Genomic DNA, 115343 nt, shown 5'->3' on the forward strand with positions numbered 1-115343 from the left:
ATGAGAAGACCCTGCACGCCTGGGAGTTTTCCGCTTCACGCAGTGCGTGGTTGAGCCGTGGCAGCGATTTGTTCGCCGACCCGTCCGAGCACCGTGTACGGGGCATCGATGGCTGGTTTGGCGCAGCGGGTGCCCGTCCGCCACGCTGGAAGCAGGCGGTGGCGATCTGGCTGGCGTTTTTCCCGGTGTCGCTGCTGTTCAACTTCGTCCTGGGGCCGCTGCTCAGTGAACTCGAGCTGGGGCCACGGGTGCTGGTCAGCACAATCGCACTCACGCCCTTGATGGTGTACTGGTTCATTCCGCTGTCGACCCACCTGCTGGCGAACTGGCTGCACCCAGCGCCAGCCCCGCGCAAGGCCTCCGAAGCGGCGGCGTGAGTACAGGGGCGGCCCGTCGCTGGTATGATTTGCGCCTGCCAGCGACGCGAGCCTCCCATGACTGCAACGAACGCCCCGATCCTGATCACCGGCGCCGGCCAGCGCGTCGGCCTGCATTGCGCCGAGCGCCTGCTGGACGAAGGCCAGCCGGTGATTTTCAGCTACCGCAGCGAACGCCCCGGCGTGCAGGCCCTGCGTGAGCGTGGCGCAGTCGGCGTGTTTGCCGACTTTTCCACCGAAGCCGGGATTCTCGCGTTTATCGCTGAACTGAACAGCCACACCCAAAGCCTGCGTGCGATCATCCACAACGCTTCGGCTTGGGTCGCGGAGGCGCCGGGCGACGAAAGCCGTGCCTTTACCGACATGTTCAGCGTGCACATGCTTGCGCCATACCTGATCAACCTGCATTGTTCACCCTTGCTGCAACGCTCGACACCTGCCGACATCGTGCATATCAGCGATGACGTGGTACGCAAGGGCAGCCGCCAGCACATCGCCTACTGCGCCACCAAGGCCGGGCTCGACAGCCTGACGCTGTCGTTCGCCGCGCAGTTTGCGCCGCTGATCAAGGTCAACGGCATCGCCCCGGCGATGGTGATGTTCAACGAAGGCGACGACGCGGCCTATCGCACCAAGGTGCTGGCCAAGTCGGCTCTGGGCATCGAGCCTGGCCCCGAGGTGATCTACCAGAGTGTGCGTTACCTGCTGGACAACCCCTATGTCACCGGTACCACCCTGACCGTCAACGGCGGGCGGCATATCAAGTAAGCCGTTTGTGAGGATGTTGTATGACCTTATCCCTGCCCCACCATTACCGCGAGATCCTCAAGGGCCTGGGCGAAGACCCGGAACGCGAAGGCTTGCTCGACACCCCCAAGCGCGCCGCCAAGGCCATGCAGTACCTGTGTCATGGCTATGAACAGAACCTCGAGGAAATCGTCAACGGCGCACTGTTCGCCTCCGACAACGACGAGATGGTGATCCTCAAGGACATCGAGCTGTATTCGCTGTGCGAGCATCACCTGCTGCCCTTTATCGGCAAGGCCCACGTGGCCTATATTCCGACCGGCAGGGTACTGGGCCTGTCGAAGCTGGCGCGCATCGTCGACATGTTCGCCCGGCGCCTGCAGATCCAGGAAAACCTCACCCGGCAAATCGCCGATGCCATCCAGGACGTGACCCAGGCCGCTGGCGTGGCCGTGGTGATCGAAGCCAAGCACATGTGCATGATGATGCGCGGCGTGGAAAAACAGAATTCAACCATGAACACCTCGGTGATGCTCGGCGCGTTCCGCGAGTCGAACACCACGCGCATGGAGTTCCTGCAACTGATTGGACGGAGCAAGTAGCAATGCCACAACTTCAACCAGGCATGGCGCGCATCCGGGTCAAGGACCTGTGCCTGCGCACCTTCATCGGTATCAATGAGGACGAAATCCTCAACAAGCAGGATGTGCTGATCAACCTGACCATCCTGTATGCCGCCCAGGAAGCCGTGCGCGACAACGACATCGACCACGCGCTGAACTACCGCACCATCACCAAGGCCATCATCGCCCACGTGGAAGGCAACCGCTTTGCCTTGCTGGAGCGCCTGACCCAGGAACTGCTGGACCTGGTGATGAGCAACGAATCGGTGCTGTACGCCGAAGTCGAAGTGGACAAGCCCCATGCGCTGCGCTTTGCCGAGTCGGTGTCGATTACCCTGGCGGCCAGCCGCTAACCCCTGAATTGTCAGTGAGCCCTATGAACGATCAACAACGCCTCGAACTCGAAGCCGCCGCCTTCCGCCGCCTGGTGGCGCACCTGGACAGCCGCAAGGATGTGCAGAACATCGACCTGATGAACCTCGCCGGTTTCTGCCGTAACTGCCTGTCCAAGTGGTACAAGGCCGAGGCCGACGAGCGCCAGATCGAGCTGAGCCTCGATGACGCCCGTGAAGTGGTGTACGGCATGCCGTACGCCGAGTGGAAAGCCCAATACCAGCAAGAAGCCAGCGCCGAACAACAGGCGGCGTTCGCCAAAGGAAAAACCCATGACTGATTTGAACACCCTGCGCGCCAGCCTCGACAGCGGCGCACACGTTTTTGCCGACACCCTGGCGTTTATCGCTGCCGGTTACGATTACCAGCCGCAGGCCTTCACCAACGGCGATGTGGAAAACGCTGCCGGGCAGAACGAAGGTTCGTGCAAGACCTTGGGCCTGGCGCTGCTGGAAGGCTTGAGCGACCAGGAAGCGCTGCTGGCGTTTGGCGAGCATTACCGCTCGGTGGTGGCCACGCCTGAGGGCAGTGACCATGGCAATATCCGCGCGTTGATTGCCCATGGGTTGGCAGGTGTGAAATTCGCCGCCCAGCCACTGACCCGCAAATCCTGAGTCAGATGCAGATCAAAATGTGGGAGAGGGCTTGTCCCTCCCAGATTTAAATTGCACCCATAAAAAAACCGGCCTCGTAGCCGGTTTTTTTATTTCAACAATTTAGAACGCAGCGTCCTTCAAACCGTCGAGGTAACGCTCGGCGTCCAGGGCCGCCATGCAACCGGCGCCGGCCGAGGTGATGGCCTGGCGGTAAACGTGATCGGCCACGTCGCCGGCAGCGAAGATGCCTTCGATGTTGGTCGCGGTGGCGTTGCCTTCACGACCGCCTTGCACCACCAGGTAACCGTCTTTGGCTTCCAGCACGCCTTCGAACAACGACGTGTTCGGGGTGTGGCCGATGGCGATGAACACGCCGTCGACTTTCAGCTCGTCGAAGCTGCCGTCGTTGTTTTTCAGGCGAGCACCGGTCACACCCATGTTGTCGCCCAGGACTTCATCCAGGGTGGCGTTGAGCTTGAGGATGATCTTGCCTTCGGCGACACGGGCGTGCAGCTTGTCGATCAGGATCTTCTCGGCGCGGAACGTCTCGCGGCGGTGAACCAGGGTCACGGTGCTGGCGATGTTGGCCAGGTACAGTGCCTCTTCCACGGCCGTGTTGCCGCCACCGACCACGGCGACCGGCTTGTTGCGGTAGAAGAACCCGTCACAGGTGGCGCAAGCGGAAACACCCTTGCCCATGAACGCTTCTTCCGATGGCAGGCCCAGGTAACGAGCGCTGGCGCCGGTGGCGATGATCAGTGCGTCGCAGGTGTAGACGCCGCTGTCGCCGGTCAGGCTGTAAGGCTTCTTGGAGAAGTCGACCTTGTTGATGTGATCAAACACGATCTCGGTTTCAAAGCGCTCGGCGTGCTCTTTCATACGCTCCATCAACACCGGGCCGGTCAGGCCGTGGACATCGCCCGGCCAGTTGTCGACTTCAGTGGTGGTGGTCAACTGACCGCCCGCCTGCATGCCGGTGATCAGCAGCGGCTTGAGGTTGGCCCGGGCAGCGTAGACGGCAGCGCTGTAACCGGCAGGGCCGGAACCGAGAATAATCACTCGCGAATGACGGGTATCAGACATGACTCACTCCTATCGACCGCCCGGACTACAAGACGGCTGGAATAAAAAAGGGACCACGAAGCACTTGGGGAAGGCTTTAACTCGCAGGCCCTGAAAAATAATGGGTGCAGCGTATCGAGGGGGGCAAGATTAAGGAAATACGCAATAACAATCCAGCTCATAGGCGGTCTCTATGCAGTCAGGCCGATTAATCGACGCCTTTGTTACCGTTGATGTCGTCACACCGACCACGCTTTCGCCTTGAAGGCAAAGCCGGTAAGGTCGGCGCGTTCGTCATCCTGCTCGGAGTTCTCCATGCCCGCCCCTGTTCTTTCCGGCCCGCAATACCTGCGTGAAGGCCTCAAACTGGTGCTGAGCCCCGGCCTGCGGCTGTTTGTGCTGCTGCCGCTGGCGATCAACCTGGTGCTGTTCGTCGGCTTGATCTACTTTGCCGGCCATCAGTTCAGCCTGTGGGTCGACCACTTGATGCCGACCCTGCCCGGCTGGCTGAGCTTTCTGAATTACCTGCTATGGCCGCTGTTTGTAGTGCTGGTGGTGCTGATGGTGTTTTTCACCTTCACCATGCTCGCCAATATCATCGCGGCACCGTTCAATGGCTTTCTTTCCGAGAAAGTCGAAGTGGTGGTACGGGGTACCGATGACTTCCCGGCCTTCAGCTGGGGCGAACTGATTGAAATGGTTCCGCGTACCCTGGCCCGGGAAATGCGCAAGCTGGGCTACTTCCTGCCACGGGCCATCGGCCTGTTTATCCTGTCTTTCATTCCGGTGGTCAACCTGATCGCCGCGCCACTGTGGCTGCTGTTCGGCGTGTGGATGATGGCGATCCAATACATCGACTACCCGGCCGATAACCACAAGCTGGGCTGGAACGAAATGCTCGCCTGGCTGCGCCAGAAGCGCTGGCAGAGCATGAGCTTCGGCGGCATCGTCTACCTGGTGCTGCTGGTGCCAGTGGTCAACCTGTTGATGATGCCGGCGGCAGTGGCCGGGGCGACGTTGTTCTGGGTGCGCGAACAGGGCGCCGAGGCCATGGCGACGCCGAAAGTGGCCAAGTCATAAATCCATCATCTGCATGACACAATGGCGACATGGCCCACGGCGACACTGTGGGTCATGACGACAGCTTCGCTCCACATCACTCTCATCACCGAAACCTTCCCGCCAGAGATCAACGGGGTGGCCAATACCCTTGGCCGCCTGTGCGAAGGTTTGCGCGCGCGCGGCCATCAAGTCGAACTGGTTCGCCCGCGCCAGGGCGCCGATGCAAGCCGGCCCAGCGATGATGGCTTGCTGCTCTGCCGTGGCTGGCCGCTGCCGGGTTACCCCGGCCTGCAATGGGGCCAGTCGTCGATGCACAAGTTGCTGCGCCGCTGGACCCGCCAGCGCCCCGACGTGCTCTACATCGCCACCGAGGGCCCGCTGGGGCTGTCGGCGCTGCGGGCGGCACGGCGCCTGGGAATCAGTGTGGTCAGCGGTTTTCACACCAATTTCCAGCAGTACTCCAACCAGTACGGCCTGAGCCTGTTAAGCCGCATGGTCACGCACTACCTGCGCTGGTTTCATAACCGTTCGACCTTGACCCTGGTGCCCAGCGCCAGCCAACGCCTGGAACTGGAGCGTCGGCATTTCGAGCGCCTGGGGATGCTGGCGCGCGGGGTGGACAGCCAGTTATTCCACCCGGCCAAGCGTGACAACGCACTGCGGGAAAGCTGGGGCCTGGAAAACGACGATATTGCCGTGCTGCACGTGGGGCGCCTGGCCCAGGAGAAAAACCTCGGGCTGCTCAAGCGCTGCTTTGACGCGCTGCTGGCAACTTATCCACAGCGTCGGCTGAAGCTGATCATCGTCGGCGATGGCCCGCAACGCCCGATGCTCGAGCGCGACCTACCCGACGCGGTGTTCTGTGGCACCCAGCGCGGCGAAGAACTGGCGCGGCATTACGCATCAGGGGATGTGTTCCTGTTCCCCAGCCTGACCGAAACCTTCGGCAATGTGGTGCTCGAGGCCATGGCCTCCGGGCTGGGTGTGGTGGCGTACGACCAGGCGGCGGCGACCCAGCATATCCGCCATGGTTACAACGGTGTGCTGGCCATGCCGGGTGATGAGGACGCGTTTTGCGATGCGGCCAGATGGTTGCTGGAAGACAGCGAACATTTGCGCAGGGCCCGCCTCAATGCACGCCAACATGCGAGCCGCCAGGGCTGGCCGGCGATTATCGAGCAGTTCGAGAACCAGTTACGCGATGTGTGCGCAGAACATTCGGCAGCTCCAACACTGCCTGACATTCGTTGAACGCTCTACGAATGACGTAGGCCAATTCCCCGCCCTGCCTGCCTACCCATTGAATACTGGTTTCAACGGTAGGAATCCCTCCCTGAGACTGCCTGAATCGGTACGCCACAACAGGATATTTCCGGAACGTCGAGCGAATTATCACCACTGATATGACACCTGCCGTAAGAGGGGGTGTGTCCCTGTGAAACACACTCGAACGAGGCAGGTCATTCATGCTGAAAAACTAATAGAGAGCACTATGTCGACACTGATAAATGGATCAATGGCGCTGAGATTCCAACCATTCAACCCCTCCGCATGGGCATCCCCATCCGGAAGCGGTCACAACCACCAGAACCACGCAAACACTGGCTGGAACCGCCCGCAACCTTCGCGCCCGCAAAACAACTGGCAAACGGCGCAGAATGACTGGCAACGCCCACCGCACACCCCTGACAACCGCCCGCAGTCCACACGCCCGCAAAACGCCTGGCGGCCGGCGCAGAACGACTGGCAACGCCCACCGCATAACCCTGACAACCGCCCGCAGTCCACACGCCCGCAAAACGCCTGGCGGCCGGCGCAGAACGACTGGCAACGCCCACTGCACAACCCTGACAACCGCCCACAGTCCACACACCCGCAAAACGCCTGGCAACCGGCGCAGAACGCCTGGCAACGCCCGCAGCCCACTGACGGCCTCCCACGACCTGGCGGTACGCGCCCAAACCAGGAGCAATGTTCCGTCAGGCCACCTCAATGGGCACGTTCCGACCAGACGGACAGCACTTCTAGCTTTAACCAATATGGACCAAGGACAAGGCAATAAGCATTGAGGCGAATGATGGTCTGAACACAAGCGGAAGGCCGGGTACTCAATACCCGGCCTTTCGCCTGAAACAGCTAAACCTTCACGCTCAGCCGTCGATAGTGACCGCAGGCCTGGGCTCCCCCCTACACCAGGGTCGTCAACGCCTCGCGACTGAACGGCAGAATGTCGCCTTCACGACCTTCACGCACCTTCACGGCCCAATCCGGATCTACCAGCAGCGCACGGCCAACAGCGACCAGGTCGAACTCGTCGTTGTTCAAGCGCTCCAGCAGTTTTTCCAGACTGGCCGGTTGGGCGACCTTGTCGGTATTGACCATGAACTGCAGGAATTCGCCATCCAGGCCGACACTGCCCACGGTGATCGTCGGTTTACCCGTGAGTTGGCGGGTCCAGCCGGCGAGGTTGAGGTCGGAACCTTCGAACTCCGGCTCCCAGAAACGGCGGGTGGAGCAGTGGAAAATATCCACACCGGCATCAGACAACGGCTTGAGGAATTCACCCAACGCCTCGGGGGTTTGCACCAGGCGTGCGGTGTAGTCCTGCTGCTTCCATTGGGAGAAACGCAAGATGATCGGGAAGTCCGGGCCGACGGCGGCGCGGGTGGCCTGGATCAACTCGATGGCAAAGCGCGAACGGTTGGCCAGGCTGCCGCCGTATTCGTCGGTGCGCTGGTTGCTGCCTTCCCAGAAGAACTGGTCGACCAGGTAGCCATGGGCGCCATGGATTTCCACGCCGTCCATGCCGATGCCCTGGGCATCCTTGGCGGCTTGGGCGAACGCGGCAATGACATCCTTGATGTCCTGGGTGGTCATGCCGTGGACGACCACGTTGCCATCCTTGAGTTTTTCCATCGGGCCGTAGGCCGGCACACTGGCGTCAGGCTCGGTACCGATGCGGCGCACACTGCCCACGTGCCAGAGCTGCGGGACAATCTTGCCACCTTCGGCGTGCACGGCATCGACGACCTTCTTCCAGCCGGCCAGCGCCGCCTCGCCGTAGAAATGCGGGACATTCGGGTAGCCATTGGAGGCCGGGTGACCGACCACGGTGCCTTCGGTAATGATCAGGCCCACGCCGGCAGCGGCACGGCGGCGGTAGTACTCGATGACCTTGGAATCAGGCACGCCACCGGGGGAAAACGAACGGGTCATCGGCGCCATGACCACACGGGTCGACAGCTGCAGTGCACCGAGCTGGAACGGTTTGAACAGGGCTTGGACAGGCATGGGAGCACTCCGCGGAAAACGAGGTTTATGATGCGGATAATATGGGGAGTGCAGCGTGCCGAATAGCACTATTGATTTGGGTGATTAAGGGGTATGAAAGCAGCGGCTAGCTGCAGGTTTAAAGCTGCAAGAGCCGCGCATGTGCTTCTACTTGCAGCTTCAAGCTTACAACTTGAAGCTGCACCGGCACGTGTTCAACTCAGGGCTTTTTCGATGGCCTGCACGACCGTCGGATCATCCGGTGCAGTGCGCGGCGAGAATCGCGCGAGGACCCGGCCATCCTTGCCCAGCAGGAATTTCTCGAAATTCCAGGTGATATCCCCTGGAAACTCTGCACCCTCGCCCGCCAGCAAACGGTACAGTTGGTGACGCTCAGGGCCGTTCACATCGAGTTTGCTGCCCAGGGGGAAGGTCACGCCGTAGTTCAGGCTGCAGAACTCGCGGATTTCTTCCTCGGTGCCCGGTTCCTGGCCAGCAAACTGGTTGCACGGCAGGCCAAGCACGGTAAAACCCTGGTCCTTGTACTGCTGATAGAGGTTTTCCAACGCAGCGTACTGCGGGGTCAAGCCACATTTGGAGGCTACGTTGACCACCAGCACAACGTGCCCCTTGAAGGGCGCCAGCGGCAGCTCTTGTCCGTCCAAAGCTTTGAGTTTCAGGTCGTGGAAAGCACTCATGACGAACTCCAGATTTCCCATGTTCTTAGCAAAGCAGCGCTTCGAGATTACAACCCGCAAGCCTGCAATCATAGACGCCGATTGCAAAACTCGCCTGCGGATTACTGAGCGGTCGGCCACGGCAGAATAGGAATCGCCGTCACCGCGTTCTGCGGGCTGCCTTCGATCAAGCGGTCACTGTAGACCAGGTACACCAGGGTATTGCGCTTCTTGTCGAGGAAACGCACCACCTGCATGGTCTTGAACACCAGCGAGGTGCGCTCCTTGAACACTTCGTCGCCGTCCTTGAGCTCGCCCTTGAAGCGAATCGGGCCGACCTGACGGCAGGCGATCGAGGCTTCGGCACGGTCTTCGGCCAGGCCCAGGCCGCCTTTCACGCCACCGGTCTTGGCGCGCGACAAATAGCAGGTCACGCCGTCGACCTTGGGGTCATCGAACGCTTCGACCACAATCCGGTCGTTGGGGCCGACGAACTTGAACACCGTCGACACCTGGCCAACTTCTTCGGCCGAAGCCAGCAGCGGCAGGGCCAGCAGCAGGCCGAGCAATCCCTTCATCACGCGCATCGTGTATTCCCTTTGTTTAGACCAGGATCAGGTTATCGCGGTGAACCAGTTCCGGCTCCGCCATGTAACCCAAGAGTCCGACAATCGCGTCAGACGATTGTCCGATGATTTTCTGCGCTTCCAGGGCGCTGTAGTTGGCCAGGCCCCGGGCGATCTCACGACCGTCGGGCGCCACGCACACCACCATCTCGCCACGGCGGAAGCTGCCCTGCACCAACTTGACGCCCACCGGCAGCAGGCTCTTGTTGCCCTGGGACAACGCCGACACCGCGCCATCGTCGAGCACCAGGGTGCCACGGGTTTGCAGGTGCCCGGCCAGCCATTGCTTGCGCGCCGCGAGCATGCCGCGTTCGGGCGACAGCAGCGTACCGATGCGCTCACCCGCCTTGAGGCGATCCAGCACACGCTCCAGGCGCCCACCGACGATGATGGTGTGGGCCCCGGAACGTGCTGCCAGGCGTGCTGCGCGCAACTTGGTCTGCATGCCGCCACGCCCCAGGGCGCCGCCGACGCTGCCGGCCACGGCGTCGAGCGCCGGATCATCGGCGCGCGCTTCGTAGATCAGTTGGGCATCGGGGTTATGGCGTGGGTCAGCGTCGAACATGCCGTCGCGGTCAGTGAGGATCACCAGCAGGTCGGCCTCCACCAGGTTGGCCACCAGCGCGGCCAGGGTGTCGTTGTCGCCGAAACGGATTTCGTCGGTGACCACGGTGTCATTCTCGTTGATCACCGGGATGACCTTGAGCTCCACCAGCGCACGCAAGGTGCTGCGGGCGTTGAGGTAGCGCTTGCGGTCGGACAGGTCGTCGTGGGTCAGCAGGATCTGCGCCGTGTGGCGGCCGTGCTCGGCAAAGCTGGATTCCCAGGCTTGCACCAGGCCCATCTGGCCGATGGCGGCGGCGGCTTGCAGCTCATGCATCGCGCTGGGTCGCGCGGTCCAGCCGAGGCGGCTCATCCCGGCGGCAACTGCCCCGGACGACACCAGCACCAACTCGACACCTGCTTCATGCAAGGCCACCATCTGCTCGACCCAGACGCTCATGGCTGCACGATCCAGGCCTTTGCCATCTGCCGTCAGCAGCGCACTTCCGATCTTTACGACCCAGCGCTGCGCACCTGTCACTTTGCTCCGCATCATCTTCAACCTTAGATTGAGGGCCGCGCGACCCAGCGCCGCCCATAACGTTATACCCGGATACCAAAACGCCGCTCCTGGGAGCGGCGTTCAAGTTTATCGCAACGGATCAGTCGCGCACGTAAATGATTTCCGGACCGTCTTCGTCATCCACGTCTTCTTCGTCCCAATCATCGTCGCCAATGTCATGGACCGACTTCACGCCGCTGCGGCGCAGGGCACGCTGGTCGTCCAGGGCTTGCAACTGGGCACGGGCCTCGTCTTCGATCTGCTGATCGAGTTCGGCGAGTTCGGCCTTGAATACCGGGTCGGCCGCCAGACGGTCGGCACGGTCTTCCAGGTAGCGCATGATGTCGCGGGTCAGGCGCTCGGTGCCTTCTTTGGCGATCGCCGAGATCACGTAGACCGGACCGGTCCATTCCAGGCGATCGACGATTTCCTTGACGCGCTCCTCGTGCTCTTCCTCGAGGATCTGGTCGCACTTGTTCAGCACCAACCAGCGATCACGCTCGGCCAGGGCCGGGCTGAACTTGGTCAGCTCGCTGACGATCACTTCGGCGGCGTCCGGTGCACTGGTGTCATCCAAGGGCGCCATGTCGACGAGGTGCAGCAGCAAACGGGTGCGGGACAAATGCTTGAGGAAGCGAATCCCCAGGCCTGCGCCGTCGGAAGCCCCTTCGATCAGGCCGGGAATGTCGGCGATCACAAAGCTTTTCCAGCGGTCGACGCTGACCACGCCCAGGTTTGGCACCAGGGTGGTGAACGGGTAGTCGGCGACTTTCGGCTTGGCGGCCGACACCGAGCGGATGAAGGTACTTTTGCCGGCGTTCGGCAGGCCCAGCAGGCCCACGTCAGCCAGTACTTTCATTTCCAGCTTCAGGTCACGCTGCTCGCCAGGCTTGCCCGGCGTGGTCTGGCGCGGTGCACGGTTGGTACTGGACTTGAATCGGGTGTTACCCAGACCGTGCCAGCCGCCCTGTACAACCATCAGTTTCTGGCCGGCCTTGGTCAGGTCGCCAATCACTTCCTGGGTCGCGGAGTCGATGATCGTGGTGCCGACCGGTACGCGCAGTACCAGGTCTTCGCCTTTTTTACCGGTGCAGTCTGTGCTGCCGCCGTTGGAGCCACGCTCGGCATCGAAATGCCGGGTGTAACGGTAGTCCACCAGGGTGTTGAGGTTTTCGTCGGCCATCATGTAGATGGAACCGCCGTCACCGCCGTCACCGCCGTTGGGGCCACCGTTTTCGATGAATTTTTCGCGACGGAAACTCATGCAACCGTTACCGCCGTCGCCTGCTTTTACTCGGATGGAAACTTCATCAACGAACTTCATAACAAAACGCCTCTCGCCGCACGGACGAGCTTAAGAAACCAAGACATAAGACTCTTGCAAAAATGAGCGCAGCGACCTCAATCAACAGCCGCAAATCCAGCTGCTTGAGCCCATTACAAACAGCTTTGCAAGAGACTCACTCCACAAACGAAAAAGCCCCGTCGCAAGACAGGGCTTTTCCAGCGATCGCGCAATTAAGCGGCGACAACGCTCACGTAACGGCGGTTGAACGCGCCTTTTACTTCAAACTTGATCACGCCTTCGATTTTCGCGAAGAGGGTGTGATCTTTACCCATGCCAACACCGTAACCGGCGTGGAATTGGGTGCCGCGCTGACGCACGATGATGTTGCCCGGAATGATTTTCTGGCCGCCATACATCTTAACGCCAAGGCGTTTGGCTTCTGAGTCGCGACCGTTACGGGTACTACCACCAGCTTTTTTGTGTGCCATGAGTCAATTCTCCTAGTGAGGAATTAGGCTGAAATTAAGCCTGAATACCGGTGATTTTGATCTCGGTGTACCACTGGCGGTGGCCCATACGCTTCATGTGGTGCTTACGACGACGGAACTTGATGATGCGGACTTTATCGTGACGACCTTGGGAGATCACTTCAGCCACAACGGTAGCGCCAGCAACAACTGGAGCGCCGATGTTCACGTCATCGCCATTGGCGACCAACAGAACGCGATCAAAGGTAACGGATTCGCCGGTAGCGATTTCCAGTTTTTCGATCTTCAGGTATTCACCTGGGGCGACCTTGTATTGCTTGCCACCAGTAACAATTACTGCGTACGACATGGTATTTCTCCGATAATCCTGCTCACCCAGCGCTTTATAAGAAGAGGTATTGGCTGGCATGGCTGCATGGGATGGACGTCCCGAATGCAATTGCGTAAGGCAGGTGCTGCCCAGGAAGTTCAGGGTGCGCGATTGTACGCAAGGTAAATGGGTGTTGCAAGTGGCCGTCTATCGCGCCTTGACACCCGGGGGTCAGGGTCCTAGCATGCCGCGCAACCCTTCTGGAGCGACTGTCGCTGATGCAACCCCAAGCTTTCTACCGCGCGGTCGCGGACGATTTTAGCGCCGTCGACGGCATCATCAAGCAGCAGCTGACGTCTAAAGTGCCGCTGGTCTCCAAAATTGGCGACTACATTACGTCGGCGGGCGGTAAACGCCTGCGTCCTTTATTAGTGCTGCTGTGTGGCAAGGCCCTGGGCCGCGAAGGCGATGACCTGCGCCTGCTGGCCGCCACCATCGAATTCCTGCACACCGCGACCCTGCTGCATGACGACGTGGTCGACATGTCCGGCATGCGCCGTGGCCGCGAGACCGCCAATGCGATGTGGGGCAATGCCCCGAGCGTGCTGGTGGGCGACTTCCTGTACTCGCGCTCGTTCGAAATGATGGTCGAGCTGGGCTCGATGCCGGTGATGAAGATTCTTTCCCAGGCCACGCGCATCATCGCTGAAGGCGAAGTGCTGCAGCTGTCCAAGGTTCGCGACGCCAGCACCACCGAAGAAACCTATATGGAAGTGATTCGCGGCAAGACCGCGATGCTCTTCGAAGCCTCCACACACAGTGCCGCCGCGCTCTGTGGCGCGACCGCCGAGCAGGCCGAAGCCCTGCGGACCTTCGGTGATCACCTGGGCGTGGCATTCCAGCTGGTGGACGACCTGCTCGACTACCGTGGCGATGCAGAAACCCTGGGCAAGAACGTCGGCGACGACCTGGCCGAAGGCAAACCGACCTTGCCGCTGATCTACACCATGCGCGAAGGCACGCCGGAACAGGCGGCCCTGGTGCGCAAGGCGATCCAGAAAGGCGGGATCGAAGACCTGGAGGCCATCCGCGCTGCCGTGGAAGCGTCCGGTTCCCTGGAGTACACCGCGCAACTGGCGCGTGACTACGTGGCCCGTGCGATCCAGTGCCTGCAAGCCCTGCCGGCCAGCGAGTACCGGGATGCCCTGGTTGAGCTGAGTGAGTTTGCGGTCGCGCGTACTCACTAAAACATACCTGCAAGACCAATGTGTGAGGGGGCTTGCTCCCGATAGCGGTGGATCAGCCGGTCGATGTATCGACTGGAACACCGTCACCGGGGGCACGCCCCCTCCCACATTTGGATTTCATACAGCCTGCGACATCACAAAACCCTATATAATGTGCGACTTTTAGTCATCCCTGAATCTCAAGGAGCTTTAGTGAGCACGTTGCCACCCTGCCCGAAATGCAATTCCGAATACACCTATGAAGACGGCGCCCAGCTGATCTGCCCGGAATGCGCCCATGAGTGGTCCGCCAATGGCGAGGCCGAAGTGGCCGGCGATGAAACCGTGAAGAAAGACTCTGTGGGCAACGTCCTGCAGGACGGCGACACCATCACCGTGATCAAAGACCTCAAGGTCAAGGGTACGTCCCTGGTCGTGAAGGTCGGCACCAAGGTCAAGAACATCCGCCTGTGCGACGGCGACCACGATATCGATTGCAAGATCGACGGTATCGGCCCGATGAAACTCAAGTCCGAGTTCGTGCGCAAAGTCTGAACCTGCTGCATCCATCCCGCGCCCGCGCGGGATGGCGTTTTGCCCTCCCCGTTGACCCCTCGCAATATCCACACAGAAAAACCAGGAAACTGCCAATAGGCACTTGCTATTCTACGAATAAGAATTATTCTCATTGAAACCCATCAAGGAGATGTACCCATGACTTATTTGATAGATGCCTGGCTCGACCGCCCACACCCTTACCTGCGCATCCTTCATCGGGAAACCGGCGAAGTCTGTGCGGTGCTGGAAGAAGAAGCGCTGAATGAATTGCAGGATCAGGGTGACCTGGACGTCAACGGCCTGAGTTCGAGTGAACCAGGAGTGCTCAAGGAAGTGGTGCGTAATCTGTTTCTGTTCTGCTATGCCCGAGCGTTGCGCCCGGCGACGGAGCTCAATGGCAAGTTCCATCCATGAACACACCGGCAAAACACTGTGGGAACGAACGACCCCGTTCCCACAGGTAACCAGCAGGTCTTACAGAACGTCGAGCAGTTCGACGTCGAATACCAGCACGCTGTGCGGCGGAATGCTGCCAACGCCTTGAGCGCCGTAAGCCAACTCGCTCGGCACGTACAGGCGCCATTTGCTGCCGGCATTCATCAGTTGCAGGGCTTCGGTCCAGCCGGCGATCACGCCGCCTACCGGGAATTCTGCAGGCTGGCCACGCTCGTAGGAGCTGTCGAACACAGTGCCGTCGATCAAGGTGCCGTGGTAGTGAGTACGAACCTGGTCTTCACGGGTCGGCTTGGCGCCGTCACCAGCGGTCAGCACTTCAAATTGCAGGCCGGAAGCCAGGGTGGTGATGCCATCACGCTTGGCGTTTTCAGCCAGGAACGCCAGGCCAGCGCCGGCAGCGGCTTCAGCCTTGGCAGCGGCCTCGGCTTGCATGATTTCGCGGATGACCTTGAAGCTGGCGGCCATTTGCTCCTGGTCAACACGGCTTGGTTTGCCGGCGAATGCATCGGTCAGGCCAGCCAGGATCGCGTCCAGGCTCACACCCGGTGGTGGGTTGTCGCGCAGTTGGTCGCCCAACTGACGGCCGATACCGTAGCTGACGCGGGTTTCGTCGGTGGACAGATTAACTTCGGACATGAAGAGGCTCCGCTGTAGGGCAGCACTGGAAACAGTGATGTGCGCGCCGCCCTGAACTAAAAGGGCCAGCAGACTAGCACACAAGACCTGCCCGTGATGAGCCCTGCACGGTAGCGCGACACCGGGATCGCGACCCTTCGTCGCAGGCACGATAAAAGCGCTTCAGATTCAAACCCTTTCGCCGATACAGGCCTACACACCTTGGCTGGCTCAAACAACAACACCGTCCAGCAGACAAAAAATCACCTTCGCGGAGCATTCGATGAACAGCTGGTTCGGTAACATCAGCGTCAACCTCAAACTGGGCCTGGGCTTCGGCCTGGTACTGGTTCTCACCTCAATCCTGGCCTTCACCGGCTGGACCAGCCTGGGCAGCCTGATCGACCGTAGTAACTGGATGAGCGATATCACCCAGCTCAACGCGTCGCTGACCAAACTGCGCATCGTGCGCCTGCAATACATGTTGGCCAACGGTGATGAAGCCGTGGCGCAGAACGTGCAGACCAGCCTGGATGCCTTTGCTGCCCAGCAACAGAAACTCCTGGACAGCTTCAAGAGCCCGGAAAACGTCAAGCTGCTCAACGAGCAGAAAGCCATCATCACGGCTTATCAGCAATCCCTGAACAAAATGCGTGAGGCTTACCGTAACGGCAACGCTGCTCGCCAGGTCATGGGGGACAAGGCCGATATCGCCAACGCCCAGATCGATGCGCTGGACACCAGCGTGCAGCAGATACCCGACAGCCCGGAGCGCTTCACTCAGTTCCAGGCGGTGACCAACGCCAAGCAGGCGTTCCAGTTGGCCCGCTACGAAGTGCGTGGCTACACCAACAACGTCAACCCGGACACCGAAGCCCGCGCTGCGGCACAAATCGAGAAAGCCATCGGCGGCTTGAAAGGCCTCAGTGTCGCATTCGGCGCCAGCCAGCAAAGCGCGCTGAGCGCCCTGGAAACCGCCCTGGGCGCCTATCGCACAGCCGTTCAAAACTACAAGACGGCCAACGCCAATATTGTGGCTGCCCGTGCCGAAATGACCACCCAAGGCGCCGATATCGTCACCATCAGCGACAAGCTCTACGACATCCAGCTGGATCGTCGCGACGCCGAAAGTGCCCAGGCCCGTAGCCTGCAGTTGATCAGCACGCTGCTGGCACTGCTGGTCGGTATCATCGCGGCACTGGTGATCACCCGCCAGATCACCCGTCCACTGCAGGAAACCCTGGCTGTGGTTGAGCGCATCGCCTCCGGCGACCTGAGCCACAATATCCAGGTCACCCGTCGCGATGAACTGGGCGTACTGCAACAAGGCATCCAGCGCATGGGCACCACCTTGCGTGAACTGATCAGCGGGATTCGCGACGGCGTGACCCAGATCGCCAGTGCCGCCGAAGAGTTGTCGGCCGTCACCGAGCAGACCAGCGCCGGTGTGAACAGCCAGAAGATCGAGACCGATCAGGTCGCCACGGCAATGCACGAAATGACCGCCACCGTGCAGGAAGTCGCACGCAACGCCGAGCAAGCCTCTCTGGCTGCCGCAGACGCTGACGGCCAGGCCCGCGCAGGCGATAAAGTGGTGGCCGAGGCCATCGCCCAGATCGAACGCCTGGCCGCCGAAGTGGAACGTTCCACCGATGCCATGGCGCACCTGCAACAAGAGAGCAACAAGATCGGCAGCGTGATGGACGTGATCAAGGCGGTGGCCGAACAGACCAACCTGCTCGCGCTCAACGCAGCGATCGAAGCGGCGCGTGCCGGTGAAGCCGGTCGTGGCTTTGCCGTGGTCGCCGACGAAGTGCGTGGCCTGGCCCAGCGCACGCAGAAATCCACCGAGGAAATCGAAGGCCTGGTCGCCGGTTTGCAGAACGGCACCCAGCAAGTTGCCAACGTGATGAACAACAGCCGCAGCCTCACCGACAGCAGTGTCGAACTGACGCGCAAGGCCGGTGTGTCCCTGGAAAACATCACCCGCACGGTGTCGAACATCCAGTCGATGAACCAGCAGATCGCCGCCGCTGCCGAACAACAAAGCGCCGTGGCCGAAGAGATCAGCCGCAGCATCGTGAATGTGCGTGATGTGTCCGAGCAGACCGCCACCGCGAGCAATGAAACGGCGAAATCGAGCGTGGAACTGGCGCGTTTGGGTAGCCAGTTGCAGCAGATGGTCAGTCACTTCCGGGTGTAAGAAATCAAAAAGCCGCCTCGGCATATACCGAGGCGGCTCCACCTCTCAGACGTTAGCAGTCATCGAAGCTGTCCCGCAGGAACTTCCATACGTGATAAGCACGTAGGCAGTTCACTACGAGGTTCCATGTACGTCGTGCAAACCTAGACATACTCGGCCCTCCCTGAGTTGGGCCTTACCTCCAGCACACTTACCGGAACATGTGGGCCTTAGGATGCTGGTCATAGCTTCCGATGAGGCGGCCGGGCTTTGGTTCCTCCCGCATAAATCCGGCACGGATTACTAGCCCGTGGCGTTCGGTCCATAATTCCGCGCGCATACCCAGCCACCTACAAAACGACATACTTGGAACGGGGTGATACTAACCAACATCCTCATCGAAGGTGTGACGGGAGATGAGAAAACCCTCCGCGGAGGTCCGCTAATTTATTGCCAATTCTTGCCACCGTTTTTTATAACATTCAGTGAAATGCGTGAAAACCGTCGGCCTTGGCCAGTCCTTGCGGGGCGCGACAATCGGCAGTAGTATTCTTCTCGCTGGTCATAGCTTCCGCTGAATATGCAACCCCAGCTACTAACCGGGATTGCAATAAAAAACCGCCTACCAAGGCGGTTTTTTATTGCCTGCGATTTACCTCTCAGCCCTCACCTTCCTCAACAAACACCACCCGATTCCCAAACGGATCCTTGATGCTCATCTCCCGCGATCCCCAAGGCGTTTGCTCAACCCCAGGCTTGGCGTAACGGTAATCCTTGCCCGCCAACTGCTGCTGGTACGTGTCCACCCCTTGCGCCTGGATCCGCACCGCCGCGCCCGGCGAAGCATCGCCATGATGTTCGGACAGGTGCAGCACACAATCGCCCAGCGAAACCTGCAGATAGAGTGGATAGTTCGCCTCGAAACGATGCTGCCAATCGACCTTGAACCCCAGAAAGTCGACGTAGAACTCCAAGGCCTTGGCCTCATCGAAAATCCGCAGGATGGGGGTGACTTTTCCTAAGTGCATGGCAACCGCTCCGTGTATGAAAGCGCCCACTATAGAGTCGAAAACCCACCACGCAAATCCCCACTGCGCGCCAGGAAGCGCCCCGGTCGCTGACCGTTCGCTTGGCCATCGCTGTAGCTCAATACGCCGTTGACCCACACGCCGTCAATGCCTTGCGCCGCCCGCTGTGGCTCATTGAAATCCGCCACATCCCGCACCCGCAACGGGTCGAACAACACCAGGTCGGCCCAGTGCCCTTCACGAATTTCACCACGCTCGGATAACCCAAAACGCGCTGCCGACAAGCCGGTCATCTTGTGCACGGCGGTGTGCAACGGGAACAACCCGACATCCCGGCTGAAATGTCCCAGCACCCGTGGAAACGCCCCCCACAAGCGTGGGTGTGGAAACGGATCTTCGGGCAACCCATCAGACCCCACCATCGACAATGGATGCGCAAGGATGCGTCGCACATCCGCTTCATCCATCCCGTAGTACACCGCCCCCGCAGGCTGTAGACGACGAGCGGCGTCCATCAACGAGACGTCCCATTCGCCGGCAATGTCCTGCAAGTCGCGCCCTCCCACTTCCGGGTGCGGCGTCGACCAGGTAATCGTGATGCGAAACGCGTCGGTCACCTGCTTGAGGTCCAGGGTCGAAGAACTGGCCGCGTAGGGATAACAATCACACCCCACCGGGTGGGTGTTCGCCGCTGATTCCAACGCTGCCAACAGCTGCGGACTACGCCCCCAGTTCCCCGCGCCCGCACATTTGAGGTGGGAAATAATCACCGGTACCTGTGCGTGCCGGCCGATCAGAAAAGCCTCGTCCATGGCCTCCAGCACCGGTTCGAATTCGCTGCGCAAATGGGTGGTGTAAACCGCACCGAAGGCCGTGAGTTCTTCACTCAGTTGCAGCACCTCATCGGTCTCGGCATTGAACGCGCTGGCGTAGGCCAGGCCGGTGGATAAACCGAGGGCGCCGGCCTCGAGACTCTCGTGCAACTGCACACGCATGGCGGCGATTTCATCCGGTGTGGCGGTGCGATGCAGGTCGTCCATGTGGTTACTGCGCAGCGCCGTGTGACCGATCAATGCCGCGACGTTGACCGCTGGATGAGCGCTTTCAACGGCGCTGCGATAGTCGCTGAACCGGGGATAAACAAACGCCGCAGCGCTGCCCAACAAGTTCATCGGGTCCGGCGGATCGCTGCGCAAACTCACCGGTGAGGCGCTGATGCCACAGTTGCCGACAATCACAGTGGTCACACCCTGGCTGAGCTTGGGCAGCATCTGCGGCTGGCGGATGACCACCGTGTCGTCGTGGGTGTGGACATCGATAAAGCCTGGCGCCAGTACACGGCCAGTCCCATCGATTTCATGCAAGGCCACCGCCGTCGACAAGTCACCGATCGTCTCGATGCGCCCGTCACGCAGCCCCACATCGGCGACAAACCCTTCGGTGTTGCTGCCATCGATGATCAGCGCCTGGCGAATCAGCGTGTCGTACGTCATGTCAATCTCCAAGCGGCAGGCGGTCAGGGCCGCCGCGATAATCGTCGAGGGCCAGCTTGATCCGGCGCAAGCGTTCCTGGTTGTCGTCGGGCAGGGCCAGCGCCAGTTCGGTGGCGAGCAGGTCGATGGCCAGCAGCATGCCGTAGCGCGCCGCCGTGGGTTTGTAGATAAAACTGGTTTCGGCCGGTTGCAGCGGCAGCAGCACATCCGCCAACTGCGCCAGGGGTGAGTCGGCCAGGGTGATGGCGACGATGCGCGCGTCGTAGTTGCGTGCCAGCGCCACCACATCGAGCAACTCAGGGGTGAGGCCCGTGAGCGAGCAGACAATCAGCGCGTGTTCCGGCCCCAGGGTTGCCGCCGTGACACGCATCATCACCGGGTCGTGGCTGGCGGCAATCGGGTAGCCCAGGCGAACCAGGCGCACCTGCAATTCATCGCTGCACAAACTCGACGGCCCGCCCATGCCGAACGCGTGGATCATCCGCGCCTTGCCCAGCAGGTTGACCGCATCGACAAAGCTGGCCTGGTTGAAACCCGACAAGTGCTGGCGCAACGTCGCTTCGATATCGCCGAGAATCTGCCGATGAAATGCCGACTGTTCAGGCAGCCCCGCCGGGTCCAGGAAGCGGCTGCCGACGCCGCTGGCCTGGGCCAGTTGCAGGCGCAGGTCGCGCAAATCCCGGCAACCGACACTGCGGGCAAACCGCGACAACGTCGCGGTACTGACCTCGGCCCGTTGGGACAGCTCTTCCAGGCTGGCCGAGGCGGCAAAGCCCACATCCTCCAGCATCAGCCTGGCGATACGCCCTTCGCCGGCGCTGAAGGAATCCTGACGGGCGCGGATCTGGTAGAGGATGTCCATGAAGGCTCCGGGTTACAAAATACAGGACAGACCGTAAGTCAGACCGAAGGCAACCACAGAGATCAGCGTCTCCAATACGGTCCAGGTCTTGAAGGTCTGGATCACCGTCATATTGAAGTATTCCTTGATCAGCCAGAAGCCGCCGTCGTTAACGTGGGAAAAGATCACCGAACCCGCGCCAGTCGCCAACACCAGCAATTCCGGGTGTGGATAACCCAGGCCCAGGGCGACCGGCGCAACCACGCCGGATGCGGTAGTCATGGCCACCGTGGCCGAACCTGTGGCGATGCGCATCAAGGCCGCAAACAGCCACCCCATCACCAGCGGCGACAACTGAAACGCGTGGGCCAGGCCGAGGATCTCATGAGTGACGCCTGCATCCACGAGGATCCGGTTCAGGCCACCGCCCGCGCCCACCAGCAAGGTGATGCTCGCGGTCGGCGCCAGGCATTCATTGGTGAACCTGAGGATCGACTCACGGTTGAAGCCCTGCGCCAGGCCCAGGGTCCAGAAACTCACCAAGGTTGCCACCAGCAGCGCAATCACCGAGTTGCCGATAAACAGCAGAAACTGATTGAAGCCGCTGCCCGGGGTGGAGATCACGTTGGCCCAACCGCCGATCATCATCAGCACCACCGGCAACAGGATGGTGCCCATGGTCAGCGTAAAGCTCGGCAAACGCTCACGAGGTTCACGCTCGATAAACTGGCGTTCCAGCGGGTTTTCCGCCGGCAAGTGAATACGCGGCACGATGAATTTGGCGTACACCGGGCCGGCGATGATCGCCGTGGGTATACCGATGAGGATCGCATAGAGCACGGTCTGCCCCACCGACGCGTTATACGCCAGCACGGCCATCATCGCTGCCGGGTGCGGCGGCACCAGCGCATGCACCACCGAAAGGCCGGCAACCATCGGCAGGCCGACCATCAGGATCGACACCCCCACGCGCCGCGCCACGGTAAAGGCGATTGGCACCAGCAGCACAAAGCCCACTTCGAAAAACAGCGGCAGCCCCACCAGGAAGGCGATGCACACCATGGCCCAATGGGCATTACGTTCACCGAAACGGTTGATCAGGGTGCGCGCCACCTGCTCGGCACCACCGGACTCGGCCATCATCTTGCCGAGCATGGTGCCCAGTGCCACGACCAGGGCGATATGCCCCAGGGTTTTGCCGACGCCCGCCTCGTAGGAGCCCATGATGGTGTCCGCCGGCATCCCGGCCATCAGCGCCAGGCCGATGGACACCAGGGTGATGACGATAAACGGGTTGAGCCGGTAACGTGCAATCAGCACGATCAAAGCAATGATGGCGATGGCAGCGTATGCCAACAGCCCGAAGCCCGGTGATGCGGCCATGCGGTACTCCTCGGAAAGGGTCACGTCGAATTGGTTGTGAAACTCATAAATCATTACCGAGGAGAATTTTCAAATTTTATGAAAATAACTTTCGCCCACGGATAAGCGCTGTCGCGTTGGGGTATGCCCAAGGGCCGTGCATGAAAATCCGGGGGGTGTTCTTACATGAAGATCAGAGAAGGCTGGAAACTCAACGAATACCCTTGAGTCATAGAATGCACATCCACCGTTGCCAGGAAAATCGAGCATGATTCGTACGACACTCGCCGCCGGCGCCCTGCTTCTCGCCGTGTGCGGCACTGCCGCCGCCGCCGACAACCCGGCGCTGAAAAAATGCATGGACGGCGCCAACACCACTGCCGACATGGTCAGCTGCAACGTCAAGGAAACCAAGGTGCAGGACACGCGCCTGAACAAAGCCTACAAAACCGCCCTCGCCGCCCAGGAAGGCAACCGCAGGCAGCAACTGCAGGACCTGCAGCGCCTGTGGATCAAGTACCGTGACGCCAATTGTGCCTTCGCCGGCTCGGCTACCGGCGGCACCATCGACCAGGTCAACGGCACCGGCTGCGTGCTGGACATGACCCAGACCCGCGCCCAGGAACTGGAAGACCTGGTCGGGCCATAAAATCAGTCGTGATGCACCCTCGCACGCTTGAGCAGCTTCTTGCAGCGTTCGGACAAATGCAGCACGCGCAAATGCTTGCCGGCCTTGCTGTAGCGCTCGCGCAGGGTCATCAGCGCGGCAATCGCCGAGTAGTCGACAAAGCTCAGGTGACGACAATCCAGCGTCACCTGGGCGGGGTCGTTGGCCGGGTCGAACTGGTTCAGGAACGGCGTCGTCGAGGCAAAGAACAGCGTGCCGTGCAGGCGATAGAGCTTGCTGCCATCTGCTTCCAGATGCTCATCGGCGTACAGCTCACGGGCCTGTTGCCAGGCAAAGTTCAGTGCTGCGATCACGATGCCGCACAGCACGGCGGTGGCCAGGTCGGTGAACACCGTGATCACGGTCACTGCGATGATCACCAGCACATCATTGAGCGGCACCTTGTTGATCACCCGCAGGGACGCCCAGGCGAAGGTCTGCTGGGACACCACGAACATCACCCCCACCAGCGCCGCCAGCGGGATCCGCTCGATCAGCGGTGACAGAAACAAAATAAACAGCAGGATCATCACCCCGGCGAACACCCCGGAGAAACGTCCGCGCCCGCCGGAGCTGAGGTTGATCACGGTTTGCCCGATCATCGCGCAACCGCCCATGCCGCCGAACAGGCCCGAGAGCATATTCGCCGCGCCCAGGGCCACGCTCTCGCGGTCAGGATAGCCACGGGTCTCGGTGATTTCGTCGGTGAGGTTCAGGGTCAGCAGGGTTTCCAGCAGGCCGACCATGGCCATCAGGAACGCATAAGGGGCGATGATGCCGAGGGTTTCCAGGGTCCAGGGGATCTGCGGCAGCGCGAAGGTCGGCAGGCCGCCGGCGATGTGGGCCATGTCGCCGAGGGTACGGGTCGGCAGGCCGAGCAGGTACACGGCCAGGCCCACGCCAAGGATCGCCACCAGGGCCGGCGGCACCGCACGGGTGATGCGCGGCAGCAGGTAGACGATGGCCATGGTCACCAGCACCAGGCCCGTCATCACGTACAACGGCGTACCGCTGAGCCAGCGTTCACCGTTCTTGAAATGTTCCAACTGGGCCAGGGCAATGATGATCGCCAGGCCGTTGACGAACCCCAGCATCACCGGGTGCGGCACCATGCGCACCAGCTTGCCCAGGCGCAACAGGCCGAACGCAACCATGATCAGCCCGCCCAGCAGCACCGTGGCCAGCAGGTATTCCACGCCGTGCTGCACCACCAGCGCGACGATCACCACCGCCATCGAGCCTGCCGCCCCGGACACCATGCCCGGCCGGCCGCCGAACAAGGCGGTGAGGGTGCAAATGATAAAGGCGCCGTAGAGCCCCATCAGCGGGTTGAGGTGGGCCACCAGGGCAAAGGCGATGCACTCGGGCAGCAGCGCGAAAGACGTGGTGAGGCCGGCCAGGGCATCGGCGCGCAGACGGGTGAGGTTCATGAGGTACCAGGGCATTGCGGGGGATAAGGCGGGGAATGGTACGGAATTGAGCGCGGTGGGGCCAGATTTTTAAGGCAAGCACACACCCTGTAGTGAGCGGGCTTGCCCCGCGTTGGGCTGCGAAGCAGCCCCAAAACCATTCACCGTATTTCTGTCTGAATGTATGCGATTACTGACAGGGGGCCGCTTCGCAGCCCGACGCGGGCAGGCCCGCTCGCCACAACTAAACGGCGGAAAACTTAGACCATCTCCTGACGAATCCACTCCACCACCGACGTACGCTTCGGCGCCCAGCCCAGCAACTCGCGGGCATGCCTGCCACGCACGCGGCTGTTGGAGCCCAGGCCATAGTTGGCCATTTCATAGCCCCACTCGGCCTCAGCCTCGGCCAATGGCCAATCCTGCGGCCGGCCCAGGTTCAGGGCTTGGGCAATCGCCGTGGTCATGTCGATAAACGAGGCCTCGCCGCTTTCCACAAAGTAGAAGGTGCCCGGCACGTTGCGGGTCAGTGCCAGCAGGTACAGCGCCACCACGTCTTCAATGTGCACGTTGGACCAGATGTTCTGCCCGGCGCCCACATGGCGCACCACGCCGCTCTTGCGTGCCTGCTTGAGCAAGCGCGGCAGTTGCACGCTGTCGCGCTTCACACCAAGGCTGTGGCCGTAGATCAGGGTGTTGCAGATCACCGCTGAGCTCACGCCGTCTTTTGCGGCCGCCAGGATCAGGTTGTCGATGGCCACGCGGGCAGCCTTGTCGACGGTCGGTTCCGGCAGGCTGTCTTCGAAATAGATGACATCGCTGGACTTACCGCCCGACGCATCCCCCACGATGCTCGAACCGCTGGTGTGCAGGAATGGCTTATTCGAGCCTTTCAGTGCGGCCAGCAGGGTTTCCACCGCAGCACGATGGTCGCTGCTCGCGGCATTGATCACTGCATCGGCTTTGTGCGCTTGCTCGGTCAACACAGCAGCATCGTCGAGGGTGCCGATCACCGGGTTGATGCCCAGGGCAGTCATTTCAGCCGCTTGCCCGGCGCTGCGTACCAGGCCGGTAACCGTGTGACCGGCCTTGACCAGGCCGGTGGCGATGGAACCGCCGATAAAACCGGCTGCGCCGGTAATGAATACGTTCATGGAGAGTGCTCCTGACGGGGTAAGTGATGGGTCCATTGTTACGAACTCATCCCTGACGAATAAGCCCGCACCGCCCAATTCACTCTTGCGTGAGGGTCACGAATCAGCAGGCATACCGCGCCAGCTTGGCCTGGATAAAGTCCAGGAAGCACTGGATGCGCAGCGCCAATTGCGAGTTGCGGTAGAACACCGCGTGGATCGGTTGGCGATACCCGCTGTTGAACGCCTCCAGCACCGGCACCAGGCGCCCGGTATTGATGTCTTCGACGGTCATGAAGTTCGACAGGCAACAAATGCCCTGCCCTTCCAACGCCAACTGGCGCAGGGTTTCACCACTGGACGCGGCCACGCTGGGCTCGATCAGCCAGCGGTCACCTTCCACATGGCGCAGCGGCCAGTGGTTGAGGGTTTCGGTCTGGGTAAAGCCCAGCAGGGTATGGTCAGCCAACTCGGCGACCGTCGTCGGCGTGCCGTACTGCTTGAGGTAGTCGGGGCTGGCGAGGATATGCAGCGGCGTACAGCCCAAGGATCGCGCATGCAGGGTGGAGTCGGCCAGGGCACCGATGCGAATCGCAATATCGGTGCTCTGTTCCAGCAGGTCGATGATCAGGTCATCGCTGTTCAACTCCAGCTGGATCTGCGGGTACAAACGGCGGAATTCGGCGATGTAGGGCACGATCCCATGCAGCATGAACGGCACGGCGGCATTGATGCGCAGGCGCCCGGCGGGGTTTTTCTGGCGTGACGACAGGCGCTCTTCCAGCTCGTCCATCTGCGCCAGGATCAGCTTGGCCTGCTCGAAGAAGTACTTGCCCTCCTCGGTCAGGTCCATGCGACGCGTGGTGCGGTTGATCAGCGTGGTCTCAAGCTTGGCTTCCAGGCGCGACAGGGTGCGGCTGACCGCCGACGGCGTCTGCCCGACCTGCTCCGCGGCGGCGGAAATCGAGCCGCACTCAATCACGCTGACGAAGATCTGTAGCTCATCGGATCGGGCTTTCACGGGCGGTCCTCGTTATCGGTGTACCGCAGCTTACACCGAGAGGTTGAACACCCGCGCCAGATGCTGTTCGTAGCGCGCCACATCCACCTCGATGGCCGGGCGTTTCATCACGTCCACGCACAGGAAGGTCGGCAGGCCGGTCATGCCGAGGAACTCGTTGGCTTTGTGGAACGGGAAGTACACCGCATCCACGCCCTTGGCTTCGAAGAAGTCGGTCGGATCGTCGAAGGCTTGCTGCGGTGCATTCCAGGTCAGTGACAGCATGTAGTGCTTGCCCTGGACCAGGCCACCGCTGCCGTATTTCTGCGAGGCGTCGGAACGGGTGCGACCATCGCTGGCATACAGGCTGCCGTGGCCTTCGGTGAAGACTTCGTCGATGTACTTCTTGACGATCCAGGGCGCGCCCATCCACCACCCGGGCATCTGGTAGATGATCACATCGGCCCAGAGGAATTTGGCGACCTCTTCGGCCACGTCGTAGCCTTCGTCGATATGGGTGACCTTGACGTCGATACCGCCTCGGTCCAACACCGCCAAGGCGGTGTCATGCAGGGTGGCGTTGTAGCGACCATCGGAGTGGGCGAACTTTTTACCGCCGTTGAGCAGGAGTACTTTTTTCATGGGAGGCATCCAGAAGGTTGAAAATATCTGGACGCAGACTATCCACCTCGGCCCTTAGGAATAAGCCGCCACCGGGCAAAATACCTTTGACCAAAAGGCACGAATTGATCATGAATTATTAACCGCCGATCAGCAAATGCCCGCCCAGCAGTGCCATGCCGATAAAAAATACCCGCTTGAACAGCACCGCACTGATGCGCTGGCGCACCACCTGGCCCAGCCACATGCCCAGCAGCGCCGGCACCAAGGCCAGCAACGAGGCGTTGATTGCACCAGCGCCCAAGGTGCCGCGCCAGGCCAGACCGGCGGCCAGGGCCAGGGTCGATACCGTGAACGACAACCCCAACGCCTGCACCAGTTGATCGCGGTTCAATCCCAGCGCCTGCAGGTATGGCACGGCAGGAATCACAAACACACCGGTGGCCGAGGTGATAAGGCCGGTGATCAGCCCGCACACCGGTCCCAGCCAACGCTCGGTCCGGGCCTTGACCTTGAACGTGGGCAGGAACAGTCCGCTCAGTGCATACACCAGCAACGCGGCGCCCAGTGCGCGCACCACCCATTGCCCGCCGTCCATCCCCAGCCACACCGTGCCCAGCCCGGTGCCGAGGAAAATCAGCAGCAACATCGGCCATAGCCGCCGGAGCAACGCACTCAGGTGCCCGCCGAATGCCAATTGCCACAGGTTGGTGACGGTCGAAGGGATGATCAGTAATGCCGCTGCCTGCGCCGGTAGCATAGCCAGGCCGAGCATGCCCATGGCGACGGTGGGCAGGCCCAGGCCGATAACCCCCTTGACCGTACCGGCCAGCAGGAAGGTGCCGATCACCAGCAAGGTAAGGGCGGGGCCGAGGTTCTGGTAAAATGCGAGAAAGGTATTCATGGGCAGAGTGTGCGACTTTTCGATGCGCTCTAAAATTCGCCACATACTGAGGCAGCCTCTTGTTTTGCGTGACCCTGAGGCCAGTCCAGTCACCCGAGCCATCAGCCATGCACTTTGACCTGATCGACCTGCGCCTCTACCTGCACACCCTCGACACCGGCAACATCACCGCCGGCGCGGCCCGCAGCCATTTATCCCTGGCCGCCGCCAGTGCCCGCATCCGGGCGATGGAGGCATCGTTGGGCATCGAGTTTCTCGAGCGTGGGCGTCGCGGCGTCACCCCCACACCGGCGGGCAAGGCCCTGGCCCGTCACGCCCGCCTGTTGTTGCAACAGGCCGAGCACCTGCAACAGGACCTGGCGGAATACGCCAACGGCGTCAAAGGCCAGGTGCGCCTGCTGTGCAACACCACTGCGCTCAGCGAATACCTGCCGGAACTGCTTGCGGACTTTCTGCGCGAACACCCCAACCTCGATATCGACCTGCAGGAATTGCCCAGCCTGCGCATCACCCAGGCCTTGCGCCAGGGCACGGCGGAGTTGGGGATCATCTCCGACGCCGTGGACACCCACGGCTTGCAGACCTTGCCCTTTCGCGACGACCCGCTGGCGCTGATCATGCCGCACGACCATCCCCTGGCGGGCGGCACGGTGAGCTTTGTCGACAGCCTGCAATACGACTACGTGGGTCTGGCCGCCGCCAGCGCCCTCGCGGTGTACCTGGAAGAACAGGCACTGCACGCGGGCTTTCGTGTGCAGACGCGTATCCGCGCCGAGGGTTTTGACGGGCTGATTCGCATGGTGGCCCGCGGCGCCGGCCTGGGCATCGTGCCCCTGGCGGCGCTGGCGCGCTGGCCAGCGCCGCGCCGCTTCATCGCCCAACCGTTGCAGGAAGAGTGGGCTTGCCGAACGCTGCTGTTATGCGCGCGTTCGTTCGAACAATTGCCGGGTTACGCCAGGGCCTTGTTCGATGCCTTGGTCCTGCCCTTGCGGAAAAACCCGTAATACACCGCCGACAGGATCAGCAGGAACGGCACGCCAAACACCAGGGTCATCTTGAACGCTTCGGTGAAGTACGTGGTGATCATCACCGCGCCCATCAGCACCAACCCCAATAACGTGCTGTAGGGAAACAGGCGCAACTGGAACGACAGCTTCGCGCCGCCATGACGCTTGCGATAGCGCCGGAAGAACAGGTGCGTGAGGAAGATCATGAACCAGGTGAAGATCGCGCCAAACATCGAGATCGCCATCATCAGGGTGAACGAACTTTCCGGGTACACCAGGTTCAACAGCATCGCCAGGGCGATGCCCGAGCTGGACAACAGCAAGGCATTGAGCGGAATGCCGCTCTTGCTCAAGGCCCCCATGGACCTGGGCGCAAAGCCGGCGCGGGACAGGCTGAACATCATGCGCGTGGTGATGTAGAGCTGGCTGTTCATCGCCGACAAGGCCGCGATCAGGATCACGAAATTCATCACCCCGGTGGCGCCGGGAATGCCGATGGTCTGCATCACCGTGACGAACGGGCTCTGGGCCTGGCCGGCCTGGTTCCACGGCACGATGGCGAGCATCAGCGCCAGGGTCAGCAGGTAAAACACCACCAGCCGCACGATGGTCGCGCGAAAGGCTTTCTTCACGGCCTGCTCCGGGTCCGCCGCTTCACCGGCGGCCACGGCGATCATCTCGACGCTCAAGTAGCTGAAGATCGACACGATCACGGCAATCCACATGCCGCTCACGCCATGGGGGAAAAACCCGTCGTGGGCCGTGTAGTTCTGCACCCCGTATTGCGGGTTGCCGGAGCCGAACACCACGTACACCGCGAGGATGATGAAGCCGACGATGGCGCTGATCTTGATCGTCGAAAACCAGTATTCGAAGTTGCCGAAAGTCTTGACGCTGATGGCGTTGAGCAGGATCAGCACGCTGGAAAACGACACGATCCACACCCATTCCGGCACGTGGGCGAACCAGTACTTCATGTACATCGCCACCGCCGTGACCTCGGCCCCCACCGCCAGCACAATCGCCGCCCAGTAGGCATAACGCACCAGAAACCCGGCCAGCGGGCTGATGTAGAACTCGGCATAGGCGCCGAAAGAGCCCGAGGTGGAATGGGCCACCGTCATCTCGGCCAGGCAGCCCATCAGCAGCAAGGTGATCAACGCGCCGATCGCGTAGCTCACCAGCACGCTGGGCCCGGCGTAGCCGATGGCATAGGCGCTGCCCATGAACAGCCCGGTGCCGATGGCGCCACCGATGGCGATCATGCTCATCTGGCCGGAAGTGAGCTGGCGCCTCAGGCCCAGTTCGCGGTGGGTGATCTCGGCAAAGCCGTGGTCGGGTGTGCTCACGTGGTGTGCCCCTTTATTATTGTGGTTGTACTGTCTAACCGTTGTCACAGATCCCCTGTGGGAGGGGGCTTGCCCCCGATAGCGGTGGATCAGCAAAAATTTAAGTAACTGACACACCGCCATCGGGGGCAAGCCCCCTCCCACATTTTCTCCGGCGTTTATTCAGGTAACGCTATGTCGGACCTTGAATTGCGGTTGGTCCCAGGTGCAGTTGTCGAGAATCTCACCGAGGATTTCCACCGCGTCCCACACCTCGCTGAAGCTGGTGTACAGCGGCGTAAACCCAAAACGCATGATGCGCGGCTCGCGGTAATCACCGATCACGCCACGTGCGATCAGGGCCTGGATCACCGCATAGCCTTCCGGGTGTTCGAAGCTCACATGGCTGCCACGCCGAGCGTGTTCACGCGGCGTGATGAGCACAAGGTTGTGGGCGGCGCAGCGGCTTTCGACCAACTCGATAAACAGGTCGGTCAGCGCCAGGGATTTGCTGCGCAGGCGGGCCATGTCGGTCTGTTCAAAAACTTCCAGGCCGCATTCCACCATCGCCAGCGACGTGATCGGCTGGGTGCCGCACAGGTAGCGAGCGATGCCGGCGCTCGGCGCATAGCTGGATTCCATGGCGAACTGCCGGGTATGCCCGAACCAGCCCGACAGCGGCTGGTGCACCAGGTCCACCAACGCCGGGTTGACCCACACGAACGCCTGGGAACCGGGGCCGCCGTTGAGGTATTTGTAAGTGCAGCCAATCGCATAGTCAGCACCGGCCCCGTGCAGGTCGATGGGCACCGCGCCGGCCGAATGCGCCAGGTCCCAGATGCTCAGCGCGCCGCATTCATGGCTCAAGGCCGTGAGCGCCTGCATGTCGTACATATAGCCGGTCTTGTAGTTGACGTGGGTGAGCATCACCACCGCCACGTCCGAATCGATGGCCTCGGGCAATTCACCCGGGCTGTTGACCAGGCGCAGGGAATAGCCCTGTTGCAGCAACTCGGCGAGGCCCTGGGCGATATACAAATCGGTGGGGAAGTTGTTCGCTTCGCTGACGATCACCTTGCGCGCCGGCTCACGTTGGCGCTGCACGCTCAAGGCGGCGCTGAGCACCTTGAACAGGTTGATCGAGGTGGTATCGGTGATCACCACCTCACCCTCCCGCGCCCCGATCAGCGGGGCCAGGCGGTTGCCCAGGCGCTGGGACAAGTCGGCCCAGCCGGCGCTGTTCCAACTGCGGATCAAGCCATTGCCCCACTCTTGCGCGATGACCGCCTGCGCCCGCGCCAACGCCGCCACCGGACGCGCACCGAGGGAGTTGCCGTCCAGGTAGATAACGTCCTGCGGCAAGGCGAACTGCTGACGTAGCGGCGCCAGCGGGTCCTGGGTGTCGAGGGCTTGGCAATGGCTGCGAGGGGTCATGGGCTGTCCTGGTTTTTGTCAGTGAGGATGCAGCAAATAATGAACGAAGATTTAAAGAATTTTCGTGCAAAGTGGTGGGTAACAGGCTAATTAAGCTGTAGGAAATTCGAATTTAACCCCTAAATACGCGGATTTATTCTAACCATGATCCTTGACGCCACCGACCTGCGCCTCCTGCATTTCCTGCAACAGGATGGCCGTATCAGCAACCAGGAACTGGCGGAAAAAGTCGCGTTGTCGCCCTCTGCCTGCCTGCGTCGTCTACGCCTGCTGGAGAGCGAAGGGATTATCAGCGGCTACCGTGCGGTGTTGAATGCCGAGCAGTTGGGGATTGAACTGGAGGCCATCGTCCACCTGTCATTGCGCCAGGATGTGGAGGATTGGCATGAGACGTTTATCAAGAAGGTGCAAGGCTGGCCGGAAGTGGCCAGCGCCTACGTGATCACCGGCGCCAGCAACTATGTGCTGCGGGTGCAGGCACGCAACCTCAAGCACTTTTCGGACTTTATCGTGAACCACCTGAACCGCACGGCGGGGGTGATGGATATCCGCTCGGAGATTGTGCTGCAGAAGATCAAGGATCGGGATGAGGTGCTTGATCTGGTGGTACGCAAATAGGAGCAGCGCCATCGGTAAAATGTGGGGGGCAAGCCCCCTCCCACATTTTTGACCGCATTTAGTCTTCGAGGGCGCGAACCCGCTGCATGCGTTTTTGCTCTACCGGCGCTGCGGCGGTTTGCAACTCAAAGTCAAAATCAATCTGCGCAAACCGCCCTTCCACGCCAAACTCCCGCGCCAGTTGCTGATCGTCACTGAAGCGAATCTCGGCAATCAACTCATCCCGCGTCGCGTAGGCAAAATCATCGTGCAGGTACGGGTCATCCGACAGGTTGATCTGGGTGGTCAGGTGCCGATGCCCCGGCGCCGAGATAAAGAAGTGGATATGCGCCGGGCGCTGCCCGTGGCGCCCCAGTTGATCGAGCAACTGCTGGGTCGGCCCGGTCGGCGGGCAGCCGTAGCCCGACGGCACGATGCTGCGAAAGCGGTAGTTGCCCTGGGCGTCGGTCTCGATACGCCGACGCAGGTTGAATTCGGATTGCGTCGGGTCGAACCACGAATACGTACCGCCGGTATTGGCCTGCCACACATCGACAATCGCCCCGGCCAACGGCTTGCCGTCGGTGTCGCGCACCTGCCCGCGCATAAACAGCGGCACCGCGTCGTCCTTGCCATCGTCCAGCCGCGCCTCGTACTTCGACAGCGGCGCGCCGGCCACATACAGCGGGCCTTCGATGGTGCGCGGGGTACCACCGGACTTGCCGGCTTCCTCGTCGGCGGCGTCCATCAGCATATCCAGGTAATGCTCCAGGCCGAGCCCGGCGGCGAGCAGTCCGGCCTCCTGGTGCTTGCCCAGTTCGTTGAGGTAGTTGACCGCCTTCCAGAACTCTTCCGGGGTCACGTCCAGGTCTTCGATGATGTTTACCGTATCGCGCAGGATCCGGTAGATCAGCGCCTTGGCGCGCGGGTTGCCGCCGTCAGTGAGGTTGCCGCTGGCTTCTTCGAGAAACCGTTGGGCGTGGGCAGTCTGGGACAGTCGGATGGACATGGTGCGTTCCTCATCTTGTAGTTATCAGAGTGAAAACCGGCCTAGCGGTCGTCTTCATGGATCGACGAAGGGTGCCGGCACAAGGCATTCACTTCGATGGCCATGTAGGGGTAAAGCGGCAGTTGCATCAGCAGGTCATGCAGTTCTTGCACGCTGTCGACGTCGAACACGCTGTAGTTGGCGTAGAGCCCGGCGATGCGCCATAAGTGGCGCCATTTGCCCTGGTGCTGCAGACGCTGGGCAAAGGCCTTTTCGTCGGCCTTGAGGCTGGCGGCGCGCTCGGGGTGCATGTCGACGGGCAGGTTTACGGTCATTTTTACGTGGAACAACATGGGCGGCGCCTCTTAGTGTTTGTCACGACGGAAGAACGCCAGGCGCTCCTCATCGATGGCCAGGCCCAGGCCCGGCAAGTGGGAGACATGCAGCTGGAAATCGCGGTACAGCGGCGGCTCGGCAAGAATGTCTTCGGTCAGCAACAGCGGGCCGAACAACTCGGTACCCCATGCCAGCCTGTTCAGCGTGAGGAAGGCATGCGCCGACGCCAGGGTGCCGATCCCCCCTTCCAGCATGGTGCCGCCGTACAGGCCGATACCGGCGGCCTCGGCAATCGCGGCGGTGCGCAATACCGCGCGGGGGCCGCCGTTCTTGGCGATCTTCAGGGCGAACACCGAGGCCGCGCCTTCACGGGCCAGGTTGAAGGCCTCTTCGACACACTCGATGGATTCGTCGGCCATGATCGGCGCCGGGCTCGACAGGTTGAGCCGGGCCATGCCGCCACGGTTGTTACGCGAGATCGGCTGTTCGATCAGGTCGATGCCGTGGTCGCCGAGCACCTTGCACGCCCGCAGGGCCACGGCTTCGTCCCAGGCCTGGTTGACGTCGACGCGCACGCTGGCACGTTCGCCCAGGGCCTGTTTGATCGCGATGACATGGGCCAGGTCCTCGCCCACTTCACCGGCACCGATCTTCAATTTGAAGATGCGGTGGCGGCGCAGGTCGAGCATCTTTTCGGCCTCGGCAATGTCCTGGGCGGTATTGCCGCTGGCGAGGGTCCAGGCCACCGGCAGTGCATCGCGCACACGCCCACCGAGCAGTTCGCTGACCGGCAGGTTCAGGCGCTTGCCGAGGGCGTCGAGCAAGGCGCTTTCGATACCGGATTTGGCAAAGGTGTTGCCGCGAATGCTGCGCTCCAGGCGCAACATGGCCGCGTTGATATTGCTGGCGTCCTGGCCAATCAGCAGTGGCGCGAAGTGACGGTCGATGTTGACCTTGATGCTCTCGGGGCTCTCGTTGCCGTAGCTCAGGCCGCCGATGGTGGTGGATTCACCGATGCCTTCGATGCCGTCGGCGCAGCGCACGCGGATGATCACCAGGGTCTGGTTTTGCAGGGTGTGCATCGCCAGCTTGTGCGGGCGAAGGGTGGGAAGGTCGACGATAATGGTCTCGATCGACTCGATGGCGCAAATCGGCATGGCAATACCCGCTGGGTTCTTTATAGATTTACGTCGATTCTGTGCCGCATTCTTACTGGCTTCCAATATAGAATTGGTCTCGATCAATACCCTCAAGGTATGAAAGGAACCGTTATGGAACTGCGTCATCTGCGCTACTTCCAGGTGCTGGGGCAGACCCTCAACTTCACCCGTGCGGCCGAACGCCTGCACATCGCCCAGCCGCCGTTGAGCCGGCAGATCCAGCAATTGGAAGAGGAATTGGGCGTGGTCCTGCTGGAGCGTGGCCGACCGCTGCGGCTGACCGAAGCCGGGCGGTTTTTCTATGAGCACGCCAATGTGTTGCTCGAACAATTGGCCACGGTCTGCGACAACACGCGCCGCATCGGCCAGGGCGAGAAGACCTGGCTGGGCATCGGCTTTGCGCCGTCGACCTTGTATGGCGTGCTGCCGGAATTGATCCGGCGGTTGCGCACCCATGAGGCGTTGGAACTGGAGTTGGGGTTGTCGGAGATGACCACCTTGCAGCAGGTCGAGGCGCTCAAGGCCGGACGTATCGACGTGGGCTTCGGGCGCATTCGTATCGACGACCCGGCCATCGTCCAGCGCGTACTGGTGGAGGATCGGTTGGTCGCCGTGCTGCCCGCCGGCCACCCATTGCTCGATGCACCCGCGACCCTCGCCCAACTGGCCGCCGAGCCGTTTGTGCTCTACCCCGGCAACCCGCGCCCCAGCTATGCCGACCATGTGATCGCACTGTTCGACGCCCACGGCCTGAGCCTCAAGGTGGCGCAGTGGACCAACGAACTGCAGACCGCCATAGGCCTCGTCGGTGCAGGCATGGGCGTGACACTGGTGCCGGCGTCGGTGCAGGTGCTGCATCGCGCGGATATCGGCTACACGCCGGTTGTGGAAGCGACGGCGACCTCGCCGATCATTCTCAGCCGACGGGTGAATGATCAGTCGCCGGGGTTCAGTCATTGCCTGCAGTTGGTTGAAGAACTGATCTGAAATCGCCCAGGCACCGCCCCTCCCACTGGTTGATCTTCATCAGGTTCAAGTACTGCGCATACGCATACGTTGCAGCGTCTGGCTGGGGGATTCATCGAACAGTTTCCGATACTCCGCCGAGAACCGCCCCAGGTGGGTAAAGCCCCAGCCGAAGGCGATCTCGGAGATGGTGCGGATCGATCCATGCTCGAGGATTTCCTGGCGCACCGCACTCAGCCGGTGCTTCTTCAGGTAGGCCATGGGTGACAGGGCAAAGTACTTGCGAAACGCATCGAACAGCTTGAACCGCGACACCCCGGCAGCAGTTTCCAGGTCTTCCAGGTGCAGCGCCTCGCGGGCGTTGTCGTGAATGTACTGGCGCGCACGGATCAGGTAATGGGGCAGTTTCACCCCCAATACGTCGCGCAGTTCTTCCGAGTAGTTGTTCGGCTGGGCGAGGATCAGGCCCTTGATCAATGAGCTTTCCAGGTCACGGGTGAACGCCGCCTGTTCATACAATTCGCTACGGCGCTCCAGCTCCGCGATGAAGTAGCGCGCCATGCGCCACCACGACGCCGACGCCCCCTCCACCGCATCCATCACCGGTTCAAATTGCAGTGGCGCCTCGATCGGCCGTTGCAGCAAGCCCTCCAGCGACTCGCTCATCGCCGCCCGCGTGATCACCACCTGCAACTTGCGGCAGTCACCGGAAATCGCCAGCACCTGATGCTCGTTGGGCGCGATGATCACGCCCTGGTCGCGGTTGGAACTCAGGCGTTGGCCGTTCTTGCTCAGCTCCTGCTCCCCCACCAACGGCAGCGTGAGGCTGTAGCTGCTGAAGTGCTCGGCGTCTTCGATATCGATGGTCACGTCGGTGCCGTACTCGATCACCCCCAGGGTGGTGGCCCGGGACTTGAACACGTTGGCACTGTGATGAAAGCGCAGGCGCTCGGGCGTGCTCGTCACCAGGCGGTGCGGTCCGCAAATGCCGGACATCCAGCTGCGGGCGCCTTCGAGGTCGAAGCGTTGGACATGGATATCGCGTGTAGGACTATTCATCAGTGTGCACCCACGGCGGTCAGGCGGTTGCGCGCTCTGGCGGCGCGTCGTTGTGGTTCCACAGCAAGTTCTACGCCACGCCGACCCGATTGCAACCGAGTGGATAGCAACGGCCGACTATGTGGATAAACCACAGGTTTTGCCGCCCCTGGCCGCACCGGACAGTGGCGCGTTGCGTCACCGCCCCGCACCGCCGTGGGTATTTGCTGCCCAACTTTGCGGCCCACCTTCCCCCATTAAGCGGATAGCCCGCCACCTTGTCGCAGCCTCCTAATGGCTCACCTGTTCAGCCATTATCAAAAGGTGCCTCCCATGAGTGGTGCAAGAAGCGTCGAGCAATGGAAAAGCTTTATCGAGAGCTGCCTGGATTTTCGCCCGGCAGACGCCGTGTTCCGCATCGCCCGCGACATGTTCACCGAGCCGGAACTGTTCGATCTTGAGATGGAGTTGATCTTCGAGAAGAACTGGATCTACGCCTGCCATGAAAGCGAACTGGCCAATAACCACGACTTCGTGACGATGCGCGCCGGGCGCCAGCCGATGATCATTACCCGTGATGGCGAGGGCCGGCTCAATGCGCTGGTCAACGCCTGCCAGCATCGCGGCACCACCCTCACCCGGGTCGGCAAAGGCAACCAGTCCACCTTCACCTGTCCGTTCCACGCCTGGTGCTACAAGAGCGATGGCCGGCTGGTGAAGGTCAAGGCGCCGGGGGAATATCCGGAAAGTTTCGACAAGGCAACACGCGGCCTGAAAAAGGCCCGCATCGAGAGCTACAAGGGTTTTGTCTTCATCAGCCTGGACGTGAATGGCCGTGACAGCCTGGACGACTTCCTCGGCGATGCCAAAGTGTTCTTCGACATGATGGTCGCGCAGTCGGCCACCGGTGAGTTGGAGGTGCTGCCGGGCAAGTCGGCCTACACCTACGACGGCAACTGGAAACTGCAAAACGAAAACGGCCTGGACGGGTATCACGTCAGCACCGTGCACTACAACTACGTGGCCACGGTGCAGCATCGCCAGCAGGTGAATACCGAGAACGGCAGCGGGTCCGCCAGCACCCTGGACTACAGCAAGCTCGGCGCCGGCGACGCCAACACCGATGACGGCTGGTTCGCCTTCAACAATGGCCACAGCGTGCTGTTCAGCGACATGCCCAACCCCAGCGTGCGCTCCGGCTACGCCACCATCATGCCGCGCCTGGTGCAAGAGCACGGCCAGCAGAAGGCCGAGTGGATGATGCACCGCCTGCGCAACCTGAATATCTACCCGAGCCTGTTCTTCCTCGACCAGATCAGCTCGCAGCTGCGCATCATCCGCCCGGTGGCGTGGAACAAGACCGAGATCATCAGCCAGTGCCTGGGGGTGAAAGGCGAATCCGATGCCGACCGCGAAAACCGTATTCGCCAGTTCGAGGACTTCTTCAACGTCTCGGGCATGGGCACACCGGACGACCTGGTGGAGTTCCGCGAAGCCCAACGTGGTTTCCAGGGCCGCCTGGAACGCTGGAGCGATATTTCACGCGGCAGCCATCGCTGGGAAACCGGGCCGACGCCGAACAGCGAAGCCATCGGCATTCAACCGGCCATGACCGGCACCGAGTTCACCCATGAAGGCCTGTACGTCAACCAGCACCGCAACTGGCAGCAGTTCCTGCTCAAGGGTCTGGACCAACAAGCGCTGACACTGCGGGAGGTGAAGTGATGAATGCGCCATTGCAGTACCGGATCGAGCAGTTTTTCTACCGCAAGTCCGAGCTGTGCGACGCCCAGGACTGGGACGCCTATGTGCAATTGTTCGACCCGCACAGCGAATTCCACCTGCCGCAATGGGACTCGGAGCACGTCTACACCCGCGACCCCAAGCGCGAGATGTCGCTGATCTACTACGCCAATCGTTCGGGCCTGGAAGACCGCGTGTTTCGCCTGCGCACCGGCAAGGCAGCATCCGCTACACCGATGCCGCGCACCTTGCACCTGATCAACAACGTACGCATTGCCGAGCAGGCGGACGGCACGCTGGAGGTCCGGTTGAACTGGCACACGCTGTTCTATCGGCTGGCCACATCGGAGCAGTTCTACGGGCATGCCACCTATCGCCTCAAGCCCCATGGCGACAGTTGGCTGATCACTCGCAAGCATGCGCTGCTGCTTAACGACACCATCAATTCGGTGCTGGATTTCTATCACCTTTGAAGCACATCACATCTTGTGGCGAGGGAGCTTGCTCCCTCACCACAGGTGATGTGCCAGCCCTACACGCGTGGAGTTTCCGTGAATGAATCACAAAGTGGCCTTCAGTTTTGCCGACGGCAAGACCCTGTTTTTCCCGGTGGGCGCAAATGAAATCCTGTTGGATGCGGCACTGCGCAATGGCATCAAGATCCCCCTGGACTGCCGCGAAGGCGTATGCGGCACCTGCCAGGGCCGGTGTGAGTCAGGTGACTACACCCAGGACTATGTGGACGAGGAAGCCCTCTCCAGCCTCGACCTGCAACAGCGCAAGATGCTTAGTTGCCAGACCCGGGTGAAGTCCGACGCGGCGTTCTACTTCGACTTCGATTCGAGCCTGTGCAATGCGCCGGGGCCGGTGCAGGTGCGTGGCACGGTAAGCGAGGTGCAGCAGGTGTCGGCCAGTACGGCGATCTTGACGGTGCGGTTGGACACGGCGCTGGATTTCCTGCCGGGCCAATATGCGCGCATCTCGGTACCCGGCACCGACTGTTGGCGTGCCTACTCGTTCGCCAACCTGCCGGGCAACCGGCTGCAATTCCTGATCCGCCTGCTGCCGGATGGGGTGATGAGCAATTACCTGCGGGAACATTGCCACGTCGGCGATGGGTTGCTGATGGAGGCGCCGCTGGGTGCGTTCTACCTGCGCCATGTCAGCAAACCGCTGGTGCTGGTGGCCGGCGGCACCGGATTGTCGGCGTTACTGGGCATGCTCGATGAACTGGCCGCCACGGGCTGCGAGCAGCCGGTGCACCTGTACTACGGCGTGCGCGGGGCCGAGGATTTATGTGAAGCGCAGCGTATCCATCAATACGCCTCGACAATCCGCGGCTTTCGCTACACCGAAGTGCTGAGCGCACCGTCACCTGAATGGCCCGGCAAGCGCGGCTACCTCACCGAGCATTTCGACCTGGCCGAATTGTGCGACGGATTGGCGGATATGTACGTGTGCGGCCCTCCGCCAATGGTCGAATCCATCCAACAATGGCTGGCGGATCAGGCACTTGATGGCGTTCAGCTGTATTACGAAAAGTTTACGCAGAGTAATATCTGACTCCTCAGCACTTCTGAGGGGTTCTACCCCGAGAAAAACAAGTAGAAGGGAATGTTAATGGCGGATGACATGGTTAACCCGGTAGGCCTCAAGCGTGGCCTTAAGAACCGGCATATTCAGTTGATCGCCTTGGGCGGGGCGATAGGCACGGGGCTGTTCCTCGGTTCGGCCGGGGTACTCAAGTCGGCGGGGCCGTCGATGATCCTGGGCTACGCGATCGCCGGTTTCATCGCGTTCCTGATCATGCGCCAGCTCGGCGAGATGATCGTCGAAGAACCGGTGGCCGGCTCGTTCAGCCACTTCGCGCACAAATACTGGGGCGGTTACGCGGGCTTCCTGGCCGGCTGGAACTACTGGGTGCTCTACGTGCTGGTGGGCATGGCCGAGCTGACTGCGGTGGGCAAGTACATCCAGTTCTGGTGGCCGCAGATCCCGACCTGGGTCAGCGCACTGGTGTTCTTTGTCGCGGTGAACCTGATCAACACTCTTAACGTAAAGTTCTTCGGTGAAGCCGAGTTCTGGTTTGCGATCATCAAGGTGGTGGCGATTGTCGGCATGATCGTGCTCGGCTGCTACCTGCTGTTCAGCGGCACCGGCGGCCCGCAAGCGTCGGTCAGCAACCTGTGGAGCCACGGCGGATTCTTCCCGAATGGCGGCATGGGGCTGTTGATGTCCATGGCCTTCATCATGTTCTCGTTCGGCGGCCTGGAGCTGGTGGGTATCACCGCTGCCGAGGCCAGCGAGCCACGCAAGGTGATCCCCAAGGCGATCAACCAGGTGGTGTACCGGATCCTGATTTTCTACGTCGGCGCATTGACCGTGCTGCTGTCGCTGTACCCATGGGATCAACTGCTGCAAACCCTCGGCGCGTCGGGCGATGCCTACAGCGGCAGCCCATTTGTGCAGATCTTCTCGCTGATCGGCAACGACACCGCCGCCCACATCCTCAACTTCGTGGTGCTGACCGCGGCGCTGTCGGTGTACAACAGCGGCGTGTACTGCAACAGCCGCATGCTGTTCGGCCTGGCCGAGCAAGGCGATGCGCCGAAAGCGCTGATGAAGCTCAACAAGCAAGGCGTACCGCTGCGGGCCCTGGCGATCTCGGCGCTGGTGACGATGCTGTGCGTGGTGGTCAACTACGTGGCACCGCAAAGTGCCCTGGAGCTGCTGTTCGCGCTGGTGGTTGCCTCGCTGATGATCAACTGGGCGCTGATCAGCATCACCCATATCAAGTTCCGCAAGGCCATGGGCGAGCAAGGCGTGACGCCGTCGTTCAAGACCTTCTGGTTCCCGTTCAGCAACTACCTGTGCCTGGCGTTCATGCTGATGATCATCAGCGTGATGCTGGCGATCCCGGGGATTCGCGAGTCGGTGTATGCGATGCCGGTTTGGGTGGGGGTTATCTATGTGGCCTACCGGTTGCGAGTGAGTAAGACGAAAGCGGTTGCCGCTGCGCAGTAATATCCATGTGGGAGGGGGCTTGCCCCCGATAGCAGTGTGTCAGTCACTTATGTGTCCACTGACCCTCCGCCATCGGGGGCAAGCCCCCTCCCACATTTGATTGCGTTTACAGCGTGGAGCGCACTCGCCACAGCTCGGGGAACAGCACGGTGTCGAGCATCTTGCGCAGGTAACCCACGCCCTCGGTGCCGCCGGTGCCGGGCTGGAAGCCGATAATCCGCTCCACTGTGGTCACATGCCGGAAGCGCCATTGGCGGAACGAATCCTCCAGGTCGATAAACTTCTCGGCCAACTGGTACAAGTCCCAATACCGGCTCGGATCGCGATACACCTCGCGCCACGCCGCCTCCACCGACTCATCGTGCACGGTCGCCGCCGTCGGGTCGCGCTCGGCACGCTTGGGGTCAATCGCCAGCCCCGCCTTGACCATCAGGTTGATCGCCTCGTCATACAGCGACGGCGTGGCAATCGCCACCTGCAACGCCTGCAACAACTCGGGCCGATGGGCATGGGGGCGCAACAGCGCCGGGCTCTTGTTGCCGAGGATAAATTCGATCTCGCGGTACTGGAACGACTGGAACCCGGAGGACTGCCCCAGGAACGGGCGAATCGCCTTGTATTCCGACGGCGTCATGGTCGCCAGCACAGCCCAGGCGTGCACCAGTTGATCGAAGATCCGCGACACCCGCGCCAGCATCTTGAATGCCGGCGGCAACTCGCCCAGGCGCACGTGTTCGCGGGCGGCCTTGAGTTCGTGGAGCATCAACTTCATCCACAGCTCGGAGGTCTGGTGCTGGATGATGAAGAGCATTTCGTTATGGTCCGGCGACAGCGGGTGCTGGGCGCTGAGCACTTTGCCCAGGTCCAGGTAGTCGCCGTAGCTCATGGACTCGGAAAAATTCAGTTCGGCGTTATGCCATTCTTCCGGTGGCTGGTAGTCGGCAGAGAAAGGACATTGGCTCATCGCGTGGGCTCCTTGAGCGGGCGGAGAATGGCACGGACCGGGCTGGCGTCCAGGTTGGCGAAACGCAGCGGCAGGGCGATCAGTTCGTAGTCGCCCTCCGGTACGTCGTCGAGCACGATGCCTTCGAGAATCGCCATGCCATGCCGCGCCACGGCGTTGTGGGCATCCATGGTCTTGGACTGTTGCGGGTCCAGGGAGGGCGTGTCGATCCCGATCAGGCGCACACCCAGGCTGGCCAGCAGTTCAATGGTCTGCGGGGCGATGGCGGTGAAGTTCGCATCCCATTCGGTCAGCGGTGCTTGTGGATAAGTACGCAACAGCACGCGCTCCGGCAGGTTATCCACACGCCCTTGCAACTGATGGGGCTGGACCAGCGCACCGCTGTCCAGGCAATGCAGCACCCGGCACGGGCCCATGTACACCTCCAGCGGCACCTCGCCAATCGGCGCTCCGTCGGCGCTGTAATGCAGCGGCGCATCCACATGGGCGCCGGTGTGCGGCGACAGGGTAATGCGTCCGACATTCACCGGGCACTCCGGGCCGAACTGCCACACACGCTCTTCCTGGAACGGCGTATCGCCCGGCCAGGTCGGGGTTGCCGTGCTCAAGGGCGGGCTGATGTCCCACCACGTCTTTATTGAGGTCATTTGAAGGCTCTCGGCGGTTACTGGGGTGAATGATACGAGGGCCAGACGTGAATTTTCTTGCGAATTCGTGCGCCGCGACTGACTTCTTTCGCACTTACTGCGAGGAAACGACGGATTCACGCTCAAAAGTGTCGGCTGACCTGGCGCCATCGGGGGCAAGCCCCCTCCCACACTGATTCGCGATGCCCCGACAATCGTGTTCGCCTGCGCTTCTGGGCATCCCGATGTCGAGTTCAGACCACTGGCGCAACGTCCCAGGCCTTAGGGTGCATCTTTCCATTCCCTGCCTCGGAGTCATCATGTCCAAGCCCATCACCGTACTGCGCGACACCCACCCCCTGCCGGTCCTGGATGCCTGCAAATGGGAAAAGCTCGAAGGCGACCCGCACACCGTCAACCTCAACGCCTACACCAGCGAAGACGGCAGCAAGATCATGGGCACCTGGATCTGCACGCCGGGCAAGTGGTATGTCGAATACGTGAAATGGGAATACTGCCATTTCCAGGAAGGCTACTGCGTGATCACGCCAGAGGGGATGGAACCGATTCACTTGCGGGCTGGGGATATCTTTGTGGTGGAGCCAGGGATGAAGGGGACGTGGGAAGTGGTCGAGACGGTACGTAAGTATTTTGTGTTTGCTTGAGCCACCTCTTCCAGTGAACTGCTTTTTTGTGGTGAGCGGGGCAAGCCCGCTCACCACCGTCAGTTTATTTGGGTTTGCGATAGCTGTTGATGATCGCCGAAAAGTCCTTGCCCCCTTCGCCGCGCTGACTCATCGATTGATACAACTGCTGGGCCACCGCACCGAGGATCACCGGTTGCTTGGCTTGGCGTGCCGCTTCCGTGGCCAGCCCCAGGTCCTTGAGCATCAAATCGGCGCCGAACCCGCCGGTATAGCCACGGGACGACGGCGCGGTTTCGATCACGCCCGGCCATGGGTTATAGGTGTCGGAACTCCAGCAGCGCCCGGTGGAGCTGTTGATGATCCCGGCCAGCACCTGGGTGTCGATGCCCAGCGCGTCGCCCAAGGCCATGGCTTCGCTGACGCCGACCATGCTGATGCCGAGCAGCAGGTTGTTACAGATCTTGGCGATTTGCCCGGTGCCCACATCGCCGCAGTGCACGATGTTGCGGCCCATCTGTGCCAGCACCGGTTGCAGGGTGGCGAACAGTTCCGGGGTGGCGCCGACCATGAAGGTCAGGGTCCCGGCCTGCGCCCCGCCGGTGCCGCCGGAGACCGGTGCGTCGGCCATCACCACGCCTTGCTTGGCGGCAGCAGCGGCGACGTCGCGCGCGGTCTGTGGGTCGATGGTGCTGCAATCCACCGCGGGCACGCCGTTGCCGATCCCCGCCAGTACACCGTCTTCATTCAGCCAGACACTGCGCACATGGGCGGCGGCGGGCAGCATGGTGATCACCAGCTCGGCGCCTTGGGCAGCGTCACGCGGCGAGTCGCTGATGCTGCCGCCCAATTCGGCGAGTTCCTTGAGCACCGTCTGGTTCAGGTCGAACAGGTTCAGCCCATGGCCGGCCTTGATCAGGTTGCGGGCCATCGGTGCGCCCATGTTACCCAAGCCGATAAATGCAATCTTCATGGTCGTCTCCCGAATCAGCGCAGGTTGATGGTGGTGTTGACGCCATCGTTGACCGTGTCGTCGTCGAACCAGCGGCTGGTGACGGTCTTGGTCTGGGTGTAGAACTGCACCACTTGCTTGCCGTACGGGCCGAGGTCGCCGAGCTTGGAGCCACGGGAACCGGTGAAGCTGAAGAACGGCACCGGCACCGGGATCGGGATGTTGATACCGACCTGGCCCACATCGATTTCGCTCTGGAATTTACGCGCCGCCGCCCCGCTCTGGGTGAACAGGCCGGTGCCGTTACCGAACGGGTTGGCGTTGACCAGCGCAATGGCCTGGTCGAGGGTGTCGACTTCCAGCACCACCAGCACCGGGCCGAAGATTTCCTGGGTGTAGATCTGCATATCGGTGGTCACGCCCGAGAACAGGGTCGGGCCGACGAAGTTACCGTGCTCGAAACCCGGCACCTTGATGTCGCGGCCGTCCAGCTCGAGCTTGGCGCCTTCTTTCACGCCGCTTTCAATCAGCTCCAGGATGCGGGCCTTGGCGCGCTTGGAGATCACCGGGCCGACATCCGTGCCCGCTTCGCTGCCGGCGTTGACCTTGAGCTTTTGCGCCAGCGCTTTCAGATCCGGCAGCCATTGCTTGGCCGCCCCCACCAGCACCACCACCGAGGTGGCCATGCAACGCTGGCCCGCCGCGCCGAAACCGGCACCGACCAGGGCATTGAGGGTGTGTTCACGGTTGGCATCCGGCAGTACCACGGCGTGGTTCTTGGCGCCCATCATCGATTGCACGCGCTTGCCGTGCTTGCCGGCCAGGTCGTAGACATGAGTGCCGACGGCAGTCGAACCGACGAAGGACACCGCCTTGATGTCTTTATGGGTGCACAGCGCATCCACCACATCCTTGCCGCCGTGCACCACGTTGAGCACACCCGCCGGTACGCCGGCTTCCAGCGCCAGCTCCACCAGCAGCAGGGTCGACAGTGGGTCCTGTTCGGACGGCTTGAGAACGAAGGTGTTACCGCAGGCGATGGCCATGGGGAACATCCACAGCGGAATCATCGCCGGGAAGTTGAACGGGGTAATGCCGGCACACACGCCGATGGGTTGGCGCAGGGTGTAGGTATCGACGCCACCGGCGACGTTCTCGGCGAACTCACCCATTTGCAGGGTGCCGATGGAACAGGCGTGCTCCACCACTTCCAGGCCACGGAAAATATCGCCCTCGGCATCGGCAATGGTCTTGCCCTGCTCGGCGCTGAGGACCACCGCGATACGCTTGGAGTGTTCGCGGATCAGGGCTTGCAGCTTGAGCATGATGCGCATGCGCGCGCCGATCGGCGTCAGCTTCCAGGTCTGGAAGGCTTGATGGGCGGCGTCGATGGCGGCATTGACTTCATCGGCCGTGGCGAACGGGACTTTGGCCAGCACTTGCTGGGTGGCCGGGTTGACGATGTCTTGCCAATGGGTGGTCCTGGACTCGACCCACTCACCGTTGATGAGCAACTTGACCTGTTGCACGGAAATATCGGCAGATGCGTTCATGTGGTCTCCAACTCTTATATTTATACAGAGACAAGGCGCTTGAATCGCCTTGAAGAATGAGGCGTTCGGACTGTTTTTGGAGTATAGATGTGCAAATCTCTAATAAGAACGCACATAAAAGCCGGTCCAATATGCAAAAAAACATCACATCACTGGGCTCCCTGAATTGGGACGACCTGAAGTTTTTCCTCGAAGTGGCCCGCACCCGCAAGGCCAGCGTCGCCGCCAAACGCCTGGCGGTGGACTACACCACCGTGTCGCGGCGCATCAGCTCATTGGAAGTGTCCCTCGGTACGCTGCTGTTCGAAAAATCCCGGACCAACGGCTTCGTCCTGACCCCCGAAGGCCAGCGTTTGCTGGGCTACGCCGAGTCCATCGAAAGCACCCTGCACATGGCCTGCGAACAGGTGTCCGGCTCCGGCGTGGCGCTGTCCGGCCATGTGCGCATGGGCTGCACCGAAGGCTTCGGCAGCTTCTTCGTCACCCCGCAGTTGAGCCACTTCGTCGACACCTACCCCGCCATCTCGGTCGACATCCTGCCCCTGCCCCACTTCATCAGCCTGTCCAAGCGCGAAGCCGACATCGTCATCGCCCTGGAACGCCCGGAACACGGGCCCTACGTGTGCTGCAAACTGTGCGACTACAAACTGCAGCTGTACGCGACCCAGGAATACCTCGACCAACACCCGCCTATCCACAAACCGGCAGATTTGGCCGAGCATCCGTTTATCAGCTATGTGGATGATCTGGCCTTCAGCTCGGAGCTGCTGTACCTGGCCAACGTCGTGCCCGGCGCCAGCGCCAGCCTGCGCAGTACCAGCGTGATTGCGCAGTACGTGGCGGCGCAGCAAGGGCGGTCGATGGCGATCTTGCCGTGCTTTCTGGCGGCGCAGGATCCACGGTTGCTGCCGGTACTGGGGGAGCAGATTGCGATCACTCGCCAGTTTTGGATGTATTGCCGGGAGGATCTGAGGAAGTTGAAGCGGATTACGTTGTTGTGGGATTACATCCGCGAGGTGACGGAGCAGAACCAGGGGTTGTTGATGGGGGAGACAAGGGAGATGCGGTTTGCGGATTAAGGGCCAGCAACGACAATTCCCCTTAAATTGCAGGAGGCTCCCAGAGAATCTCCGGCCAACTAAGCGAACACCGTTCGAATGTGGGAGGTGGCAAGCCCTCTCCCACATTTTGATTGGATTTCAGATTGAAATCGGACTGCCGGCTCAGTCCGCGATCACCACAATCGACACCCGCCGATTCTCGGTACGCCCTGCCGCCGTGTCGTTGGCGGCCACCGGTTTACTGCTGCCCAGACCACGCAACTGAATGTTTTCCTCTTTCATGCCCACGCCCTGCAGCACCGTGGCCACACTTTTCGCGCGGCGCAGGGACAGTTGCTGGTTGTAGGTTTCCTTGCCCGAGCCGTCGGTGTGGCCATCGACGCGTACGCGCTCGATGCCTACACCCAGCAGGGCCTTGCCGATGCGCTGGACGATGTCGGTGCTGGGTTGGTTAAGGGTTTCGACGTCACTGCCAAACAGCACTTTGCCGGACAGGCCGAACGCCCAGCCGTCATCGGTAAGCTCGAAGCCCTGTTGCTTGAGGACGGCGACTTGCGCCGGGGTCAGGCCTTTGGAAGGCGCCGTCTGGCAACCGCCCAGGGCGAGCAGCGCCACCAGCAGGGTGATAAACATAAAACGCGCGGTCGAGAACAAGGAATCAACTCCTGTGTTGAACGTTGACGACGGGGCTCTCCGGCTCCGCCGTTTGCTGGCCCCCCGAGGACAAACGCTTGGCCTGGTACATCGCCGCATCAGCGGCATTGAGCAAGGTGCCGGGTGTGACGCCATGTTCGGGGTAGATGGCGATCCCGATACTGAGGGAGGTCAATACCTGGGTGCTGCCGGGCACGGCAATCGGCATGTCCATGCTGGCGATGATTTTTTCGGCGATGCGCTGGGCGTCTTCGACCTTGTGCAGCGGCGCCAGCAGGATGGCGAACTCGTCACCGCCCAGGCGCGCTACCAGGTCATCTTCACGCAATTGCGCACGCACCCGTTCGGCGACGGCCACCAGCACGGCATCACCGGCGGCATGGCCGAAGCTGTCATTGATCTCTTTGAACCGGTCACTGTCGAGGTACAGCACGGCCACCTGTTCCTTGGCCTTGGCGGCGCTGCGCAGCGCGCGAATCAGGCGGCCTTCGAAGTACGCGCGGTTGGGCAGACCGGTAAGGCTGTCGTGGTTGGCCTTGTGGGCGAGGGTTTCGTTTTCGCTTTGCAGATGGTTTTGCCAGGCTTCCATCTCGCCGAGCAGGGCATTGAAGTCGCTGCCCAGGCTATCGAGTTCGGCGATGCGGGCCGGCGGCACGCGGCGGTCGAAGTCACGCTCGCTGCGGGCGGCGTGGGCCACGGCGGCGAGGCTTTGCAGCGGCTCCGTAATGCCGCGCAACAGACGCCGCGCCAAGTGTAGGGCGACCCAGGCACTGAGGACGGTGCAGATCAGGATCCCCGCCAGGCCGCTGAGCAGGAAGCGCAGCAGGCTACCGCCGTGGCCGGTCAGGTGAATGCTGCCGATGGTGCGCCCCTGGTGGAGGATCGGTTGGCTGATGGGCTGTTCGAGCAGGGTATGCGCCAGCGCCAGTTCAACCCGGGAGAGCATGCCGGTTTCCGGGCGTTCCCAGTGCGCCAACAGCCGGCCACTGCTATCGAACACGTCAGCCTGGGCGACTTCTTCGGTGGAGGCAATCAGGCTGAGGGCTTCGGTGGCGGCGCTGCGGTCGTTGAACACCACGGCCGCTTCCACGGTGTAGTTGATGGAACGGGCGATCAGGTGCAGGTTGTGTTCGGCGTAGACCCGCAGCGCCAACACGCCGAGCAGGGTCAGGGAGACACTGGCCAGCGTCACCGCCACCAGCGCCAGGATCATGTGCCCCCGGCCGATGACGGAACGCAGGGTAGGTCGTACGTTCGCCGCTTTCATGTGGTGGGCGCCCGGCGCCGGGACAGTTGCAACACGCTGGGATGAATGCGCACGCCGCTGCGCGCCACCGAGTCGAGGTTGACCTCAAACGACACTTGCTCATCGCCCACCCGCAGGCAGAACAGGCTGCCCACGGTGCATTGGTCGCCGCCTTCACTGATGCTGAGCACCGGGTGGCCGATCAACGAGGCAAACAGGCGGCTGCGTTCGTCATTGCTGAGTTTGCCGATGTACACGGCGTCGCAGGCGTTGACGATATCGGGATGGTCGGCCAGCAGGCGCCGCACCACGACCGGACGGCCGGTGGCCTGGATGGTGCCTTTGATCAGGTCGTCGGTGTATTGGGTCGGGCCGACGATGCACAGGCGCAGTTGCGCAGGCTCTACTGGCCAACGGGCATAGCTGAGGATACCGAGTACCACCTGGGTGACCGCCTGGGCGCGCTGGTCAGCCGGGCCTGGGGCCTCGGCAAATACCCGGGGCGCCAGCAGGCATAGAATCGCCACCAGCAGCAAGCGTCTCCAGCTCGAACTAAGCTCTGTGGGCGAGACAGCCAGGTTCATGCAACGATTCTCTCAGGTGTTTTCGGGGTGATGCCGCAACGATAGCACAGCGTCAGATATTTCTGACTCCTGACCCAACTCCAGCATCAACCCACTCAAGCGTTTGACCTTGCGGCGCACGGCCTCTTCAAACACCCCGCCCCGGGGTTCGATCAGGCTGAACCAGCGCTTGGCGCGGGTGATGCCGGTGTAGATCAACTCTTTGGTGAGCACCGGGTTCAGCGCGTCCGGCAGGATCAATGCGGTGTGGGTGAACTCCGAGCCCTGGGATTTGTGCACGGTCATGGCGTACACGGTTTCCACATCATTGAGACGGCTGGGCAGGACAAAGCGCACGCCACCCTGGCCATCGTTACGTGGGAAAGCCACCCGCAGCACCTGGGGGCCGCCGTCGCTTTCAGGCAGTTTGAGGGCAATGCCGATATCGCCGTTCATCAAGCCCAGGCCGTAGTCGTTGCGCGTCATCAACACCGGACGGCCTTCGTACCATTGCTCATCCCCCTCGATCAGCCGCACTTTGCGCAAGGCGGCCGTGATGCGCAGGTTCAGCCCTTCCACCCCCCAAGGCCCCTTGCGCACGGCGCAGAGCAGTTGGAACGCATCGAAGGCTTGCAGCAGTTGCTGGGCCCAGTGGGTCCAGGCGAGGTCATCGCGCGGGGTGTCGACGGTGGGGCGCGCGCTGTGCAGCAGGTTGAGGTAATAGCGATAACCCTGGGCGCCGTCGCCCTGCCCGTCCAGCACCAGGCGCTCCAGGGCGTGGTCGTGCTCACCTTTGAGGCTGACGCAGAACAGGTCGCTGTGGCTGCGCGCGGCCAGCAGCTTGCGCGCCTCGTCGGCGTTTTGCTGGTTGACCCAGCGCGCCAGTTGGCCGATGCCGCTGCCTTCGCCGAAACGCCGCGAGTAGCGCAGCATCACCACTTGCTGAGCCAAGGGATGGCTGCCATCGAGGTCTTCGTGCAGGCCACTGGCGCTGAGGTCTTCGCCGCTGACGGTTTGCAGCCATTGGCGGGTGTCGGGGCTGTACCAGCCGGCTTCGGCATCGCGGCACAAATCACCGAGTACGGCGCCGGCCTCCACCGAGGCGAGTTGGTCCTTGTCGCCCAGCAGCACCAGGCGGGCATGGGGCGGTAACGCATCCAGCAGGTTAGCCATCATTTCCAGGTCGATCATCGAGGCTTCGTCCACCACCAGTACATCCAGAGGCAACGGGTTGCCAAGGTGATGGCGGAAGTGCCGAGTGCCCGGGCGACTGCCCAGCAAGCGGTGGACCGTGGTGACCTGGGTCGGGATCTTTTCCTTCACGCTTTGCGGCACTGTCAGCGACAGCACTTGCTGGCTGATGGATTCGGTCAAGCGCGCGGCGGCCTTACCGGTCGGCGCGGCCAAGCGGATGCGCAGTGGGCTGCCGGACTCAACGGCCGGCGCCTGCAACAGCGCGAGCAGGCGTACCACGGTGGTGGTCTTGCCGGTGCCGGGGCCGCCGGTGACGATGCTGAATGCACCGCGGGTGGCCAGGGCGCAGGCGAGTTTCTGCCAGTCGATCACGCCATCGGGCGCCGGTTGGTCAAACAAGCCATTCAAGCGCTGGGGCAAATCGGCGGCGACGCTTTCCTGGGTGGCAAGACGCAGGCGCAAGGCGCTGTCGATACGTCGTTCGTAAGTCCAGTAACGGCGCAGGTACAGGCGTTTGCCCGACAGTACCAAGGGACGACTGTGTGCCGATTCGCTGCCGTCCAGCGCCAGGGCGACCAACGGGCTGGCGGCCAGGGCGTGGCACCAGCGGGCGCCATCAAGGCCGTCGAGCAACTGCGACGGCAGCAGCATGGCGCCGCTTTGCAGGTCGCCTTCGGGCGGCAGGGACAGGGCAAAATCCGGCGCGTTGAGGGTTTCGAACAGGTCCAGGCACACATGGCCGTGGCCGAGTTGATGGCTGGTCAGCGCCGCCGCCAGTAGCACCAAGGGGTCGGCGTGTGGATCGAGCTCGTGCAGGAAGCCTACGAACGCCTTGTCCAACGCCCGCAGCCACCCCCGGTCAACCCAACGCTCCAGCAGGCTCACCAGGTCGGCGGCGCGGCTCAAGGGCGCTAACGCCTCAAGCGGTAACGGCGACAGGCTCATAACAACACTCCTTGTTCCCAGGCAGGCTCAGCCTTGGGCGGGATGGGCTTGCCCTGGAACAGCAGGTCCAGGCCCTCGATCAGGTCCCGTGGCGGCCGGGTGAAAAACGCCCCTCGGCTGACAGCCTGGGTGCCGCGCAGGAACAGGTACAGCGCGCCGCCGACATGACGGTCGTAGTCATAGTCCGGCAGGCGCGCCTTGAGTTGGCGATGCAGGGCGAGCAGGTAAAGCACGTATTGCAGGTCGTACCGATGTTCGAGGATCGACTGTTCCATGGCGTCCTGGGTGTAGGCCGAATCGTCGGGACCGAGCCAGTTGGATTTGTAGTCGGCCACGTAGTAGCGGCCGTCATGTTCGAAGGTAAGGTCGATAAAACCCTTGAACATGCCGTTGAGCAGCACTGCTTCGGCGGCGACGCGGGACACACCGTTGTGGGTGTACTGGCACACCAGCTTGTCGAGGGCGAGCACGTCGACTTTATGGCTGGCGAACCAGAACTCCATTTCAATCTGGTAGTGCTGCAGGTTGCTCAGGGCGACCTGGTCGTTATCCACCGGCAGCGGCGTGTGCAGCAGATGGCCCAGCCAGTCGCTGAGGGTGACGATCCAGCCTTCCCAGTTGCGGCGATTGCAGCGCGCGCCTACGGCTTGTTCGATCGCTTGCGAGGTCACGTTGAAGCCTTCTTCCCCGGCCCACTCCAGCAGGCCGTGAAGGAAGGTGCCGGGGTTCGGACCGCGTGGGAAACGGTGAATGTCTGCGCCGGACGCTGCCACTTCACGCGGTGCGTCGGGATCGAGGCGTTCGTCATCGAACAGCTTTTGCGCCTGTGGGCTTTCGGGCGCTTCAAGGTGGGCGACGCTCATGCTGTCGCCAATGCGCAAGGCACTGTAGGACGCGATCCACCAGTTCTCGGCGGCCTTGCGCTTAGGTAACAAGGGCGCGAGCAAGTGGGCAGTGTTGCGCGGCGGGTGGAACAGGATGTCCTGGGCGTCGGGCACTGGGGCGTAGTGGATGGCCGGGCAGCCGTCCTGCAGATCCAACAGCCAACGCGCGAGGCCGGCGGATTCACTCAACGACGCACCGGCGCCGAGCAGGTAACCCAGCGCCGACAGGTGCAGTACCGAGCTGCTGCTGTTGCCACGCTTGAGGTCGGCAACGCCGAGCCAGCAGGCATGTTTGGCGCGGGTCAGGGCTACGTAGAACAAACGCAGGTCTTCGGCCAGGCGCTCATCGTCGGCCTGGGCGATCAACTCGGCGGTCGGGCGCAGGCTGACGTGGGATTTGCCGTGTTCATCGTGGTAATGCAGCGGCAGGCGACTGCCGTCGACCGGCTTGGCCGAGCAGATGAAAGGCAGGAAGACCAGGTCGTACTCCAGGCCCTTGGATTTGTGAATGGTCACCACCTTGACCAGTTGCTCGTCACTTTCCAGGCGCAGGATTTGCTCTTCGCCGGCCTGGCCGGACAACGCCAGGTGTTCGGCCAGGTGGCGGATCAACGCCTGTTCGCCGTCCAGTTCCGACGCGGCTTGCTGCAACAACTCGCTGAGGTGCAACAGGTTGGTCAGCACACGTTCGCCGTCGCTGCGGGCGATCAGGGTTTGCGGCAGTTTGAAGTCGTGCAGCAGGCGACGCAGCATCGGCAACACGCCTTGGGTGCGCCAGATCGTGCGGTAGCCTCGGAACTGCATCACGCGGCTTTCCCACGCCAGTTCGTCCTGGTTCAGACGCTCCAGTTCCGGCAGTGACAGGTTCAAGGTGACGCAAGCCAGGGCAGCCCGCAGCGGCCGCTCGACGTCCGGCTCGGCACAGGCCTTGAGCCAGGCGAGCAGGTCGTGGGCTTCCTGGGCGGCGAAGACAGAGTCCTTGTCGGACAGGTACACGCTACGCACGCCACGGGCGGCCAACTCGGCGCGCACGGCCTGGGCTTCCTTGCCGTCGCGCACGAGGATGGCGATGTCCGACGGCAGTACGCCTTTGAAGCTGTCGTCCGCTTGCAGGAAACCGGCCGTACCTTGCTGCCCGCCGTTGAGCAGCTCGACAATCCGGGTGGCACAGGCACCGGCCAGTTGTTGGCGGTACACCGCGTTGGAAACCGGCTGGTCGGTGGGCAGGTGCCACAGGTTCATTGCCGGCAACGTTTGGCCGTCGACCTGCAGTTTTTCCTTACGGCCTTGGGATAGCACCGGATGGAACGGCACCGGGTTGTCGCCGTTCGACTCCCGGAACAGGAACGCGCCGCGGCCGGTTTCCGCGCGCAGGAACACGTGGTTCACCGCGTCGACCATCGCATGGCTGGAACGGAAGTTGGTGCCCAGGGTGTGATGACGGCCGAGCGTGGATTTGCGCGCACGCAGGTAGGTGTAGATATCGGCGCCGCGGAAGGCGTAGATGGCTTGCTTGGGGTCGCCAATCAGGAACAGGCCGCTGTCGAGGTGGTTCTCTTCGATGCGGTAAATGCTGTCGAAGATGCTGTATTGCACCGGGTCGGTGTCCTGGAATTCGTCGATCAGGGCCACCGGGAACTGCTCGCGGATCACACTGGCCAGGCGCTCGCCGCCATCGGTTTGCAGGGCGGCGTTGAGGCGGATCAGCATGTCGTCGAAGCCCATTTCGGCACGCCGGCGTTTTTCTTCTTCAAAGCGCTTGCCCACCCAACCGGCAGCGTGTTGCAACACCGCGGCGTCGGGGGTTGGCAGCGCGTCGAGGGCGGCCTTGAGGCCGGCCATGGCGTCGATGCCGGGGTGTTGCGGCGGGTCGCCCTTCCAGGCTTCGGCCATGCCGTCGGGGGTGAGGCGGGTGAAGCCGGTGCCAATATCCAGCTGTTCCAGGGTTTCGTCAGCGGCCCAGGCGCTGATCTTTTCGAACCAGGGCTCGAAGTAACGCGCTTGCATCTTGCGGCCGTCGACGGCTTTGGCGGCTACGGCTTGCAGGCAGATTTCGCGCAACTCGACGGCCCATTGTTGCCAGGGAGCCTTGATGTTTATCAACGCTTCACGGCGTTCTTGCAGGCAAGCGTTGATCAACTCGGCGGGTTCGCGGGTTTCATCCGTCGGCCGTTCGCTGCCGAACAGTGCGCGTACCCGTGGCATCAACGCGGCCGGACCGCCCCAGTTGCTGCGTACCCAGTTGAGGGCGTCGTCGTGCATCGGGTAGCAGAACAGTCGCCAATAATCGCGAAGCACTTCGCCGAGCAGGTCACTGTGGTCGGTTTCCAGGGTCTGGGTGAACAGGCTGCCGCTGTCGAACGCGTGTTCGCGCAGCATGCGCTGGCACCAACTGTGAATCGTGGAAACCGCCGCCTCATCCATCCACTGGGCTGCGATGTCCAGGCGGTTGGCGCAGGCGGGCCATTGCTCGGGGAGGTATTGCGCACGCAGGTCGGCGATCAGCGCGTCGGGCTGTTCAATCTCTTCGCGGAAGAAACGTGCGGCCTCGGCCAAACGCATGCGGATGCGTTCGCGCAGCTCTTTGGTGGCGGCATCGGTAAAGGTCACCACGAGGATTTGCGGCGGCAGCAGTTCACGGCCAAAACCGGACTCACTGTCACCGTGGCCAAGGACCAGACGCAGGTACAAGGCGGAGATGGTGAAGGTTTTGCCGGTGCCGGCGCTGGCTTCAATCAGCTGGCTGCCATTCAACGGGAAGGCCAGGGCCAAGGGTTTGCTGCTCATGGGCCGGCCTCCTCGCCTGTGAGTGATCGCCATGGGGCGTTGATGAGCGGTCGATACAAGGTTTCGCACCAGCCTTCGAACTCTTCGCTGGCGACCAGGGCGGCGTAATCGGGGAACTGTCGGGTGAGCGCCGGGGTTTCGCGACGCTCGCCGTCGGTGGTCAGGCCGTCACCTTCATAGGCTTTGCTCGCGGCGGCGTGGGCTTTGACCGGATCGGTCTGGCTGAGCCAGGCGAAGGCGGTCTTGACGGCTACCGGGAGCGGCTCTCTCATGCCGCTGTGCCAGGCCAACAGCAGGTTGCCGAGGATTTCCCGGGCGATGGGCTTATCCAGCGGGGCCAGTAGCAACGTATCGTCGCTGGCCACCAACCCCGTGCTCAACGACAGGCCGCAGGCGCAGGCCACCACATGATTGACCCAAGGACGAATCAGGCGATGCCATTTGCGTGTTTTGATCGAGCCGATGCTATTGGGGATGGTGGTGACACTCAGCAATCCGCCATCACTGCGTCGATGCAGGCCGCTGATCCAGCCTTCCAGCGCTATACCTTGATGCTCGAAACTGATCGGTTCTGCAGCGGTGTGTGGCGTTGGCCAGAGCGCCAGCAACTGCTGGTAGCGTTGCAACAAGTCGGGCAGGGGCTCAATGAGTTCGTTGCGCAGGCACTCGCCGAAACCAACCATCGGCAACAGGCCACTGCCTTGCAGCCGCAGGGCCTGGGCGTTGAGGGCCTGGTCGAGGTGTTCGGGCTGGGACAGCGCAGCGTTCAACAGGCTGTCGCTCAGGTTGTAGCGTTGCAGCGCGTCAAGCACGAAGGGCTCTTCATCGGCCAGGGGTACTTCGGCGGCTTCGAAGAACACTTTCAGACGCTGGCTGAAGAAGTGTTTGACCGGGTTGCGTAGGAAATCCTGCAACTGGCCGAGACTCAGGGGTTCTTCCTGTTGATGATGCGCCAGTTGACCCTCTTTTGGGACGTTATCCACAGCTTCGTGGAGTAACTGCCATTCGCGGGCGTAGCTGAACAGTGGATCACCTTCGTGGAAATAGCGGGCGCTGAAGGGTTGGAGCGGGTGTTCCTGGGTCATCGCGTCCAGTAGCGGTGTTTCTTGTGCGTTGTGCCAGCCACTGGCGATATGGTCGCGCAGTTGGCCGATGAGTACAGAGGCCGGGCGCTCGCTGTTATCGCGGATGCTACGGCCGACCCAGCTGATATAGAGCTGGTCGCGGGCGGACAACAGGGCTTCGAGCAGCAGGTAACGGTCATCTTCACGGCGCGAACGGTCGCCGGGACGGTAGTCGCTGCCCATCAGGTCGAAATCCAGCGGTGGCTGGGCGCGTGGGTAGTCGCCGTCGTTCATGCCGAGCAGGCAGACGAGTTTGAAGGGGATGGCGCGCATGGGCATCAGGGTGCAAAAATTGACAGCTCCGGCGAGGAAGCGCTGGGACAGACGGCCTTGATCCAGGCCGGCCAGCCAGGCTTCGCGGACTACGGTAAGCGGTAACTCATCCTGCAGGCCAACGGACTCGCAGGTTTCCAACCAGGTTTCCCTGAGTTGCTCAAGCTGACCCAACAGATAGTCGTCGTGCTCGCTGCTGGGTAGGAAGAAGAGTTGCATAAGGCGTTGCAGACGCTCGCCCCATTCGTGGGGTGCTGCGGGTTGTGACAGCGCTTGATGGGCATCGCTGAGCGCATCGAGCAAAGCGACCAGCGGGCCGATCAAGGCCGCATCAAGCCCGCCGATTTCGTCGTAAGGCTCAATGCCTTCGCAGGCTGCACCGGTGCCGACGGCGTAGCCTAGAAGCATACGGCGAAGACCGAATCGCCAGCTGTTTTGTTCCAGTTCACTCGGCAGACCGAGCCCCGCACGTTGCTCGGCGTTGAGGCCCCAACGGATGCCAGCGCCTTCGATCCAGCGGTGCAGCGTGGGCAAATCGCGCTCCTTGATGGCGAAGCGTTCGCGCAAGGCCGGGACGTCCAACAGATCGAGAATCTCGCTGACGGGGAAGCGGCTGTCAGGGAGTTTGAGCAAGTGTTCAACGGCGATCAGCAGGGGATCGCGGCCGCGCTGGCCTTGATCGGTGAGGGTAAAGGGAATGAAGCGGGGATCGATTCTGTCCAGTTGCCCGAATACCGCGCGAATATGCGGCGCATAGCTGTCGACGTCGGGGACCATGACGATGATGTCCCTTGGGCGAAGCGTGGGGTCGGCGCTGAAGCGTTGGAGCAATTGGTCGTGGAGAATCTCTACTTCGCGTTGGGCACTGTGGGCAATGTGGAAGCGGATGGATGTATCACGCTCCAGATCGACAGCCGGCCATTGTTCCCGAGTCTCATTGAGCGGGCGCAGTTCGAGGATATCGTCCTGAAGCTGGTTGAGCAGTGTGGTGGGTTCGCTGTCGCTGAACAGGTCGATTCGACCATCGCGAAAAGCGGCGCGGTAGCTGTTGGGATCGTCGTAACTGTCCAGCAGGCTGATGTAGTCGCGACCTTGTTTGCCCCAGGCGGCCAACAGCGGATGGGCGTGTTGGTGCAGGGTTTGTGGGTCGATAGTAACGGGCATGCCGGCTTTACGCGCCTGGCGTTTGTATTCGTTACGCAGCAGGTCTTTGTCGGCCACGATGTCGGACCAATGGTGGCGACACGGGTTGTGCACGCACAGCAGGACTTGGCTGAAACGGGCCAGGCCGGCCAGCGCCTCAAGCGCTTGGGCGGGTAGGGAGGAAATCCCGAAGACAATCACCCGGGAAGGCAATCCCTTCGGTGCTTGCTCAAGCGCATTGATACGTTCGATAAAGCGCTGGTGCACGCCGGCGCGGCTTTCGGCCATGCCCTCTTCACCGACGTCCAACAGCAGCGCGCGCCATAACTCGGCTTGCCAACAATTGGCAGGGTTGAGTGGCTTTGATTCGCCTCGACCATTACGCAATTGATGGCGGCCGGCAGCCCAGTCTTCCAGCCAGTCAGCGCGGTAGACCTGGTATTGGTCGAACAGGTCAGCCAGTCGTTCCGCCAGTTGGTAGCGTTTGCGCAGGTCGGAGTCGTGGGTCAAGAAGCGTTGCAACGGCTCGAAGTGCTGTTGATCGATGAGTTCCGGGAGCAGGCGCATCAGGCGCCAAGTGAGCGGGGCTTTATCGAGCAGGGATTTTGGAGGGATTTCGTCACGTCCCAGGACCATGCGATAGAGCTGCCACATGAAGCTGCCGGGGAGCTGTACATCAATGGCGGCGGCAATTCCGCAGCCTCCCATATCGTCGTCTTGCGGGTCTTCAGCCAAGGCCAGTTTGAGCCACTGGGCAATGCCGTTGCTTTGTACCAAGGCGATTTCGTTTTCCAGAGGCGCCAGGGGATAACGGCGCATCCAACTCACCACCAGGCTGCGCAGTTCGTCCAAGCGGTTGCCGTGAACCACCATGAATCCAGCGCTGAGGGACGTCGCATCCGGCATAACGGCTTCCTTGGGAAAAGCAAAATCGAGGGCATGGACTTTAGCACTGAAGACCCTGCCGAGGCGCCTCTTCGCACTTTTCGAGCGCCCAAAACAAAACCCCATCTGCTCTCGCAAATGGGGTTTCGGAATTTAATCTTGACGATGACCTACTCTCACATGGGGAAACCCCACACTACCATCGGCGATGCATCGTTTCACTGCTGAGTTCGGGATGGGATCAGGTGGTTCCAATGCTCTATGGTCGTCAAGAAATTCGGGTACTGAGTCGTGGCCGGCTGGCCTCGCTTCAGCAAATTGGGTATGTGACAGCTGTCGGTGCTTTGTGAAATCTCGAACTTTCGGTTCATTGCGTCTTCACACACCGCAATCTGATGCTCTTTCGAGTAGTCAAATTGCTTGGGTGTTATATGGTCAAGCCTCACGGGCAATTAGTATTGGTTAGCTCAACGCCTCACAGCGCTTACACACCCAACCTATCAACGTCGTAGTCTTCGACGGCCCTTCAGGGGACTCAAGGTCCCAGTGAGATCTCATCTTGAGGCTAGTTTCCCGCTTAGATGCTTTCAGCGGTTATCTATTCCGAACATAGCTACCCGGCAATGCCACTGGCGTGACAACCGGAACACCAGAGGTTCGTCCACTCCGGTCCTCTCGTACTAGGAGCAGCCCCTCTCAAATCTCAAACGTCCACGGCAGATAGGGACCGAACTGTCTCACGACGTTCTAAACCCAGCTCGCGTACCACTTTAAATGGCGAACAGCCATACCCTTGGGACCGGCTTCAGCCCCAGGATGTGATGAGCCGACATCGAGGTGCCAAACACCGCCGTCGATATGAACTCTTGGGCGGTATCAGCCTGTTATCCCCGGAGTACCTTTTATCCGTTGAGCGATGGCCCTTCCATACAGAACCACCGGATCACTAAGACCTACTTTCGTACCTGCTCGACGTGTCTGTCTCGCAGTCAAGCGCGCTTTTGCCTTTATACTCTACGACCGATTTCCGACCGGTCTGAGCGCACCTTCGTACTCCTCCGTTACTCTTTAGGAGGAGACCGCCCCAGTCAAACTACCCACCATACACTGTCCTCGATCCGGATAACGGACCTGAGTTAGAACCTCAAAGTTGCCAGGGTGGTATTTCAAGGTTGGCTCCACGCAGACTGGCGTCCACGCTTCAAAGCCTCCCACCTATCCTACACAAGCAAATTCAAAGTCCAGTGCAAAGCTATAGTAAAGGTTCACGGGGTCTTTCCGTCTAGCCGCGGATACACTGCATCTTCACAGCGATTTCAATTTCACTGAGTCTCGGGTGGAGACAGCGCCGCCATCGTTACGCCATTCGTGCAGGTCGGAACTTACCCGACAAGGAATTTCGCTACCTTAGGACCGTTATAGTTACGGCCGCCGTTTACCGGGGCTTCGATCAAGAGCTTCGCGTTAGCTAACCCCATCAATTAACCTTCCGGCACCGGGCAGGCGTCACACCCTATACGTCCACTTTCGTGTTTGCAGAGTGCTGTGTTTTTAATAAACAGTCGCAGCGGCCTGGTATCTTCGACCGGCATGGGCTTACGGAGCAAGTCCTTCACCCTCACCGGCGCACCTTCTCCCGAAGTTACGGTGCCATTTTGCCTAGTTCCTTCACCCGAGTTCTCTCAAGCGCCTTGGTATTCTCTACCCAACCACCTGTGTCGGTTTGGGGTACGGTTCCTGGTTACCTGAAGCTTAGAAGCTTTTCTTGGAAGCATGGCATCAACCACTTCGTTACCTAAAAGGTAACTCGTCATCAGCTCTCGGCCTTAGAATCCCGGATTTACCTAAGATTCCAGCCTACCACCTTAAACTTGGACAACCAACGCCAAGCTGGCCTAGCCTTCTCCGTCCCTCCATCGCAATAACCAGAAGTACAGGAATATTAACCTGTTTTCCATCGACTACGCTTTTCAGCCTCGCCTTAGGGACCGACTAACCCTGCGTCGATTAACGTTGCGCAGGAAACCTTGGTCTTTCGGCGTGGGTGTTTTTCACACCCATTATCGTTACTCATGTCAGCATTCGCACTTCTGATACCTCCAGCAAGCTTCTCAACTCACCTTCACAGGCTTACAGAACGCTCCTCTACCGCATCACTTACGTGATACCCGTAGCTTCGGTGTATGGTTTGAGCCCCGTTACATCTTCCGCGCAGGCCGACTCGACTAGTGAGCTATTACGCTTTCTTTAAAGGGTGGCTGCTTCTAAGCCAACCTCCTAGCTGTCTAAGCCTTCCCACATCGTTTCCCACTTAACCATAACTTTGGGACCTTAGCTGACGGTCTGGGTTGTTTCCCTTTTCACGACGGACGTTAGCACCCGCCGTGTGTCTCCCATGCTCGGCACTTGTAGGTATTCGGAGTTTGCATCGGTTTGGTAAGTCGGGATGACCCCCTAGCCGAAACAGTGCTCTACCCCCTACAGTGATACATGAGGCGCTACCTAAATAGCTTTCGAGGAGAACCAGCTATCTCCGAGCTTGATTAGCCTTTCACTCCGATCCACAGGTCATCCGCTAACTTTTCAACGGTAGTCGGTTCGGTCCTCCAGTTAGTGTTACCCAACCTTCAACCTGCCCATGGATAGATCGCCCGGTTTCGGGTCTATTCCCAGCGACTAGACGCCCTATTAAGACTCGCTTTCGCTACGCCTCCCCTATTCGGTTAAGCTCGCCACTGAAAATAAGTCGCTGACCCATTATACAAAAGGTACGCAGTCACCCAACAAAGTGGGCTCCCACTGCTTGTACGCATACGGTTTCAGGATCTATTTCACTCCCCTCTCCGGGGTTCTTTTCGCCTTTCCCTCACGGTACTAGTTCACTATCGGTCAGTCAGTAGTATTTAGCCTTGGAGGATGGTCCCCCCATATTCAGACAAAGTTTCTCGTGCTCCGTCCTACTCGATTTCATGACTAAGAGATTTTCGCGTACAGGGCTATCACCCACTATGGCCGCACTTTCCAGAGCGTTCCGCTAATCTCAAAGCCACTTAAGGGCTAGTCCCCGTTCGCTCGCCACTACTAAGGGAATCTCGGTTGATTTCTTTTCCTCAGGGTACTTAGATGTTTCAGTTCCCCTGGTTCGCCTCTTGCACCTATGTATTCAGTACAAGATAACCATCTTATGATGGCTGGGTTCCCCCATTCAGACATCTCCGGATCAAAGTCTGTTTGCCGACTCCCCGAAGCTTTTCGCAGGCTACCACGTCTTTCATCGCCTCTGACTGCCAAGGCATCCACCGTATGCGCTTCTTCACTTGACCATATAACCCCAAGCAATCTGGTTATACTGTGAAGACGACATTCGCCGAAAATTCGATCATACTCAATTAAGAGCCACTCACAAATTTTACCTTAGCCTGATCCGTTACCAGTGAAAGTAACGTTCAGTCTATCTTTCTATCACATACCCAAATTTTTAAAGAACGATCTAATCAAAGACTAGAAATCAACATTCACCATCATACTGATGGAATGCTCATTTCTAAGCTTTCATAACGCAGAAGCAGTAGTGGTGGAGCCAAACGGGATCGAACCGTTGACCTCCTGCGTGCAAGGCAGGCGCTCTCCCAGCTGAGCTATGGCCCCGTATTTCTACAGGCGTTTCCCACACAAAATTGGTGGGTCTGGGCAGATTCGAACTGCCGACCTCACCCTTATCAGGGGTGCGCTCTAACCAACTGAGCTACAGACCCAATTTCGAGCTGCTAAGGCCGACCTCACCCTGCTCTTTACCACAAAGCATGGGGTGCGCTCTAACCAACTAAGCTACAACCCTTTAGGCTGCTTCTTATCGTCTTCTTCAATGAATCAAGCAATTCGTGTGGGAACTTATGGAGCAGCTGATGTCGTCGATTAAGGAGGTGATCCAGCCGCAGGTTCCCCTACGGCTACCTTGTTACGACTTCACCCCAGTCATGAATCACACCGTGGTAACCGTCCTCCCGAAGGTTAGACTAGCTACTTCTGGTGCAACCCACTCCCATGGTGTGACGGGCGGTGTGTACAAGGCCCGGGAACGTATTCACCGCGACATTCTGATTCGCGATTACTAGCGATTCCGACTTCACGCAGTCGAGTTGCAGACTGCGATCCGGACTACGATCGGTTTTCTGGGATTAGCTCCACCTCGCGGCTTGGCAACCCTCTGTACCGACCATTGTAGCACGTGTGTAGCCCAGGCCGTAAGGGCCATGATGACTTGACGTCATCCCCACCTTCCTCCGGTTTGTCACCGGCAGTCTCCTTAGAGTGCCCACCATTACGTGCTGGTAACTAAGGACAAGGGTTGCGCTCGTTACGGGACTTAACCCAACATCTCACGACACGAGCTGACGACAGCCATGCAGCACCTGTCTCAATGTTCCCGAAGGCACCCATCCATCTCTGGAAAGTTCATTGGATGTCAAGGCCTGGTAAGGTTCTTCGCGTTGCTTCGAATTAAACCACATGCTCCACCGCTTGTGCGGGCCCCCGTCAATTCATTTGAGTTTTAACCTTGCGGCCGTACTCCCCAGGCGGTCAACTTAATGCGTTAGCTGCGCCACTAAGAGCTCAAGGCTCCCAACGGCTAGTTGACATCGTTTACGGCGTGGACTACCAGGGTATCTAATCCTGTTTGCTCCCCACGCTTTCGCACCTCAGTGTCAGTATCAGTCCAGGTGGTCGCCTTCGCCACTGGTGTTCCTTCCTATATCTACGCATTTCACCGCTACACAGGAAATTCCACCACCCTCTACCATACTCTAGTCAGTCAGTTTTGAATGCAGTTCCCAGGTTGAGCCCGGGGATTTCACATCCAACTTAACAAACCACCTACGCGCGCTTTACGCCCAGTAATTCCGATTAACGCTTGCACCCTCTGTATTACCGCGGCTGCTGGCACAGAGTTAGCCGGTGCTTATTCTGTCGGTAACGTCAAAACCAGCAGTATTAATAATGCCCTTCCTCCCAACTTAAAGTGCTTTACAATCCGAAGACCTTCTTCACACACGCGGCATGGCTGGATCAGGCTTTCGCCCATTGTCCAATATTCCCCACTGCTGCCTCCCGTAGGAGTCTGGACCGTGTCTCAGTTCCAGTGTGACTGATCATCCTCTCAGACCAGTTACGGATCGTCGCCTTGGTGAGCCATTACCCCACCAACTAGCTAATCCGACCTAGGCTCATCTGATAGCGCAAGGCCCGAAGGTCCCCTGCTTTCTCCCGTAGGACGTATGCGGTATTAGCGTCCGTTTCCGAACGTTATCCCCCACTACCAGGCAGATTCCTAGGCATTACTCACCCGTCCGCCGCTCTCAAGAGAAGCAAGCTTCTCTCTACCGCTCGACTTGCATGTGTTAGGCCTGCCGCCAGCGTTCAATCTGAGCCATGATCAAACTCTTCAGTTCAAACATCTTTGGGTTTTTAAGAAACCCTAAACTTGGCTCAGCAATCGTTGGTTACATCTTTGATTTCTCGCGGAGTAACTTGTGATGCTGATAATCTTGTTGACTATCAGTCTGACTCCACAAGCACCCACACGAATTGCTTGATTCAGTTGTTAAAGAGCGGTTGGTTAAGAGCTTTCGTCTCAACCGAGGCGCGCATTCTACAGCAGCCTCATTTGCTGTCAAGTGATTATTTTCAGAAGCTTTCGAAGATTTCTTCAACAACTTCAACCACTTGCGCTTCCGATCTCTCGTCAGCGGGAGGCGAATTCTACAGCGTTACACGCTGCTGTCAACACCTCTTTTTCTCCGCTTTCGACCGAGAAGATCGAATCGTTAATAGCGCCAAACAACACGACTCTACCAACGCCTTCTGGGCTTCGATGAACTGAAGCAATCCGCTGCCTTATTCTGCATAACTCTTTGTTTACCAAGGAGTTTTACGTTTCGACTGCGCCGGAAGTGGGGCGAATTATAGACGTCTACAATCTGCGGTCAAGCGTTAATTACGCTTTTGTTGCAGTGGGTGCTTTTTTAGTAATAAGTCGGGGGATTCGGCGCGCCACTGGCGGTACACGCAGTACCAGAAGCAACGCACCTATAGAAGCATAGATAGCCCATTCCTTCAGATCAGCCCGCACGATCCACAGCATGTGCAACAGACCAAGCCCAAGAATCACATACACCAGCCGATGCAGCTTCTTCCAGCGACTACCCAGTCGGCGTTGGCTATAGCGATTCGACGTGAGCGCCAACACCAACAAAGACAAGAACCCCAGCGCCCCCACAATAATGTAGGGCCGCTTACGCAGCTCCACACCCAATTGCGACCAATCCAGCCCCAGGACAAACACACAGTAAGCCGCCAAATGCAGCACTACATAGGCAAAGCACCACAATCCAAGCTGCCGGCGCACCGCGATCCACCCCGCCCAACCGCTCAGTTTCTGCAGCGGCGTCATTCCAAGGGTAATCAGCAAGAGGATCAGGGTACCCAGGCCAAGCCGATCAACCAGCACCTTGCCCGGATCCGGCCCCAAGGCAAAACTCCATGCATCATACAGCCATAATAACGGCCACACTGCCGCAGCTATAAAAACGCCAATGCGCCAGATGGGGTAACGCATCAGTAGTTCTTCCGCAGATCGAGGCCTGTATATAAAGAGGCGACCTCATCCGAGTAGCCATTGAACATCTGCGTCTCACGCACATTGGGACTGAACAGCCCACTTGGCAGACGACGCTCCCGCGCCTGGGTCCAGCGGGGATGATCCACCGTAGGGTTCACATTCGCATAGAAGCCATACTCATCCGCCGCAATACTCTGCCAAGTGGTTTTGGGCTGCTCGCTTACAAGACTGATACGCACGATGGATTTCACGCTCTTGAAACCGTACTTCCAAGGTACGACCAGACGCAACGGTGCACCGTTCTGATTGGGCAACTCGCGCCCATACATGCCAACGGCAAGAATCGCCAAAGGGTTCATCGCTTCATCCAGACGCAGCCCTTCTACATAAGGCCAGTCAATCAAGCCAAAACTCGAACGCTGCCCAGGCATGCTCTTGGCATCCTGGAGGGTTTCAAAGCGGATGTATTTGGCCTTGGAGGTCGGCTCAACCTGCTTGAGTAAGGCAGAGATCGGAAAACCCATCCACGGGATGACCATCGACCACGCCTCGACACAGCGTAAACGGTAGATCCGCTCTTCTAATTGATAGGGCTTCATGAAGTCTTCAAGGGCGTAACGCCCCGGCTTTGCAACCTCGCCATCGATCACCACACTCCAGGGCTCGGTCTTGAGTGAGCCTGCATTTTTCGCAGGATCACCCTTGTCTGTACCAAACTCATAGAAATTGTTGTAGTGGGTTGCGTCCTTGAAGGGGGTGATGGACTCATCCTTGACCGTCACCGCCTGCCATTTCGTTGCCGGCAATTTTTCGGCAAACCAATTGGGCGCCTTGCCAGGCTCAACATCGGGATAACGCGCGGCCTCGTCAGCACTGACCCAACGCGGCAGGCTGCTGGCAGCAATGCCGGCAAGCGCACCACCGAGCAAGCTACGGCGAGAAAGGTAGAACGATTCAGGCGTGACATCCGATTCTTGGCAATCGGACGCTTTGGGCAATTTGATTAACATGGCAACTCCGCAGCATTGGAGAACTGATGCACCAATAGACTGCGGAGTATGGGGGAAATTACATTAAGGCAACGTTTTGTCCCGGCGCATATGCAGCAAGTACTGAATCGGCCCCGAAGCGGCGTAGACCAGGAAGGCCAACAGCAGAATCCGAGGAGGATCACTGAAGACCACCGCAAACACCAGTACCACTGCCAGGATCGCCACGAAAGGTACGCGCCCCTTGAGGTCAAGCTCCTTGAAGCTGTTGTACTTGATATTGCTGACCATCAGCATACCGGCAGCAGCAACCATCAACGCCACCAGGAACGACATTTTCGAACCCTGGATGCCGTAGTCGCTGAACGCCCAGACGATACCCGCCACTACGCCCGCCGCTGCCGGACTGGCCAGACCGATGAAGTAACGCTTGTCAGCAGTCCCCACCTGGGTATTGAAGCGAGCCAGACGCAACGCCGCACCCGCAACATAGATGAAGGCGACCATCCAGCCAACCTTACCCATATCACCCAGCGCCCAGGCGAAGGCCAGCAGTGCAGGTGCAACACCAAAGGCAACCATGTCCGATAGCGAGTCATACTCGGCACCAAAGGCGCTTTGGGTGTTGGTCATGCGCGCCACACGACCATCAAGGCCATCCAGCACCATGGCCACGAAAATCGCGATGGCAGCAAAGCCGAAATACTTGCTGGCGCTCGCCGCATCACCCGCCGCCAGGGCGCTTTGGGCACTCATTGAGTTGATGATGGAATAGAACCCGGCAAACAGGTTTGCCGTAGTGAACAGATTGGGCAGCAAATAGATGCCACGATGCCGGACCTTACGGCCTTCAGCGTCATGCCCTTCTTCGACATGTTCATCGATCGGTAGCAGGCTTTCGGCGTCAGAAGCCTGGCTTGGCTCTTCGGGACGTTCGCTCATGGACTTTACCTTGCAACGGTGTGAAAAAAATTCGACCAATACTTGCGGCGAGTGTTCGCCCGCAAACGATGCAGCTTTATACCAGAACCCGCCCCTCAAACGAAAAAACGCGGCCTAAGCCGCGTTTTCTGTTGATACGTACGACTTAGTTTTTGGCTTTGTCGACGATCTTGTTGGCACCGATCCACGGCATCATGGAGCGCAGTTGCTCGCCGATGACTTCGATACCGTGAGCAGCGTTGTTACGACGCTTGGCGGTCATCGAAGGGTAGCCGGTAGCACCTTCGCTGATGAACATTTTGGCGTACTCGCCGTCCTGAATACGTTTCAGGGCGTTGCGCATAGCTTGGCGGGACTCGGCGTTGATGACTTCCGGGCCAGTCACGTACTCGCCGTATTCGGCGTTGTTGGAGATCGAGTAGTTCATGTTGGCGATACCGCCTTCGTACATGAGGTCAACGATCAGCTTCAGTTCGTGCAGGCATTCGAAGTAGGCCATTTCCGGCGCGTAGCCAGCTTCAACCAGGGTTTCGAAACCGGCTTTAACCAGCTCAACGGTACCGCCGCACAGAACGGCCTGCTCACCGAACAGGTCGGTTTCGGTCTCGTCCTTGAAGGTGGTTTCGATGATGCCGGTACGACCGCCACCCACACCAGCAGCGTAAGACAGCGCAACGTTCTTGGCGTTGCCCGAAGCATCCTGGTAGATCGCGATCAGGTCAGGGATACCACCGCCTTTGACGAACTCGGAGCGTACGGTGTGGCCCGGTGCCTTCGGCGCGATCATGATCACGTCGAGGTCTGCGCGCGGTACAACCTGGTTGTAGTGGATCGCGAAGCCGTGGGAGAAGGCCAGGGTGGCGCCCTTCTTGATGTTCGGCTCGATTTCGTTCTTGTACAGCGCGGACTGGAACTCGTCCGGGGTCAGGATCATGACCAGGTCGGCGGCAGCAACTGCAGAAGCAACGTCAGTCACTTTCAGGCCGTGGGCTTCAGCCTTGGCAACGGTGGCCGAGCCTTTACGCAGGCCAACAGTCACGTCAACGCCGGAGTCTTTCAGGTTGCAGGCTTGCGCGTGACCCTGGGAGCCGTAGCCGATGATGGCGACTTTCTTGCCCTGGATGATCGACAGGTCACAATCTTTATCGTAATAAACTTTCATGAGGTTCCTCTATATATCCAGGCCGTAAGGCCATTCGCTAATTTGGGTTAGATGCTGAGTACTTTGTCGCCACGGGCAATCCCGGTGACACCACTGCGTACCGTTTCCAGAATCGAGGCCGTCCCGATCGACTGGATGAAGCTGTCCAGCTTGTCGCTCGTACCGGTCAGTTGAACGGTATAAACACTGGCGCTCACATCGACGATCTGCCCGCGATAAATATCGGTAGTGCGCTTGATCTCGGCACGTTGGGCACCCGTAGCCTTGACCTTGACCAGCATCAGCTCGCGCTCGATGTGGGCACTTTCCGACAGGTCGACCAGCTTGACCACTTCGATCAGCTTGTTGAGGTTCTTGGTGATCTGCTCGATCACCTCATCGTGGCCCACGGTGGTCAACGTCAGGCGCGACAAAGTCGGGTCTTCGGTCGGCGCCACGGTCAGGCTTTCGATGTTGTAGTTGCGTTGCGAAAACAGGCCGACAACACGAGACAGAGCGCCGGGTTCGTTCTCCAGAAGCAGGGAGATAATGTGCCGCATGATTAAGTACGCTCCGTCTTGTTCAGCCACATGTCGCGCATAGAGCCGTCTTTGATCTGCATCGGGTAGACGTGCTCACTGGTATCCACCTGAATATCGATGAACACCAGGCGGTCCTTCATGGCGAACGCTTCTTCCATCTTCGGCTTCAGATCTTTCAGATCGGTGATGCGAATGCCAACGTGGCCATAAGCCTCAACCAATTTGATGAAATCCGGCAACGATTCCATATAGGAATGGGAGTGACGGCTACCGTAGCTCATGTCCTGCCACTGACGAACCATGCCCAGCACGCCGTTGTTCAAGCAGACAATCTTCACAGGAAGACCGTACTGCAGGCACGTCGACAGCTCCTGGATGTTCATCTGAATGCTGCCTTCACCAGTGACGCAGGCAACGTCAGAGTCCGGGAAACTCAGCTTCACCCCCATGGCTGCCGGGAAACCAAAGCCCATCGTGCCCAGGCCACCGGAGTTGATCCAGCGGTTAGGCTTGTCGAACTTGTAGTACTGCGCGGCGAACATCTGGTGCTGGCCCACATCGGAGGTCACAAAGGCGTCGCCCTTGGTCACTTCGCAGAGCGTCTCGATCACGGTTTGTGGCTTGATGATGCTGCCGTCGCCCTTGTCATAAGGGAACAGGCCACGGTCACCACGCCATTCGTCGATCTGCTTCCACCAGCTGGCAACGGATTCCTTGTTCGGCGTCTCGCCGATGTCCTTGAGTGCAGCGACCATTTCGGTCAATACACTTTCTACCGGACCTACGATCGGCACATCGGCCTTGATGGTCTTGGAGATGGACGCCGGGTCGATGTCGATATGGATGATCTTGGCATTCGGGCAGAACTTGCTCGCGCCATTGATCACGCGGTCATCAAAACGCGCGCCCACTGCCAGGATCACGTCGGCGTGGTGCATGGTCAGGTTGGCGGTGTAGCTGCCGTGCATGCCCAGCATGCCCACGAACTGACGGTCCGTACCCGGGAATGCGCCGAGGCCCATCAGGGTGTTGGTGACCGGCAGCTTGAGCAGCTTGGCCAGTTCGGTCAGCGGTGCAGAACCGCCGCCCAGGATCACGCCACCACCTGAGTACAACACGGGACGCTTGGCCGCCAGGAGCATTTCTGCCGCCTTGCGGATTTGCCCCGAGTGCCCACGAACGGCCGGGCTGTAGGAACGCAGCTTGGCTTTCTTCGGGAAAACGTATTCGAATTTTTCAGCCGGGTTGGTCATGTCTTTCGGGATATCGACCACGACTGGACCCGGGCGACCGGACTGCGCGAGGTAGAAGGCCTTTTTCATGACGTCCGGGATTTCCGACGCATGCTTGATCATGAAGCTGTGTTTCACGATCGGCCTGGAGATACCGATCATGTCGGTTTCCTGGAACGCATCGGTCCCCACCATGGTGCTTGGCACCTGGCCGGAAATGATCACCATCGGGATGGAGTCCATATAAGCAGTCGCGATGCCAGTAATGGCATTGGTTGCGCCTGGGCCGGAGGTTACCAGTACCACACCGGCTTTACCGGTGGCACGGGCATAACCGTCAGCCATATGGGTCGCGGCCTGTTCGTGGCGAACCAGGATGTGGGTAACAGCCGGTTCCTTGAACAGTGCGTCGTAAACATGCAGCAGAGCACCACCTGGGTACCCGTAGATATAGTCGACGCCTTCGTCACGCAAAAAGCGGACGAGCATCTCACCGCCAGATAAAAGCTCCACGTTGTTCACCTCTAAAACGCCAGAATACCGTCCGTTGAAAACCGACGGGTCTTAATAGGTTTACTTCTCAACAGAGCATGAGCGACGGTGGTCGCCGACTACGTCAGCACTGACTGAGCAAGTATTGGGATCGTCCCAAGTGTTGCGGGCTTTTCCCACCCAGCGCGAGGTAACGCGTTGCGGGTGTAACAGGTCGGCGCGGATGTGCGCCTCATGATCTGCTGAGCGGGCCTGCTTCTGACAGTCCCGATACAGCGGACTTTGGATTCTTCTGTTTCAGGCCTCTCAAGTCAAGCAATAATTGCGCTTTTTTCCAACTAAGCGCATGAGAACGTAGAAGAAAGGGCTTTGAGGAGGGATAAAACTCGCCTGAATGTCGTCAAGCGGTAGAAATGTGCGCAAGACTGCCGGAAAAACCGGCAGCCAGGCAATTAACGAGCGTCGACGATCAGTTGATCGAACTTTTTCAGCGCATTACGCAAGCCAAGGCTCTCTCGCGGCCGATCGGCATAGACCATCTCGGCCATTTCGAGAATGCCTGAAGCATTCGGCAACGGCAGGTCCTGTTCGAGGATCTGTTTCATGCGCACCAGGAAGATCCATTGCAACCACTGGTGGAAGTCCAGTGTGTCGACCGCAAACGGCTCGACGCTGCTGAGCGCCTCGACGCTTGGGGACACCTCATCCCACCAGCCCTGCACGCGCAATTCGCGCTCGATCAGCAATAACTGTTCGGCAATCGCGGGAAACCGTGCATCCATCAGAGGCTGACCTTGGCTTTTTGCCGAGCCTGGGCAGCGCCGGCAGCGTCACCTTGTGCTGCACGCGCATCGCCGATCAACGCCCACAGGCTGGCTTGCAGGTCGGGACGACCGTTGGCCAGCGTGAGACCACGACGAGCAAATTGTTCGGCCTGGGGCGCATCGCCCTGGGCCATGCGTACCTGGGCCAGGCGATACAGCACTTGCGGCTCGCGCGGAGCAACACGTTGCGCACGCTCAAGGCTGGATGACGCACCATTCAAGTCACCACCCGCCTGCTGTTGCTGCGCGGTGGTCAGCAAGGCCAGCACCGGGCCGTCCAATTGCTCGTCGGCTGACAAGCCGCCAGCGCTGGAGGACGATGGAATGCCACTCGGCGTCGACGGCATGGTGTAGGTACCCTGGTTGATCGGCGCGGTCTGCATCGGCGCGGCATCGATCGGCCCGGAGGTGCTTGGCCCAGGCGTCCAAGGCTCGGCACTGATTGGCGCCGAGGTAGCTGCACCGCCGCCCGGCACCATCACGACCACACCCGAATCCTGCGGCACGGCCTGAGGCCTGGCCTGGGCCGGACGGTTGGTCACGGTTTGGCGGAAACCGCCATTGGCCGAGATACGGTCATTATTGGAGACAGCTGTACTCGAATCCACCACAGGAATAGAGCCGCGCTGCACGCTGGAGCAACCGCCGAGCAAAGCCAGAGCTGTAATAGCTGGAATCCACCACTTGTTCACTTGAAACCCTCTTTGCTTAATTCATCCAGCCCTTGACCCAATCCATCACCGATTCCGCATCTGCAGGGGCTCCGCCACCGCACGCAGCACCGGCTGGTGGTTCGCTGCCGCGAATATACGGCATCTGCACCGCGCCCGGACAGTTGGCATCGGAGCCCTGGCCGGTATGCGGATCAATCCAGGCCTGCACGATGTTATCCGGCTGCGGCATGTTCAACGGCAGCGGATCGGCCTTGCGCATGAAACTGGTCCAGACCTGCAGCGCGCCGGTGGCACCGGTGAACGGCGTCTTGCCATTGTCGTCACGGCCCAGCCATACCACGGCGAGCACATCCTGGCCGAAACCTGCGAACCAGCTGTCGCGCGAGTCGTTACTGGTACCGGTCTTGCCCGCCAGTGTCAGGTTGGCAGGCAACACCTTATAGACCGAGCTGCCGGTACCTTCACGCATCACACGTTGCATGGCGTTCTGGATCAGATAGATGGAGCCCGCGTCGAAGCGTTGCTGAATCTGGAACGGATAGCGCTTGAGTGGCTCACCCTCGGCCGTCAGTACACTGCGGATCCCGCGCATCGGGGTATTGAAGCCACCGTTGGCGAGGGTCTGGTACATGGTCGCCACTTCAATCGGCGTCATGGCACCGGCCCCCAGCAGAATCGACGGGAAAGCCGGGAATTCGCGGGTGATGCCCAGGCGCGCCAGTGTCTTGAGGACATTCGGCACGCCAACCTCCAAGCCGAGCCGGGACGTGGAAATGTTGTAGGAATGGGCCAAGCCCTGGTACAGGAACACCGTACCGTGGGAGCGGCGATCAAAGTTCTGCGGCGTCCAGACCTGGCCGTCGCCCCCCTTGACCGACAGCGGATCATCCGACAGCCAACTGGTGAGGGTGTATTTGCTCGGTTTTTCCAGCGCCGTCAGGTAGACCGCCGGCTTGACCAGCGAGCCGATCGGCCGCACGGCATCCAGTGCGCGGTTGAAACCGGCAAAGCTGGCCTGGCGACTGCCGATCATGGCCTGGACTTCACCGGTTTCCGGGTTGGTCACCACCATGGCGGCTTCTACTTCGTCGGCGCCCTTACGGCCCGTCAGGCGCTTGAAGGTGTCGTTGACCGATGCTTCTGCCTTCATCTGCAGGATCGGGTCGAAGCTGGTGAAGATCCGCAGGCCTTCTTCGGTCAAGTCTTCGTCGCGATAGTCTTCACGCAACTGGCGCTTTACCAGATCGATAAAGCCTGGGAATGAACTGTCCGCCAACTTCCCGCGGGTTGTCACACCCAGTGGCATTTTCTTCGCCGCGGCCACTTGTTCCGCCGTGGCAACGCCTTGCTGTTCAAGCACATCGAGCACCAGGTTACGGCGCTCAAGCGCACGCTCCGGATTACGACGCGGGTTGTAGTAGGAAGGCCCCTTGACCATGCCCACCAACAAGGCCACTTGATGCAGCTTCAACTCCGACAGCGGTTGACCGAAGAAGAACTGGCTGGCCAAACCGAAGCCGTGCACCGCGCGCTGACCATCCTGGCCGACGAATACCTCGTTGAGGTACGCCTCAAGGATCTCCTGCTTGCTGTAGTGCAACTCGAGCAGCATCGCCATCATGGCTTCGGTGAGCTTACGGGTCAGGCTGCGCTCGTTGGTCAGGTAGAAGTTCTTCACCAACTGCTGGGTCAGCGTACTGCCGCCCTGGGTCATCCTGCCGCCGGAAGTATTCACCCAGACGGCACGGGCAATCGACTTCGGCGAAACGCCCCAGTGACTATAAAAGTCGCGGTCCTCTACAGCCACCAACGTTTCCAGTAGATACGGCGGCACCTGATCAAGCTTGATCAGGATGCGATCTTCAAGGTTCTTCGGGTAAATCCCGCCGATCATCAGCGGTTCAAGGCGTACCACCGGCAACTTCGAGCCGTTGAGGGACGACAGTTCGGCCACGTAGTCGCCGGAGAAGCGCACGCGCACAGGCTGGGCTTTCTCCAGCCCTTCATAGAACTGAAAACCGCGAGTATTGAGGTCGACGGTGTTGCCGCTGACCGCAGCCGCCCCCGGACCATTGCTCACGGGTTCGCGTCGATAGCCCAGGGCGTCGAGTTCGGTGAGGAAGTCATCCTTGCTCAGCTTCTGGCCGGTGAACAGTTCCAGCGGGCGTGCGTACACCTTGGCCGGGATAGTCCAGCGCTTGCCGGAGAACTTCTCCTGGACCACAGCGTCGAGGTACACCGCAAAGCCAGCGAGCACCACAAGGCCTACAAGGCCGAGCTTGAGCGCCCAGCCAAGCCACGGGCGCAGGCCGCGGGAAGGAGGTTTTTTACGGGAACGGGGAGATCGGGTTCGAGTCATGGCGGCGGATTATACGCACTTTATTGATGATCAACATGAGCCGGACAGCGGTTTGCACGACCGCCCGTAGCAGCCATAATGCGCGCCATGATCTCCCCCCGACTCTGAAGGATCGCCCGTGAGCCAGTCACTGATCGCAGCCCTGCAAAACCCGGCTTTGTACCCTCATCCGGTTGAAGCGTTCCAGGTCATCGAAACGCATATTTCATGGGTGGTCCTGACCGGCCCCTATGCCTATAAATTGAAGAAACCGATGAACTTCGGGTTCCTGGACTTCACCGACCTGGAGAAACGCGGGCACTTCTGCAACGAAGAACTGCGCCTCAACCAACGCCTGACCACAGATCTGTATCTGGAAGTGTTGCCGATTACCGGTACAGCCGAAGCCCCACAATTGGGTGGCGACGGCCCGGTGATCGAATATGCCCTGAAGATGCGTCAGTTCCCGCAAAGCCAATTGCTCAGTACTTTGCAGGCCAATGGCGAATTGACCGCCACGCACATCGATGAAATGGCCAGGCAGATCGCACGCTTTCACCTCACCGCACCAAAAGTGCCGCAGGACCACGCGGCCGGCACCCCCGATGAAGTGATGGCGCCGGTACGGCAGAACTTCGACCAGATCCGTCCATTCCTCAGCGACAAGGCCGACCTGATTCAACTGGAAGCCCTGCAAGCCTGGGCCGAAAGCAGCTTCGAGCGCCTGAAACCGCTGCTGGCACAGCGCAAGCTCGACGGTTTCACCCGCGAGTGCCACGGTGATATCCACCTCGGCAACGCCACCTTGATTGACGGCAACGTGGTGATCTTCGACTGCATCGAGTTCAACGAGCCGTTTCGCTTCACCGATGTGTACGCCGACACCGCTTTCCTGGCCATGGACCTGGAAGACCGCGGCCTCAAGTCCCTGGCGCGGCGCTTTATCAGCCAGTACCTGGAACTGACCGGTGACTATCAGGGCCTTGAAGTGCTGAACTTCTACAAAGCCTACCGCGCCCTGGTGCGTGCCAAGGTGTCGCTGTTCAGCATGCCGAGCGAGGCAAGCCCGGTACAGCGCGCCACCACCCTGCGCCAATACCGCAACTACGCCAACCTGGCGGAAAGCTACAGCACCATTCCATCGCGCTTCCTGGCAATTACCCATGGCGTCTCGGCAGTGGGCAAAAGCCACGTGGCCATGCGCCTGGTGGAAGCATTGGGCGCTGTACGCCTGCGCTCGGACGTGGAGCGCAAGCGCATGTTCGGCGAGCAGCAGGTGGAAAACACGCCCCAGGCTGGCATCTATGCGTCCGACGCCAGCGCCAGGACCTACGCTCGCTTGAATGACATCGCGGATACCGTGCTGCGCGCCGGCTTCCCGGTAGTACTGGATGCCACCTTCCTCAAACGCGAACAACGCGACGCCGCAGCCAAAGTGGCCGAAGCCACGGGGGCGCCTTTCCTGATCCTGGACTGCAACGCGCCACAGGCGGTTATCACCAGTTGGTTGGCGCAACGTCAGGCCGACAAAAACGATCCATCCGACGCGACCCTGAGCGTTATCGAAGAACAACAGGCCAACCGTGACCCACTGACCGCTGAAGAACTGTTACTGAGTAAACGCGTCGAGACCAATCAAAGCGGGACCCTCGATGCGTTGGTCGCACAAATTCGCCAGCGCCTGCCAGGTCTGTAAGAAAAATTTCTTGGGCGTGTCGTCTACTTGGACGCACGCCCAAGAAATAGTGGCACTATAATGGCGTCATAATTCCAACAGGAGTCGTTTTCATGAGTCAGCCCAAGCTTCTAGATACACCGCTCTACGCACTCCTGCATAAAGACGATATCCGTGGTTTCAACCAGGAACGCCCTGCAGGCGGCATTATCGACATGCGTGGTGGCGACTTCCGTGGACTGGACCTGCGCGACCTGAACGCCACCGGCGTGGACTTCACCGACGCGTATTTCCGCTCCGCCGACTTGCGCGGCCTGGATTTGCGCGACTGCTCACTGGAAGGCGCCAGCCTGGCCCATGCGCAGATTTCGGGCACCTACTTCCCGCCTGAATTGACTGCCGATGAGATCCTCATGTCGGTCAATTTCGGCACGCGACTGCGCTACCGCACCAAGTAAGATTCGATCCAAGCCCGACTACGCGCAACGCGTAGCGGGTGCTTCACGCCTGCCCCGCGTCAAAATCCCCGCGCCATTCTTATAAGCTTTTTGGCCGTTTCGGACCAAAGAACTACGCTTTTCCTACTGAGCGCTACACTGCTGTTCAGGCCTGCCTGGTCACGATACCCACCGCACCATTCGGCCGTCGCAAGGAGGCTTGATGAACGATGAGCTGCAACACCTGAAAAACCTCGGCAAGACGTCAGCGCAGTGGCTGCATGCGGTGGGCATCCACAGTGCATCCGACTTGCGCCGCCTGGGAGCGGTCGATGCGTATCGAGCCGTCAGGACTCGCGGGTTTCGCGCATCAAAAGTGTTGCTCTATGCGATCGAAGGGGCCCTGATGGACGTGCACTGGAATGACATTCCGGTCGAGCGTAAGGAGGCGTTGAACCGCCAGCTGGATGCCATTTCAGCGCGCCAGAAGAGCTAGATCGTCAGCAAGGCCCAATGTTTATGCGCACTTCGAACGGACGTTTGAGGAAAAACGCAGATCCTTCAAAAACAACTGTTGACTCTCAAATGAGAATCGTTATGATTATCACAACTGGTCGCGAGATCAGCCGATAACTGAAAGACCATTGGTTCGGACTCTCAGATTATCTCCTCATCAGGCTAATCACGGTTATTTGACCCGGCTTTTGCCGGGTCTTTTTTTGCCTGTGAAAAAGCACGCCTCAGCGAGCAATGATTAACGGGTGGCCCCGCTCCGGGTGCGGCTGAACCAATACTTCCAAACCAAACACGGCCTTAAGCGGCTCGGGCCGCAGCACCTGCGCCGGTGTATCCAACGCGTGGGGACGGCCCTGCTCCAGCAGCAAAATGCGATCACAGTAGCGCGCGGCCAGGTTCAGGTCATGGAGGATCACCAGCACCGCCGCACCACGATCGGCAAAGCGGCGGATCGCTTGCAGGGTCGTGTGCTGATGCAGGGGGTCCAGCATCGATGTCGGCTCATCCAGCAGCAATGCCTGCCCCGCCTCACCCGGCCATAGTTGCGCCAGCACCCGCGCCAAGTGCACACGTTGACGCTCGCCACCAGACAGCGCCAAGTAACTGCGACCTTTCAAGTGTGCGACATCCGCCGCCAGCAAGGCTGCGTGGATAATTTCATCATCGCGCACACGCCCCGCCTGGTGGGGCAAACGGCCCATGCCGACCACCTCTTCGACACGGAACGCGAAGTCCAGGGTCGAGGTTTGTGGCAACACCGCCAGCCGTTGCGCGCGCTGCGGTCCGCTCCAGTCTTTCAACGCCTGCTGCCCCAACCACACCTTGCCCTGATCCGGGTGCAACTCGCCGCACAACGCCCCCAGCAACGTACTCTTGCCCGCACCATTGGGACCCAGCACACCGATCACTTCACCCGGCAGCAACTCCAGAGTGACGTCCGCCAGCACGACCTTGTGGCCACGCCGGATCTGCAGGCCTTCAACACGCAGCATCAGGCACGCCCCCGTAACAACAGGTAAAGAAAAAACGGCGCACCAATAAACGCAGTCACGATACCAATCGGCAATTCAGCCGGCGCCAAGGCCAGTCGCGCAACCAAGTCGGCAAACAGCAACAAACTCGCGCCCGCCAATATCGACGCCGGCAACAGCACGCGGTGATCAGGCCCGGCCAGCAACCTGACCAGATGCGGCACCACCAGCCCGACAAAACCAATCATGCCCGCCGCAGCCACCGCAGCACCTACACCTAATGCGGTACAGAACACCAACTCGCGCTTGAGCCCTTCAACATCAATTCCCAGGTGACTGGCCTCGGATTCGCCGAGCAACAGCGCATTCAACTCCTTGGCCCGGCGCGGCAACCAGAGCGCCACACCGGCACTGACCAGCAATAAGGGCCATAACCGCGAATAGCTCGCGCCGTTGAGGCTGCCAAGGTTCCAGAACGTCAGGGTGCGCAGGGTGGCGTCGTCCGCCAGGTAGGTGAACAGGCCCACTGCCGAGCTTGCCAGTGCGGTGAGGGCAATGCCGGCAAGCAGCATCGTCGCCACATTGGTCTGACCGTTACGGCGCCCCAGCCGATAAACCAGCGCGGTCACGCCCAGCCCGCCTAGAAACGCGCACAGCGACAGCACATAAGGCCCGAATGCCTCCGGTAACCCACCAAAAAACGCACCGCCGACAATGGCGATTGCCGCCCCCAGTGCCGCCCCGCTGGAAACCCCGACCAACCCCGGATCGGCCAGGGGGTTACGAAACAAACCTTGCATGGCCACACCGGACAATGCCAATACGCCGCCAACCGCCAAACCGAGCAACGTACGCGGCAAACGAATCTGCCCCAGGATCAACTCAGCCTGCTCCAGGCCTTGCGCCTCTATCGGCACGCCCATCAAGCGCAATGCCGCCTTGAGTGTATCCAGCAACGGCAAGCTTACCGGGCCCAGTGCCAACGAGAGCCAGGTCGCCAACAGGCATAACAGCGCCAGGCCGATGAACAGCGTTTTCGGCTTAACCAGCGTAGTCATGGGGCAGGTTTAGCCTGTGACGGGTAAAAACCGGCCGAGAGCTTCACCAGACTTTGCGGCAGACGAGGCCCGAGCCCGCCAACCAGCAGGGTCGGGTCAAGCTCGAACACGCGGCCACGCTTGGCCGCCGGCGTCGAAGCCAGGATCGGATTCTCCTTGAACAACGCCGCGCGCGCCGCGTCTCCGGTAAGGGCACGATCGGCAAACACCAGCACATCCGGGCTCAACCCTGCCAACGACTCCGCCGAAAACGGCTTGTACCCGCTGTGGGTAGCCAGGTTATGCCCGCCCGCCTGCTGCACCACCCAATCGCCCGCGGTGTCCTTACCGGCAATCAGTGGCTTGCCGCCAGCATGGCCGATCAGCAGCAACACGCCCGGTGCCTTCTGCGCGGCCTGCGCCTTGGCGACCCAGCTTTTCTGCTGATCAAGGGCCCGTTCATATCCGGTAAACAATGCACTGGCCTTAGCCTCATCTCCCAGCAACTTGCCCAGGTGCTGAAGATTACCCTTCAAGGTCGGCAAATCCGGCTGCGCCGAGAACATCTCGACCTGGACACCTGCACTGCGAATCTGCGCCAGCACCGGTGGCGGCCCCATCTCTTCAGTCCCCACCAGCACCTGTGGGCGCAGGCTGAGAATGCCTTCGGCCGACAATTGCCGCTGATAGCCGATACTTGGCAACGCCTTGAGCGATTCAGGATGCTGGCTGGTGGTGTCCACGCCGACCAACTTCGGCTCACCGCCCAACGCCGTAACCCATTCCGACAGCGCCCCACCGGCACTCACCCAGCGTTGTGGCAGTTCAGAGGCTTGCGCCCCATGGTTGACCAGCAGTCCGACAACAAGCGCAACAGCGCTGGCACTCAGGCGCATAACAGGGTTTCCTTCCAAAGGGCAGGGCCTTTCGAGCACTCATCGATGTGACAGATAACCCCTGGCGGACATCGAACTGAGCACCCAGTCAGCTAACGGGCGAAGCCGGCATTTGATAATTGTTTGCATTTGAACGTCAAGGCACTTAAGGATTGAAATGAAGTTTCTCTGCCCCTCGGACACGCTCGCGCCCAACAGCAGCCTCGGTTTTACGATGGATGGCACGCCGCTGCTGGCGGTACGCCGGGACGGCATCGCCTACTTCTATATCAACCGCTGCCCACATCGCGGCATTCCACTGGAGTGGCAACCCGACCGGTTCCTTGACGACAGCGCCAGCCTGATCCAATGCGCCACCCACGGCGCGCTGTTCCTGATCGAAAGCGGCGAGTGCATTGCCGGCCCATGCGCAGGTAAAAGCCTCAAGGCCCTGCGCGGTCGCGAAGACGCACAGGGCCTGTGGGTGGATCTCTAGTCGAGCAGCACGTCTAACCGACGGTCCACGCAAATCTCCTCGGATGTCACGCGCACCCCATACGCCAACACTTCCACCCCGGCAGCTTTAGCTTCGCGCAAGGCCGCACCATAGGCGGCATCGATTTCCAGCGCCGGGCGCACCGCGTCAATCCCCGAGAGGTTGACGCAATACAACTGCACCGCCCGCACACCTTCACGCGCCAGATGCGCCAGTTCCCGCAGGTGCTTGGCGCCACGCTGGGTCACCGCATCGGGGAAGGCAGCAACCCGGGTGCCATCAAACCCCAGCGTGACACTTTTGACTTCCACATACGCCGCGCCGTCGGGATATTCGAGACGAAAGTCGATGCGGCTTTTCTCCTGGCCGTAAGGCACTTCCCGCTTCAACGCGGTGAAACCGTTGAGTTCAGTGATCACGCCAGCGCGCAACGCCTCCTCGACCAACGGATTGGCGCGTGCCGTGTTAACGCACGCCAAGCGGCCCTGGGGCGTTTCGGCAATTTCCCAGGTGCCGGGCAACTTGCGCTTGGGGTCATTGGAGCGACTGAACCAGACCTGCCCGCCTTCCACCATGCAGTTGAGCATCGAACCGGTATTTGGGCAGTGAATAGTCAACAACTCGCCGGTAACGGTTTCGATATCGGTGAGAAAGCGCTTATAGCGGCGAATCAGCCGGCCTTCTTCGAGGGGAGGATAAAAGCGCATCAGCCTTGCCAGCTCCGCAGGCCACGCTGGATTCGTTCCACCGCCTCCTGTAGCCGATCAAGGTTTTGCGTGTAGGCAAAGCGCACATGATGACCCGCTTGATAGCGACCAAAATCCAGACCGGGTGTGAATGCGACATGCTCGGTTTCGAGGAAATGACGACAAAATGCGAAGGCATCTGCGCCGAACGCACTGATATCGGCGTACAAATAGAACGCACCTTCCGGCTCTACGGCAATCCCGAAGCCCAACTCGCGCAAAGCGGGCAGCAGGAAGTCGCGACGCCGGCCAAATTCGGCACGGCGCTCCTCCAGAATGCTCAGGGTTTGCGGGGTAAAGCAGGCGAGCGCGGCATACTGGGCCATGCTGGGCGCGCTGATATACAGATTTTGCGCCAGTTTTTCCAGGTCGCCGACCGCAGCCGGCGGCGCCACCAGCCAGCCCAGGCGCCAGCCGGTCATGCCGAAATACTTCGAAAAACTATTCAGGACGAAGGCCTCATCGTCGACCTCCAGCACGCTGGCGGCGTCAGTGCCGTAGGTCAGGCCGTGATAGATCTCATCCACCACCAAATGGCCGTTACGCGCCTTGATTGCGTCGGAAAGCCCGGCTAATTCATCGCGCGTGAGGATCGTGCCGGTGGGATTCGCCGGGGAGGCAACCAACGCGCCCACGCTGTCCTGATCCCAGTGTCTGGCCACCAGGTCAGCGGTCAGTTGATAACGCACTTCAGGGCCTACCGGCACCAGTTGCGCGGCACCTTCCACCAGGCGCAGGAAGTGCCGGTTACACGGGTAACCCGGGTCTGCCAGCAGCCAATGCTTGCCGGGGTCCACCAACAGGCTGCTGGCCAACAACAGTGCGCCGGAGCCCCCGGGAGTGATCAGGATACGCTCGGGATCGACGTTCAATCCGTAGCGCTGCTGGTAGAAACCGCTGATGGCTTCACGCAATTCCGGCAGGCCACGGGCCGCGGTATAGCGGGTCTTGCCATTGGCCAACGCCGCCTGGCCGGCCTGGATGATCGGCTCGGCCGTGGTGAAATCCGGCTCGCCGATCTCCAGGTGGATCACATCATGGCCTGCCGCTTGCAGCTCATTGGCTCGCGCCAGCAACGCCATGACATGAAAAGGTTCGATAGCGCGACTGCGCGCACTGTAGGGCTGAGCCATTAGCCTTCCTTAACGGTGAGGACAAAATCAGGATTCTACCGAACCCTCGCGGTAAAACATGCTCTATTGCCTGCCTGGCCGTCCAAGATGAACCCGGCAAGCGCTTGCAAAACGACTAAAATCAACATTCGAGACGATGCATACCCAGCCACAGCGGGCTGCTGCAGTTGGCAACCCCTGCGTGACGGGCGTCGACAACCGGGAGTGGCGCACCCTGAATCTATCTGGTAAGTTCGCCCGCTTGCAGCCGCAGGGCCGGCAGGTGTCGGTAACGTTGCAATCCTGCGCAATGGATTAGAAGAGTGAGAGGCGGTCTATTCATGTCCACCCAAGCAAAGCAACAGAGCATCAGCGGCTTCCAACCCTACGTTGAATCGAAGGGTGAGGAATACATGGGCAAGCCCATGCGCGAGCACTTCTCCAAAATCCTGAAGCAGTGGAAGCAGGACTTGATGCAGGAAGTCGACCGCACGGTTGACCATATGAAGGATGAAGCGGCCAACTTCCCGGACCCGGCAGATCGTGCCAGCCAGGAAGAAGAGTTCGCCCTCGAACTGCGCGCCCGCGATCGCGAGCGCAAGCTGATCAAGAAAATCGACAAGACGTTGCAACTGATCGAAGACGAAGAATACGGCTGGTGCGAATCCTGCGGTGTCGAGATCGGTATCCGTCGCCTGGAAGCCCGCCCTACTGCGGACCTCTGCGTAGACTGCAAGACCTTGGCTGAAATCAAGGAAAAACAGGTCGGCAAGTGATCCAGCCGAGCTGAACGAATGGGGCGTGGAAACGCCCCATTTTTGTTTCTGGGATTTACCGATTTTCCAGTAGTATCCGGCCCATGACTGCCTCTACCTATATCGGGCGTTTCGCCCCCACGCCCAGCGGCCATCTGCACTTCGGTTCCCTGGTCGCCGCCCTCGCCTCCTACCTCGACGCCCGCGCCAATCGCGGCCGCTGGCTGATGCGCATGGAAGACCTCGACCCGCCCCGCGAAGAGCCCGGCGCCCAGGTGGCAATCCTGCATGCCCTGGAGAGCTACGGCTTTGAGTGGGATGGCGAACTGGTCCGACAAAGCGAGCGGCAGGACGCCTACGCCAAGGTACTGAACGATATGTTCAACCACGGCCTGGCCTACGCCTGTACCTGTTCACGTAAACAATTGGAGCCCTACGACGGGATTTACCCAGGCCTGTGCCGAAATGCCGGTCACGACCAGCAGGACGCCGCCATCCGCCTGCGTGTTCCCGAGCTGGAGTACCACTTTACTGACCGCGTACAAGGAGAATTCCGACAACACCTGGGCCGTGACGTCGGCGACTTCGTCATCCGTCGCCGCGATGGCCTCTACGCCTACCAACTGGCCGTGGTGCTCGACGATGCCTGGCAAGGGGTTACCGATATCGTGCGCGGCGCCGACCTGCTCGACTCCACGCCACGCCAGCTGTACCTGCAGGAGTTGCTGGGCCTGCGCCAGCCGCGCTATCTGCACGTACCGTTGATCGTCCAGCCAGACGGTAACAAGTTGGGCAAGTCCTATCGTTCTCCGCCGCTGCATCCCGACCAGGCCACGCCGCTGCTATTGAGAGCCCTGCGCGCCCTTGGCCAGCAGCCTGGCGACGAACTGCTTCATGCCAGCCCACGGGAGTTGCTGGATTGGGGCATTGTGCACTGGGATGCCAGCAGGATCCCGCGCACACTGACCCTGGCCGAAGCGCAATTACGCTGAAGGCGCTTGCAGCCTGCCAGCCATCCGTTACCATCGCCGCAGTTTTTTAATCAGAGGCCAACATGTACATCTATCGATTGGTCCTGCTGCTGGTCGTCGGGATCTACTTGTTTTCCCCCGCCATCATGGATTGGTGGATCGACGCCACGGGCGCCTGGTATCGCCCCTATCTGCTGTGGCTGATCCTGATCGTCGTGACCTTCATCCTGCAGAGCCAAAAAGATGCCGATGAGCTTTAGCCTCACCCAGATGCTGCTGATCAGCGCCGCTTACCTGGCGGCACTGTTCGGCGTCGCCTGGATCAGTGAGCGCGGAATGATTCCGCGGGCGATCATTCGCCATCCGTTGACCTACACCTTGTCCCTCGGCGTGTACGCCAGCGCCTGGGCGTTCTATGGCACCGTCGGCCTGGCCTATCAATACGGCTACGGCTTTCTCTCCAGCTACCTGGGTGTGTCCGGCGCGTTCCTGCTGGCACCGGTGCTGCTGTACCCGATCCTGAAAATTACTCGCACCTATCAGTTGTCGTCACTGGCCGACCTGTTCGCCTTCCGCTTCCGCAGCACGTGGGCCGGGGCATTGACTACGGTGTTCATGCTGATCGGCGTGCTGCCCTTGCTGGCCCTGCAGATCCAGGCGGTGGCCGACTCCATCAGCATCCTGACCCGCGAGCCGGTGCAACACCGGGTCGCCCTGGCGTTCTGTGCGCTGATCAGCCTGTTCACGATTTTCTTCGGCTCACGTCACATCGCCACCCGCGAGAAACACGAAGGGCTGGTATTTGCGATTGCGTTCGAATCGGTGATCAAGCTGATCGCCATCGGCGGCGTCGGTCTCTACGCGCTCTATGGCGTGTTCGACGGCCCGCAACAGCTGGAGCTGTGGCTGTTGCAAAACCAGACCGCTCTCGCCGCCCTGCACACGCCGTTGCAGGAAGGCCCATGGCGCACGCTGTTGCTGGTGTTCTTCGCCTCGGCAATCGTAATGCCCCACATGTACCACATGACCTTCACCGAGAACCTCAACCCGCGCTCGCTGGTCAGCGCAAGCTGGGGCTTGCCGCTGTTCCTGCTGTTGATGAGCCTTGCGGTGCCGCTGATCCTCTGGGCCGGCCTGAAACTGGGGGCCACCACCAACCCCGAGTATTTCACCCTGGGTATCGGTATCGCCGCCAATAGCCCGGCGTTGGCGCTGCTGGCGTATGTGGGCGGCTTGTCTGCTGCCAGCGGGCTGATTATCGTCACGACGCTGGCTCTATCGGGCATGGCCCTCAATCACCTGGTGCTGCCGCTGTACCAGCCGCCCGCCGAAGGCAATATCTACCGCTGGCTGAAATGGACGCGCCGCGCACTCATCGTCGCGATCATCATGGCCGGCTACGGGTTCTACCTGTTGCTCGGCGCCGGGCAGGACCTGGCCAACCTGGGCATTGTCGCGTTTGTCGCCACCTTGCAGTTCCTGCCGGGAGTGCTGTCGGTGCTGTACTGGCCGACCGCCAACCGCCGTGGGTTTATCGCCGGGCTGCTGGCCGGGATCCTGGTATGGATCGTCACCATGCTACTGCCGTTGGTCGGCAACCTGCAGGGTTTCTACATTCCGCTGCTGAACATGATCTACGTGCTGGACGACACCAGCTGGCACATGGCGGCGATTGCCTCGCTGGCCGCCAACGTACTGATGTTCACCCTGATATCGCTGTTCACCAACGCCAGCCCGGAAGAGACCAGCGCCGCCGAGGCGTGCGCGGTGGATAACGTGCGTCGACCGCAACGCCGCGAACTGCACGCGGCCTCGCCCCAGGAGTTCGCCACGCAACTGGCCAAGCCCCTCGGCGCCAAGGCGGCTCAGAAGGAAGTCGAACAGGCGCTGCGCGATCTGTACCTGCCCTTTGACGAGCGCCGCCCGTATGCGCTGCGTCGCCTGCGCGACCGCATCGAAGCCAACCTGTCCGGCCTGATGGGCCCCAGCGTGTCCCAGGACATGGTGGAAACCTTCCTGCCCTACAAGGCCGGCGGCGAAAACTACGTCACCGAGGACATCCATTTCATCGAAAGCCGGCTGGAGGATTACCACTCACGCCTCACCGGCCTGGCGGCCGAACTCGACGCCCTGCGCCGCTACCACCGCCAGACCCTGCAGGAACTGCCGATGGGCGTGTGTTCCCTGGCCAAGGATCAGGAGATCCTGATGTGGAACAAGGCCATGGAAGAACTCACCGGCATCGCCGCGCAACGGGTGGTGGGCTCGCGCCTGAATACCCTGGGCGATCCGTGGAAAGAACTGCTCCAGGGCTTTATCAACCTGCCCGACGAGCACTTGCACAAACAGCACCTGGCGCTCGACGGCCAGACCCGCTGGCTCAACCTGCACAAAGCCGCGATCGATGAACCGTTGGCTCCCGGTAACAGCGGCCTGGTGCTGCTGGTCGAAGACCTGACTGAAACCCAGATGCTCGAAGACAAGCTGGTGCACTCCGAGCGCCTGGCCAGCATTGGTCGCCTGGCAGCGGGCGTGGCCCACGAAATCGGCAACCCGATCACCGGTATCGCCTGCCTCGCGCAAAACCTGCGGGAAGAGCGTGAGGAGGACGGCGAAATCATCGAAATCAGCGGGCAGATCCTCGAACAGACCAAGCGCGTCTCGCGCATCGTGCAGTCGCTGATGAGTTTTGCCCATGCCGGCGGCCATCAGAATCTGGATGAGGCCGTGTGCCTGGCCGAAGTGGCCCAGGATGCCATTGGGCTGCTCGCCTTGAACCGGCGCAATTTCGAAGTACAGTTCTTCAACCTGTGCGACCCCGACCATTGGGTCGACGGCGACTCACAACGCCTGGCCCAAGTGCTGATCAACCTGCTGTCCAACGCCCGTGACGCAACCCCGGCCGGTGGTGCGGTACGCGTCAAGACCGAGGCTTTCGAACATACCGTCGATCTGATCGTCGAAGATGAAGGCAGCGGTATTCCACAGAACATCATGGACCGATTGTTCGAACCCTTCTTCACCACCAAGGACCCGGGTGAAGGTACCGGTCTGGGCCTTGCACTGGTCTATTCCATCGTTGAAGAGCATTATGGACAAATCACCATCGACAGCCCGGCTGACACCGAAAGCCAACGCGGCACCCGTATTCGGGTGACCTTGCCGCGTCATGTCGAAGCGACGTCCGCTGTGAACTGAGACCGTCGAGAGAATTGAATCAATGCCGCACATTTTGATCGTCGAAGACGAAACCATTATCCGCTCTGCCTTGCGTCGCCTGCTTGAACGTAATCAGTACCAGGTCAGCGAAGCCGGCTCGGTGCAGGAAGCACAAGAGCGTTTCAGCATCCCCACGTTCGACCTGATTGTCAGCGACCTGCGTCTGCCCGGAGCGCCGGGCACCGAGCTGATCAAGCTTGGCCAGGGCACTCCGGTGCTGATCATGACCAGCTACGCCAGCCTGCGCTCGGCGGTTGATTCCATGAAGATGGGTGCGGTGGACTACATCGCCAAGCCGTTTGACCACGATGAAATGCTCCAGGCCGTGGCCCGCATCCTGCGTGACCGCCAGTCAGCCAGCAGCGCGCCTGCCGAACAGCGCCCCGCCGGCAAGGCGACCAACGGCGCCGACAAGCCGGGGGTCGACAACAGTAACGGCGAGATCGGCATCATTGGCTCCTGCCCGCCGATGCAGGACCTGTACAGCAAGATCCGTAAGGTCGCGCCCACCGACTCCAATGTATTGATCCAGGGCGAGTCGGGCACCGGTAAAGAACTGGTGGCCCGCGCCCTGCACAACCTGTCCAAACGCGCCAAGGCGCCGATGATTTCGGTGAACTGTGCGGCGATCCCCGAATCCCTGATCGAGTCCGAACTGTTCGGCCACGAGAAAGGCGCGTTTACCGGCGCCAGCGCTGGGCGTGCGGGCCTGGTGGAAGCGGCTGACGGCGGTACGCTGTTCCTTGATGAAATCGGTGAGTTGCCGCTGGAGGCCCAGGCGCGACTGCTGCGTGTGCTGCAGGAAGGTGAGATTCGCCGTGTAGGCTCGGTGCAATCGCAGAAGGTTGACGTACGCCTGATCGCGGCCACCCACCGCGACCTGAAGAGCCTGGCCAAGATCGGTCAGTTCCGTGAAGACTTGTATTACCGCCTGCACGTGATCGCGCTCAAATTGCCGGCCCTGCGTGAGCGCGGTGCCGACGTGAATGAGATCGCCAACGCATTCCTGCTGCGCCAGAGTGCACGTATCAACCGTACCGACCTGACGTTCGCGCCCGACGCCGAGCAGGCGATTCGGCATTACTCGTGGCCGGGTAACGTGCGGGAACTGGAGAATGCGGTCGAGCGTGCGGTGATCCTGTCGGAAAGCCCGGAAATTTCCGCCGAGCTGCTGGGTATCGATATTGAACTCAGTGACTTGGAGGATGACGACTTCATCGGCCTGGTCCCGACACAGGGCGGCGCCAGCAATACCAGCCATGAGCCGACGGAAGATTTGTCACTGGAAGACTATTTCCAGCATTTCGTCCTGGAGCACCAGGACCACATGACCGAGACCGAGTTGGCACGCAAGCTGGGCGTGAGCCGTAAGTGCCTGTGGGAACGCCGCCAGCGCCTGGGCATTCCACGGCGCAAGACCGGGGTGGCCAGCGAAAGCTGAGGGTGCGCCCCCACAGGTAACACCCTCCGATGTGAAAAAACTGTTACCGCGGATATTTCGCGTAACAAAAGCCGGGGCTTACGGTAACGAAGCCCCGGCTTTTTTTCGCCCTTCAAAAACCAAAAACCACCTCAACCCCCCGGTTTTGCTGGGCGACGCAAAAGTTGGCACGCACCCTGCTATATGCTTAGTACAAAAACAATAACAAGCTTTGTACAAGACAATAAAAATAAGACGAATCGACTCACGCATAACAAAAACAACACGGCGGAGGCGCAGCTAACTGATTCTTTTGGAGAGGCGTTGCATTTGGGGCTTGCCCCGCAACCAGGCCGAGAACAACAAAAACTGCCCTAAGGCAGAGCCTGAACTGGTTGGATCGTAGATCAGCAACACAGCGACCAAAGCAATCCGTTTGCTCTTGACTCCCGATTGGGAGTGTCATGAAGGTGAAGCTTCATGGCGAGGGCGATCAACAAAAACAAGAAGCCCGAAATCAATAATAAAAATAGAGCACGCAACTACTTCTGGGGGAGCTTCGGCTCCCCTTGTAGTTTCCGGGATTTGACGATTTAAGGCTTATGGCGCAACGCCGAAGCTTGTTCCTACACCATCCCCTGACTAAATGCTAGAATCCCCGCCCATCATGCGGTCATTCTTCGTTATGGCCGAACATTCCTTCAAACAGTGCATCCCATGCTGAAGAAGTTGTTCCAGTCATTCCGTTCTCCCTTGCGTCGTACGCAACACAAACGCAGCACGCCTGAAGTGCTCAACAGCAGCCAGCATTCGTTGCAGCGCGCTCAATTCAGCCGTTATGCGGTGAATATCGTCGAACGGTTGCAGAACGCCGGTTACCAGGCCTACTTGGTGGGCGGTTGCGTACGCGACATGCTGCTCAATATCACGCCTAAGGATTTCGACGTCGCCACCAGTGCCACGCCTGAGCAAGTGCGTGCCGAGTTTCGCAATGCGCGAATCATCGGTCGCCGCTTCAAGCTGGTGCATATCCATTTTGGTCGCGAAATCATCGAGGTCGCGACCTTCCGTGCCGGCCACCCGCAAAACGATGAAGAGGAAGATACCAATCAGTCTTCCCGCAACGAGAGCGGGCGTATCCTGCGCGACAACGTCTACGGCACCCTGGAAGAAGACGCGCAGCGCCGCGACTTCACCATCAATGCCCTCTATTACGATCCGGTCAGCGAACGCATCCTCGATTACGCCAATGGCGTACACGACATCCGCAATAACCTGATCCGCCTGATCGGCGACCCGACGCAGCGCTATCAGGAAGACCCGGTGCGCATGCTGCGGGCCGTGCGCTTCGCCGCCAAGCTCAACTTCGGCATCGAAAAGCACACCGCCGCACCGATACGCGAGCTGGCACCGATGCTGCGGGAAATCCCGTCCGCGCGTCTGTTCGAAGAAGTGCTCAAGCTGTTCCTCTCCGGCTACGCCGCCGACACCTTCGAAATGCTGGTCGACCTGCAGTTGTTCGACCCACTGTTTCCGGCCAGCGCCGAAGCACTGGAGTACAACCCGACTTATACCCACACGCTGATCAGCGAAGCCTTGATCAATACCGACCTGCGCATCAAGCAGAACAAACCGGTCACGCCGGCGTTCCTGTTTGCCGCCCTGTTGTGGCCGGCCCTGCCCAAGCGCGTACTGCGTCTGCAGGAGCGTGGCATGCCGCCGATCCCGGCCATGCAGGAAGCCGCTCACGAGCTGATCGCCGAACAGTGCCAGCGCATTGCTATCCCGAAACGTTTCACGATGCCGATCCGCGAGATCTGGGACATGCAGGAACGCCTGCCGCGCCGCAGCGGCAAGCGAGCCGACCTGCTGCTGGACAACCCGCGCTTCCGTGCCGGCTACGACTTCCTGCTGCTGCGCGAAAGCGCCGGTGAGCAGACCGACGGCCTGGGCGAATGGTGGACCGACTATCAGGATGCCAATGACAGCCAACGCCGCGATATGATTCGCGACCTCGGCAGCAAGGGTGATGGCGAAGGCGCAGGGCCGAAGAAGCGTCGTCGCAGCGGCACCAAGCGTAAACGCAGTGCGGCCGATGCCTCGGGCGCCGCGGGCGAATAAACGTGGAACGCATCTACATCGGCATGGGCAGCAACCTGGCTGCCCCAGATCAACAATTGCGCAGCGCTGTCGAGGCGTTGGCACAATTGCCAGACACTTGCGTCGCCGGCGTTTCCGCCTTTTACCAAAGTGATTCGCTGCTACCGGGCCAACCGCGCTACACCAACGCGGTTGCCGCCCTAGACAGCCGCCTTGCGCCACTTGACCTGCTGGATGCGCTGCAAGCCATCGAAAACGATCAGGGCCGCGAGCGCCTGGAGCGTTGGGGCCCTCGCACCCTTGACCTGGACATTCTGCTGTTTGGCGATCGCCTGATCGACGAACCGCGCCTGAAGGTGCCCCATTACCAGATGCACCTGCGTGCGTTTGTGTTGTACCCATTGGCCGAACTGGCGCCTGCCGCATTGCAATTGCCGGATGGAAAGCGCCTCAGTGCCCTGCTTGAAGCCTGCCCGTTTGTCGGCCTGGAACGGCTCCCCGTTGCTGAATCGCGTCAGTAACAGCGGTAACACCGCCATCGTAACAATGCGGTAACACATCCAATTGACTTCCCGTGTCCTCCTCACGACTATAGGCGTCCCGCTGCCGCCAACCCGGCGCTGAAGGGCGCAATCCAGGCCTTATAAGCACTGCTCTCAAGACGGTGCGCCTGAATAACGAAGACTCACGCGCGTAACTCGCTGTTTCCAAGCGCCTGAACGAGGACCCTTTTCATGCCAGACATTACCCTGACCACCTTGCAGAGCCTCAAGCTCAAAGGTGAAAAAATCACCATGCTGACCTGCTATGACGCCACCTTCGCCCACGCCTGCTGCCAGGCCGGGGTTGAAGTGTTACTGGTAGGCGACTCCCTGGGCATGGTCCTTCAAGGGAATGACAGCACCCTGCCCGTCACCACCGATGAACTGGCCTACCACACCTCCAGCGTCAAGCGCGGCAACGACGGCGCATTCATCATCGCCGACCTGCCGTTCATGGACTACGCCACCGTCGAACAGACCTTCCTGAACGCCGGCAAACTGATGCGTGCCGGTGCACACATGATCAAGGTGGAGGGCGCCGTGTGGCTCGCCGAGTCGATTCGCCTGCTGGCTGAGCGCGGCGTGCCGGTCTGTGCACATATGGGCCTGACGCCACAGTCCGTGAACATCCTCGGCGGCTACAAGGTCCAAGGCCGCAACGAAGCCCAGGCGCGCCAGATGCGTGCCGATGCCATCGCCCTGGAGCAGGCGGGCGTTGCGATGATCCTGCTCGAATGCGTGCCCAGCGAACTCGCAGCAGAAATCACCCAGGCCGTTAAAGTGCCGGTGATCGGTATTGGCGCGGGCTCGGCCACCGACGGCCAGGTGCTGGTGCTGCACGACATGCTCGGCCTGTCGATTACCGGCCGCGTGCCGAAGTTCGTGAAGAACTTCATGACCGGCCAGGACAGCATCCACGCGGCATTGAGTGCTTACGTCGCCGAAGTCAAAGGCGTGACCTTCCCAGGCGCCGAACACGGATTCTCTGCATGAACACCGTAAAAACCGTACGTGAACTCAGAGCCGCCGTCGCCCACGCCCGCAAGGCCGGCAAACGCATCGGCTTCGTGCCCACCATGGGTAACCTGCACAGCGGCCATGCCAGCCTGGTCAGCAAGGCTGTGCAGCAGGCGGACTTTGTCGTGGCGAGTATTTTCGTCAACCCGCTGCAATTTGGCGCCGGCGAAGACCTGGACAAGTACCCTCGCACCCTGGCCGCCGATCAGGAAAAGCTCCTACAGGCAGGCTGCAACCTGCTGTTCGCGCCGACCGTCGAGGAGATGTACCCCGGCGGCATGACCGGCCAGACCCGCGTCAGCGTCCCGCAATTGTCCGAAGGCTTGTGCGGCGCCAGCCGTCCCGGGCATTTCGAAGGCGTGGCGACCGTGGTCAGCAAACTGTTCAACATGGTCCAGCCGGACATGGCTGTATTTGGCCAGAAGGACTACCAGCAACTGGCCGTGATTCGTGCCATGGTCCATGACCTGAACATGCCGATCCAGATTATCGGCGAGCCCACCGTGCGCGCCGATGATGGCTTGGCACTGTCCTCGCGCAACGGTTTTCTCAGCGAAGAACAACGTGCGATCGCGCCGGTGCTGTACCGCAGCCTCAGCCAGATTGCCGCAGCCATCAAAAGCGGTGATCACGACTTCGCCAGGCTGCGTGCCGAACAGGTGCAGCAGATCGAGGCTGCCGGGTTGCGCCTGGATTACCTCGAAGTGCGCCAGGGCGTGCACCTGCGGGCCGCTACGGCGGAGGATCGGGATATTGTGATTCTGGTGGCGGCCTTTCTAGGCACGACCCGCCTGATCGACAACCTGCATCTGACCCTCGACTGACCTCTCTGAACACCCCGCCGATTGCCCTGATCGCTGTGCCGGTATAAAAAAGTACCGGCCACAGCGCAGACAAAGCCAAGACATATCGACACGCTAGGTTTAATGTAATCGCCCTGCGCTATGGTTAGCGCTGTCTGGAACCCAATCCTTGAGATAAGACTGGATGTTCCGGGCTTTGAAGTGTCCTAAAGGCAGTCCCCGTAATAAAAGGAAACCCGCAGCGATGGCGTACTACCGCACCCCTCATGACGTTACCGCTCTGCCCGCCTGGCAAGCGCTCAATCAACATCGCCAAGCCATGCAGGATTTCAGCATGCGCGAAGCGTTCAATGCCGATCCCCAGCGCTTTTCCCAGTTCACCTTGAGCAGCTGCGGACTTTTCCTCGATTACTCGAAAAACCTGATCACCGGCGAAACCCGCGACCTGCTGGTGGGCCTTGCCAACGAAGTGGGCCTTAAAGACGCAATCAACTCGCTGTATGCGGGCGAGCCGGTCAACTCCTCCGAAGGCCGCCCTGCCCTGCACACCGCCCTGCGCCGCCCGGTGGGCGACAAGCTGTCGGTCAACGGCGTGAACATCATGCCGGACGTGCATAAGGTGCTGAACCAGATCACCGACCTGGTCGGCCGCATCCACGACGGCCTGTGGCGTGGCTACACCGAGAAGCCAATCACCGACGTGGTGAACATCGGCATCGGCGGCTCGTTCCTCGGCCCGGAGCTGGTCTCTGAAGCGCTGTTGTCCTACGCCCACAAAGGCGTGCGCTGCCACTACCTGGCGAACATCGATGGCAGCGAATTCCATGAGCTGACCATGAAGCTGCGCGCCGAGACCACGCTGTTTATCGTCTCGTCGAAATCCTTCAACACCCTGGAAACCCTGAAAAACGCCCAGGCCGCCCGCGCCTGGTACCTGGCCCAGGGTGGCTCGGAAGCCGAGCTGTACCGCCACTTTATCGCCGTGTCGAGCAACAACGCGGCCGCCGTGGCCTTCGGTATCCGCGAAGAAAACATCTTCCCGATGTGGGACTGGGTGGGCGGCCGTTATTCGTTGTGGTCGGCCATCGGCCTGCCAATCGCCCTGGCCATCGGCATGTCCAACTTCAAGGAACTGCTGTCCGGTGCCTACACCATGGACCAGCATTTCCAGAACGCACCGTTCGAACAGAACATGCCGGTGCTGCTGGGCCTGCTGGGCGTGTGGTACGGCAACTTCTGGGGTGCGCAGAGCCATGCGATCCTGCCATACGACCACTACCTGCGTAACATCACCAAGCACTTGCAGCAGCTGGACATGGAATCCAACGGCAAGAGCGTGCGCCAGGACGGCAAACCAGTGTCCACCGACACAGGCCCGGTGATCTGGGGCGGCGTCGGCTGCAACGGCCAACATGCTTATCACCAGTTGCTGCACCAAGGCACCCAACTGATCCCGGCCGACTTCATCGTGCCGATCGTCAGCTTCAACCCGGTGTCCGACCACCATCAGTGGCTGTACGCCAACTGCCTGTCCCAAAGCCAGGCACTGATGCTCGGCAAGACCCGCAGCGAAGCCGAAGCCGAGCTGCGCGACAAGGGCATCCCGGAAGACGACGTGCAGAAGCTGGCACCGCACAAGGTGATCCCGGGCAACCGTCCGAGCAACACGCTCGTGGTTGAACGCATCAGCCCGCGTCGCCTGGGCGCCCTGGTTGCGATGTATGAACATAAAGTGTTCGTGCAAAGCGTGATCTGGGGCATCAACGCCTTCGACCAATGGGGCGTGGAGCTGGGCAAGGAGCTGGGCAAGGGCGTATACAATCGCCTCACCGGCGCCGAAGAAACCTTGGCCGAAGACGCGTCGACCCAGGGCCTGATCAACTACTTCCGCGGCCGTCACCGCGGCTGATGCAGGCAACGCAAGGCCAACGTCCGTTTGGACGTTGGCCTTGAACCCTCTCCATACAGGGTGCATCTTTATGACTTGTCGCAAAAACAAGAATAAGGATCGCTCATGTTCGATATCAGCACGTTTCCCATCGCCGATGCCGTCCGCCGGGCTGCGCAACTCAGTCAAGAGGACTACCAGCGCCTCTATCGCCAATCCATCGAACAGCCGGACACGTTCTGGGCCGAACAGGCCAAGGGCTTTCTCGACTGGATAACACCGTGGCACACCGTCCAGCAGTCAGACATCCAGACCGGTGCCGCCCAGTGGTTTGCCGGTGGCCAGTTGAACGTCAGCTACAACTGCATCGACCGTCACCTGGCGCAACGCGCCGATAAGCCGGCCTTCATCTGGGAAGGTGACGATCCTGCAAAATCTTCCAAAATCACCTACCGCCAACTGCACCAAAACGTCTGCCGCCTGGCCAATGTGCTGAAAAGCCGTGGCGTGAAAAAAGGCGACCGGGTGTGTATCTACATGCCGATGATCCCGGAAGCGGCCTACGCCATGCTGGCTTGCACACGGATTGGCGCGGTGCACTCGGTGGTATTTGGCGGGTTCTCACCGGACGCCCTGCGCGACCGCATCCTGGACGCCGACTGCCGCACCGTGATCACAGCCGATGAAGGCGTGCGCGGTGGTAAGCCGGTGGCGTTGAAACAGAATGTCGACAAGGCCCTGGCCAGTTGCCCCGACGTCAGCACGGTGCTGGTGGTACAACGCACCGGCGCCCCGGTGAGCTGGAGCGAAGGCCGCGACCTCAAGTATCAACAGGCCTTGGATGCAGCGAGCGACGATTGCCCTCCCGAACCGATGGACGCCGAAGCCCCGCTGTTTATCCTCTACACCTCCGGCAGCACCGGCAAGCCCAAGGGCGTGCTGCACACCACGGGCGGCTACCTGCTCCAGGCGGCAATGACCTTCAAGTACGTACTCGATTACCGCGACGGTGAGGTGTTCTGGTGCACTGCCGATGTGGGTTGGGTCACCGGCCATAGTTACATCGTGTACGGGCCGCTGGCCAATGGCGCGACCTCGCTGATGTTCGAAGGTGTGCCGAGCTACCCGGACAGTTCGCGCTTCTGGCAGGTCATCGATAAACACCAGGTGAATATCTTCTACACCGCCCCCACCGCCTTGCGCGCGTTGATGCGCGAGGGTCACGCCCCGCTGGAGACGACCTCCCGCGCCAGCCTGCGCCTGCTCGGCAGCGTCGGCGAACCGATCAACCCGGAAGCCTGGGACTGGTACTTCAACGCAGTGGGCGAACAGCGTTGCCCCATTGTCGATACCTGGTGGCAGACCGAGACCGGCGGCATCATGCTCAGCCCGCTGGTCAGCGCCCAGCGCATCAAACCAGGTTGCGCCACCCAGCCGATGTTTGGCGTGCAGCCCGTGCTGCTGGATGAACAAGGCAAGGTCATCAGCGGAGCCGGCAGCGGCGTACTGGCGATCAAGGCCAGTTGGCCGGGGCAGATTCGCAGCGTCTACGGCGACCCGCAGCGCATGGTCGACACCTATTTCAAACCCTACCCCGGTTACTATTTCACCGGTGACGGCGCGCGCCGCGATGAGGACGGCGACTACTGGATCACCGGGCGCATCGACGATGTGATCAACGTATCCGGCCACCGTATCGGCACCGCCGAGGTAGAAAGTGCGCTGGTGCTGCATGACCTGGTGGCCGAGGCCGCCGTGGTGGGCTACCCCCACGATGTCAAAGGCCAGGGCATCTACGCCTTCGTCACCCCCATGAATGGCGTCGAACCCAGCGAGGCGCTGAAAAAACACCTGCTGGAACTGGTCAGCAAGGAAATCGGCAGCTTTGCCAAGCCGGAACTGATCCAATGGGCACCGGCCTTGCCGAAAACCCGATCCGGCAAGATCATGCGCCGGATTTTGCGCAAGATCGCCTGCAACGAACTGGACAGCCTGGGTGATACCTCGACCCTGGCCGACCCCAGCGTCGTCGACGGCCTGATCGACAAACGCCTGAACCGCTAGGAAACCCGAGTCGCCATGGAATTTATCCGCAGCCGTATCGAAACCCAGTTGATGAGCCTCACCGGCTTGTCACTGGGCCAACTGGACCTGGAAAACCCCAAGGGCGATCCGGGCCTGTTCGGGCCGGACTCGATCAGTTGGCAAGTCCATGGCGACTTCAGCAGCATGCTTATCGGCGGTATCAGCGCCTTGATGCTGCAAGCCTTGCACCCATTGGCCCTGGCCGGCGTGTGGGACCATTCGAATTTTCGCCAGGACATGCTTGGGCGCCTGCGCCGTACCTCGCAGTTTATTTCCGGTACCACGTTCGGCGCGCGCAAAGACGCCGACTGGCTGATCGAAAAAGTGCGCACCATTCACCTGCAGGTGGTGGGCCATGCCCCGGACGGGAGGCCTTACGCGGCCAGCGATCCAGCGCTGCTGACCTGGGTGCATGTGGCGGAGGTGAGCAACTTTCTTGCTGCCCACTTGCGCTATCGCAACCCGCACCTCTGCGGCCGTGATCAGGACCGTTACTACAACGAGATCGCCGTCGTCGCAGAACGGCTCGGCGCGCAGGATGTGCCGCATTCACGCCAGGAAATTTCCGATTACCTTGAGAATATCCGCCCGCAATTGCTGTGCGACGAGCGCAGCCGCGAAGTGCTGCGCCTGTTGCTGAACGCGCCCTCCCCCAGCCTGTTGGCCAAGCCTTTTGGTGCCTTGATGATGCAAGCCGGGATCGACCTGCTGCCGGACTGGGCCAGCACCCTGCTCGATCAGCACCAGAGCCCCCTGCAACGCCAGATGATCCGCGCCGGGGTCAAGCGCAGCGCACCGTTGTTGCGCTGGGCGATGCGCAATGGTTCGGTGCAGCGTGCACACCGGCGGATGGGGTTGATGTAGGCGACGCGCCATAGCTGCTAAACTCCGCGCCCTCATTGCCCCCATTTACCTAAGCAAGGCGCGCTCCATGTCTCCCTTGAATCAGGCGCTGCGCGCCGCCCTCGATCATCGCCAGGATCTGATCAGCGAACTGCACGCCCAGGGCACCAACTGCTATCGGCTGTTCCATGGCAGCCAGGAAGGCGCCGGCGGCCTGACCATCGACCGCTATGGCCCGCAGTTACTGGTGCAAAGCTTCCATCAGTCGCTGGAAACCGCCGACCTGCTGGAGCTGCACCAACTGATCAACCAGTACATGGGCCTGGAGTTGCTGCTGGTCTACAACGACCGCTCCCGCGGCAACTCGCGGGTCGATCGCGAAGATTCGGTATACCGCGCCGAACCTGCCGCGCTGGAAGACCTGGTCGGCCACGAATGGGGCCTTAATTACCGTGTCCGTGGGCGCCATGCCGGCCAGGACCCACTACTGTTCCTCGACCTGCGCAATACCCGCGGTTGGGTCAAGGACCACAGCGCCGGCAAAAGCGTACTGAACCTGTTTGCCTACACATGCGGGGTGGGCCTGAGCGCCGCTGCCGGTGGCGCGCGCGAGGTATGCAACCTGGACTTCGCCGAGGGCAACCTGGCGGTGGGACGTGAAAACGGCCAGCTCAATCCACAGCTTCCCACCATGGAGTTCGTGCAATCGGACTACTTCCCGGCGATTCGCCAACTGGCCGGGCTGCCGATCACCCAGCGTCGCGGGCAGAAACTGCCGAGCTATCTGCGCCTCGAGCAGCGTCAATATGACCTGGTGTTGCTCGACCCGCCGGCCTGGGCCAAGAGTGCCTTCGGTACCGTCGACCTGTTGCGTGACTACCAGAGCCTGCTCAAGCCGGCACTGCTCGCTACAGCCGACAATGGCGTGCTGATCTGCTGTAACAACCTGGCAAAAGTCAGCATGGAGGATTGGCGTGAACAGGTGCTGCGTTGTGCGCAAAAGGCTGGGCGTCCGGTGCGGGACTGGAAAATCATGACGCCCGGCGCGGACTTTCCCTCACAAGATCAACAGCCACCGCTGAAGACTCTGATACTTCAACTGTAAGCAGCATCCTAAAGGCCCGGTTCTTCGGAACCGAAAACCCGTGCCATACTCCAAGGCACTCCTGTTTGACATAGATGGCGCCGCCCCATGCCCAAAGGATTGATTCGCGCCACTGGCGCCTTGTTGACTGCCCTCGCGTTGTACAGCTTGCTGGGCTTTCTGATTTTGCCTGGCATCGCCCTTCGTATTGCCAACCAACAGTTAGCCAATTACGCCACGGTGCCGGCACGCATCGAGCGGATCGAACTTAACCCGTTCAGCCTGGAAGTCACGGTATGGGGCTTGAAGATTGGCGAACCCGGTAAGGAACAGGTAGGTTTCGAACGGCTTTACGCCAACCTGCAGGCCGATAGCCTGTGGACCCGCGCCCTGCACCTGGCGGATGTGCAACTGGACAAGCCCAGGACCGAGTTGTTGTTCGACAAATCAGGCCAGCTGAATCTGGCGCAGTTGTTCAAGCTGCCACCGAGCGAGCCGACCCCGGCAGACCCTGACGCCAATCCGTTCCCGCTGCGTGTCGACAGCATCAAGCTGGCTGGCGGTTATTTGCATTTCCAAGACCTGCGCCCCAGCGAACCCATCGAATTCCTCTACGATACCCTCGACTTCGAGCTGAAGAACCTCAGCACCCTGCCGGAAGACAATGCGGACATGACCTTGGTCGCCGCCGGCCCTGAAGGCGGACAGATCGACTGGAAAGGCAACTTCAGCCTGGTGCCGATCACGTCCGAAGGTACGCTCAAAGTCACCGGCGGCAAGATGAAAGCCTGGTGGCCGTATGTGCGTGACGCCTTACCCCTGGTACTTGAAGACGGCGTGCTCAACTTCAGTACCGAATACAGGTTCAGCCTGGCCAAAGAAACCGAGCTGAACCTGACCAATACCGCCGCCAGCATCGCACCGTTCGCCATCAAGGCCCCGGATGGCCGGCCGTTGGTGCGCCTGGAGCGTTTGGACGTCAGTGAGACCACGGTGGACCTGGCCAAACAGCAGGTGGTGGTGGGCAAGATCCGCAGCAATAAACTCGAGACCTGGGCGGCTCGTGAAGCGGATGGGCAACTGGACTGGCAAAAACTGTTCGCCGGACAGCCAGGCAAACCGGCCAAGGCGCCGGAGCCTGCGACTGCACCCGCCACGGCCGACTCGCCAAAGCCTGCGCCCGTCGCCCCAAGCAAGCCCTGGCAAGTGCTGCTCAAGGATGTACAGCTGCGCTACTACCAGGTGCACTTGGCCGACCGCCAGGCCAAACCTGCGGTGGCGCTGGAGCTCGGCCCGTTGAACGTCGACGTGCAGAACTTCGACAGCCTCAACCAGAGCCCCTTCACCCTGAAGGTCGACACCGGCCTGGGCAAGCAGGGCAAGATCCAGGCAACCGGCACGGTCAACCTCAACCCGGTCAGCGCCAAGTTGAAGGTCAATACCAAGGACATCGACCTGCGGGTCGCCCAGTCCTATATCAGCCCGTTTATCCGCCTGGAACTGCGCAGTGGCATGCTTGGCAGCGACCTCGACGTGAACCTGAAAAGCACCGATCCCCTGGCGCTGCAGATCACCGGCCGCGCGCAGGTTGACCAATTGCATACCCTCGACACCCTCAAGACCCGCGACTTCCTCAAATGGCAGCGCCTGGTGCTCGAAGGCGTGAACTACCAACACGGCGACAGCCTATCGATCGACAAGGTCAACCTGCTGCAGCCCTATGCGCGGTTCATGATCAACGATGACCGCACCACCAACGTCGACGACCTGCTGATCCCGCAGCCGGCCGACAGTGGCGCCAAATCGTCAGCCAAACCTGCCGCGAGCAAAGAAAAATCCCTGGGCATCCATATCGGGCAGATTGCGATCAACGACGGTTCGGCCAACTTCGCCGACTTCAGCCTCACCCCCAACTTCGCCACTGCGATCCAACAGCTCAACGGGCAGATCGGCACCATCGACAGTCGCCAGGCCAAACCGGCGAGCGTTGACATCAAGGGCAAGGTCGACCGTTATGCACCGGTGACCATCAAAGGCAGCGTGAACCCGTTTGACCCGATGGCGGCGCTGGACATCGCCACCAGCTTCAAACGTGTCGAGCTGACCACCCTGACGCCTTACTCGGGCAAGTTCGCCGGTTTCCGCATCCGCAAGGGCCGCCTCAACCTTGACCTGCATTACGTGATCACCAAGGGCCAGTTGAAGGCTGAGAACAAAGTGGTGGTCGAGCAATTGCAACTGGGCGAAAAAGTCGACAGCGCCGATGCCGTGGACTTGCCGATTCGTCTGGCAATCGCCTTGCTCAAGGACAGCGACGGCAAGATCTCCATCGAACTGCCCGTATCCGGTGACCTGAATAACCCGCAATTCAGCGTGATGCCCATTGTGTGGCAAACCCTGCGCAATCTGGTGGTGCGAGCGGCCACTGCGCCGTTCAAGTTTATTGGCGGATTGGTCACCGGAGGCGGAGCGGAGGACTTGGGTAGCGTGTCGTTCGCGGCAGGCTCCAGCGAGTTGAACAAAGATGCCGAAGGCGCTCTCAACACCTTGGCCAAAGCCTTGAAAGAACGCCCTGCCCTACGCCTGGAAATCGAAGGCACGGCCGCAGCCAGCAGCGACGGCCCATTCCTGGCGGCCCAGCGGCTGGAGCGGGAATACCAATACAACTACTACAAAATGCTGCAGCGCCGTGGCGAGAAAGTCCCGGCCCAGGCGTCCTTGCTGGAAGTCCCTGAGAGCGAAAAAGCCCCCTTGCTCGAAGGTATTTACCGCACCCGCTTGAAACAGCAGCCTCCGGCTGAATGGAAGGACCTGAGCAGCAGTGACCGCACCGCCAGGTTGAAAGAGAGCGTGATCAAGTTCTGGAGTGGCAGTGACGTGCTGCTGCGCCAGTTGGGCCAGGACCGTGCGAGCACGATCAAGGACTACCTGGTGGATAAAGCCCAGCTGGAGGACGACCGGGTCTACTTCATTGACGCGCAACTGGGCCAGGCAGAAAAAGACGGTCGAGTGATAACGCCGATGCACTTGGACGCCGAGTAGGCGCCGCTGGCGCATTACTTTCCCGCCCCAATAGAACAGGCCCCGACACAGAAGTGCCGGGGCCTGTAATGACCACATCCGTGTGGTCGGTCGCATGAAACTTAGAGGTGCATTGAGTGGATATCTAACTCACGCGCCGCCGCCGCTAGTTCAGACGAATTCTTGAGCGTTACTCTGCTTTCAGGCCATCGGCCGATACAGCTTTAACGCCTTTGATTTTCTTGGTGATGTTCACCGCGGTCGTTTTCTGTGCCTCGGTCACAGCGACCGAAGAGGACAGGGAAACTACACCCTTGTTGGTTTCGACTTTGATGTCGGTGCCAGGAATGCCTTTCTCGGTGACCAGGTCAGCTTTGACTTTGGTGGTGATCCAGGTGTCGGAGGTTGCGCCTTTGGCGTCAGCCGCTGCACCTTTGGTTTTGTCGATGTTGTCTGCCTTGGTAGCGCCGCCAGCCAACAGGCCGTCAGCCGAAACTGCGGTTACACCTTTGATTTTCTTGGTGATCGCTACGGCAGTTTCTTTCTGCGCGTCCGAAATGGCTACGGTCGAAGACAGGGAAACCACACCTTTGTTGGTCTCAACCTTGATGTCCGAACCAGGGATGCCTTTTTCGGTCAGCAGATCGGATTTAACTTTGGTGGTGATCCAAGTATCCGAAACGCTTTCTTTTGCCTTGGTGGCTTCACCGGCCGCCAGGGTCATTGGAGCTTGGGAAGTCTGGGCAAAGGCCACGTTAGCACCCATGGCCAGGGTCAGAGCGGTAGCAGTAGCGAGAGCGAACTTCTTCATACGAGTAACTCCTGTTTTATTAAAAGTCTGCAGTGTGTGAACCTTGATGCTGCAGCGTTAACAGGGTTATTGCAGGCAGTGTGCCAAGTCGCCACAGAAGATTAAATCGTTAAAAATCATATACTTATAAAAACACTCGAATTTCGGAATCGTGCAACTTGCATGAACGCCATCATGCCTGCGTGCAAGTTGCGGCTTTTGCGATTTACTAAGCGTCTGATTTTTCGGCATTTTCCTTCAGGCGTAAAAAAAGGACTCCGAAGAGTCCTTTTTTTCAGCGTTAGCCTGGGGTAATTAAACGCCCGAAGCCTTGGCTGCTGCTACGTCCTTGATGGACAGCTTGATACGGCCGCGGTTGTCCACGTCCAGTACCAGCACTTCCACTTCCTGGCCTTCTTTCAGAATGTCGGTCACTTTCTCAACGCGAGCGTCGCTCAGCATGGAGATGTGAACCAGACCATCTTTGCCTGGCAGGATGTTGACGAATGCGCCGAAGTCGACGATGCGCTCAACCTTACCGACGTAGATCTTGCCGATCTCGGCTTCAGCGGTGATGCCGAGGACGCGTTGACGCGCAGCTTCTGCAGCTTCCTTGGTTTCGCCGAAGATCTTGATCGAGCCGTCGTCTTCGATGTCGATCGAAGCCTTGGTCTCTTCACAGATCGCACGAATGGTCGCGCCGCCTTTACCGATAACATCACGGATTTTGTCGGTGTCGATTTTCATCGCGATCATGGTCGGAGCATTTTCCGACAGTTCGGTACGGGACTGACCAATGATCTGGTTCATCTGACCGAGGATGTTCAGGCGCGCTTCCAGGGCTTGGCCCAGGGCGATTTCCATGATCTCTTCGGTGATGCCCTTGATCTTGATGTCCATCTGCAGCGCGGTAACACCTTTGGCGGTACCGGCTACTTTGAAGTCCATATCGCCCAGGTGGTCTTCGTCACCCAGGATGTCGGTCAGGATGGCGAACTTCTCGCCTTCTTTAACCAGGCCCATGGCGATACCGGCAACCGGCGCCTTCATCGGCACACCCGCGTCCATCAGCGCCAGGGAAGCACCGCAGACCGAAGCCATGGAGCTGGAGCCGTTGGACTCGGTGATTTCCGACACCACACGGATGGTGTACGGGAACACGTCAGCAGCAGGCAGCATGGCCTGGACCGAACGACGGGCCAGACGGCCGTGACCGATTTCGCGACGACCAGCGCCACCCATGCGACCACACTCGCCTACCGAGAACGGCGGGAAGTTGTAGTGCAGCATGAACGGGTCTTTTTTCTCGCCTTCCAGGGTGTCCAGCAGCTGTGCGTCACGGGCAGTACCCAGGGTCGCAACGACCAGTGCCTGGGTTTCACCACGGGTGAACAGTGCCGAACCGTGAGTCTTCGGCAGAACACCGACTTCGATGTTCAGCGGACGAACGGTGCGGGTGTCGCGGCCGTCGATACGTGGCTTGCCGTTAACGATGTTTTCGCGAACGGTGCGGTATTCGATTTCACCGAAGGCTGCTTTGACTTCGCTGGAAGAAGGCTGGCCTTCTTCGCCGGACAGCTTGGCAACAACCTGGTCCTTCAGCTCACCCAGGCGAGCGTAACGGTCGGCCTTGACGGTGATGGTGTAGGCGTCGGAGATCGCAGTGCCGAACTCGGAGCGGATAGCGCCCAGCAGTTCGGTTGCTTCGGCTTGCGGAGCCCAGGCCCAGGTCGGCTTGGCAGCTTCGGCAGCCAGTTCTTTAACAGCGTTGATCACAACCTGGAACTCGTCGTGGGCAAATAGTACTGCGCCCAGCATCTGGTCTTCGGTCAGCTCTTTGGCTTCCGATTCAACCATCAATACGGCTTCCGACGTACCGGCAACGACCATGTCCAGGCTCGATGCTTTCAGTTGCTCGTAAGTCGGGTTCAGCAGGTAACCGGTGCTTTCATGGAAAGCAACGCGGGCTGCGCCGATCGGGCCATCGAAAGGAATACCGGAGATGGCCAGGGCAGCCGAAGTACCGATCATCGCAGCGACGTCAGGATCGGTTTTCTTGCTGGTGGAAACGACGGTGCAGACAACCTGCACTTCGTTCATGAAGCCTTCTGGGAACAGCGGACGGATCGGACGGTCGATCAGTCGGGAAGTCAGGGTTTCTTTCTCGGAAGGACGGCCTTCGCGCTTGAAGAAACCGCCAGGGATCTTACCGGCAGCGTAAGTCTTTTCCTGGTAGTGAACGGAAAGAGGGAAGAAGCCTTTGCTTGGGTCGGCGTGCTTGGCGCCAACAACGGTCACCAATACGGTAACGTCGTCGTCAACGGTAACCAGCACTGCGCCGGAGGCTTGACGGGCGATACGGCCTGTCTCGAGGGTAACGGTCGACTGACCGAACTGGAATTTTTTGATAACCGGGTTCACGGTGTCCTACCTTCTTTGTGGCTCTTGGGGAACTTGTCTTCTTGCGAAATTCTTGGGCAATGTCGGGAATCGGCCCAACCCTTGTCCAGGGGTAAAACGTGTATCCAGATAAAACTTGAGGCTGGGAGCCTACCATGGGCCAGCGGGAATCCCACTGACACACGGCAGACAACCAACCTCTAGCGCAATCGCTGATTAGCGACGCAGACCCAGGCGACCGATCAGAGCCTGATAACGACCCAGATCCTTGCCTTTCAGGTAGTCCAGCAGCTTACGGCGCTGGTTTACCATGCGGATCAGACCACGACGGGAGTGGTGATCTTTACCGTTGGCCTTGAAGTGACCCTGCAGCTTGTTGATGTTGTGGGTCAGCAGTGCAACTTGCACTTCTGGCGAACCAGTGTCACCAACAGCTTGCTGGTAGTCAGCTACGATTTGTGCTTTTTCTTGAACGTCGAGAGCCATGAGGCAATCCTTTTTTCAGGAAACCACCCAAAGGGCAGTTTCAACAGGCCAGGGACAAATCCCTGTATCTAAAAATGAGTGTTGACCGTGCCTGTTAACAGCCACACTCGTTCGGTCATTCTGACCGAATCAGTCGACGTGGCGCGATGCGCCCGTCTTCGCTCACTTCACCGATACCGATAAAGCGACCGTTATGATCCTGTACCCGCACCATGCCGAACTTCGGGGCATCCGGGGCGCGTACCGGCTGGCCGTTAAGCCAGTAGAACGCGCTGTGTTCCGAAAAGTGCAGTAATGGCCAATCCAGCAAGCCACTGTCCGACGGCATCAGGAAGCGATCAACCGCTTCGTTGCCACCTTCGGCGTGTACCGCCTCCAACTCTTCCAGTGTGACCGTCTGGGCCAGGCTGAAAGGTCCGGCCTGGGTGCGTCGCAGTTCAGCTACATACGCGCCGCAACCGAGCTGCTCACCAATATCTTCCACCAGAGTACGGATATAAGTGCCTTTGCTGCAGTCCACGGCCAAGCGTGCGGTGTCACCTTCACAGGCGAGCAATTCCAAGCGCGCAATAGTAACAGAACGCGGTTCGCGCTCCACTACTTCGCCCGCACGTGCCAGCTTGTAAAGGGGCTGCCCATCACGCTTGAGCGCCGAGTACATCGGCGGTATCTGACTGATTTGCCCACGAAAAGCAGGTAAAGCAGCTTCGATATCAGCACGACCAACGGTCACGTCGCGAACCTGCAAAACATCACCTTCGGCGTCTGCCGTGGTGGTGGTCTTGCCCAGTTGCATCAGGGTTTCGTAACCCTTGTCGGAATCGAGCAGGTATTGCGAGAACTTGGTGGCCTCGCCAAAGCACAACGGCAGTACACCGGTGGCCAGGGGATCGAGGCTGCCGGTGTGTCCGGCCTTCTCGGCATTGAGCAACCAGCGGACCTTCTGCAACGCGGCATTGGAGGTAAAGCCAATCGGCTTGTCGAGCAGAATGATGCCGCTGACGTTGCGACGGATACGTTTGACCTGAGCCACCGCTTACTCCTTGGCGTCTTCAGGTGTGGATGGGTGCTGGCTGTCTTCAGCCACGGCGCGCTCGATCAGTGCCGACAGGTGCGCGCCACGCACAACGCTTTCGTCGTAGTGGAAGTGCAACTGGGGCACGCTGCGCAGCTTCATTTCACGGGCCAACTGCATGCGCAGGAAACCTGCGGCCGAGTTGAGTACCTTGATGCTTTGCGCGATTTCTTCGCTGTTGTCCTGCCCCATCACGGTGATGAAGATCTTCGCGTGACCCACGTCACGGCTCACTTCAACAGCGGTGATGGTGACCAGGCCAACGCGGGGGTCTTTGACTTCGCGACGGATCAGTTGGGCCAGCTCACGCTGCATCTGATCGCCGATACGCTGGGTACGGCTGTATTCTTTTGCCATGTCTTGTTACCTGTTACTGCCACACGGTGAAACCCATGGGGTCTGAAAGCGGCAAACGCCCGGCCTGACAAAAGCCAGACCGGGCGTTGCGTTTAGAGTCCTCACGCTGCGCGGGGCATTTGCATGCCCACACGCGGCGTGGCTCCTGAAGTGCGCGAGTTAGAGGCTGCGAGCAACCTGAACCTTCTCGTAGACTTCGATCTTGTCGCCAGCCTTGACGTCGTTGTAGCTCTTGACGCCGATACCGCATTCCATGCCGGCACGCACTTCGGAAGCGTCATCCTTGAAGCGGCGCAGGGATTCCAGCTCGCCTTCGAAGATAACGATGTCTTCACGCAGTACACGGATTGGACGATTACGGTACACGGTACCTTCGATAACCATGCAGCCGGCGATCGCACCGAATTTCGGCGAGCGGAACACGTCACGTACTTCGGCGACACCCAGGATGTTCTCCCGGACGTCACTGCCAAGCATACCGGTGAGGGCTTTCTTGACGTCTTCGATGATGTCGTAGATGACGTTGTAGTAACGCATGTCCAGGCCTTCCTGCTCGACGATCTTGCGAGCGCCAGCATCGGCACGCACGTTGAAGCCGAACAGTACAGCGTTGGAAGCCAGTGCCAGGTTGGCGTCGGACTCGGTGATACCACCGACACCGCCACCCACAACACGCACTTGCACTTCGTCGTTACCCAGGCCATTCAAGGCGCCGTTCAACGCTTCGAGGGAACCACGAACGTCAGACTTGAGGACGATGTTAAGCGTCTTCTTCTCGGCCTGGCCCATGTTCTCGAAGATGTTTTCCAGCTTGCCGGCATGCGCGCGAGCCAGTTTGACTTCACGGAACTTGCCTTGACGGAACAGAGCCACTTCACGGGCTTTCTTCTCGTCAGACAGCACGCTCATCTCGTCGCCAGCGTCCGGGGTACCGTCCAGGCCGAGGATCTCGACAGGGATGGAAGGACCGGCTTCCTTGATTGGCTTGCCGTTCTCGTCGAGCATGGCACGTACACGGCCATAGTTCGAACCGACCAGTACCATGTCGCCTTGACGCAGGGTACCGTCTTGAACCAGTACGGTTGCAACCGGGCCACGACCCTTGTCGAGACGCGACTCAACCACAACACCACGACCTGGGGCCGATGGGGTTGCTTTCAGTTCAAGTACTTCAGCTTGCAGCAGGACAGCTTCGAGCAGTTCGTCCACGCCAGTACCGACTTTCGCCGAAACCGAAACGAATGGCGTATCACCGCCCCACTCTTCAGACGTCACGCCATGAACCGACAGTTCGCTACGGATGCGATCGAGATCGGCGCCCGGCTTGTCGATCTTGTTCACGGCAACAACCAGAGGAACACCAGCGGCTTTAGCGTGCTGGACAGCTTCAATGGTCTGCGGCATCACGCCGTCGTCCGCTGCAACGACCAGGATCACGATGTCAGTCGCCTTGGCACCACGGGCACGCATTGCGGTAAACGCGGCGTGACCTGGGGTGTCGAGGAAGGTGACCATGCCGCGCTCGGTTTCAACGTGGTACGCACCGATGTGCTGGGTGATACCGCCGGCTTCGCCAGCAGCTACCTTGGCACGACGGATGTAGTCGAGCAGCGAAGTCTTACCATGGTCAACGTGGCCCATTACGGTCACGACTGGCGCACGGGAGAATGTCTCGCCTTCAAACTTCAGGGACTCAGCCAGGGAATCTTCCAGGGCGGTGTCGCTGACCAGGGTCACTTTGTGGCCCAGTTCTTCGGCTACCAGTTGAGCAGTTTCCTGATCAAGCACCTGGTTGATGGTCGCTGGAGTACCCAGTTTGAACATGAACTTGATGATTTCAGCAGCCTTGACCGACATCTGGTTGGCAAGATCGCCAACCGTGATGGTCTCGCCGATCTGCACATCACGCACGACAGGGCCGGTTGGGCTCTGGAAACCGTGGGCGTTGCGTTTCTTCAGCTTGGCCTTGCCGCGACCACCACGACGGAAGCCATCGCTTTCTTCGTCGGTAGTCCGTGGAGCAACGCGTGGAGCAGGCGCTTTCTCTTTGACCGAAGCACGATGCGGAGCGTTTTTGCGCTCGCCATCGCCACCACCACCGCGACGATTGTTATCGTCGGCACGTGGTTTATCCGGACGACGAGGTTCTTCGCGCTTGCGGGCATCGGCAGCAGGTGCTGGTGCAGCGGCAACCGGAGCGGCCTCACGCACAGCGTCTGCAGGAGCGCCAGGCGCGGCTACCGCTTCAGTGGAAGCAGTTTGCGCAGCAGCAGGCTGACGACGCGCTTCTTCTTCGGCGCGACGCTTGGCTTCTTCTTCAGCCTTCTGACGTGCAGCATTTTCTACTGCGCGACGTTCTTCCAGTTCGCGTTTGCGCTCGGCTTCGATTTCTTCCGGGCTGCGCTGTACGAAGACTTTCTTCTTGCGTACTTCAACGCTGATGCTCTTGCTACCCGCAACCCGCAGGGTGCTGGTGGTTTTGCGCTGCAATGTAATCTTGCGCGGTTCTTCCACTTTCGCCTTGTGGCTGCTCTTCAAGTGAGTCAGCAAAGACTGCTTCTCACTATCGCTCACACCTTCATCGGCGGCGGTGTGCGGCAGACCTGCCTCACGCATCTGCTGCAACAGGCGCTCTACCGGTGTTTTGACCTCATCGGCCAGTTGTTTCACCGTGACTTGCGTCATGCACTTCTCTCCTCAGGCCGCGCCTAATTACTCGAACCAATGGGCTCGGGCGGCCATGATCAACTTGCCGGCACGATCATCGTCAATGCCGTCGATGTCGAGCAGATCGTCAATAGACTGCTCGGCCAGGTCTTCGCGGGTAATTACGCCGCGCACCGCCAGTTCCATCGCCAAATCCTTGTCCATACCCTCAAGCGAGAGCAGGTCTTCGGCCGGATGGGCGTCTGCCAGCTTTTCCTCAGTAGCGATGGCTTTAGTCAACAAACGATCCTTGGCCCGAGCGCGAAGCTCGTTGACGGTGTCTTCGTCAAAGCCGTCGATGTTGAGCATTTCTTCCAACGGTACGTAGGCAATCTCTTCCAGGCTGGTGAAGCCTTCATCTACCAGCACCTGCGCCAGGTCTTCGTCGACTTCCAACTCGTCGATGAAGTTGCGCAGGATGTCACCGGTTTCAGCTTGCTGCTTAGCCTGGATGTCCGATTCGGTCATTACGTTCAGGGTCCAGCCGGTCAACTGGCTGGCCAGACGCACGTTCTGACCACCACGACCAATGGCCTGGGCCAGATTGTCTGCGCCAACGGCGATGTCCATTGCATGGGCATCTTCGTCAACGATAATTGCCGCCACTTCAGCCGGCGACATGGCATTGATCACGAACTGCGCCGGGTTATCGTCCCAGAGGACGATGTCCACACGCTCACCACCCAATTCGCCCGACACTGCCTGGACGCGCGAACCGCGCATACCGATGCAAGCGCCTTGCGGGTCGATGCGTTTGTCCTTGGAGCGGACCGCGATCTTGGCACGCGAACCCGGGTCGCGGGACGCAGCCATGACTTCGATCAGGCCTTCGGCAATTTCCGGCACCTCGATACGGAACAACTCAATCAGCATTTCCGGCGCAGTACGCGACAGAATCAACTGAGGGCCACGGTTCTCGGTGCGGATTTCCTTGAGCAGCGCACGCAAACGCACGCCAACACGGAAGGTTTCGCGAGAGATGATGTCTTCGCGGGCCAGCAACGCTTCAGCGTTGTTGCCCAGGTCGACGATCACATTGTCGCGGGTCACTTTTTTCACGGTGCCGGAGATGATTTCCCCCAGGCGCTCGCGATAGGCATCAACGACTTGAGCGCGCTCGGCTTCGCGAACCTTCTGCACGATGACCTGCTTGGCGGTCTGTGCAGCAATACGGCCGAACTCGATGGACTCGATCTTTTCTTCAACGACATCACCGACCTGGGCGCCTGGGTGCGTTTCAGCAACCTTGCTTGGCCAGGTTTCGATGGCCGGATCATCAAGATCGGCCTCTTCGACGACCGTCCAGCGACGGAAAGTCTCATAGGCACCGGTGTGGCGGTTGATTTCCACACGCAGATCAACTTCGTCTTCAAAACGCTTTTTGGTAGCAGTGGCCAGGGCCAGCTCCAGCGCTTCAAAAATCACGTTTGCCGGTACGCCCTTTTCATTGGATACCGACTCAACAACCAGCAGTACTTCTTTGCTCATCGTACGCCTCGCCTTTCGCAAGCCATTGGATCCGCGGGATCCGCGTCTCAGTCAAAACTGGGAATAATGTTGGCCTTGTCGATCATATCGATCGGCAACAGGAACTCATGGTCTTCTACCTGCACCACGACATCCTGTTCTTCTACACCGCGCAGAAGGCCCTGAAAGTTGCGACGCCCTTCAAACGGGGATCGCAGCTTGATCTTCACTTGTTCACCGGCAAATTTTGCAAACTGATCAATAGTGAACAGTGGGCGTTCCATGCCTGGCGAGGAAACTTCGAGGGTGTACTCAACGGAGATAGGATCTTCAACATCCAGAACACCGCTGATCTGACGGCTGACAATGGCACAATCGTCCACCAGCACGCCGCCCTCTTTATCGATATAAACGCGCAACATTGAGTGGCGACCTTGAGCCGAAAACTCAATACCCCAGCATTCATAGCCTAGGGCCACGACCACCGGGGCCAACAAGGCCTGCAACTCTTCTAGCTTGCTCGACACCTGAACCCCCTCGTGCATGTATGTGCATGCTGTGCAAAATAAAAAAATGGGCGAAACGCCCATCCTTGAAACGCCGTCGAACAGCGGCGTTGAAAGTGTCCAGCTAACAAAAAGCCCCTTAAAAGGGGCTCCGCTAAAACTGGTTGCGGGGGCCGGATTTGAACCGACGACCTTCGGGTTATGAGCCCGACGAGCTACCAGACTGCTCCACCCCGCGACAAAGCTGGGGCGGAAGTATACGACCGATCCCTTACAGGGTCAATGTAACCTTCCACCTACAAGAAAGCCCGCAACAGCGGGCTCTCCTGATAATTGGTACCGAGAAGGGGACTCGAACCCCTACACCCTATGGGCACAACCACCTCAAGGTTGCGTGTCTACCAATTCCACCACCTCGGCAATACAGCGTTTACAACCCTTCTTACTTCTGCTCTTGAGCTGGAGGTACGTCAGTCGCTGGAGTAGCCGACTTTTGCTCTTGAAGCACCGGGACATCATCAGAAGCCGGTTTTGCTTTTGGAACCTCCAACACTGCTGGGTTTGGCAAACCTACCTGAGTCAGCACATGAGCCTTCTCTTTAGCAAAGTAACCTAACCCCAAGCTGGTTATGAAGAAACCGGCGGCAAGTATAGCAGTAAACTTACTAAGAAAGGTAGAGGAACCTTGGCTTCCGAACACAGTATTTGAAGCACCTGCACCGAAAGACGCACCAGCATCCGCACCTTTACCCTGTTGCAACAAAACCAGGGCAACTACGCCCAGGGCAGCCAACAGATGAAAAACGACTACGACTGTTTCCAGCATTTTTTCAGTTTCCCGCGGCGCGACAAATCGCACCGAACTCATCTGCATTCAGGGAAGCTCCACCAATGAGCCCCCCATCGATATCCGGCATGCCGAACAGTTCGACCGCATTGGCCGCCTTCACGCTGCCGCCGTATAGAAGCCGCACACCTTGTGCGACTTCAGAATTCTCTGCCGCCAACTGCGCGCGGATGGCTGCGTGCACATCCTGCGCCTGTTGCGGTGTAGCAGTCAGCCCGGTACCAATGGCCCAGACCGGCTCGTAAGCAATTACCGCCTTTGCGAACGCACCAACACCCAGCTCCTCGATGATGCTGCCAAGCTGACGCGAGACAACTTCAAGAGTCTTGCCCGATTCCCGCTGCTCAAGGGTCTCCCCAATACACAACACCGGAATCAAGCCACAAGCCTGCGCTGCTGCGAACTTGCGATTGAGTGTCCCATCACGCTCGCCCATCATCTGACGGCGCTCGGAGTGCCCGACAAGCACATAGGAACAACCCGCATCAACCAGCTGACTCGGTGCAATCTCACCGGTCAACGCACCTTGCATGGCTTCCACCGCAGAGTTCTGCGCGCCGACCTGAATCGACTTACCTTTCAAGCCATCCACCACTTGGGTGATATGCAAGCAAGGCGGGAACACCGCGATATCAACACCGCTAGGCAAGGCCAAGTGACGAAGGCCATTGATCAGCTCAGCGACACTGGCGCGGGTACCGTGCATCTTCCAGTTACCAGCTACCATAGTGCGACGCATGCTGTACCTCGTCGGTCAAAGTGGGCGCAGATGTTACCCAACCACATCATCACTGGCAAGCCGAATTCAGGCGCAAACTTCAGTTACCAGTTTTGCCAGGTCTTCGGCATGGCCGCGAACCTGTATTTCGTCGTCACCTTCGACCATGACGCGCACCAAAGGCTCTGTGCCGGACTTGCGTAGCAATACCCGTCCACGACCAGCCATTGCCAGGGTCGCGCGTTCGCAAGCCTCTTTGACAGCAGGGTGCTCGATCGGGTTTTCCCCACCTGCGAAACGCACGTTCAGCAATACTTGCGGGCATTTGCGCAAAGCCTGACGCGCCTGGGCCAGGCTCTCTTCGCGGCGACGCAAAGCCAATAGCACCTGCAACGCCGCAATAATCGCGTCACCGGTGGTGGTGTGCTGGAAGCACACCACGTGCCCGGAGTTCTCACCACCTACCTGCCAGTTACGCTCCAGCAGCTCGGCGATCACATACCGGTCACCGACGTTGGCGCGAACAAAAGGAATACCCAGGTCTGCCAATGCCAGCTCAAGCCCCAGGTTGCTCATCAGCGTACCGACGACACCGCCTTGCAGCTTGTTACGCTCATGCAGGTCGCGGGCAATGATGAACAACAGATCATCGCCGTCCACCACTGCACCGGTATGGTCAACCATCAGCACGCGGTCGCCGTCACCGTCGAAGGCAATCCCAAGGTCGGCGTGCTCGGCCAGGACTGCGGCCTGCAACTGCTCCATATGAGTGGAGCCGCAGTTTTCGTTGATATTCAATCCGTTGGGCTGAGCCGACAGCACTGTCACGTCTGCGCCAAGCTCCCTGAATACGCTTGGCGCGACTTTGTAGGTCGCACCATGGGCGCAGTCGACAACAACCTTCAGGCCGGCAAAATTGGTACTGGTAGGCACACTGCTCTTGCAGAACTCGATATAACGACCGGACGCGTCATTGATGCGCGACACCTTGCCCAGCTTGCTGGACTCGACCACGGTCATCGGCGCATCCAACAGTTCTTCGATCATCAACTCGATCTCATCCGGCAACTTGGTGCCCTGACCGGAGAAGAACTTGATGCCGTTGTCGTCATGTGGATTGTGCGAAGCACTGATCACAATACCGGCCTCAGCGTGAAAGGTACGCGTCAGGTATGCAATCGCGGGCGTCGGCATTGGCCCCAGCAACATCACATCGGCGCCTGCGGCGGATAAGCCGGCCTCAAGCGCTGATTCAAACATGTATCCCGAAATCCGGGTGTCCTTGCCCACCAGGATGCGGCACGCCCCCATGCTGCGGAAAGCCATACCAGCCGCCCATCCAAGCTT

Annotated in this window: 98 protein-coding genes, 4 tRNA genes, 3 rRNA genes and 3 pseudogenes (2 of these 108 running past the window's edge); 42 read left to right on the forward strand and 66 right to left on the reverse strand. The window is 60.1% G+C overall.

Annotation, left to right across the window (positions count from 1 at the left end; genetic code table 11):
• The 6 genes in view from FX984_RS14175 to FX984_RS14200 are tightly spaced (at most 57 nt apart) and all read left to right on the forward strand, a layout consistent with a single transcriptional unit that may run on beyond the window.
• Positions 1-377, forward strand: partial view of an antibiotic biosynthesis monooxygenase gene (locus FX984_RS14175; protein WP_027607641.1) — the 3' portion only. 184 nt of this gene lie to the left of the window's left edge; the window shows 377 of its 561 coding nt (coding positions 185-561); its start codon lies off the left edge, out of view; it ends in the stop codon at positions 375-377.
• A 57-nt stretch (positions 378-434) separates the two neighbouring features.
• On the forward strand, positions 435-1145 hold the full coding sequence (gene folM / locus FX984_RS14180) for a dihydromonapterin reductase (protein ID WP_027607642.1): 711 nt from the start codon (positions 435-437) through the stop codon (positions 1143-1145).
• Between the two features lie 20 nt (positions 1146-1165).
• Positions 1166-1726, forward strand: a complete 561-nt coding sequence (folE, locus tag FX984_RS14185) for a GTP cyclohydrolase I FolE (protein ID WP_027607643.1) — start codon at positions 1166-1168, stop codon at positions 1724-1726.
• Positions 1727-1728: 2 nt separating this feature from the next.
• Positions 1729-2100 carry a dihydroneopterin triphosphate 2'-epimerase gene (gene folX, locus FX984_RS14190; protein ID WP_003194073.1) on the forward strand — a complete coding sequence of 124 codons (372 nt, stop codon included), beginning with the start codon at positions 1729-1731 and terminating at the stop codon, positions 2098-2100.
• Between the two features lie 23 nt (positions 2101-2123).
• A complete protein-coding gene (locus FX984_RS14195) occupies positions 2124-2420 on the forward strand; it encodes a DUF1244 domain-containing protein (RefSeq protein WP_027607644.1) in 297 nt (98 codons plus the stop codon).
• Positions 2413-2754 carry a HopJ type III effector protein gene (locus FX984_RS14200; RefSeq protein ID WP_027607645.1) on the forward strand — a complete coding sequence of 114 codons (342 nt, stop codon included), beginning with the start codon at positions 2413-2415 and terminating at the stop codon, positions 2752-2754. Before FX984_RS14195 ends, FX984_RS14200 begins: the two co-directional genes overlap by 8 nt.
• 102 nt (positions 2755-2856) lie before the next feature.
• Here the strand turns inward: FX984_RS14200 and trxB are convergent, their stop codons facing one another.
• Positions 2857-3819 carry a thioredoxin-disulfide reductase gene (trxB, locus tag FX984_RS14205; protein ID WP_025858049.1) on the reverse strand — a complete coding sequence of 321 codons (963 nt, stop codon included), beginning with the start codon at positions 3817-3819 and terminating at the stop codon, positions 2857-2859.
• 294 nt (positions 3820-4113) lie between these two features.
• Between trxB and cysZ the strand changes: the two genes are divergently transcribed.
• Together cysZ and FX984_RS14220 are read left to right on the forward strand one after the other, a co-directional pair.
• Positions 4114-4878, forward strand: a complete 765-nt coding sequence (cysZ, locus tag FX984_RS14215) for a sulfate transporter CysZ (RefSeq protein ID WP_027607646.1) — start codon at positions 4114-4116, stop codon at positions 4876-4878.
• 54 nt (positions 4879-4932) lie between these two features.
• Complete coding sequence (locus FX984_RS14220; RefSeq protein ID WP_092359313.1) at positions 4933-6111, forward strand: glycosyltransferase family 4 protein; 1179 nt, start codon at positions 4933-4935, stop codon at positions 6109-6111.
• A 936-nt stretch (positions 6112-7047) separates the two neighbouring features.
• Here FX984_RS14220 and FX984_RS14225 read toward each other — a convergent pair.
• From FX984_RS14225 to rplU, 7 genes are all read right to left on the reverse strand, one after another.
• Positions 7048-8151 (reverse strand): NADH:flavin oxidoreductase, encoded by a 1104-nt coding sequence (locus FX984_RS14225; protein ID WP_065925973.1) that lies wholly within the window; start codon positions 8149-8151, stop codon positions 7048-7050.
• A gap of 194 nt (positions 8152-8345) precedes the next feature.
• On the reverse strand, positions 8346-8828 hold the full coding sequence (locus FX984_RS14230) for a glutathione peroxidase (RefSeq protein ID WP_027607649.1): 483 nt from the start codon (positions 8826-8828) through the stop codon (positions 8346-8348).
• Between the two features lie 101 nt (positions 8829-8929).
• The gene (locus FX984_RS14235) at positions 8930-9394 is read right to left on the reverse strand and encodes a CreA family protein (RefSeq protein WP_027607650.1); all 465 of its coding nucleotides are present in this window, start codon (positions 9392-9394) and stop codon (positions 8930-8932) included.
• 16 nt (positions 9395-9410) lie between these two features.
• Positions 9411-10529 (reverse strand): glutamate 5-kinase, encoded by a 1119-nt coding sequence (gene proB / locus FX984_RS14240; RefSeq protein WP_065939004.1) that lies wholly within the window; start codon positions 10527-10529, stop codon positions 9411-9413.
• Positions 10530-10638: 109 nt separating this feature from the next.
• Entirely contained in the window at positions 10639-11862 is a 1224-nt protein-coding gene (gene cgtA, locus FX984_RS14245; RefSeq protein WP_015885843.1) for an Obg family GTPase CgtA, read from the reverse strand.
• A gap of 194 nt (positions 11863-12056) precedes the next feature.
• Positions 12057-12314, reverse strand: coding sequence for a 50S ribosomal protein L27 (rpmA, locus tag FX984_RS14250; RefSeq protein WP_003176049.1), 258 nt, complete (start codon positions 12312-12314; stop codon positions 12057-12059).
• A gap of 34 nt (positions 12315-12348) precedes the next feature.
• Positions 12349-12663, reverse strand: coding sequence for a 50S ribosomal protein L21 (rplU, locus tag FX984_RS14255; protein WP_003176051.1), 315 nt, complete (start codon positions 12661-12663; stop codon positions 12349-12351).
• 239 nt (positions 12664-12902) lie between these two features.
• Between rplU and FX984_RS14260 the strand changes: the two genes are divergently transcribed.
• The 3 genes from FX984_RS14260 (at position 12903) to FX984_RS14270 (ending at position 14822) form a co-directional block, all read left to right on the forward strand.
• Complete coding sequence (locus FX984_RS14260) at positions 12903-13871, forward strand: polyprenyl synthetase family protein (protein WP_027607652.1); 969 nt, start codon at positions 12903-12905, stop codon at positions 13869-13871.
• A gap of 192 nt (positions 13872-14063) precedes the next feature.
• The gene (locus tag FX984_RS14265; RefSeq protein ID WP_003230858.1) at positions 14064-14405 is read left to right on the forward strand and encodes a zinc ribbon domain-containing protein YjdM; all 342 of its coding nucleotides are present in this window, start codon (positions 14064-14066) and stop codon (positions 14403-14405) included.
• Between the two features lie 159 nt (positions 14406-14564).
• Positions 14565-14822, forward strand: a complete 258-nt coding sequence (locus FX984_RS14270; protein ID WP_003194088.1) for a PA4570 family protein — start codon at positions 14565-14567, stop codon at positions 14820-14822.
• Positions 14823-14882: 60 nt separating this feature from the next.
• Here FX984_RS14270 and bamJ read toward each other — a convergent pair whose 3' ends face one another.
• Complete coding sequence (gene bamJ, locus FX984_RS14275; RefSeq protein WP_003176055.1) at positions 14883-15500, reverse strand: BamJ family beta-barrel-assembly machinery protein; 618 nt, start codon at positions 15498-15500, stop codon at positions 14883-14885.
• 262 nt (positions 15501-15762) lie between these two features.
• Between bamJ and FX984_RS33190 the strand changes: the two are divergent.
• The 3 pseudogenes from FX984_RS33190 to FX984_RS33195 form a co-directional block, all read left to right on the forward strand.
• A pseudogene (locus FX984_RS33190) lies at positions 15763-16560 on the forward strand (methyl-accepting chemotaxis protein); the annotation flags it as partial.
• A 120-nt stretch (positions 16561-16680) separates the two neighbouring features.
• Positions 16681-16827 (forward strand): annotated as a pseudogene (locus FX984_RS33365) (HAMP domain-containing protein); the annotation flags it as partial.
• A 261-nt stretch (positions 16828-17088) separates the two neighbouring features.
• A pseudogene (locus FX984_RS33195) lies at positions 17089-17682 on the forward strand (methyl-accepting chemotaxis protein); the annotation flags it as partial.
• Between the two features lie 638 nt (positions 17683-18320).
• On the opposite strand, the gene FX984_RS14285 reads toward FX984_RS33195, so the two are convergent.
• From FX984_RS14285 to FX984_RS14300, 4 genes are read right to left on the reverse strand one after another with little or no spacing between them, the layout of a single operon-like run.
• Positions 18321-18689 carry a glyoxalase superfamily protein gene (locus FX984_RS14285; RefSeq protein WP_065939002.1) on the reverse strand — a complete coding sequence of 123 codons (369 nt, stop codon included), beginning with the start codon at positions 18687-18689 and terminating at the stop codon, positions 18321-18323.
• Positions 18690-18718: 29 nt separating this feature from the next.
• A complete protein-coding gene (locus tag FX984_RS14290) occupies positions 18719-20182 on the reverse strand; it encodes an N-acyl-D-amino-acid deacylase family protein (protein WP_092359317.1) in 1464 nt (487 codons plus the stop codon).
• Position 20183: 1 nt separating this feature from the next.
• Positions 20184-21044, reverse strand: a complete 861-nt coding sequence (locus FX984_RS14295) for a MurR/RpiR family transcriptional regulator (RefSeq protein ID WP_027607656.1) — start codon at positions 21042-21044, stop codon at positions 20184-20186.
• A gap of 12 nt (positions 21045-21056) precedes the next feature.
• Positions 21057-22406: a GntT/GntP/DsdX family permease gene (locus FX984_RS14300; RefSeq protein ID WP_223841626.1), complete on the reverse strand. Its 1350-nt coding sequence runs from the start codon at positions 22404-22406 to the stop codon at positions 21057-21059.
• 247 nt (positions 22407-22653) lie between these two features.
• Between FX984_RS14300 and FX984_RS14305 the strand changes: the two genes are divergently transcribed.
• Positions 22654-23034 (forward strand): lysozyme inhibitor LprI family protein, encoded by a 381-nt coding sequence (locus tag FX984_RS14305; protein WP_065938998.1) that lies wholly within the window; start codon positions 22654-22656, stop codon positions 23032-23034.
• 2 nt (positions 23035-23036) lie between these two features.
• Here the strand turns inward: FX984_RS14305 and FX984_RS14310 are convergent, their stop codons facing one another.
• The 5 genes from FX984_RS14310 to FX984_RS14330 all read right to left on the reverse strand — a co-directional run bounded on the left by FX984_RS14310 (position 23037) and on the right by FX984_RS14330 (position 28119).
• The gene (locus FX984_RS14310; RefSeq protein ID WP_146478289.1) at positions 23037-24482 is read right to left on the reverse strand and encodes a SulP family inorganic anion transporter; all 1446 of its coding nucleotides are present in this window, start codon (positions 24480-24482) and stop codon (positions 23037-23039) included.
• 239 nt (positions 24483-24721) lie between these two features.
• The gene (locus tag FX984_RS14315) at positions 24722-25615 is read right to left on the reverse strand and encodes an NAD-dependent epimerase/dehydratase family protein (protein ID WP_146478288.1); all 894 of its coding nucleotides are present in this window, start codon (positions 25613-25615) and stop codon (positions 24722-24724) included.
• Between the two features lie 103 nt (positions 25616-25718).
• A complete protein-coding gene (locus tag FX984_RS14320; RefSeq protein WP_146478287.1) occupies positions 25719-26615 on the reverse strand; it encodes a LysR family transcriptional regulator in 897 nt (298 codons plus the stop codon).
• A gap of 30 nt (positions 26616-26645) precedes the next feature.
• On the reverse strand, positions 26646-27236 hold the full coding sequence (mdaB, locus tag FX984_RS14325; RefSeq protein ID WP_027607662.1) for an NADPH:quinone oxidoreductase MdaB: 591 nt from the start codon (positions 27234-27236) through the stop codon (positions 26646-26648).
• A 118-nt stretch (positions 27237-27354) separates the two neighbouring features.
• Positions 27355-28119: a sulfite exporter TauE/SafE family protein gene (locus tag FX984_RS14330; protein ID WP_027607663.1), complete on the reverse strand. Its 765-nt coding sequence runs from the start codon at positions 28117-28119 to the stop codon at positions 27355-27357.
• Between the two features lie 107 nt (positions 28120-28226).
• On the opposite strand from FX984_RS14330, the gene FX984_RS14335 reads away from it, so the two are divergent.
• A complete protein-coding gene (locus tag FX984_RS14335) occupies positions 28227-29123 on the forward strand; it encodes a LysR substrate-binding domain-containing protein (RefSeq protein WP_092359328.1) in 897 nt (298 codons plus the stop codon).
• On the opposite strand, the gene FX984_RS14340 is transcribed toward FX984_RS14335, so the two are convergent.
• Both FX984_RS14340 and kynU read right to left on the reverse strand, forming a co-directional pair.
• Positions 29069-30475: an amino acid permease gene (locus tag FX984_RS14340; RefSeq protein WP_146478286.1), complete on the reverse strand. Its 1407-nt coding sequence runs from the start codon at positions 30473-30475 to the stop codon at positions 29069-29071. The two genes, FX984_RS14335 and FX984_RS14340, sit on opposite strands and share 55 nt — an antisense overlap.
• Positions 30476-30637: 162 nt before the next feature.
• Complete coding sequence (gene kynU / locus FX984_RS14345; protein WP_098480084.1) at positions 30638-31888, reverse strand: kynureninase; 1251 nt, start codon at positions 31886-31888, stop codon at positions 30638-30640.
• A 144-nt stretch (positions 31889-32032) separates the two neighbouring features.
• On the opposite strand from kynU, the gene FX984_RS14350 reads away from it, so the two are divergent.
• The gene (locus FX984_RS14350; protein ID WP_003176072.1) at positions 32033-32506 is read left to right on the forward strand and encodes an Lrp/AsnC family transcriptional regulator; all 474 of its coding nucleotides are present in this window, start codon (positions 32033-32035) and stop codon (positions 32504-32506) included.
• A gap of 58 nt (positions 32507-32564) precedes the next feature.
• On the opposite strand, the gene catA is transcribed toward FX984_RS14350, so the two are convergent.
• The 3 genes from catA to FX984_RS14365 are packed head-to-tail and all read right to left on the reverse strand — an operon-like array spanning position 32565 to position 34966.
• Positions 32565-33494: a catechol 1,2-dioxygenase gene (gene catA / locus FX984_RS14355; RefSeq protein WP_027607667.1), complete on the reverse strand. Its 930-nt coding sequence runs from the start codon at positions 33492-33494 to the stop codon at positions 32565-32567.
• A gap of 41 nt (positions 33495-33535) precedes the next feature.
• Entirely contained in the window at positions 33536-33826 is a 291-nt protein-coding gene (gene catC, locus FX984_RS14360; RefSeq protein WP_027607668.1) for a muconolactone Delta-isomerase, read from the reverse strand.
• 12 nt (positions 33827-33838) lie between these two features.
• A complete protein-coding gene (locus FX984_RS14365) occupies positions 33839-34966 on the reverse strand; it encodes a muconate cycloisomerase family protein (protein WP_092359332.1) in 1128 nt (375 codons plus the stop codon).
• Positions 34967-35080: 114 nt separating this feature from the next.
• On the opposite strand from FX984_RS14365, the gene FX984_RS14370 reads away from it, so the two are divergent.
• Complete coding sequence (locus FX984_RS14370) at positions 35081-35956, forward strand: LysR family transcriptional regulator (RefSeq protein WP_146478285.1); 876 nt, start codon at positions 35081-35083, stop codon at positions 35954-35956.
• Positions 35957-36001: 45 nt separating this feature from the next.
• Here the strand turns inward: FX984_RS14370 and FX984_RS14375 are convergent, their stop codons facing one another.
• A complete protein-coding gene (locus tag FX984_RS14375; protein ID WP_027607671.1) occupies positions 36002-36994 on the reverse strand; it encodes an AraC family transcriptional regulator in 993 nt (330 codons plus the stop codon).
• Positions 36995-37306: 312 nt separating this feature from the next.
• Between FX984_RS14375 and antA the strand changes: the two genes are divergently transcribed.
• The 4 genes from antA to FX984_RS14395 all read left to right on the forward strand — a co-directional run bounded on the left by antA (position 37307) and on the right by FX984_RS14395 (position 41740).
• Positions 37307-38698 carry an anthranilate 1,2-dioxygenase large subunit gene (antA, locus tag FX984_RS14380; RefSeq protein WP_092359337.1) on the forward strand — a complete coding sequence of 464 codons (1392 nt, stop codon included), beginning with the start codon at positions 37307-37309 and terminating at the stop codon, positions 38696-38698.
• Positions 38698-39189 (forward strand): anthranilate 1,2-dioxygenase small subunit, encoded by a 492-nt coding sequence (gene antB / locus FX984_RS14385; protein WP_027607673.1) that lies wholly within the window; start codon positions 38698-38700, stop codon positions 39187-39189. The genes antA and antB overlap by 1 nt, the downstream gene beginning before the upstream one ends.
• An 82-nt stretch (positions 39190-39271) precedes the next feature.
• Entirely contained in the window at positions 39272-40279 is a 1008-nt protein-coding gene (gene antC / locus FX984_RS14390; protein WP_098480082.1) for an anthranilate 1,2-dioxygenase electron transfer component AntC, read from the forward strand.
• 57 nt (positions 40280-40336) lie between these two features.
• Entirely contained in the window at positions 40337-41740 is a 1404-nt protein-coding gene (locus FX984_RS14395) for an amino acid permease (protein WP_146478284.1), read from the forward strand.
• Positions 41741-41846: 106 nt separating this feature from the next.
• On the opposite strand, the gene kynA is transcribed toward FX984_RS14395, so the two are convergent.
• Together kynA and kynB are read right to left on the reverse strand one after the other, a co-directional pair.
• Complete coding sequence (gene kynA / locus FX984_RS14400) at positions 41847-42704, reverse strand: tryptophan 2,3-dioxygenase (RefSeq protein WP_027607676.1); 858 nt, start codon at positions 42702-42704, stop codon at positions 41847-41849.
• Positions 42701-43351: an arylformamidase gene (kynB, locus tag FX984_RS14405; protein ID WP_027607677.1), complete on the reverse strand. Its 651-nt coding sequence runs from the start codon at positions 43349-43351 to the stop codon at positions 42701-42703. Before kynB ends, kynA begins: the two co-directional genes overlap by 4 nt.
• Positions 43352-43650: 299 nt before the next feature.
• Between kynB and FX984_RS14410 the strand changes: the two genes are divergently transcribed.
• Positions 43651-43995: a cupin domain-containing protein gene (locus FX984_RS14410; RefSeq protein WP_003230905.1), complete on the forward strand. Its 345-nt coding sequence runs from the start codon at positions 43651-43653 to the stop codon at positions 43993-43995.
• A gap of 64 nt (positions 43996-44059) precedes the next feature.
• Here the strand turns inward: FX984_RS14410 and mmsB are convergent, their stop codons facing one another.
• On the reverse strand, positions 44060-44947 hold the full coding sequence (gene mmsB / locus FX984_RS14415) for a 3-hydroxyisobutyrate dehydrogenase (RefSeq protein WP_146478283.1): 888 nt from the start codon (positions 44945-44947) through the stop codon (positions 44060-44062).
• Between the two features lie 14 nt (positions 44948-44961).
• The gene (locus tag FX984_RS14420) at positions 44962-46479 is read right to left on the reverse strand and encodes a CoA-acylating methylmalonate-semialdehyde dehydrogenase (protein WP_027607679.1); all 1518 of its coding nucleotides are present in this window, start codon (positions 46477-46479) and stop codon (positions 44962-44964) included.
• Positions 46480-46610: 131 nt separating this feature from the next.
• Here FX984_RS14420 and FX984_RS14425 point away from each other — a divergent pair, with 131 nt between their 5' ends.
• Positions 46611-47558 (forward strand): LysR family transcriptional regulator, encoded by a 948-nt coding sequence (locus tag FX984_RS14425; RefSeq protein ID WP_065925944.1) that lies wholly within the window; start codon positions 46611-46613, stop codon positions 47556-47558.
• Positions 47559-47702: 144 nt separating this feature from the next.
• Here FX984_RS14425 and yfiB read toward each other — a convergent pair whose 3' ends face one another.
• The 20 genes from yfiB to mrcB all read right to left on the reverse strand — a co-directional run bounded on the left by yfiB (position 47703) and on the right by mrcB (position 75052).
• Entirely contained in the window at positions 47703-48194 is a 492-nt protein-coding gene (yfiB, locus tag FX984_RS14430) for an outer membrane lipoprotein YfiB (RefSeq protein WP_027607681.1), read from the reverse strand.
• Between the two features lie 4 nt (positions 48195-48198).
• A complete protein-coding gene (gene dgcN / locus FX984_RS14435; protein WP_092359350.1) occupies positions 48199-49461 on the reverse strand; it encodes a diguanylate cyclase DgcN/YfiN in 1263 nt (420 codons plus the stop codon).
• Positions 49458-50024 carry a regulatory sequestration protein YfiR gene (gene yfiR, locus FX984_RS14440; protein ID WP_027607683.1) on the reverse strand — a complete coding sequence of 189 codons (567 nt, stop codon included), beginning with the start codon at positions 50022-50024 and terminating at the stop codon, positions 49458-49460. The genes dgcN and yfiR overlap by 4 nt, the downstream gene beginning before the upstream one ends.
• Before the next feature lie 12 nt (positions 50025-50036).
• Positions 50037-52142: an exodeoxyribonuclease V subunit alpha gene (gene recD / locus FX984_RS14445; RefSeq protein ID WP_146478282.1), complete on the reverse strand. Its 2106-nt coding sequence runs from the start codon at positions 52140-52142 to the stop codon at positions 50037-50039.
• Complete coding sequence (gene recB, locus FX984_RS14450; RefSeq protein ID WP_092359352.1) at positions 52139-55813, reverse strand: exodeoxyribonuclease V subunit beta; 3675 nt, start codon at positions 55811-55813, stop codon at positions 52139-52141. The genes recD and recB overlap by 4 nt, the downstream gene beginning before the upstream one ends.
• Positions 55810-59259 (reverse strand): exodeoxyribonuclease V subunit gamma, encoded by a 3450-nt coding sequence (recC, locus tag FX984_RS14455; protein ID WP_146478281.1) that lies wholly within the window; start codon positions 59257-59259, stop codon positions 55810-55812. Before recC ends, recB begins: the two co-directional genes overlap by 4 nt.
• A gap of 136 nt (positions 59260-59395) precedes the next feature.
• A 5S ribosomal RNA gene (gene rrf, locus FX984_RS14460) occupies positions 59396-59511 on the reverse strand.
• Positions 59512-59669: 158 nt separating this feature from the next.
• Positions 59670-62561: ribosomal RNA gene (locus FX984_RS14465) — 23S ribosomal RNA — on the reverse strand.
• A 249-nt stretch (positions 62562-62810) separates the two neighbouring features.
• Positions 62811-62886: transfer RNA gene (locus FX984_RS14470), tRNA-Ala, on the reverse strand.
• Positions 62887-62916: 30 nt separating this feature from the next.
• Positions 62917-62993 (reverse strand) — tRNA-Ile (locus FX984_RS14475).
• A 161-nt stretch (positions 62994-63154) separates the two neighbouring features.
• Positions 63155-64688: ribosomal RNA gene (locus FX984_RS14480) — 16S ribosomal RNA — on the reverse strand.
• Together the 16S, 23S and 5S rRNA genes with 2 tRNA genes alongside form the textbook arrangement of a ribosomal RNA operon.
• A gap of 545 nt (positions 64689-65233) precedes the next feature.
• Entirely contained in the window at positions 65234-65854 is a 621-nt protein-coding gene (gene msrQ / locus FX984_RS14490) for a protein-methionine-sulfoxide reductase heme-binding subunit MsrQ (RefSeq protein ID WP_027605400.1), read from the reverse strand.
• Entirely contained in the window at positions 65854-66867 is a 1014-nt protein-coding gene (gene msrP, locus FX984_RS14495; protein WP_027605399.1) for a protein-methionine-sulfoxide reductase catalytic subunit MsrP, read from the reverse strand. The genes msrQ and msrP overlap by 1 nt, the downstream gene beginning before the upstream one ends.
• A gap of 63 nt (positions 66868-66930) precedes the next feature.
• Entirely contained in the window at positions 66931-67788 is an 858-nt protein-coding gene (gene pssA, locus FX984_RS14500; protein WP_027605398.1) for a CDP-diacylglycerol--serine O-phosphatidyltransferase, read from the reverse strand.
• A 145-nt stretch (positions 67789-67933) separates the two neighbouring features.
• Entirely contained in the window at positions 67934-68950 is a 1017-nt protein-coding gene (ilvC, locus tag FX984_RS14505) for a ketol-acid reductoisomerase (RefSeq protein ID WP_003176099.1), read from the reverse strand.
• Between the two features lie 47 nt (positions 68951-68997).
• Entirely contained in the window at positions 68998-69489 is a 492-nt protein-coding gene (gene ilvN / locus FX984_RS14510) for an acetolactate synthase small subunit (RefSeq protein ID WP_003176102.1), read from the reverse strand.
• Between the two features lie 2 nt (positions 69490-69491).
• Complete coding sequence (locus tag FX984_RS14515; protein ID WP_146478299.1) at positions 69492-71216, reverse strand: acetolactate synthase 3 large subunit; 1725 nt, start codon at positions 71214-71216, stop codon at positions 69492-69494.
• Between the two features lie 431 nt (positions 71217-71647).
• Positions 71648-71977 carry a YqcC family protein gene (locus FX984_RS14520; protein WP_027605396.1) on the reverse strand — a complete coding sequence of 110 codons (330 nt, stop codon included), beginning with the start codon at positions 71975-71977 and terminating at the stop codon, positions 71648-71650.
• Positions 71977-72711, reverse strand: coding sequence for a tetratricopeptide repeat protein (locus tag FX984_RS14525; protein WP_027605395.1), 735 nt, complete (start codon positions 72709-72711; stop codon positions 71977-71979). Before FX984_RS14525 ends, FX984_RS14520 begins: the two co-directional genes overlap by 1 nt.
• A 16-nt stretch (positions 72712-72727) precedes the next feature.
• Positions 72728-75052, reverse strand: coding sequence for a penicillin-binding protein 1B (mrcB, locus tag FX984_RS14530; protein WP_027605394.1), 2325 nt, complete (start codon positions 75050-75052; stop codon positions 72728-72730).
• A 118-nt stretch (positions 75053-75170) separates the two neighbouring features.
• Here mrcB and FX984_RS14535 point away from each other — a divergent pair, with 118 nt between their 5' ends.
• The 3 genes from FX984_RS14535 to FX984_RS14545 all read left to right on the forward strand — a co-directional run bounded on the left by FX984_RS14535 (position 75171) and on the right by FX984_RS14545 (position 77639).
• Positions 75171-76727, forward strand: coding sequence for a bifunctional aminoglycoside phosphotransferase/ATP-binding protein (locus tag FX984_RS14535; protein WP_092358308.1), 1557 nt, complete (start codon positions 75171-75173; stop codon positions 76725-76727).
• Between the two features lie 92 nt (positions 76728-76819).
• The gene (locus tag FX984_RS14540) at positions 76820-77164 is read left to right on the forward strand and encodes a pentapeptide repeat-containing protein (RefSeq protein WP_027605392.1); all 345 of its coding nucleotides are present in this window, start codon (positions 76820-76822) and stop codon (positions 77162-77164) included.
• A 202-nt stretch (positions 77165-77366) separates the two neighbouring features.
• Positions 77367-77639 carry a TfoX/Sxy family protein gene (locus FX984_RS14545; RefSeq protein WP_027605391.1) on the forward strand — a complete coding sequence of 91 codons (273 nt, stop codon included), beginning with the start codon at positions 77367-77369 and terminating at the stop codon, positions 77637-77639.
• 244 nt (positions 77640-77883) lie between these two features.
• Here FX984_RS14545 and FX984_RS14550 read toward each other — a convergent pair whose 3' ends face one another.
• The 3 genes from FX984_RS14550 to FX984_RS14560 are packed head-to-tail and all read right to left on the reverse strand — an operon-like array spanning position 77884 to position 80563.
• Positions 77884-78651: a heme ABC transporter ATP-binding protein gene (locus tag FX984_RS14550; RefSeq protein ID WP_098480923.1), complete on the reverse strand. Its 768-nt coding sequence runs from the start codon at positions 78649-78651 to the stop codon at positions 77884-77886.
• Entirely contained in the window at positions 78651-79634 is a 984-nt protein-coding gene (locus tag FX984_RS14555) for a FecCD family ABC transporter permease (protein WP_169899832.1), read from the reverse strand. The genes FX984_RS14550 and FX984_RS14555 overlap by 1 nt, the downstream gene beginning before the upstream one ends.
• Before the next feature lie 50 nt (positions 79635-79684).
• Positions 79685-80563 carry a heme/hemin ABC transporter substrate-binding protein gene (locus tag FX984_RS14560; protein ID WP_092358302.1) on the reverse strand — a complete coding sequence of 293 codons (879 nt, stop codon included), beginning with the start codon at positions 80561-80563 and terminating at the stop codon, positions 79685-79687.
• A 157-nt stretch (positions 80564-80720) separates the two neighbouring features.
• On the opposite strand from FX984_RS14560, the gene FX984_RS14565 reads away from it, so the two are divergent.
• Positions 80721-81038 (forward strand): Rieske (2Fe-2S) protein, encoded by a 318-nt coding sequence (locus FX984_RS14565; protein WP_027605387.1) that lies wholly within the window; start codon positions 80721-80723, stop codon positions 81036-81038.
• On the opposite strand, the gene sfsA is transcribed toward FX984_RS14565, so the two are convergent.
• The gene (gene sfsA / locus FX984_RS14570; RefSeq protein WP_065925299.1) at positions 81035-81745 is read right to left on the reverse strand and encodes a DNA/RNA nuclease SfsA; all 711 of its coding nucleotides are present in this window, start codon (positions 81743-81745) and stop codon (positions 81035-81037) included. The two genes, FX984_RS14565 and sfsA, sit on opposite strands and share 4 nt — an antisense overlap.
• Positions 81745-82917, reverse strand: coding sequence for a pyridoxal phosphate-dependent aminotransferase (locus tag FX984_RS14575; protein ID WP_027605385.1), 1173 nt, complete (start codon positions 82915-82917; stop codon positions 81745-81747). The genes sfsA and FX984_RS14575 overlap by 1 nt, the downstream gene beginning before the upstream one ends.
• A 320-nt stretch (positions 82918-83237) precedes the next feature.
• Between FX984_RS14575 and dksA the strand changes: the two genes are divergently transcribed.
• The 14 genes from dksA (at position 83238) to FX984_RS14645 (ending at position 102665) form a co-directional block, all read left to right on the forward strand.
• Complete coding sequence (gene dksA, locus FX984_RS14580) at positions 83238-83672, forward strand: RNA polymerase-binding protein DksA (RefSeq protein ID WP_005791430.1); 435 nt, start codon at positions 83238-83240, stop codon at positions 83670-83672.
• A gap of 83 nt (positions 83673-83755) precedes the next feature.
• Positions 83756-84643 (forward strand): tRNA glutamyl-Q(34) synthetase GluQRS, encoded by an 888-nt coding sequence (gene gluQRS, locus FX984_RS14585; RefSeq protein WP_146478300.1) that lies wholly within the window; start codon positions 83756-83758, stop codon positions 84641-84643.
• A gap of 62 nt (positions 84644-84705) precedes the next feature.
• On the forward strand, positions 84706-84882 hold the full coding sequence (locus FX984_RS14590; protein WP_003176118.1) for a hypothetical protein: 177 nt from the start codon (positions 84706-84708) through the stop codon (positions 84880-84882).
• Positions 84866-87820 carry a sensor histidine kinase gene (locus tag FX984_RS14595; protein WP_027605383.1) on the forward strand — a complete coding sequence of 985 codons (2955 nt, stop codon included), beginning with the start codon at positions 84866-84868 and terminating at the stop codon, positions 87818-87820. Before FX984_RS14590 ends, FX984_RS14595 begins: the two co-directional genes overlap by 17 nt.
• Before the next feature lie 22 nt (positions 87821-87842).
• Positions 87843-89282: a sigma-54-dependent transcriptional regulator gene (locus tag FX984_RS14600; protein WP_027605382.1), complete on the forward strand. Its 1440-nt coding sequence runs from the start codon at positions 87843-87845 to the stop codon at positions 89280-89282.
• A gap of 696 nt (positions 89283-89978) precedes the next feature.
• Positions 89979-91382, forward strand: coding sequence for a polynucleotide adenylyltransferase PcnB (locus tag FX984_RS14605; RefSeq protein ID WP_027605381.1), 1404 nt, complete (start codon positions 89979-89981; stop codon positions 91380-91382).
• 2 nt (positions 91383-91384) lie between these two features.
• A complete protein-coding gene (gene folK, locus FX984_RS14610; RefSeq protein WP_027605380.1) occupies positions 91385-91882 on the forward strand; it encodes a 2-amino-4-hydroxy-6-hydroxymethyldihydropteridine diphosphokinase in 498 nt (165 codons plus the stop codon).
• Between the two features lie 213 nt (positions 91883-92095).
• Entirely contained in the window at positions 92096-92896 is an 801-nt protein-coding gene (panB, locus tag FX984_RS14615; protein ID WP_027605379.1) for a 3-methyl-2-oxobutanoate hydroxymethyltransferase, read from the forward strand.
• The gene (panC, locus tag FX984_RS14620; protein WP_027605378.1) at positions 92893-93744 is read left to right on the forward strand and encodes a pantoate--beta-alanine ligase; all 852 of its coding nucleotides are present in this window, start codon (positions 92893-92895) and stop codon (positions 93742-93744) included. The genes panB and panC overlap by 4 nt, the downstream gene beginning before the upstream one ends.
• A 223-nt stretch (positions 93745-93967) precedes the next feature.
• Complete coding sequence (gene pgi, locus FX984_RS14625) at positions 93968-95632, forward strand: glucose-6-phosphate isomerase (protein WP_027605377.1); 1665 nt, start codon at positions 93968-93970, stop codon at positions 95630-95632.
• Positions 95633-95737: 105 nt separating this feature from the next.
• Positions 95738-97675, forward strand: a complete 1938-nt coding sequence (acs, locus tag FX984_RS14630; protein WP_146478301.1) for an acetate--CoA ligase — start codon at positions 95738-95740, stop codon at positions 97673-97675.
• A 15-nt stretch (positions 97676-97690) separates the two neighbouring features.
• Entirely contained in the window at positions 97691-98560 is an 870-nt protein-coding gene (locus tag FX984_RS14635; protein WP_146478302.1) for an oxygenase MpaB family protein, read from the forward strand.
• A 67-nt stretch (positions 98561-98627) separates the two neighbouring features.
• The gene (locus FX984_RS14640; protein WP_146478303.1) at positions 98628-99644 is read left to right on the forward strand and encodes a class I SAM-dependent rRNA methyltransferase; all 1017 of its coding nucleotides are present in this window, start codon (positions 98628-98630) and stop codon (positions 99642-99644) included.
• Between the two features lie 87 nt (positions 99645-99731).
• Entirely contained in the window at positions 99732-102665 is a 2934-nt protein-coding gene (locus tag FX984_RS14645) for a DUF748 domain-containing protein (protein WP_146478304.1), read from the forward strand.
• 169 nt (positions 102666-102834) lie between these two features.
• On the opposite strand, the gene FX984_RS14650 is transcribed toward FX984_RS14645, so the two are convergent.
• The 13 genes from FX984_RS14650 to glmM all read right to left on the reverse strand — a co-directional run.
• On the reverse strand, positions 102835-103455 hold the full coding sequence (locus FX984_RS14650) for a BON domain-containing protein (protein WP_027605372.1): 621 nt from the start codon (positions 103453-103455) through the stop codon (positions 102835-102837).
• Positions 103456-103749: 294 nt separating this feature from the next.
• A complete protein-coding gene (pnp, locus tag FX984_RS14655; protein WP_027605371.1) occupies positions 103750-105855 on the reverse strand; it encodes a polyribonucleotide nucleotidyltransferase in 2106 nt (701 codons plus the stop codon).
• 195 nt (positions 105856-106050) lie between these two features.
• Positions 106051-106320: a 30S ribosomal protein S15 gene (rpsO, locus tag FX984_RS14660; protein ID WP_003176135.1), complete on the reverse strand. Its 270-nt coding sequence runs from the start codon at positions 106318-106320 to the stop codon at positions 106051-106053.
• 115 nt (positions 106321-106435) lie between these two features.
• A complete protein-coding gene (gene truB / locus FX984_RS14665) occupies positions 106436-107353 on the reverse strand; it encodes a tRNA pseudouridine(55) synthase TruB (RefSeq protein WP_027605370.1) in 918 nt (305 codons plus the stop codon).
• Positions 107354-107356: 3 nt separating this feature from the next.
• Entirely contained in the window at positions 107357-107752 is a 396-nt protein-coding gene (gene rbfA / locus FX984_RS14670) for a 30S ribosome-binding factor RbfA (RefSeq protein WP_003176137.1), read from the reverse strand.
• A 159-nt stretch (positions 107753-107911) separates the two neighbouring features.
• Positions 107912-110437: a translation initiation factor IF-2 gene (infB, locus tag FX984_RS14675; protein WP_027605369.1), complete on the reverse strand. Its 2526-nt coding sequence runs from the start codon at positions 110435-110437 to the stop codon at positions 107912-107914.
• Between the two features lie 27 nt (positions 110438-110464).
• Positions 110465-111946 carry a transcription termination factor NusA gene (gene nusA, locus FX984_RS14680; protein WP_003212187.1) on the reverse strand — a complete coding sequence of 494 codons (1482 nt, stop codon included), beginning with the start codon at positions 111944-111946 and terminating at the stop codon, positions 110465-110467.
• A 47-nt stretch (positions 111947-111993) separates the two neighbouring features.
• Positions 111994-112452 (reverse strand): ribosome maturation factor RimP, encoded by a 459-nt coding sequence (rimP, locus tag FX984_RS14685; protein ID WP_003235029.1) that lies wholly within the window; start codon positions 112450-112452, stop codon positions 111994-111996.
• A 140-nt stretch (positions 112453-112592) separates the two neighbouring features.
• Positions 112593-112669, reverse strand: a tRNA-Met gene (locus tag FX984_RS14690).
• A 96-nt stretch (positions 112670-112765) separates the two neighbouring features.
• A tRNA-Leu gene (locus tag FX984_RS14695) sits at positions 112766-112851 on the reverse strand.
• A gap of 22 nt (positions 112852-112873) precedes the next feature.
• Positions 112874-113257 (reverse strand): preprotein translocase subunit SecG, encoded by a 384-nt coding sequence (gene secG / locus FX984_RS14700; RefSeq protein ID WP_010206600.1) that lies wholly within the window; start codon positions 113255-113257, stop codon positions 112874-112876.
• A gap of 4 nt (positions 113258-113261) precedes the next feature.
• Positions 113262-114017 (reverse strand): triose-phosphate isomerase, encoded by a 756-nt coding sequence (gene tpiA, locus FX984_RS14705; RefSeq protein ID WP_015885920.1) that lies wholly within the window; start codon positions 114015-114017, stop codon positions 113262-113264.
• Positions 114018-114083: 66 nt separating this feature from the next.
• Positions 114084-115343 carry the 3' portion of a phosphoglucosamine mutase gene (gene glmM, locus FX984_RS14710; protein ID WP_027605367.1) on the reverse strand. It continues 78 nt past the right edge of the window, so only the last 1260 of its 1338 coding nucleotides appear in the window; its start codon lies beyond the right edge, outside the window — the gene reads right to left on this strand; the stop codon is at positions 114084-114086.

This window comes from Pseudomonas marginalis, assembly GCF_008692035.1.
In the GTDB taxonomy this organism is placed as follows: Bacteria; Pseudomonadota; Gammaproteobacteria; order Pseudomonadales; family Pseudomonadaceae; genus Aquipseudomonas; species Aquipseudomonas marginalis.

Bases quoted from the DNA above. Each gene is read 5' to 3' on its own strand.
- folM (WP_027607642.1), top strand. From the start codon at position 435: ATGACTGCAACGAACGCCCCGATCCTGATCACCGGCGCCGGCCAGCGC.
- folE (WP_027607643.1), top strand. From the start codon at position 1,166: ATGACCTTATCCCTGCCCCACCATTACCGCGAGATCCTCAAGGGCCTG.
- folX (WP_003194073.1), top strand. From the start codon at position 1,729: ATGCCACAACTTCAACCAGGCATGGCGCGCATCCGGGTCAAGGACCTG.
- FX984_RS14195 (WP_027607644.1), top strand. From the start codon at position 2,124: ATGAACGATCAACAACGCCTCGAACTCGAAGCCGCCGCCTTCCGCCGC.
- FX984_RS14200 (WP_027607645.1), top strand. From the start codon at position 2,413: ATGACTGATTTGAACACCCTGCGCGCCAGCCTCGACAGCGGCGCACAC.
- trxB (WP_025858049.1), bottom strand. From the start codon at position 3,819: ATGTCTGATACCCGTCATTCGCGAGTGATTATTCTCGGTTCCGGCCCT.
- cysZ (WP_027607646.1), top strand. From the start codon at position 4,114: ATGCCCGCCCCTGTTCTTTCCGGCCCGCAATACCTGCGTGAAGGCCTC.
- FX984_RS14220 (WP_092359313.1), top strand. From the start codon at position 4,933: ATGACGACAGCTTCGCTCCACATCACTCTCATCACCGAAACCTTCCCG.
- FX984_RS14225 (WP_065925973.1), bottom strand. From the start codon at position 8,151: ATGCCTGTCCAAGCCCTGTTCAAACCGTTCCAGCTCGGTGCACTGCAG.
- FX984_RS14230 (WP_027607649.1), bottom strand. From the start codon at position 8,828: ATGAGTGCTTTCCACGACCTGAAACTCAAAGCTTTGGACGGACAAGAG.
- FX984_RS14235 (WP_027607650.1), bottom strand. From the start codon at position 9,394: ATGCGCGTGATGAAGGGATTGCTCGGCCTGCTGCTGGCCCTGCCGCTG.
- proB (WP_065939004.1), bottom strand. From the start codon at position 10,529: ATGCGGAGCAAAGTGACAGGTGCGCAGCGCTGGGTCGTAAAGATCGGA.
- cgtA (WP_015885843.1), bottom strand. From the start codon at position 11,862: ATGAAGTTCGTTGATGAAGTTTCCATCCGAGTAAAAGCAGGCGACGGC.
- rpmA (WP_003176049.1), bottom strand. From the start codon at position 12,314: ATGGCACACAAAAAAGCTGGTGGTAGTACCCGTAACGGTCGCGACTCA.
- rplU (WP_003176051.1), bottom strand. From the start codon at position 12,663: ATGTCGTACGCAGTAATTGTTACTGGTGGCAAGCAATACAAGGTCGCC.
- FX984_RS14260 (WP_027607652.1), top strand. From the start codon at position 12,903: ATGCAACCCCAAGCTTTCTACCGCGCGGTCGCGGACGATTTTAGCGCC.
- FX984_RS14270 (WP_003194088.1), top strand. From the start codon at position 14,565: ATGACTTATTTGATAGATGCCTGGCTCGACCGCCCACACCCTTACCTG.
- bamJ (WP_003176055.1), bottom strand. From the start codon at position 15,500: ATGTCCGAAGTTAATCTGTCCACCGACGAAACCCGCGTCAGCTACGGT.
- FX984_RS14285 (WP_065939002.1), bottom strand. From the start codon at position 18,689: ATGCACTTAGGAAAAGTCACCCCCATCCTGCGGATTTTCGATGAGGCC.
- FX984_RS14290 (WP_092359317.1), bottom strand. From the start codon at position 20,182: ATGACGTACGACACGCTGATTCGCCAGGCGCTGATCATCGATGGCAGC.
- FX984_RS14295 (WP_027607656.1), bottom strand. From the start codon at position 21,044: ATGGACATCCTCTACCAGATCCGCGCCCGTCAGGATTCCTTCAGCGCC.
- FX984_RS14300 (WP_223841626.1), bottom strand. From the start codon at position 22,406: ATGGCCGCATCACCGGGCTTCGGGCTGTTGGCATACGCTGCCATCGCC.
- FX984_RS14305 (WP_065938998.1), top strand. From the start codon at position 22,654: ATGATTCGTACGACACTCGCCGCCGGCGCCCTGCTTCTCGCCGTGTGC.
- FX984_RS14310 (WP_146478289.1), bottom strand. From the start codon at position 24,482: ATGAACCTCACCCGTCTGCGCGCCGATGCCCTGGCCGGCCTCACCACG.
- FX984_RS14315 (WP_146478288.1), bottom strand. From the start codon at position 25,615: ATGAACGTATTCATTACCGGCGCAGCCGGTTTTATCGGCGGTTCCATC.
- mdaB (WP_027607662.1), bottom strand. From the start codon at position 27,236: ATGAAAAAAGTACTCCTGCTCAACGGCGGTAAAAAGTTCGCCCACTCC.
- FX984_RS14330 (WP_027607663.1), bottom strand. From the start codon at position 28,119: ATGAATACCTTTCTCGCATTTTACCAGAACCTCGGCCCCGCCCTTACC.
- FX984_RS14335 (WP_092359328.1), top strand. From the start codon at position 28,227: ATGCACTTTGACCTGATCGACCTGCGCCTCTACCTGCACACCCTCGAC.
- kynU (WP_098480084.1), bottom strand. From the start codon at position 31,888: ATGACCCCTCGCAGCCATTGCCAAGCCCTCGACACCCAGGACCCGCTG.
- FX984_RS14350 (WP_003176072.1), top strand. From the start codon at position 32,033: ATGATCCTTGACGCCACCGACCTGCGCCTCCTGCATTTCCTGCAACAG.
- catA (WP_027607667.1), bottom strand. From the start codon at position 33,494: ATGTCCATCCGACTGTCCCAGACTGCCCACGCCCAACGGTTTCTCGAA.
- catC (WP_027607668.1), bottom strand. From the start codon at position 33,826: ATGTTGTTCCACGTAAAAATGACCGTAAACCTGCCCGTCGACATGCAC.
- FX984_RS14365 (WP_092359332.1), bottom strand. From the start codon at position 34,966: ATGCCGATTTGCGCCATCGAGTCGATCGAGACCATTATCGTCGACCTT.
- FX984_RS14370 (WP_146478285.1), top strand. From the start codon at position 35,081: ATGGAACTGCGTCATCTGCGCTACTTCCAGGTGCTGGGGCAGACCCTC.
- FX984_RS14375 (WP_027607671.1), bottom strand. From the start codon at position 36,994: ATGAATAGTCCTACACGCGATATCCATGTCCAACGCTTCGACCTCGAA.
- antA (WP_092359337.1), top strand. From the start codon at position 37,307: ATGAGTGGTGCAAGAAGCGTCGAGCAATGGAAAAGCTTTATCGAGAGC.
- antB (WP_027607673.1), top strand. From the start codon at position 38,698: ATGAATGCGCCATTGCAGTACCGGATCGAGCAGTTTTTCTACCGCAAG.
- antC (WP_098480082.1), top strand. From the start codon at position 39,272: ATGAATCACAAAGTGGCCTTCAGTTTTGCCGACGGCAAGACCCTGTTT.
- FX984_RS14395 (WP_146478284.1), top strand. From the start codon at position 40,337: ATGGCGGATGACATGGTTAACCCGGTAGGCCTCAAGCGTGGCCTTAAG.
- kynA (WP_027607676.1), bottom strand. From the start codon at position 42,704: ATGAGCCAATGTCCTTTCTCTGCCGACTACCAGCCACCGGAAGAATGG.
- kynB (WP_027607677.1), bottom strand. From the start codon at position 43,351: ATGACCTCAATAAAGACGTGGTGGGACATCAGCCCGCCCTTGAGCACG.
- FX984_RS14410 (WP_003230905.1), top strand. From the start codon at position 43,651: ATGTCCAAGCCCATCACCGTACTGCGCGACACCCACCCCCTGCCGGTC.
- mmsB (WP_146478283.1), bottom strand. From the start codon at position 44,947: ATGAAGATTGCATTTATCGGCTTGGGTAACATGGGCGCACCGATGGCC.
- FX984_RS14420 (WP_027607679.1), bottom strand. From the start codon at position 46,479: ATGAACGCATCTGCCGATATTTCCGTGCAACAGGTCAAGTTGCTCATC.
- FX984_RS14425 (WP_065925944.1), top strand. From the start codon at position 46,611: ATGCAAAAAAACATCACATCACTGGGCTCCCTGAATTGGGACGACCTG.
- dgcN (WP_092359350.1), bottom strand. From the start codon at position 49,461: ATGAAAGCGGCGAACGTACGACCTACCCTGCGTTCCGTCATCGGCCGG.
- yfiR (WP_027607683.1), bottom strand. From the start codon at position 50,024: ATGAACCTGGCTGTCTCGCCCACAGAGCTTAGTTCGAGCTGGAGACGC.
- recD (WP_146478282.1), bottom strand. From the start codon at position 52,142: ATGAGCCTGTCGCCGTTACCGCTTGAGGCGTTAGCGCCCTTGAGCCGC.
- recB (WP_092359352.1), bottom strand. From the start codon at position 55,813: ATGAGCAGCAAACCCTTGGCCCTGGCCTTCCCGTTGAATGGCAGCCAG.
- recC (WP_146478281.1), bottom strand. From the start codon at position 59,259: ATGCCGGATGCGACGTCCCTCAGCGCTGGATTCATGGTGGTTCACGGC.
- msrQ (WP_027605400.1), bottom strand. From the start codon at position 65,854: ATGCGTTACCCCATCTGGCGCATTGGCGTTTTTATAGCTGCGGCAGTG.
- msrP (WP_027605399.1), bottom strand. From the start codon at position 66,867: ATGTTAATCAAATTGCCCAAAGCGTCCGATTGCCAAGAATCGGATGTC.
- pssA (WP_027605398.1), bottom strand. From the start codon at position 67,788: ATGAGCGAACGTCCCGAAGAGCCAAGCCAGGCTTCTGACGCCGAAAGC.
- ilvC (WP_003176099.1), bottom strand. From the start codon at position 68,950: ATGAAAGTTTATTACGATAAAGATTGTGACCTGTCGATCATCCAGGGC.
- ilvN (WP_003176102.1), bottom strand. From the start codon at position 69,489: ATGCGGCACATTATCTCCCTGCTTCTGGAGAACGAACCCGGCGCTCTG.
- FX984_RS14520 (WP_027605396.1), bottom strand. From the start codon at position 71,977: ATGGATGCACGGTTTCCCGCGATTGCCGAACAGTTATTGCTGATCGAG.
- mrcB (WP_027605394.1), bottom strand. From the start codon at position 75,052: ATGACTCGAACCCGATCTCCCCGTTCCCGTAAAAAACCTCCTTCCCGC.
- FX984_RS14540 (WP_027605392.1), top strand. From the start codon at position 76,820: ATGAGTCAGCCCAAGCTTCTAGATACACCGCTCTACGCACTCCTGCAT.
- FX984_RS14545 (WP_027605391.1), top strand. From the start codon at position 77,367: ATGAACGATGAGCTGCAACACCTGAAAAACCTCGGCAAGACGTCAGCG.
- FX984_RS14550 (WP_098480923.1), bottom strand. From the start codon at position 78,651: ATGCTGCGTGTTGAAGGCCTGCAGATCCGGCGTGGCCACAAGGTCGTG.
- FX984_RS14560 (WP_092358302.1), bottom strand. From the start codon at position 80,563: ATGCGCCTGAGTGCCAGCGCTGTTGCGCTTGTTGTCGGACTGCTGGTC.
- FX984_RS14565 (WP_027605387.1), top strand. From the start codon at position 80,721: ATGAAGTTTCTCTGCCCCTCGGACACGCTCGCGCCCAACAGCAGCCTC.
- sfsA (WP_065925299.1), bottom strand. From the start codon at position 81,745: ATGCGCTTTTATCCTCCCCTCGAAGAAGGCCGGCTGATTCGCCGCTAT.
- FX984_RS14575 (WP_027605385.1), bottom strand. From the start codon at position 82,917: ATGGCTCAGCCCTACAGTGCGCGCAGTCGCGCTATCGAACCTTTTCAT.
- dksA (WP_005791430.1), top strand. From the start codon at position 83,238: ATGTCCACCCAAGCAAAGCAACAGAGCATCAGCGGCTTCCAACCCTAC.
- gluQRS (WP_146478300.1), top strand. From the start codon at position 83,756: ATGACTGCCTCTACCTATATCGGGCGTTTCGCCCCCACGCCCAGCGGC.
- FX984_RS14590 (WP_003176118.1), top strand. From the start codon at position 84,706: ATGTACATCTATCGATTGGTCCTGCTGCTGGTCGTCGGGATCTACTTG.
- FX984_RS14595 (WP_027605383.1), top strand. From the start codon at position 84,866: ATGCCGATGAGCTTTAGCCTCACCCAGATGCTGCTGATCAGCGCCGCT.
- FX984_RS14600 (WP_027605382.1), top strand. From the start codon at position 87,843: ATGCCGCACATTTTGATCGTCGAAGACGAAACCATTATCCGCTCTGCC.
- FX984_RS14605 (WP_027605381.1), top strand. From the start codon at position 89,979: ATGCTGAAGAAGTTGTTCCAGTCATTCCGTTCTCCCTTGCGTCGTACG.
- panB (WP_027605379.1), top strand. From the start codon at position 92,096: ATGCCAGACATTACCCTGACCACCTTGCAGAGCCTCAAGCTCAAAGGT.
- panC (WP_027605378.1), top strand. From the start codon at position 92,893: ATGAACACCGTAAAAACCGTACGTGAACTCAGAGCCGCCGTCGCCCAC.
- pgi (WP_027605377.1), top strand. From the start codon at position 93,968: ATGGCGTACTACCGCACCCCTCATGACGTTACCGCTCTGCCCGCCTGG.
- acs (WP_146478301.1), top strand. From the start codon at position 95,738: ATGTTCGATATCAGCACGTTTCCCATCGCCGATGCCGTCCGCCGGGCT.
- FX984_RS14635 (WP_146478302.1), top strand. From the start codon at position 97,691: ATGGAATTTATCCGCAGCCGTATCGAAACCCAGTTGATGAGCCTCACC.
- FX984_RS14640 (WP_146478303.1), top strand. From the start codon at position 98,628: ATGTCTCCCTTGAATCAGGCGCTGCGCGCCGCCCTCGATCATCGCCAG.
- FX984_RS14645 (WP_146478304.1), top strand. From the start codon at position 99,732: ATGCCCAAAGGATTGATTCGCGCCACTGGCGCCTTGTTGACTGCCCTC.
- FX984_RS14650 (WP_027605372.1), bottom strand. From the start codon at position 103,455: ATGAAGAAGTTCGCTCTCGCTACTGCTACCGCTCTGACCCTGGCCATG.
- rpsO (WP_003176135.1), bottom strand. From the start codon at position 106,320: ATGGCTCTCGACGTTCAAGAAAAAGCACAAATCGTAGCTGACTACCAG.
- rbfA (WP_003176137.1), bottom strand. From the start codon at position 107,752: ATGGCAAAAGAATACAGCCGTACCCAGCGTATCGGCGATCAGATGCAG.
- infB (WP_027605369.1), bottom strand. From the start codon at position 110,437: ATGACGCAAGTCACGGTGAAACAACTGGCCGATGAGGTCAAAACACCG.
- nusA (WP_003212187.1), bottom strand. From the start codon at position 111,946: ATGAGCAAAGAAGTACTGCTGGTTGTTGAGTCGGTATCCAATGAAAAG.
- secG (WP_010206600.1), bottom strand. From the start codon at position 113,257: ATGCTGGAAACAGTCGTAGTCGTTTTTCATCTGTTGGCTGCCCTGGGC.
- tpiA (WP_015885920.1), bottom strand. From the start codon at position 114,017: ATGCGTCGCACTATGGTAGCTGGTAACTGGAAGATGCACGGTACCCGC.